Origin of the sequence: Prosthecobacter sp. (assembly GCF_044222345.1) — a bacterium.
Lineage (GTDB): Bacteria > Verrucomicrobiota > Verrucomicrobiia > Verrucomicrobiales > Verrucomicrobiaceae > Prosthecobacter.
Window position 1 is genome coordinate 1 of record NZ_JBGANL010000015.1, and the last position, 115,343, is coordinate 115,343.

Here is a 115,343-nt window from a genome sequence, read left to right on the forward strand (position 1 = left end):
CTGCTGAGGTCCAGGGGCGGAGGCTGGCGTTGACTCTGGCATGCGCAGTTCATGCCACCTGCACGGCAAAGGTACAGCTCTTTTACAGCCTGGAGTCATTTTTTATCCCGCCAGCACCTTCCCTGCCGAACACTACTGATGCCACGCACACCTTTGCCAATGAACAGCGCTTTGATTTCGACGGGCTCAAAGGTCGCCTGCTCTCCAGCTCCTACGCCCCCGCTGCAGGCCAGCCACGCCATGTCGAAATGATCGCCGAACTGCGCAGCCTCTTTGACGCCCATCAGGTGTCCGGCCAGGTCTGCTTCGAGTATGACACGCGGGTGCATCTGGGGCGCTGATGAGGGGGAAACAAGCTGCCCGTTCCGGCTGCGATGAACCGAAACGGGCACTGTCATTGTCATGGGGAGAACCTCTGGCGTGCTATCAGCGATGGAGGTCAAACCGGTCCAGATCCATCACCTTGGTCCAGGCGGCGACGAAATCGTTGACGAACTTGCCCTGCGCATCAGCCCCTGCGTACACTTCTGCGATGGCGCGAAGCTGGGAGTTGGAGCCAAAGACCAGATCCACGGAGGTGGCTGTCCATTTCACCTCTCCGCTATCACGGTCACGGCCTTCGTAAAAGTGGTCGCACATCTTCGACTTGCTCCACTCCGTGCCCATGCCGAGCAGGTTCACAAAGAAGTCGTTGGTCAGTGCCCCACGGCGTTGGGTGAAGACACCGAGGTCAGGAAAACCGACATTGGTCCCGAGTACCCGCATGCCGCCCACCAGCACCGTCATCTCCGGAGCGGAAAGGGTGAGAAGCTGCGCACGGTCCAGCAGCGTCTCCGGTGCGGGACGGTCAAGCTCGTGGCCGAGGTAGTTGCGGAAGCCGTCCTGCTTGGGCTCCAGCACCGCAAAGGACGCAGCGTCTGTCATCTCCTGGGTGGCATCGGTGCGACCGGGAGTGAAGGGCACCTGTACCTCATGCCCGCCTTTCTTGGCCGCGTCCTCCACAGCCGCACATCCGCCGAGCACGATGAGGTCTGCGAGAGACACTTTTTTGCCGCCGGTCTGGGCGCTGTTGAAGTCCTTCTGGATCTTTTCCAGCACGGACAGCACCTTCTGCAGTTGCTCAGGCTGGTTCACAGCCCAGTCTTTCTGCGGAGCCAGCCGGATGCGGGCACCATTGGCACCACCGCGCTTGTCACTGCCACGGAAGGTGGCTGCGGAAGCCCACGCCGTGGAGACGAGCTGGCCCGTGGTCAGGCCTGAGCCCAGAATGTCCGCCTTGAGACGGGCGATGTCCTGTATGCCGATCAGTTCGTGATCCACTTGGGGAACAGGGTCCTGCCACAGCTGCGGTGGTGCCACCTCGGAACCCAGCAGGCGGGACACAGGCCCCATGTCGCGATGAGTCAGCTTGTACCAGGCTTTGGCAAAAGCCTCGGCAAACTCATCCGGATGCTCCAGAAAGCGCCTGGAGATCTTCTCATACGCCGGGTCTTCCCGCAGCGCGATGTCGGTGGTGAACATCATCGGCGCGTGGCGTTTGGTGACGTCGTGTGCATCCGGCACAGTGCCAGCACCCGCACCCTTTTTGGGCTTCCACTGCTGCGCTCCCGCCGGGCTCTTGGTCAGCTCCCACTCGTAGGCAAAGAGGTTGGTGAAGTAGCCGTGAGACCACGCCATGGGGGTGGAGGTCCAGGCTCCCTCCAGACCGCTGGTGATGGTGTCTCCGGCGTTGCCAGTGCCGTGCTTGTTCTTCCAGCCCAAGCCCTGCTCCTCCAAAGGTGCGCCCTCCGGCTCGGGGCCCACATTGTCGGCACTCGCGGCACCATGCGCCTTGCCAAAGGTATGGCCACCCGCAATGAGGGCCACGGTTTCCTCGTCATTCATGGCCATGCGCGCAAAGGTTTCGCGGATGTCTTTCGCAGCAGCGATCGGGTCGGGCTTGCCGTTGGGGCCTTCGGGATTGACGTAGATCAGGCCCATCTGCACCGCAGCCAGAGGCTTTTCCAGCTCACGGTCGCCCTTGTAGCGTGCGTCTCCCAGCCACTTGCTCTCAGGCCCCCAGTAGATGTCCTCCTGCGGCTCCCAGACGTCCTCGCGCCCGCCGGCGAATCCCATCGTCTTGAATCCCATAGATTCGAGCGAGACATTGCCCGCGAGCACCATGAGATCGGCCCAGGAGATTTTCTCGCCATACTTCTGCTTGATGGGCCAGAGAAGGCGGCGCGCCTTGTCCAGATTGGCGTTGTCCGGCCAGCTATTGAGCGGCGCAAAGCGCTGCGTGCCATAGCCTGCGCCGCCGCGGCCGTCGCTCACGCGGTAGGTGCCCGCGCTATGCCAGGCCATGCGGATGAAGAGCGGACCATAGGTGCCGTAGTCCGCCGGCCACCACTTCTGCGAGGTGGTGATCACTTCCTTGAGCTCCTTCTTCAAAGCAGCCAGATCAAGCTTCTTGAACTCCTCCGCATAGCTGAAGCCCGCGCCCATGGGATTTCCCCGGGGGGAGTTCTGGTGGAGGATTTTGAGATTGAGCTGGTTCGGCCACCAGTCTCCGTTGGACATGGCTCCTGCGGCGGTGGTGCGGTTGGGGCCTGCGGCGGCGCCCATGACGGGGCATTTGTTCATATCGGGGGTGGGTTGGGTTGTTTTTTCCTGGGCCGTGGCCGGCATGACAGGCGTCAGCATCAGCGCAGCCGCCAGGGCATTTTGTTGCAGTATTTTCATGGTTTGGTGGTTGGGTTCAGGTTCAAATTTTCGAACGTGTTGAACGTCGTAACGCCCCCACAATGGATGCCCGCCTTAAATGCATCCAATGCATTATCTGAATGCTTGCGATGCACCACATACATAGCTAAGCTGGCCCATGAGAAGCGATCTGAACCTCCACCTGCTGGAACAATTCGTGGCTCTGGCTCGCACCAAAAACTTCACCCGCGCTGCCGATGAGCTGCACCTTTCCCAGTCCGCTCTGAGCCGCGCCATCCAAAAACTGGAGGATCAGCTCGGCAGCCCCCTCTTTGAACGCAAGCCACGCGAGGTCGTGCTGACGGATCTGGGCGAACTGCTGCTGGAGCGTGCCAGAAAGATCCTCCAGCTCATGGAGGACACCATCTCGGAGCTTTCAGAGGCGGGCCGTCGCGGGCGCATCCGGCTGGGAGCCATCCCCACCATCGCCCCTTACTTCCTGCCCGGCCTCCTGAGCCACTTTGCCCGCAGGCATCCCGATATCATGGTGATCGTTCAGGAAGACACCACGGACAATCTCATCCAGCGCTGCAGTCACGGAGAGATCGACCTCGCCATACTGGCCCAGCCGGTGATCGCGCGGCATCTGGAGGTGGAGCCGCTGTTTGAGGAAGAGCTGCTGCTGGTCGCCCCGGTGGCCCACCCTCTGGCCACTGCCAAAAGTGTGAAGATAGAGGCATTGGAAAGCTTCCCTTTTGTCACGTTGAACGAGGCGCACTGCCTCGCGGAAAACATCTCCTCCTTCTGCCGCAGAAAGTCCGTGCAGCCGGTGACGGTGGAGCGCACCAGCCAGCTGGCCACCGTGCAGGAGCTCGTGGCGCTGGACCATGGCGTTTCGATCGTGCCTGAAATGGCGCGAAAAATCGACACCAGCGACAAGCGCGTGTACCGATCCTTTGCCGGGGAGAAGCCCTCACGCACTGTGGCGATGATGTGGAATGCCGGCCGCTTTCAGAGCAGGGCGGTCAAGGTACTCATGGAAGAGCTGCGCAGTCTGAGGCGCACTCCTGCCGCATTGAAAAAATAACCCGGTCACTTCACACCGCGCACTTCGAAGCCTTCCGCTTCCAGTACTGCGCGCACCTTGGCGGCCTGGTCGCCTTGAATCTCGATGCGTTTGTCACGCACGGTGCCGCCACAGCCGCAGGCGGAGCGAACGCGCTTGGCGATCGTTTCGATGACGGAAAGCGGCAGATGCGTGGCAAAATCCTTGATGACAATGACCGTCTTGCCCCCGCGATGCGCGGTTTCACGCTGAAGCACGACGCGCCCCATTTTCCAGAGGCGCTGTGGTGAGCTGGGGTCAGACTTGGGATCCATCGATGAAGCGGCCTAGCCCGCGCTGACGTCCTTGTTGTAAAACACCTTCACGTACTTCATGCCCTTGTCGTCGTCGAAGCCGCGTTCGAGCTGGGGATCGTTTTCGCTCTTGCCGGGCTTGAAGTGGATTTCCACGCCGGTGTCGAGCTTGAGGACGGCGGCGATGCGTTTCTTGGCCTTGGTGAGGTCCTTCTTGGAAATCTCGAAGTTGGTTTCCAGCGGCTGCCCCTGCTCCTCCTCCATGCGGGCGCGGTGCTCGTCGAACTTGGCGATGACTTCGGGATTTTTGAGGACGGTCTGGCCGAACTCTTCGAGGTCAAAGTTTTCGCGGTCTTCGAAGTATTCGAGCGCGTCCTTGGCGGCGGTGGCGGTTTCCCAGGGGGGCGTGTCGTCATCGGCAGGCTGCTGCTCTTCGAGGAAGGACACGGCCATCTTGGCGTAGGCGTTGGTGAGGAAGGCGGCGTCTGGCACGGCCTCCACGCCGAGGAACTCGCGCACCCAGAAGCGGGTGTCGCCACCGCTGCGGTCGAAGGTGAGGACGTAGTAGCCTTTCTCGGCCCAGAAATTGAGGATGAGGCAGCCTTTGTCGATCTTGTCGGGATTGATGCCGTGCTCGGTGCTGAGCTGGAGGTCACCGTTGCGCGGGGTGATGGTGAGGAAGGGCACGACGCTGTCGCTCTTCAGGATGCAGAGGCCGTTGACGAGTTCGCCTTCGATGTGGATTTCCTTGAGCAGGCTGATGCAAAGATCGCCAGCCTTGATGTTGGGATGGTTGGATTTGGCGTAGAGGCGCTGGGCGATCTCGACGCCCTTGGCCAGCAGCTGGTCCTCGTCTTCAAAGATGGCCTTGGCGCAGTTGTTCACCTCATGCTGCTTGAGGGAGGCATGGTGGGTGAAGCGGTGGGCGATGCAGGCCTTGAAAGGCTTGAGGAACAGCGCAGTAAGAGCTTCCTGATCTCCCTCCGCGATCTGAAACACCTCCTTGGAGGTTTGCAGCGGCTCCTCACGGAGAGGATTGCCGATCTTGGCGAGGACGACTTTGGTGGCGGTGGCGGTATTGAGACGAAGTTTGACGGACATGCGGGGCGCGGAGAGTAGAAAGGGAATGCGTTTGGCAAAGGATTAAAGAAACCTGCCGAATAAAGAAATCTGCAGTTGAAGTTTGAGGCCGCTACAAGTCTCAAAAACGACCCCGCCGGGCCATGACAGATACGTGAGGGTTTCCCTGATGCCACGAGTAGGGCAGCGCCGATTGCGGGAAAAAAAAGGAGCGCTCAGAGTGGACGGAGCCACCCGCCAGTTTGGATTTCATCCACGTTTACCCATCAAAGCCATGAATGCCCCTGTGTACACATCCCCCAGCGAGACCTCCAGTTCCGGTTCTCATCCCTCCGACAAGGAAATCGCCCTGCTTGCTTTCAAGCATTGGAAGAAAGAGGGCTGCTCACATCTTCGGCCAGAGCACTGGCTGAAGGCGGAAAAAGAATTGATGTCGATTTATGCAGCACAGGGGCCGGCTTTTGCCCCCGCTGAATCCGAGCGGCTGGAGGAATTCTGGGAGCAGGAGATGGAGGCGATCTCCTGCTATGTCATGGACAGCGATCTCTTACTTGCAACGAAAGGATGGTCATGAACGCTTCCTGCATAATCGATGAAATGGAGCTGGAAGGCGCCCTCCCCGACCTGGCCGCAGATGAGCCTGCATGCGATACGCCCGCCGCGCAGCGCCCGCAGGAACGAGGCCGGATTTCGAGTGAAGAGCTTGCCCGAAAAGTCTTGAAGCTGACCGGAAGTGTGCGCCTGGTCTCCAGGTCTGCCTACCACTGGCATCACTGCGGCATCAACGAATAAGGCACGGCACAGGATGCCAGGAGGCCCGCATGAACAAACCCCTACCAGCAACCCGACTTCTGGCCGGAGTCACGCTTTCCAGCGCACCACGGTCTGAGTCTGGCCTGCCAAGGCAGGATGCCAGCCCCGCACGGCTGCAGCCCAGAAGCATGCTGGCAGGCCAGATCACCACGCTGCGCACGGACGAGGCCAGCCCCTGGATTGAGGAGCCCCAGCCCTTTCACCGGGCGCGGTATGAACGCCTGACGCGCATCCTGGAAGGGAAGTTCAGCCAGGCCTCCGCACTGCTGACGTGCCTAGTTTTGACCGCGCTGGCCTGGCGGGCCGCAGGCGGCGAGTCCGTTTCCCCCGAGCGCTGGCTGTGCGGTCTGTTGTCAGGCTGGTTTATTGTCTCGATGGGTCGGCTGGCGTTGTTCACCTGCCTGGCCGCGCCGCGCGGCATCTGCTATGCCCAGGGAAGGCTGCGCGTCTCCGGCCTGGGGGCACTGAGGGCGGAGCAGATCCTGCACTGGTCGTTTCAGCATGGGGTCAGGATCAGCGCGCATGCCAGGCCTGGGGCGCGATTGCAAATCTGCTGCCGCTGGTGCGGGTGCGAGCGGCACTGGACGATGTTGATGGAGGAAGGCCCGGAAACTGAGCGGTTGGAACGCCTGCTGGAAATGCACCTTCCCCGCAGCAGCCATGCCTCCCATGCCGCGCCCCTGCACCGTGCGATTCAGATTGAAGACGGAATCCTGAGTCAGTAGGCTGGACCCATGCCTCGTTCCTCTTCAAGGCAGTCCAAGCCGGATGGCCCCTCCCTGGCAAAACGCCGGAGCAGGGCTGCGCCGCGCACACGCGAGACTCAAGCAGGAACACCCGCAAACACACGGGAGAACAGCAAGCCCGGCAGGCAGCAAGCCCGAAGGGCGCAGAAGGCGAAACAAACCCTCACGCAGCTCGAAGCACGCACCGAAGTCCTGACTGCGAGCGAAAAGAGTTTCCGCCTGATCGAGGACGAACTGCGCCGCGAGCGCGTCTTTCTGCGCCAGGTGATCGACGCGACCCCGAGCATGATCTTTGTGAAGGACAAGCACGGGAAATTTTTGCTGGGAAATGCCGCGCTCGCGCACAGCTGCGGCACCACGGCGGAGAAGCTGGCCGGAAAGACAGACGCTGATTTCAACCGCACGCCCGAGCAGATCGCGCACTTTCAGCAAATCGACCGCGAAGTGATGGCGAGCGGCAAGGCACTGCAGATTCCCGAGGAGGAAATCACCCAGGCAGACGGGCAGGTGCGCTGGTTCAGCACCGGGAAGGTACCCCTGTTCAATGAGGCCGGAGTTTGCGACAAGGTGCTTGGCGTGGCCACCGACATCACCGAGCAACGGCAGACGCAGAAGGAGCTGGAGCAGCGTGTGGCGGAACGCACGGCGGAGCTGGTCTCCGCCAATGAGAAGCTGACGGCGCAGATCGAGGAGCGGAACCGGCTGGAAAACGCGCTGATCGACATCTCCGAACAGGAGCAGCGCCGGCTCGGCCAGGATCTGCACGACGGGCTGTGCCAGTCACTTTCGGGACTGGCCTTCATGGCGCGGTCTTTGACGAAAACGCTGGAGGCGCAGGAGCTTGCGGGGCCGGCGGAGGAGGCAGCACGGCTGGCAGCATTGATCCATCAATCCGTGGAGGCCTCACGCGACATCGCCAAAGGACTTCACCCCGTGGTCATGGATGCCGAGGGTCTGGTCTCCGCCCTGCATGAACTGGCGGCACGCAGCAACGGCAGCATCTCCTGCCGGCTGCGCTGCGAGCGCATGGTACCCATCACGGACAATGGCGTGGCGCTGCATCTGTACCGCATCGCCCAGGAGGCGGTGACGAATGCGCTGAAGCACTCGGGAGCGCGCTCGATCACCCTGAGCCTCAGGCTGCGGCAGAATCTTCTCTCCCTGAGCGTCGCTGATGACGGGTGTGGCATGCCGGAGGTCATTCATGTGGGCGACGGCATGGGAGTGCGGCTGATGAAATACCGGGCGGATGTGATCGGGGCGGATTTTGCCATCGGAAAACGCAAGAAGCACGGGACCCGGATGACCTGCCTGCTGCGCATGCCAGGCACCGCCCCGACTGTGACTGCGAAGTTCCCGGAACTTCATTCCCAGAACGAACGATGAAAACCACTCACGCTCAGCAGCGCATTCTCATCGTGGATGACCATCCCATTTTCCGCAAGGGCATCGCCATGCTTCTCGAACACGAGCATGACATCATCATCTGTGGCGAGGCCGAGACCGCAACGGAAGCCATGGGCCTGGTGGAGCACCATGATTTTGAACTCGTCATCGCGGACATCTCGCTGAAAGACATCAATGGCATCGAGCTGGTGAAATCGCTCAAGGTGCTCAAACCCCACCTGCCGGTGCTGGTGCTGTCCATGCACGATGAGTCGCTGTACGCCGAGCGTGCTCTCCGTGCCGGAGCACGCGGCTACCTGATGAAGCAGGCCCCGCCGGATCAGGTGGTGGCGGCCATCCGGCAGGTGCTCAGTGGAGAATTGTATCTCAGTGCTGCGGCAAACCTGCTGATGCTGAACAGCTTTGTAACGGGCCGGGACAGCAACAGCAAAAGCTCCGTGGAAAAGCTGAGCGACCGGGAGCTGGAGATTTTCGAACTCCTTGGCCAGGGGCGCGGCACGAGCATGATCGCCCACGATCTGAGGCTCAGCGTCAAGACCGTCGAGGCCCACCGTTCCCATATCAAAACCAAGCTGGGCATCCACACGGCGCCCGAGCTTGTGCGTGCAGCGGTGGAATGGGTGACGCGCCGCACCGGAGACGGTGATTAAGCCCCCACCGCCACTCCCTGCCGCACTCCTCTGCTTGCAGACAGGACAATGCAGCGCGAGTGCAGGAGCACATGAGCGACAGCGAAACGACCGCCACTTCCCCAACCACCCGCCCCTGGCTGGTGCGCATCCCCGAAATTTTCGAGGGGATCGCGGACACTGTCCTGAAGCAAATGGGCGCGGTGTCGAGCACCCGGCTGGGACAGGATTATTATCTCATCAAGACCGCCACACCGGCGGCGATCCGCCACTCTGAAGCCGCGAAGTTTGCACGCTGGAACCTGCCGATGGATCATACCTGGCCGTGCAACGCACAAAAGATGGACGGCTTCATTGAGAAGGCGGCGCAGACGCTGCTGAAGAAGTTTGGCGAACGCAACCCCCAGGGGATTTTCATCGGCACGCTGCAGCCCACATCTCCGGACAAGTATTACAAGGGGCTGGCCTCCAATCTACGCGGCAGGGTGCTGCAATTGTTTCCCAAGCTGGCTGCGGCGACGGTGGAGGAACAGGACCCGACGGCGGAGACGCTGTTTTGCCTCGTGGGAAAAGAGGGCTTGTTTTGTGGCATGCAGAGTCCGCGTGACTCGAACGGCCTTTACGCAGGTGGCAGCAAGTACATTGACCAGGATGCACCGGATACGATCAGCCGTGCGGGCGCCAAGATCGCCGAGGCGCTGCATTATTTGCTGCTGTACCGGCCGCCGATGAAGGAAGGCGCGCACTGGATCGAACTGGGTGCCTGCCCCGGCGGCATGACGTCGGAACTGCTCGCGCGCAAACAGCGCGTGACGGCGATTGACCGTGCGCCGCTGGACAAACGGCTCGATGGCCGGCCGGGGCTGAAGTTTTTCCTGGAGGACGTGGCCGCCTTTCAGCCGAAGGCAGGGACGGCCTATGACGCGCTGCTGTGCGACATGAACGGACCGCCGGAGGAATCGATCGAGCAGGTGATCCGGCTGTCACGGTTTCTCAAGCCGGGGGGGCTTGTTGTCTTCACGCTCAAAGTGCCGCGTGTTGATTCCCTGGAGGAGCCCAACGAGCTGTTCCGGCTCATTGTAGCGATGTCCAAGGCTGCGGGTCTGCGTTTGTTTGCGCAGACGCACCTGACGTACAACCGGCACGAATTTACTCTGTTCTTTGAGACGGTGTGAAGCTTAAGGAATGAAGGTCAGGAGCCACGTGGCAGCTTCTTGATTTTTAAAATTTGGACCGGCCATCAGTTCGGCCAGCTTTAGGCGGCATTGTTCCGGCTCAGCCTTGGCCAGCATGATGAGGCTGCTCTGCAGGCCATCGTTGTCATGGCCTTCGGAGGCGCCTGCTTCAAGAGCTTCGAGCAGATCTGCCAGACAGTCTGAACCACCCGTTTTCGCCACCAGCTCGCCGATGAGTTCCCGGGACCTGAAATTATTGTCAGGCGACTTCAGCGCATCCCGCAGCATTGGGAGATCGGTGGTGCTGACCACGTCCCGAAGGCGGGTGTGAGCTTCCAGCACCGCGTCCTCATCACCGTCGCCGGCACCATCGAGGATGCAGCGGAGGTCAGCGGCAATGCTCTGGCTGATGACCATTTCAAGCTCGGCGGAAAATTCTTCCTCGTCGTCCTCAGCCGGGACTGCGGCAGTGAGATCCTCCGGCTTCAGCAGTACGGCCCCTTTGAGCAGGCGGCAGAACTCCTTCTTCGTGGCTTTGTGCAGCGTTCCCAGCTTGGAGATGGGGTCTTTCATGACCTTGTACTCGATGGACAGACGCGCCCATTCCACAATGCGGAGGTAATTCTCACCCTTTTTCCAAATCTGGCCTTGTTCCAACTTCATCGGCTCCCTTAGCCGCGCCAACGGCCAGCGCCATGAGATTCTGCACTTTAGGACACAACCAGGCGCTCATAGTGATGCTTGGCTGGATCGCTCAAACAAGTGGATCACGAGCAGCCCCCCTCTAGGGCAAGACTGGCACCAGAACCAAACAGTCAGGATTTCCAAATAAATTCGAATTCAGACTTGTTTGCTAGCATTGTTGTTATTATAATTATAATATGTCTGATACATAATGACATAAATCGCAATTCCCTTCCTTTCCGGAAGCCCACTGGCCCTACGCGTTCCCTTCAATCTTCCCGCCGTCCACAGCCCAAAACACCCTTGATGAAAAAGACCTTCTCCCTACCCAGACTCCTCTGCCTAGCCCTAGTGCTGGCGTGGACCCACGGCGCCGAGGCCAGCACGGTCTTCTGGAACAGCAACTTCAACGACAATTTGTTCGATAGTTCCGGCAACGCCCTCGATGCCACTTATTCGTTTGAGGTTGGGACTTTTACCGGCGGTTTCACCCCGACCTATCAGAACGTTGATCAATGGCAGGCCAACTGGCATATGCTTGATCGTGCATATGATCCGGATGCGAACGGCTGGAATCCAGAGCCGATTCCGATCGGGCAGTATTTTGTAGCGGGCTTTGACTTCAACCCGGATGGCACATCGAATTCGCCTGATGCCAATCCTGCCGATGTCTTCACCATGGGGGATACGGTTTATCTCTGGGCCTACAATTCCAAATCTATTGTTCCCGGCAGCGAATGGGCGCTGGTGACCGACGGCTCACCCGTGGGAGATCTGGCCAATGACTGGATCATTCCCGATCCATTGGACGGCAATTCTTACACCTGGCAGCTGACCGATGCGAACAGCACCATCATCGGCGGCGCCAATGGCGTGCAGGGACCAGGAACATATTCCACGACCCCAGGGGTGTTCAGCCTGCAAACCGCCGTGGTGCCAGAGCCTGGTTCTGCACTCCTGCTGCTGGCTGCGGCAGCCGCCCATCTGACTCGCCGCGCCCGCCGCATGATCCGCCCGTCCCTGCTCTAAAGCCACCCCATGAGGGAAAACGCATCACGATTCTCCAGTCTGACGTGCCGCCTGAAAGCGACACGTCTCGTCGTTTCAATGTGCTGTGCTTTGCTTGGCGCAGCGACGGCAGCCAATGCGGCGACGGACTTCAGTGACTACTCCGTTTTCACCAGCGCCAGCAGCACAACGGTCAGCACGATCAAGATCGGAGCCACGACCGACAGCGAAACGGCCATCACGGCGAATGCCACCGCCACAGGAGACGACATCACCGGCAACGATGACGAGGACGGCGTGACCGTGCCGGCAAGCATCGTGACAGGAACTTCCGGCAGCCTGACCATCAACGTCACCAACACCAGCGGTGCGACGGTGTACCTCAACGCGTGGATCGACTTCAATCGCAACGGAGTGCTCACCGATTCCGGTGAACAGATCGCCACCAACACCCTGATCTCCACGGGCATCTCGAACTCGAACAGAACGGTGAGTTTCACCGTGCCCGCCACTGCCTCCATCGGCACCGCAGGGGTGCGTGTGCGCCTGACCTCTACCAGCACGCCCGGCTCCACGGGTTTGAAAGGCAACGGTGAAGTGGAAGACTACATCACGACGATCGACTGCCCCACCGTCACCCTAAGTCCGACAACCCCCACCGTGCCGAGCGTGGGCACCGCCTATTCGCAAAGCATCACCGCATCCGGCTCCAGCACCGCGTTTACTTATGAGGTGACCTCTGGAACTCTGCCTGCAGGCCTTGCGCTGAGCACCGCAGGTGTGCTCTCCGGCACGCCTACGAGCACGGCGGCCACCACTTTCACCGTCACCGCCACAGGAGCCAACTCCTGCACTGGATCGCGTGCCTACACCATCACACCCGTTTGCCCGACGGTCAGCCTCAGCCCTGCGGCCAACGCGATTTCAGATGCCTTTGTGGACAGCGCCTTCAGCCAGACGATCACTGCTTCAGGCGGCACCTCGCCATATACTTATGCTGTGAGTTCCGGCACCCTTCCGACAGGCCTGACGCTGAGCAGCGCAGGCGTCCTCAGCGGCACGCCAACTTCCAGCAACGGCACTGGAGTCAGTGTGACGATCCGCGCCACCGATGACAATGGATGCCAGGGCTCTCTTGCTTATACTATCCAAGTCTGCCCGGCGATCTCGATCAGCCCCGACACGCTTCCGAATCCCGGTCTGGGCGCCGTCTACAACCAGACCGTGTCGGCCGCGGGCAGTGCCACGGCCATCACGTATGCCATCGCCACAGGCAGTCTGCCATCCGGTCTGACGCTGAACACCAGCACCGGGGTCATCTCTGGCATTCCCACCAGCACCACCGCAGCATCCTTCACCGTCAGCGCCACGGACGCCAACGGCTGCCAGGCCACCCGCAGCTACTCGCTCACTCCTGCAACGACGGACTATGGCGACTTTTCCAGCTTTGGCAGCGCCAGCAGCAACTACAACTCCAAACTCAAACTCGGCGCGCTGTTTGATGCGGAGTCAGACGCAACCACCGATGCCACCGCCACTGGAGACGACCTCTCAGGCAGTGATGACGAGGACGGGGTGACTCTGCCAGCTTACATCGTGCAGGGAACTTCCGGCAGCATGACCGTCAACATCACCAACACCACGGGTGCGACGGCTTATCTGAACGCCTGGATCGACTACAACAACAACGGGGTGCTCACCGATTCCGGCGAACAGATTGCGACCAACACCACCATCGCGACCGGCATATCGAATACAAACAGGACGCTGAACTTCACGGTGCCGAGCGGTGCCACCACCGGGAACGTGGGCCTGCGAGTGCGACTGACCTCCACCAGCAGCCCGGGCTCCATCGGGGCAAGCGGCAACGGAGAAGTGGAAGACTATGTGGTCAACATCCTGCCACCCACGGACTTTGGCGACGATTCCTCCTTCGACGTTGCGGGCAGCACCACTGCGACCTCGGTCAGGATGGGAGCGCTGGTGGACAGTGAGAGCGCAAGCCTCGCCAATGCCGCTGCGACGGGAGATGACACCAACGGCAGCGATGACGAGGACGGTGTGACCCTGCCTGCGACCGTGATTCAGGGCCAGTCCGGAGTGAGCGTGACCGTCAACGTCACAAACACGAGCGGAGCGGACGCCTTCCTCAACGGCTGGATCGACTTCAACAACAACGGGCTGCTCACGGATGTGGGCGAGCAGATCATCATCAATGATGTGGTCACCACCGGCACCAGCGGCAGCAGCCGCAGTTTCACCTTCACCGTGCCCAGTGTGGCAGCCACCACAGGCATCGGAGCGCGTTTCAGGTTGAGCTCCGTCGCCACGCCGGGTGACACCGGGATTGCAGGAACGGGTGAAGTGGAGGATTACATCATCACCGTCCAGCCAGCCTCTGATCATGGCGACTTCTCGCGCTTTGCGGATGCCAGCAGCTACAACTCAGACGCCCTGACCATGGGCGATCTGGAGGACACGGAAATCACAGCGGTCACCAATCTGGCAGCCACGGGTGATGACATCACGAACTTCAATGACGAAGATGGGGTGACCTTGCAGGCCATTCTCGTGCAGGGTCAGGCGGGGGTGGCGGTGACCGTCAAACTCAACAACACCACTGGAGCGCCCGCCTACCTGAACGGCTGGGTGGACTTCAACAACAATGGCGTGGTCACTGACGCGGGCGAGCAAGTGGTGGCAGATGCCGTGGTGGATGATGGCACGGCCGGGGATTTCCAGACCTTCTACTTTGATGTGCCGAGCAACGCCACCGTCGGTACGGTGGGAGCGCGGTTCCGCCTGACCTCGATCGCGACACCCGGGCCCACGGGAGCCAGCGGGTATGGCGAAGTGGAGGACTATACGACGTCCATCGTGGCGCCTTCGTCGAACTTCCGGGACTACTTTTACACGATCCGCGCGGTGGGCACGCGCTTCTACCTGGATGAGATCTCGGTTTACAACCCCAACTCCTCCACGCCAACGGTGTCCGTCAATCCGGGCATTCTGGATCTCAACGCGGCCTCCCCAGGCTTCAACACCAGCGCCACGGACGCGATGATCAACGGTCTGGCGCTCGACTGGCTCAACCGCCGGTTCTACTGGGCCGCCACCTCCACCGGCTCCAGCGGCTATAACTTCAACTTGTACACGGCGGCCTACGACAACGTGAGCAAGACGTGGAGCTCCCAGCTGGTCACAGGCTCGGCGCGGACCAACGTCGCTTTCAACACGGGCAGCCCCGTCTCAGGCTCGGCCAGTTCCGGTGCTTTCCCGCGTGCCGCTTTTTACAATGGTGAATACTACGCCGGGGGCCAGCTCAGCAACAACGTGGCGGTGTGGCATCTGAACTCGGCGGGCGTGGGTCTGAATTCGCCCGCTTTCAATGATTACACCAACTTCTTCCACCGTTCCCAGACCTTCAATGGGGGAGACTTCGTCATCCGACCGCAGGACGGCCTGCTGGTGACCTCCACGGTGATCAGCAGCGCCAACACGCTGTTCAACCAGTTCATCAGCGACGGCACCAATGCCTCGGGACCGGCAGCCAGCACGGCGAGCGTTGACTCGCAGATCCCCTACTCCAGCAACAGCTCCGTGCAGATCGCAGGTGTGGGCGGTGTCTCCCGGCTTTATGCCCTCGGCGCCACGGGCACCAACATCTACCGCATCGACCGATATGACACCACTACTCCCAATGCGGTGAAGGTGGGACCGCTGCCCACCGCCTCCTACACGGACTTGTCCGAAGGCATCTCCTCTTCCGTCACATCCCTGGGCGTCAAAGGCATTGTGTACAATGATCTCAACGGCCTTGCAGACGGCCTCATCAGCGGCACGGGCACCAATGCCAGCGGCCAGCTTTTCGCCATGCTGGTGGATGGCTCGGGCAATCTCGTGGACTCCTTCCCGGTCAAGAGCGATGGCACGTTCATTCTCGGTGGAGCCACGGCCAACACCTCCTACAAAGTCGTCCTGAGCACCTCCTACGGCAGTCTGGGATCCACCGCGCCAGCGGCAGACCTGCCCACCGGCTGGCTCAATGCGGGGGAGTTCCTGGGTTCCGGTGCGGGCAGTGACGGCACGGTCGATGGCAAGCTCTCTGTCACCGTCGGCACCACCGGGATTGTCAATGCCATCTTGGGCATCTCGAAGACTTTGAGCATCGGCGATCAAGTCTGGAACGACGTCAACAACAACGGACTGCAGGACAGTGGCGAAAGCGGCATTGGGGGAGTGACGGTGCAGCTCTGGGCCCCGGGTTCTGACAATGCGATCGGCGGATCCGGCTCAGCAGCAGACACACTGGCAGCCACCACCACCACGGATGGAACGGGTGCTTACAGCTTTGTCGGCCTGACCGCCGGGCAATACTTTGTCACGGTAACCCCGCCGACGCTCTACTCGGTGGTCAGCAGCACTGCCGCCGGTGACAACGGAGTCAATGGTGACAACAATGGCTCGCAGCCGGGTGGACGAGGCACAGCCGTTTACAGCCCGATCGTGACCCTGACACAGGGTGCCGAGCCGGGCAATCTCGGCACGGGAGGTGACAGCACGGAAGACACCATCGACTTCGGATTGCTAACTGCGGTGGATTATGGCGACAACGCCTCGTTTGGCTCCGCCGGCAGCAATCTGTCGGCCAGCTTGTTCATCGGCGCGCTGACAGATTCGGAGTACTCCGCCAACACCAATGCCAGCGCCACGGGTGACGACCTCGCAGGCCTGGATGACGAGGATGGTGTCCTGGTGCCTGCGGCGATTTATCAGGGTACTTCGACCACCCTGACCGTGACACTCACCAACACCAGCGGTGCCTCGGCCTTCCTCAATGCGTGGGTGGATTTCAACGACAACGGCATTCTCACCGACTCCGGCGAGCAGATCGCCAGCAACACCCTCATTGCCAACGGCACCAACGGCACCAACCGCAACATCACCTTCACCACCCCAGCGACCACCGTCCTCGACAACGTCGGAATCCGTGTGCGTCTGACATCCGTCAGCACCCCCGGCTCCACTGGAAATGTCGGCAATGGTGAAGTGGAAGATTACATCGTCAGCGTCTGTCCGGCAGTGACCGTTTCACCAGCAACGCTGCCGACGCCGACCGTTGGCACGGCCTACTCGCAAACCTTCACGGCCAGTGGTGGCGTGTCTCCATACACCTACACCGTTTCGAGCGGAGCGCTTCCTGCCTGGGCGACGCTGAGTTCGGCAGGTGTGCTCAGCGGCACCCCCGGCGGCACGGCCGCCGCCACCTTCACGGTGAAGGCGACGGATTCCACCGGTTGCGCGGGAACACTCAGCTACACCCTCTCCCCGGTTTGCCCGGCGATCGCCATCACACAGTCCGCCCTGACGCAGGGCACCGTGGGCACCAGCTATTCGCAGACGCTCAGCGCCAGCGGCGGCGTCTCCCCTTACAGCGCCTGGGCCATCACCAGCGGCACACTGCCGACGGGTTTGACGCTCAATGCCAGCACGGGCGTCATCAGCGGCACACCGACGGTCCCCGCCTCACCTGCAACAACACTCACGGTGAGAGTGAACGATGCAAATGGCTGCCAGGGCTTGAAAAGCCTCACGCTGCAGATCTGCCCTGTCGTCACCGTGAGCACGACCACGCTGCCGGCTGCGATCCAGGGTGCGCCTTACAGTCAGACACTCGCCTCCACCGGCGGAGCCTCCGCCTATGCCTACACCATCGCCAGCGGTTCGTTGCCCGCCGGGCTCACCCTCTCCAGCGCAGGAATCATCAGCGGAACACCCACCACCACCGGCACCGTGAGCTTCACCGTTCGCACCACCGATGCGAACGGCTGTGCAGGAACGAGTGTTTTGTCGATCACCACGAATCTGCCCGTGACGGACTTTGGTGATTATCCCACCTTTCCAGCCGCCTCCCAAACCGCGAGCACTGAAATTCGGATCGGCACCGCCGCGACTGATGTGGAGCCTGTCAATCCCACCACTGGCACGGCGAATGCGGACGACACCACCGGGACGGATGACGAGGACCTGGTGATTCCTTCCGTGGTTTCCGGGGGTGACCTGAACTTGAACATTCCGGCGACTCTCAGCGGGAGCGTCACGCTGGGGCGCATCGGAGTCTGGGCGGATTGGAATGAGGATGGCGATACGCTGGACGCGAATGAAACCGTCAGCCTCACCAGCACAGGCCTCATCGGCGGCAACAACACGGTCACCGCCACGTTCAGCCCGCCTGCAGGCACCACGGTCGGCACCAAATATCTCCGCATCGTGGTGATCGAGGGCACCGCAGCTCCAGTCTTCAGCGGCGCCTCAGCACTGAAGGGGGAAGTCGAAGACTACGCGATCACCGTCACCACCCCGACGCTGGACTATGGTGATCTGCCGGACACCATCATCGGCACCTCCGCAAGCAACTACCAGACTCTCTCCAACGACAACGGACCGGCACACATCGCCAACAGCACGCTCCGACTCGGCGCCACTGTGGATGCGGAGGGCAACGGCCAGCCCAACAGCACCGCCACCGGCGATGGCGCGGACGATGATGGCGTGCCGACACTGCCCACGCTGACACAAAATGTCCCCGCCTCGCTCACCATCAACGCCACCAACTCCTTCGGTTCCGCAGGTTTCCTGAAGGCATGGATCGACTGGAACAACGACGGGAACCTGACCGCTGATGAAGAACTCGGCGCTGAGATCAGCGTGCCGAACGGCACCAGCAACGGGGCTTTCAATTTCAACTTCACCGTGCCCAGCACCGCCGTGATCGGGGCCAACCTCGGACTGCGCGTCCGCCTCGCCAGCACCACCATTCCGGCCTCCAATGGCGTCGTTGGCACGGGTGAAGTGGAAGACTACCTCGTCACCGTCAACGCCTCCACCGTGGACTTCGGTGACTACCCGAACTTTGCCTCCGCCTCCCGCGTTGCCAGCACGTTGATCAAGATCGGCACCAATGCCACCGACGTGGAAACCAGCAATCCCACCTCCGGCAGCGCCACGGCAGACGACACCACCGGCACTGATGACGAAGAGCTGACGATGCCTACACTGCAGGTCGGAAACAACGGTACGCTGACCATTCCGGTCACACTCGCCAGCCCGGTGACGTCCGGCAAGATCGCCGTCTTTGCAGACTGGAACGGTGACAACGATGTGCTCGACAGCAATGAAAGTGTGACGCTCAGCACCTCCAGCCTTGTCACCGGTGCCAACACCATCACCGCCACGCTCAGCCCGCCTGCGGGCACCACCGGCGGCGTCAAATTCCTGCGCATCATCGCCACGGAAGGCGCGAGTGTCCCCACCTTCAGCGGCAGTTCCACCCTGCGCGGTGAAGTGGAAGATTACGCGGTCACCGTGAACGCGTACACGCTCGACTTCGGTGATCTGCCTGACACCGGCACAGGCACCGGCACGGGCAACTACCAGACACTCAGCAGTGACAGCGGTCCCTCCCACACCGCCACCTCCACCACGCTGCGCCTCGGTGCTGCGGTGGATGCGGAAGCTGACGGCCAGCCAAACACCACGGCCACGGGTGACGGCGCGGATGAAGACGGCATCTCCATCATGCCGGTGTTCAGCCGCGGCCAGGCCTACACCATTCCGATCTCAGTGTTCAACAACACCGGCAGCACCGCGCGCATCTTCGGCTTCATTGACTGGAACAACGACGGCGATTTTGCCGACGCGGGTGAAACCCTCACCGCCCTGGCAGTCAGTTCCTCGGCCAGCCAGCAGAGCGTCAGCCTCACCGGCACCACGCCCGGCACCGCGGTGACCGGCACCTTTGGCGCGCGCTTCCGCCTTGCAACCGCCACGACGCTGACCTCCACAGGAACCACCGGCAACGGAGAAGTGGAAGATTACATCGTCACGGGCGCGTGCCCCACCCTCAGCATCACTCCAGCGTCTCTGCCAGCAACAACGCAGTATGCCAGCTACAACCAGACTCTGAGTTCAACCAACGGCACAGCGCCCTACACGTGGACGATCACCACAGGCGCGCTTCCGGGTGGCGTCAGCATGAGCAGCGCAGGAGTCATCAGCGGCACGGTGACCAGCGCCAGCGGCGCCTATGTCTTCACCGCCAAAGCCACGGATGCGAACGGCTGCTTCGCCACGCAGAGCTACACCATCAGTGTCGGTTCGGGCGGCATGAGCGTGGGCAATCTCGTCTTCCTGGATGAGAACAACAACGGGCTCAAGGATTCCAATGAACGCGGCATTCCCAATGTGCCGGTGGAAATCTGGAGCGCTGGTGCGGACGGACGCGTGAACTCCGCCGATGACCAAGCGGTGACGAGCGGCAATGCCTCCGTGCTCAGCTCCGGCGGCATGCTGACCGCCGGCACCTACGGCACCATCGCCCCCGGCTTCTCCACCCTGACGGCGCGCACAGACTGGACCGGACTTTATCAGTTCACCGAACTGCCGACGGGGGTCTATTACCTCAAGATCACACCGCCGAACAAAGCCGTGTTCACCAGCAAGTACGGTACCGGCACGACCACGTACAGCCTTAACCTCGACTTCCCGCTGGCCAGTTCGACGGCGGTGCTCCTCGACAACGGCATCGACAACGACAACAATGGCGTGCAAACCGCCGGCTCGTTCGTCAGCAGCGCAGATGTGGTGGTCGCCGGGGTGGGTGCTGCAGTTTACAGCATGCCGTTCACACTCGCCACGGCCACCGAGCCCGGCACCTCCAATCTCGGCAGTGATGAATACACGCTCGACATGGGTCTGCGCCCCTGCCCCGCCATCGGAATCACACCCCTCAGTGTTCCTGCGGTCAGCTCAGGCGTGGCTTACAGCACCGCATTGAGCGCCGCCGGTGGCGTCGCGCCTTACTCGTATGCGATCACTCAGGGCACGCTGCCCTCAGGGCTGAACCTCAGCAGCGCCGGTGTCATCTCCGGCACCACCTCCACCGTGGGGACCAGCGCCATCACCGTGCGCGCCACCGATGCCCGCGGCTGCCAGGGCTTCACCACAATCCAGCTCAGCGTGACGACGGCCATGAGCATCACGACCGCTTCGCTGCCCAACGGCACGGAAGGCACGGCCTACACCTCCACGACGCTGGCGGCCACCGGCGGCAGCAGCCCTTATCAAAACTGGCGTGTCAGCTCGGGTGCGCTGCCGACGGGTCTGTCTATCAACAGCAGCACGGGCGTGCTCTCCGGTACTCCGACCTCCCCCGGCACCTACGTCGTCACCTTTGCGGTGGATGACGCCCTCGTCACCCCGGCCAGTGTCACCGTGACGAATGGTTCCGTGGAAACGGATGCCTGGAGCGCCATCACCTTCACGCCACGCACCAGTGTGACCGGCTGGACACTCGGCAACGGTGCCCTCTCCGGCACCACCACGGCGGCGCAGATCTACGGGATCAATGACGGCAACGCCAACAATTCGCTGCTGGGCCAAACCCCTGCGGGCCTGCAGTACCTCGCCTCCCCGTTTGTGGACAGCTGGGCCTCGCAGACGGTCAGCGGCTTCACGGTGGGCCGGCCCTACACACTGCGGGTGCGCTATGCGATGCGCGGCGCGTTTGCCAATCCGAGCACCACGGAAGCCCAGCCGCCGTTTTACAGCAATGCGCTGTGGATCGCCGGATACAACGCCTCCGCTGCCAGCCTGTTTGGCCCGGCGAGTGTGAACTTCCCAGCACCGAACGCCGCGAACTATGACAACTGGGCCACGTTCGACATGCCCTTCGTGCCACAGACCTCCAGCCTGGTGTTTTCGTACGGCCTGGATGGCATGGCCATCGATGATGTACAGTTCATTCCCACGGTGGCCGCCACCACCACCGCCACCAAGCAGTTCACTTTCGTCATCGCCGGAAACCGTGACTGGGGTGACCTTCCCGACACCGGCATCGGCACCGGTACGGCCAACTACCAGACGGCCAACAACGACAGCGGACCTTCCCACTATCGCAACTCCAACCTGCGTCTCGGCGCCACTCTTGACATCGAATCAGACGGCCAGCCTGATGCCACATCCACGGGTGACGACCTCAGCGGCACGGATGATGAGGACGCCATCGCCTCACTGCCAGTTTTTGCCCGGGGCCAAAGTTTCACCATCCCTGTCTCTTTGTTCAACAATACCGGGACCAGCGCCAATGTCTTTGCCTTCATCGACTGGAACAACGACGGCGACTTCCTGGATCCGTCTGAAGCGCTCAGTCCCTCGTCGGTCAGTTCCGGTGCTTCACAGCAGAGCGTCAATGTCACCGGCACCGTGCCAGGCACGGCGGTGCTGGGGCAGATCGGCCTGCGTGTGCGGCTGAGCACGGCGGGGTCGCTGGGCGCCTTTGGGATCGCCACCAATGGTGAAGTTGAAGATTATCTAATCACCCCCACCTGTCCGGCCGTGGCCTTGAGTCCGGCATCACTGGCTGGCGGCACCCTCAGCCTCACGTATTCACAAACGGTCACGGCCTCAGGCGGCACCGCACCTTACACCTATGCGTTAAGTTCAGGCACGCTGCCTTCTGGCGTCACGCTGAACGCCACCACCGGTGTCCTCAGCGGGACGCCCAATTTTGCAGGCACCTTCAACTTCACTCTCAGCGCCACGGATGCCAACGGCTGTGTGGGAACCAAGACGTATGCGGTGGTGATGACCTGCCCGACGCTCTCTATCACGCCAGCCACGCTCACCCCTGGGACAGTGGGCACCGCCTTCTCTCAGACACTCGCCGCCAGCGGTGGCGCATCCCCCTACGGCTCATGGACGGTCATCAGCGGCGCACTGCCTGCAGGACTCACGCTGAATGCCAGCAGCGGCGTGATCAGCGGCACACCCACGGCCGGCAACGGTTCCGGTGCCTCCTTCACCGTGCGCACCACGGATGCCAACGGCTGCCAGGGCACTCAGGCGGTCACACTGAAAATATGCCCGGTGGTCACGGTGAATCCCACCACGCTCACAGCAGCCACGGCGAACAGCGCGTATTCGCAAGCCATCACGGCGTCCGGCGGCGCGACGGCCTACACTTACACCGTGAGCAGCGGGACACTGCCAACAGGGCTGAGTCTGAGCAGCGCGGGCGTCCTGAGCGGCACACCGACCAGCACCGCTTCATTCACCTTCACGATCACCGCCACGGACGCCAACGGCTGCCCCGGCTCACGCTCCTACACCCTGGCCCCATCCTGTCCGCTCATCGTCATCACACCCGCGACTGCGACGCGCGCCACCGTGGGCACGGCCTACTCACAAACTCTGAGCGCCAGCGGCGGCCAGGCCCCGTATGGATCATGGGCGGTCACGAGCGGCACTCTGCCCACCGGCCTGACACTGAATGCCAGCACAGGTGTCATCAGCGGCACACCGACGACCTCGAATGGCGCGGGCACCAGCGTCACATTCCGTGTCACCGATGCAAACGGCTGCACAGGCTCCCAGACTGTCTTGACGCAGATCTGTCCGGTGATCGCAGTCTCGCCATCCACGCTGACGAATGGCACGATCAACTCCGCCTATTCACAATCCATCACCGCTTCCGGCGGTGCTTCGCCTTACACCTATGCGGTGAGCAGCGGCAGTCTGCCGGCTGGTTTGACGCTCAGTTCCACCGGCGTTCTGTCTGGAACACCCACGAGCACCACGGCCGCCACCTTCACGGTCGCCGCCACGGATGCGAACGGTTGCAGCGGTTCGAGCACCTACACCGTCACTCCCGCGCCGGACTCTGATTTCAGCGACTACAGCCTGTTCAGCAACGCCAGCAGCCGCATGAACTCCACGCTGCGCATCGGCGCGCTCACCGATGTGGAAGCCACCCCCAGCACGAACAGCACCGCCACCGGTGATGACACGACCGGCAGCGATGACGAAGACGGCGTGACGCTGCCCGCCAGCATCACCCAGGGGGGAGCCAGCTCGATCACGGTCAACGTCACCAACACCAGCGGTGCCACGGCCTACCTCAATGCGTGGATCGACTTCAATCAAAATGGGTCCCTTGCCGATGCGGGCGAGCAGATTGCCACCAACATCCTCATCGTCAACAGCACCTCAAACTCCAACCGCACCGTTTCCTTCACCGCCCCGGCGAGTGCGGAGCTGGGCAGCGCCGGTGTGCGTGTGCGCCTCACCTCCACCGCCACACCCAGCCCGACCGGTGCCAGCGGCAACGGCGAAGTGGAAGACAATGTGGCCAACATCGTCGCGCCGACGACGGACTACGGCGACTTCTCGCTCTTTGCGGACGCCTACAGCACGGGCAATGCGGGCCTCATGCTCGGCGCACTGCAGGATCTTGAAGGCAGCGCCACCAAAGACGCCAGCGCGCAGGGTGATGACATCACCGGCAGCGATGACGAAGATGGTGTGTCATTCCCTTCCATGACTGCGGGCCAGCCCATGACGCTGCCGGTCACCGTGACCAATCTGACGGGTTCCACGGCTTACTTGAACGCCTGGATCGACTACAACAACAACGGAGTTCTCACAGATGCAGGCGAACAGATCGCCACCAATGTCAACATCATCACCGGAACCAGCGGGGGCACGGTCAATCTGAATTTCAACGTGCCGACCAACGCAGTCACCGCCGCCGCGCTCATCGGCGCCCGCTTCCGCCTCACCAATGTCCAAACCCCGGGCTCCACGAGCGGTGTTGGCATCGGTGAAGTCGAAGACCACACCGTCGTCATCCTCGCCCCGCTCACGGACTTCGGCGATTTCAATGGTGCGCCCAGTGTCTCCAACACTGCCAGCACCAATCTGCGACTCGGTGCGCTTGTTGACACCGAATACGCCGCCACCACCGATGCCACCGCCACAGGGGATGACCTCAATGGCGTGGATGATGAAGACGGAGTCACGCTGCCAACGCTGACCGCTGGAGCGCCGGCCGTGATCCCTGTCGTCGCCACCAACAACACCGGGGCCGGGGCTTATCTGAACGCCTGGATCGACTATAACAACAACGGCGTCTTCACCGACTCCGGTGAACAGATCGCCATGAACACTGCGGTGGCGAGCGGCACCACGAACAGCACGTACAATCTGAACATCACCGTGCCCGCCAGCGCGGTCACGGGCACCAATGTCGGCGTGCGCGTGCGCATCTCCAGTGACAACTCTCCGGGATCCACCGGTGCAGGCGGCGTTGGTGAAGTCGAAGACTACGTGGTCAAGATCGCCCAGCCGACGACTGATTTCGGCGACTATTCGCTCTTCAGCAGCGTGAGCAGCACCACCAACAGCAGGCTGCGCCTGGGTGCGCTGATGGACACCGAATATGCCGCCACCACCAATGCCACGGCCAGCGGTGATGACATCACCGGCAGCGACGATGAAGACGGCGTCACCTTCCCCGACATGATCGCGGGGGCTCCGGCCACCGTTTCGGCCGTGGTGACGAACACGACGGGAGCCACGGCGTATCTGAATGCCTGGATTGATTTCAACGGCAACGGCGTGCTGAGCGACCCAGGTGAACAGATCGCCGTCAATACGGCCGTCGCAACGGGCACCAGCAACAGCTCGATCGGCGGCAGCGTCACCATCCCCGCCACGACGCTTACCGGCGTGCCTCTCGGGGCACGTGTGATGCTCACTTCGGCTTCATCTCCCGGGACTTCCGGAAGTGTTGGGACCGGTGAAATCGAGGACTATTTGGTCACCATCACCGCACCGACCACGGACTTTGGCGACTTCAGCAGCTTTGCCGATGCTTCCCAAGGTGTGAGCCCCAGCCTGCGGATGGGCGCCAGTGTGGATGCCGAGTACGTCTCCACCCGCAACTCAGCCGCCACGGGTGACGACCTCACTGGCGACGATGATGAAGATGGCGTGACTCTGCCGTCCATGATCGCAGGTCAGACGCGGACGATCCCGGTGGTGGCGAGCAACTCCAGCGGCGCCATGGGGTATCTCAACGCGTGGATTGACTTCAACAACGACGGCACCCTCGCCGCCGGCGAGCAGATCGCCACGAATGTCAATGTCCCCGACGGCAGCGACGACAGCACATTCAACATCAACTTCACCGTGCCCAGCGGTGCGGTGACTGGAACGAACCTGGGGGCGCGTTTCCGCCTCTCCGCCCCCACATCCCCCGGACCCACCGGAGCCAATGCCGCGATCGGTGAAGTCGAAGATTATGTCGTGAACATCACGGCACCGACGCTGGACTTCAGCGACTTCAGCCGCTTCGAAAATGCGGCCAGCACCGCCAACAGCAAACTGCGCCTGGGAACACTGGTGGATGCCGAGCCCGACGCCACGACCAACGCCGCCGCCACGGGTGACGACACCACCGGCAGCGATGACGAAGATGGCGTGACTATTCCCACCCTCACTGCAGGCCTGGCCTCCACCATCACCGCCAAAGTGACCAACAGCAGCGGCTCATCGGCCTACCTCAATGCCTGGATCGACTACAACAACAATGGTGTGCTGAGTGACTCGGGTGAGCAGATCGCCACGAACACCCTGATCGTCACCGGCACGTCCAACGCCAGCAAAAACATCACTTTCACCGTCCCGGCCAATGCCGCAGCGGGCACACCGGTGGGGGTGCGTGTACGTCTGACCTCTATGGCCACACCCGGCTCAACCGGCACATCCACCGGAAGCGGAGAAGTGGAAGATTACGTCGTCAGCATCGTCGGGCCCACCACGGATTACGGTGACTGGAGCGGCATTGCCGATGCCTCCAACACGGTCGTCTCCACCATCCGTCTCGGTGCGCTGATCGATGCGGAATTCAGCGCGACGAAAAATACCACCGCCACCGGTGATGACATCACCAACCTTGCCGATGAAGACGGTGTGGTGCTGCCTGCCATGACCGCAGGCGGCACGTACTCGATTCCTGTCACCGCGACCAACACCAGCGGCTCGACGACGTTCCTGAACGCCTGGGCTGACTTCAACAACAACGGCTCCTTCGCCGATGCCGGCGAACAGTTCGCCAACAATGTCAACGTCGCGACCGGACAGACCAACTCGACCATCAGTCAAAGCATCACCGTTCCTGCGACCGCAGTCACGGGCAGCAATCTCGGCGTGCGTTTCCGCCTCACCTCCACCAGCAGTCCGGGTTCCACGGGCACCGGTGGTGGGAATGGCGAAGTGGAGGACTATGTGGCCAACATCGCCGCACCGACGACGGACTTCGGCGACTTCACCGCCTTCGGCAGTGCATCCAGCACGATGAACTCCAATCTGCGCCTGGGGGCTCTGACGGACACCGAATTCGCCCCGGCCAACAACCTGACGGCCACGGGTGATGACACCACCGGCGTGGATGATGAAGACGGCGTGACGCTGCCGTCCCTGACTGCGGGTGCTCCGGCCACCCTGCCGGTGATCGTGACCAACAACACGGGCTCCGCCACCTTCCTCAACGCCTGGATCGACTTCAACAACAACGGCGTGCTCACCGACGCGGGTGAACAGATCGCCACGAATGTCAGCATCGCCACCGGCGCCACCAGCAGCACGCAGAACCTCAGCATCACCGTCCCAGCCAATGCGGTGACCGGCAGCAACCTGGGTGTGCGCTTCCGTCTGACCTCTGTTTCAACCCCCGGCTCCACCGGTGCTGCAGGAAGCGGCGAGGTGGAAGACTACATCGTTTCGATCATCAGCCCGCCGCTTGACTATGGCGACTGGAGCGGCATCGGCGATGCGGCCTCCACCGCGGACAACACGCTGCGCCTCGGCGCGCTGGTGGACACTGAATATGGCTCCACACGCAACGTCTCCGCCACGGGTGATGACACCACTGGCAGCGATGACGAGGACGGGGTAACGCTGCCCACCCTGACAGCGGGAGCTCCGGCCACCATTCCGGTGATCGTGACGAACACCACCGGCTCTGCCGCCTTCCTCAACGTGTGGATCGACTACAACAACAACGGCGTGCTTACTGATGCGGGTGAGCAGATCGCCACCAATGTGAGCATCGCCACGGGTGCGAGTAACAGCGTGCAGAACCTCAGCATCACCGTCCCGGCAGGTGCGGTGACGGGTTCGAATGTGGGAGTGCGCGTGCGCCTGACGGATGTCCCCTCCCCTGGAGTCACCGGCACTGCTGGCAACGGCGAAGTGGAAGATTATGTCACCACCATCGCCGTGCCGACGACGGACTTTGGCGACTGGAGCGGCGTGGCAGATGCTTCAAGCCTTGCCAGCTCCAACCTGCGCATGGGTGCGCTGGCTGACACGGAATATGCCTCCACGCTCAATGCCACCGCCACGGGCGATGACAGCACCGGCAGCGATGACGAAGACGGCGTGACCGTGCCGAGCCAGACTCCCGGCACCGCCGGCAGCGCCACCGTGGTGGTGACGAACAACACCGGTGCGGCGGGTTATCTCAATGCGTGGATCGACTTCAACAACAACGGCTCCTTCACCGATGCAGGCGAGCAGATCGCCACGAACACGAGCATCGCCACCGGCACCAACGGTGTCACTCAAACGGTGAACTTCATCGTGCCTGTCGGCGCCATCCCCGGCCAGCGCGGGGCGCGCTTCCGTCTCACCAGCACGCAAAATCCGACCTCCGTCGGTGCCAGCGGCATGGGTGAAGTGGAAGATTATCTCGTCACCATCACCTGCCTGCCGATCGCGCTTTCGCCATCGACGCTCACCACACCGACAGTGGGCACTTCCTATACGCAGACGGTCACCGCCTCGGGTGGTCTGGCCCCTTACACGTATGCCATCGGCAGCGGCACATTGCCTGCAGGGCTCACCCTGAGCAGCGCGGGTGTCGTCTCCGGCACTCCGACCAGCAGCAGCGCGGCCACCTTCAGCATCGTCGCCACGGATTCCTACGGCTGCACCGGCTCCAACAGCTACACCGTTACGCCGGTGTGCCCGACGATCACGGTCAATCCGAGCACGCTGCCCAGCGGCACCGTCGGCACGTCCTACGCGCAAACGCTCACCGCCAGCGGTGGCACAGCAGGTTATACCTTTGCGGTGAGCAGTGGCACGCTGCCTTCCGGACTCACGCTCAATGCCAGCACCGGCCTCATCTCCGGCACGCCATCGACCAGCAATGCGGGCGGCGTCAGCCTCACCTTCCGCGCGACGGATGCGAATGGCTGCACCGGCACACGCACCATCAATCTGATCATCTGCCCGGTGATCACGCTCACGCCGGCCACGCTCCCCGCACCGACTGTGGGCACCGCCTACTCACAGACCCTCGCGGGTTCCGGTGGCGCAGCGGCTTACACCTTCTCTCTGGCGGGCGGATCGCTGCCAGCCTGGGCCACGCTGAGTCCTTCCGGTGTTCTGAGCGGCACACCCACGAGCACCACCGCAGCCACTTTCACCGTCCGTGCCACGGATGCCAACGGCTGCACCGGCACGCTGAGCTACACGATCACTCCGGTTTGCCCGACGGTCACCATCACGCCTGCGGCGCTGGCGCAGGGAACCGTGGGCACGGCCTACTCACAGACGCTGGCCGCCACTGGAGGCACCGCGCCTTACAGCGCCTGGACGGTCATTGCAGGCACACTGCCTGCCGGACTCTCGCTCAATGCCGCCACCGGTGTGCTCAGCGGCACACCTACCGCCACGGCCAGCCCGGCCACCACCATCACCGTTCGCGTGAATGATGCCAATGGCTGCCAGGGCACACGCTCCATCACGCTGCAGGTCTGCCCGGTGATCACGCTGTCTCCCACCACGGTGACGACCCCGGTGATCGGCGTCGCTTATTCTCAGTCTCTTAGCGCCTCCAGCGGCACATCACCTTACAGCTTCACGCTCGCCAGCGGATCACTGCCAGCCTGGGCCACTCTGAGCAGCGCCGGAGTGATCACCGGCACACCTGCAAACGGGACCCCCGCCACCTTCAGCGTGCGCGCCACGGATGCCAACGGCTGCACGGGCACGGCGAGCTACACGCTCGCACCAAACTGCCCGACGATCAGCCTCACGCCGACCACCACCGCGCAGGCCACGGTGGGCAGCGCCTACTCGCAGACACTCACCGCTTCTGGCGGCACCGCGCCTTACAGCACCTGGACGGTCACCAGCGGCACGCTGCCTGCGGGACTCACGCTCAATGCCAGTACCGGCGTCATCAGCGGCACGCCCACCACTTCCAATGCCGCAGGCGTGAGTGTTTCCATCCGCACCACGGATGCCAATGGCTGCCAGGGCACGCAGGTGATCACAGTGCAGGTCTGCCCTGTCATCACACTGTCTCCCACCACGCCTGCGACTCCGACGGTGAGCACCGCCTACTCGCAGACTTTCACCGCCACTGGCGGTGCAGGCTCCTACACCTTCACGCTCGCCGGCGGCACACTGCCCACCTGGGCCACGCTGAGTTCCGCCGGCATCCTGAGCGGCGTGCCGGACAGCCCGACCCCCGTCACCTTCACGCTCAAAGCCACGGACGCCAATGGCTGCACCGGCACTCAGAGTTATACCATCACTCCTGCCTGCCCCACGATGACCATCACGCCGCTGACGGCGGCCACCGGCACGGTCGGCATTGCCTATTCGCAGACACTCACCGGCGGCGGAGGCACGGCACCGTATGCGGCATGGACGGTCACCAACGGCACGCTGCCCGCAGGACTCACGCTCAATTCCAGCACCGGCGTCATCTCCGGCACACCGACGGCCTCCACCGGTGCAGCAACCAGTGTGACCGTGCGCAGCACCGATGCACGCGGCTGCCAGGTCTCCGCCGTCATCGCGATCAAGGTCTGCCCGGTCATCACCCTCAGTCCCGCCACGCTGGCCGCCAGCACCGCAGGCACCAGCTACTCGCAAACCATCACTGCTTCCGGAGGCGTGGCTGCGTATGTTTACACAGTTTCCAGCGGCGCACTGCCAGCCGGCCTGACGCTGAGCTCCGCTGGCGCACTGGCAGGCACGCCGACGAGCACCGCCACTGCCAGCTTCACCATCACCGCCACCGATGCGAATGGCTGCACCGGCACACGCAACTACTCGCTGACCCCCGCCTGCCCCACCATCGCGGTCAGTCCCTCCACGCTGCCCAATGGCATGGTCAACAGCGCCTACTCGCAGACCGTCACCTCCAGTGGCGGAGTGGGCACCATGACCTATTCCATCAGCAGCGGCAGCCTGCCGGCGGGCCTCAGCCTGAACGCCACCTCGGGCGTCATTTCCGGGATCCCCACCAGCACCACGGCGGCCAGCTTCACCGTGCGCGCCACGGATTCGAACAACTGCACCGGCAGCACGGCCTATACCATCACTCTGGCATGTCCTACCATTACGGTCACGCCCGCCACCCTCACCACGGGCACGGTCGGAGTCGCCTACACCCAGACGCTCTCCGGCGCGGGAGGCATCGCGCCTTATGCAGCGTGGACGGTCACCAGCGGCACGCTGCCAGCGGGCCTCACTCTCAATGCCAGCAGCGGCATCATCAGCGGCACTCCCACCACCTCCAACGGTACAGGCGTCAGCGTCACCATCCGCACCACCGATGCCAACGGGTGCCAGGGCAGCTCGGTGGTCTCGCTCAAAATCTGCCCGGTCATCACGCAGTCGCCGGTCACGCTGGCCACGCCCGTTGTCGGCGTTGCCTACTCGCAGTCGATCACCCCTGCCGGCGGCCTGTCACCTTACACCTTCACCCTGGCCAGCGGCTCGCTGCCTTCCGGCATGACGCTGAGCAGCAGCGGTACGATCAGCGGCACCACCACCAGCGTTTCCTCCGCCACCTTCACCGTGCGTGCCTCCGCTGCGGATGGCTGCTCCGGCACGGCTACCTACTCACTCGCCCCGGTCTGCCCGGCACTGAGCCTCACTCCCACCACGACGCTGCCGATCGCCTATCTTGGTGCATCCTACTCGCAGACGCTCACCGCTTCCGGCGGCACCGCACCTTACACCTATGCGCTGCAGAGCGGCGACCTGCCTGGCGGCGTCCTCATCTCCTCCTCGGGGATTCTCAGCGGCATCCCCACGGCCAAGGGCTCCTTCCCCATCACGGTGCGTGTCACCGATGCCAACTCCTGTGCCCAGTCCTTCAACATCACCCTGGAAGTGCACACACTCTCCATCGGCAATCTCGTTTTTGAAGACTCCAACAACAACGGACTCAAAGACAACGGCGAGCCCGGCGTGGCCAATGCCACCGTCCAGCTCTTCACCACCGGAGATGACAATGCCATCGGCGGCAGTGGCACGGCAGCGGACGTGCAGATCGGCGCTGATTTCACCACCACCTCCAGCGGTGCGTATCTCTTCAGCTCCCTGCCCGCCGGCAATTTCTACATCAAGGTCACGCCTCCGGTGGATTACCTCTTCACCGGCGGCACGGTTGCCACTGCGGACAACAACACCGACAACAACAATGACGGCGCGCAGCCCGGCGGCTCCGGCACGCCACTCTTCAGCCCGGTCATCAATCTCTCCGGCGGCGCGGAATCCATCACCGATGGGGACACCGATCCTGACACCAATTTGACGGTGGACTTCGGCCTCTGGTCCAGCGTGGCCGTCGGTAATTTCATCTTCCTCGACATCAATGGCGACGGCCGACGCAACGAGGGCGAAAGCCTCGGCAACATCTACGTGGAACTCTACGCCCAGGGCGCGACTCCCGGCGTGGATGATCCGGTCAGCGTCGGCACCTCCGGCTGCAGCTGCAAAGGCCGCTACTACCTCGAAGGCCTGAATCCAGGCAGCTACTTCCTGCACATTCCTGCGTCACAGTTCACCACCGGTTCGCCCCTGGAAGGCCTCTTCCCGATGTCCTCCGTGGTCGCAGGCGATGACGACGTGGGTCAGGATCTCCTCTTCAACAACAGCCCCGCCGTCAACGGTGCCAGCACGGGCCTCTTCACCCTGCGCCCCGGCTTCTGCCCCGTGGGTGCTGCCGAATCCGGTGCTGAAGGATCCACCGATGACGACATGGACGCCAGCATCGATCTCACCCGCGATCTGGGCATCGTTGCCCCTGCTGGCACCGGCTTCGCTGCCAGCACGGCCATCCGCCGCTACATCGTCACTGGCGGCTTCACCGCCAGCGTGCTCCCCGGAGCCAGCACCTTCGCCACCTGGAGCCAAGACAGCAACATCGGCGGCGCCACCGCAGACCCCGATGAAGACGGCATAGCCAACCTGCTTGAATACGCCCTGGGCACCGATCCCGCCAGCCCGCTGCAGCCGAACCGTTTTGCCCTCACGCATGACGCCACCACCGGCACGCTCATCGCCCTGCTCACACTGCCAAGCGCCACGCATGACGATCTCATCATCAGCCTCGAAACCCTGACGGATCTCAGCAAGACCGCCGATGCCACCGCCTGGAAGAAGCTCACCATGGCGGCCACCACCACCCTCAATGCGGACGGCACGCTCACACGCTCGTATTCGAACCTCGAAAAACTCCTCGTCTTCAAGGGCCTCGACGCCGGCTACATCCGCCTGCACGTCGATCTTGATGCCAACCGCGACGGCGTCCCCGAGGCCACCGTCACCTCCGGCATCCAAGGCTGGAGCCGCCAGTCCTTCGCCGCCGGCTCACGCACCTTCAGCATGCCGCTGCTCAATGCCGTCTTCTTCACCGGCCGCGTGGGCGCTGTCAGCGCCAATGAAGTCATGCTGCAGGCCATCATCACCCTGCCTGCCGGTTCGTTCTACCTCGAAACCCTCGACGGCCCGCTGGCCGGACAGCGCTTCGAGATCGACGCCACCAGCAGCTCCGGCAACACCGTCGTGCTGCAAAATACCAGCCAGTCTTATGCCGGACTCGCCAACGCGCGCATCAGCATCCGCCAGCATCACACCCTCGGCGAACTGCTCCCATCCGCAGCCTTCAGCAGCGAAGACCGCGTGCTCTTCTTCGATCCTGCCGCCAGCAACTACACCACCCTCACCAACAGCAACGGCTACTGGCTCAGCGATGTGCTCAGCATGAACGCCCGCCCCTTCGCTGCGCATGAAGCCGCCATGGTGCAGGTGCGCGGTGCTGGCAATACCCTCATGTTCACCGGCGAAGTGCGCCTGACGAACTATGTCACACCGCTCGTCGCTGGCACCCAGCTCGTCGCCCCCGGCTGGCCCGTGGCCACTCCGGCCCCGGTCAACGGACTCACCTCAGGCCTCACGCCCGATGCGGCCGACCGCTTCCGCCTCTGGGATGGCGACACCACGCCAGACGCCAGCAGCTACACCGGTTACTACCTCGACGGCACCACCACCCCGCCCGCCTGGCTGCCGCAGACCACCCCGGCACCAGCCGCCACCGTGCAGCCTTTCCACGGCTTCTTCCTCATCCGCAGCGCGCCGCTGCAGCTGAATCAGAGCGCACCGTGGTGAGGTGGCATTGGGGATGGTGAAGTGCCCCGTAGCTCTGCGTGCATGGGGATGCCCCCCAGCATTCTGCGGGTCTTTTTACGCTAGGAAATGACCACCTGCGGTCTGCCAAGCGCGCTTCGTTCTTCGTTGCAAAGCAACTCAACAGTCCTGCAGTGGTGCCCCATTCCCTTGATTGAGTGCGTTATGGGAGCGTTCGGGAGTGTGCCGCCGACTTAGTCCTTCAACAACTGCATCTCAGGCGTCAAATTCCAGTAACCCACCGTTGGCGCTCGCGGTGATTCCCAAAATCATCGCGGAGCACCTCCGGCATTTCACACGAGGGATCATTCGCCTCCCCATCACTGCGCCAGAAACTCATCCAGCGCCGCCTTCGTAATCCGGTACTGCGTGCCGATCTTCTTCGCCTTGATGTCGCCGCTCTCGATGCTGGCGAGCACATCGACCTCGGTCACGCCGAGGGTCTGGGCCACCTGCGCGGGGGTCAGTATATCCACGGAAGGTGCGGCGGCTGGAGCGGCAGCCGCAGCACCGGGCAGCGGCGGCGGAGCCACACCACCGGCTGCGGGGTTCATGTTGAAGGCGCCCTGGCCCATCATCTGGTTGGCCATGCCAAAACCCATCGCGATTTCTGCGGCGGATCCGGCGGGGCCGCCACCGCCTTTGGCCATGCCTTCGGCCATCTGAAATTTCACGTAGTCGTTCAGGTTGCCGATCGCGCCCATGCTGCTGCGCTTGTCGATGGCGGCCTCCACTTCCGGCGGCACGCTGGCGTTTTCGAGGATGAAGCTGGTGATCTCGATGCCGTACTTGCCCTGTGTGGTGGGATTGATGATGGGCAGCAGCGCCTCACCGAGTTCAGAGTAGCGGGTGGCGAGGTCGAGCACGGGCACTTTGGCGGTGGCGAGCGCATCTGTGAAAACGCTGACGATGCGGCTGCGCATGGTGTCGGCGAATTCATCCAGGCGGAAATGATTGTCCGTGCCGGCCACTTCCTTGAGGAAGAGCTTGGGCTCGGTGATCCTGAAATCGAAGGTGCCAAAGGCACGCACGCGCACGATGCCAAAGTCCGCATCCCGCATCATGATGGGATTGCTGGTGCCCCACTTGTTGCCGGTGAAGAGGCGGGTGGTGACGTAGTAGACGTCCGCCTTGAAGGGGGATTCAAAGCCGTACTTCCAGCCTTTGAGCGTGGAGAGGATCGGAATGTTTTCCGTGCTCAGCGTGTGCTTGCCGGGGCCGAAGGTGTCGCCGTATTGACCGAGATAGACGAACTGGGCGATCTGCGATTCGCGCACGATGAGCTGTGCGCCGCGCTTGATTTCCTTGTCCTCGTCCGGAAAGCGCCAGGAGAGCGTGTCGCGCGAGTCGTCCGTCCACTGGATGATTTCCAAGAACTGTCCTTTGAGGTAATCCATCAGGCCCATGATCGTATGAGAGGTGAGTGTTTGCGGTGTGTCTGGCAGGGAATGAGGACGATCTTAAAGAGGCGCTCTCCTTTTGGCGAGTCCAATTCTGCGTCTCCGTTTGTAAAGCATCCCTCATTCCCCGCTGAGCGCTTTGCCGTTTGATTCCTTAAAGGGCTGGTTCAAATTGATATTTCATATGTCCCTTGCCGACCAACTCCAAGCCGCCGCCTCTTCCGGGCAACTCCTCGACGCCAGCCTCGACAACATCCGCGCCCTGCTCGCCGCCAGCGACAATCCGCTTTACAGCGCCAGCATCGAAGAACTCGCCACTGCAGGCCGGTGGGCGGAGCTGAACGACCGCTTCTTCCAAGCGCTCAAATTTGGCACAGGTGGTCTGCGCGGCCGCACGGTGGGCAAGATCGTCACCAAGGCGGAGCGCGGCAGCGCCCCTGAGGACCAGCGCCCTGAAGCCCCCTGCGTGGGCACGAACGCGATGAACTTTTACAACGTCAGTCGCGCCACCCGCGGGCTGGTGACCTACCTGAAAAACTTCCGCGCCAATGCCAAGCTCAGCGGCAAGCCAAGCATTGTCTTTGCACATGACACCCGCCACTTCTCGGCAGAGTTCGCAAAGTTCTGCGCCAAGATCGCCATGGATCACGGGGCGAATGTGTACCTCTTTGACTACTGCCGCGCCACGCCTGAGATGTCCTTTGCCGTGCGTCAGCTCCGTGCGGATGCAGGCGTGATGATCACCGCCTCCCACAACCCGGCGCATGACAACGGCTACAAGGTGAATTTCAACGACGGCGCCGGCATCGTGGAGCCCCACGCCACCGGCATCATCAAAGAAGTAAACGCCATCAAGGGCGAGGAGTACACCGCGCTGCCGGAGGCCGAACGCGGCCAGCTCACCACCCTGGCTGATGACATGGACCAGCAGTATCTCGCCCGCGTGGAAACCATGATGCTGCAGCCCGAGCTGCTGCAGAAGGAAGAAGCGAAGAAGCTCAAAATCGTCTTCACCGCACTCCATGGTGCCGGCGGCGTCCTCGTCCCCGTTCTGCTGAAAAAGCTGGGCTTCAATTTCCTCACCGTGCCGGAGCAGGACGTGCGCGACGGCCGCTTCCCCACCGTGAAGTCCCCGAACCCGGAAAACGCCTCCGCCCTGCAGATGGCGGTGGATCTGGCAAACAAGGAAGGCGCGGATATCATCATCGGCACGGACCCCGACTGCGACCGCATGGGCGTGGGCGTTCGCAATGCCTCCGGCGAAATGGTGCTGCTCACCGGCAATCAGGTGGGCTCCCTCATGGCCTGGTACCGCACCAAGACGATGTTTGACCTCGGCATCCTCACCGCTGAAAACAAGAGCCACGCCGTGCTGCTCAAGACCTTTGTCACCAGCCCGCTGCAGGACGCGATCGCCGCGAAATTTGGCATCAACTGCGTGAACACGCTCACCGGTTTCAAATGGATCAGCGCCAAGCTTTCCAAATACGAATCCGCGCTGCCTGCTGACATCCTCAGCCGCTACCGCGACCTGAACAATGTCGAGAGCCGCAACGCACGCCTGAAGCACAGCAAGTTTCTCGTCTTCGGTGGTGAGGAGAGCTACGGCTACATGGGCGATGACTTCAGCCGTGACAAAGACGGCAACGGCGCCGTGGTCATGTTTGCCGAACTCGCCGCCTACGCCGCCAGCCGGGGCCTCACCGTGGCCGGACTGCTGGATCAGGTGTACTGCGAAGTGGGCTACTTCCTGGAGCGCAATGAGAGCAAGGTCTTCGAAGGTGCCAGCGGGGCCGCGCAGATCACCAAGCTGGCCGACAGCTACGGCAGCAATCCGCCGAAGGAAGTGGATGGCTCCGCTGTCATCAAGGTGCGCGATTTCCGCAAGGATGAGATCACCGACGAAGAAGGCGAAGTGGTCATGAAGGAGAAGATGCTCTTTGTGGACCTTGCCGATGGCCGCAGCTTTGCCGTGCGCCCCTCCGGCACGGAGCCGAAGATCAAATACTACATGTTTGGCCGCAGCGTCCCCGCCGCAGGTCAGAGCCTCAGCGCCGAAGAACTCACCGCCGCGAAGGCCAAAGTCACCGAAAGCCTCGCCAGCATGTGGGCCTGGCTGGACAAAGACATCGACGCACGTCTGGCATCATAAGGCCTGAGTTCAGGACAGATTCAAAGAAATGGCAATGCGGCTGAACAAACTTCAGCCGCATTCGTCTATCCAGTTGTGACCTCATTCCTGAGGCGGAGGGCCGGAAATTGCGGCTTGAAGTTCCCAGGAATTTAAGAACTATTAACCATTATGAATTCTCAAACCACTCGCAGGGGGCTGATCAGCTCGATTGGGCTGGGCTGGTGTTTCACCATCCTCTCTGCATCCACGGGCATGGCGCAGGCTCAGCAGCGCTACTATCCGCAGCCTCAGGGCTATCCCCAGCAGGGTGGTTATCCGCAGCAATACAGCCCGCCTCAGGGCTATCAGCAAGCGCCGCAAGGTTACCAGCAGGCACCTCAAGGCTACGGCTATCCGCAGCAGCAGCCCCAGCCGCAGTATGAAAGCCCGCTGCAGTTTCTGCCGAAGTTTGGCCAGCGCATGAGCGAAATGGCACGCCGTCTTTTCTATGGAAAGGACCCCACCGGCTATGACTACCCACCGCAGGGCTACGGTCAGAACGGCGGCAGCTACAGCCTGGACTCCACCCCGCGCCCGCAGGCAGCGCCCACGTACCCGCAGCAGTCTCCACAGGGATACCCCCTCCCCGGTTCAAGCTACCCTCAGCAGCAGCCCGGCTACCAATATCCTCCGCAGCAGCAACAGCAGCCTCAGGGACAGCCGCGTTACAACTACCCACCGCAGCAGCAGCCGACCGCTCCGGCCCCAGTGCAACCAAACACGAGCCGCAGCAAAAACACGCCCCCTGCCCCCGCCCCGCAAGGCAGGACTCCTTCCCCAAGCACCACGCGCAAATACACTCCTCCCAAGGTGGACGACGCACCGCCAACTCCCAGGACGACGAGCAAACCTGCCACGGTGGCACCCAAAAAAGAACCCAAGCCAGACGCCCCTCCGCCGACATCTGCACCCACCACGCGCCGCTCCGAATCCGCCCCCAAGGAATTTCCCACGACCACGTCCGGCAGCGGGTCTTCAGGGTCGTTCTTGAAAGGCAAGAAAACCGCGAAGCCTGGGCGCGTGATCAGCCCCTACCCGCCTTACAAAGAGCTCGACATCACCGGGCTCGAAAGCGGTTCTCTCGCTCTGGACCCCACCACGCAGAAGGTTTTTGAGGTGCCTTGAGGCTTTTCAGCCGCCTCTCCCCCCGCTAAAGCGCCCTTTTTTCTTGGAAATCCCGGTCATGCCGGGGTTTCTGCTTTTATGCCAGCCTCGGCTCTTTTGACAAAATTGAAAATAAACGCGGTGATGGCCTGAAGAATGCTTGCTAAAAGGGTAGGACGGCGCTTGGCTGTCTTACAACCATTCATGGCCGACCACGGACTCCAGCAGTTACAGACTCAAAAGCTCGCCATCGGGCCGCAGATGCAGCAGAGCTTGCAGATCCTGCAGGCTCCTACTTTGGAGCTGCGCCAGATCATCCAGCAGGAGGTCGAAATCAATCCGGTGCTCGAACTCGAAGCGCCGGAAACTTCCCTCCAGGACGCCATTCCCGATGACCCCGATGACCGCAGCGTGGACGACAGCGACATCGACGCCCTGACACAGATGGATGACGAATGGCGCGAGTACTGGCAGCAGAGCCGCCAGCAGACCGCCACCCGCCGCAGCGATGACCAGGAACGCTGGCAGTTCCTCATGGACTCCATCGTGGCGCCCACCACTTTACAGGAGCATCTGCTCTCCCAGCTTCACACCTCAGACGCCAAGGCCACCCTCGCCCCGCAGGTGGAGTTCCTCATTGGCAATCTGGATGACCGCGGCTTTCTCAACACTCGCATCGACGACCTGAGCCTGAATCACGGCATCCCCATCGACACTCTAATCACCGCCAAAAAGCTGCTGCAGAGCTTTGACCCCGTGGGCGTCGGCTCGGAAGACCTGCGCGAGTGCCTGCTGGTGCAGCTTGAGCGCCTTGGCAAAAAGCAGAGCCTCGCCTGGCGGCTGGTCGATCAGTACATCGACGACCTCGCCAACAAACGCTACCCAATCCTCGCCCGCAAGCTCGGCGTCCCGCTGGAGCAGATCTCACGCGCCGCAGATTTCATCAGTACGCTGGACCCGCGCCCGGCGCAGCGCTTTGCCGTCTCCTCCAACAACTACGTCACGCCGGATGTCGTGGTGGAACGCCAGGGGCGTGACTGGGTGGCCGTCATGACCAATGACGACCTGCCGCACCTGCGCATCAGCAACACCTACAAGGATCTGCTCAGCGCGCCCGGCAACAACGGCGAGGTGCGCAACTACGTGCGCGACAAGATCCGCAGCGGCAAGTTCCTCATCCGCTCCATCCACCAGCGCCAGCAGACGATCCACCGCATCGCCACGCAGATCCTCAAGTATCAGCGCGAGTTCCTGGAGAAGGGCACCAATTTCCTGCGCCCCCTCAACATGGCCACCGTGGCCGATGAAGTCGGCGTGCACGAGACCACGGTCAGCCGTGCCATCGCCGGCAAGTACATCGCCACCCCGCATGGCGTGTTTGACATGAAGTTCTTCTTCTCCCACGGCGTGAAGACTGAGTCCGGTGATGACCTCAGCAACACCAGCGTCAAGAACGCCATCGCCGAACTCATCAAGAACGAGCCCAAGCACAAGCCGCTCAGCGATGACAAGCTCGCCAAGCTCCTCGACGGCCAGGGCATCAAAGTCGCACGCCGCACCGTGGCGAAATACCGCGAAGCTTTGAACATCCTGCCAAGCCATCTGCGGAAGTCGTTTTCGTAACGGCACACGGATTTCACACAAACCGCCGCGCGATCTGGGTGTAAAACGCCAGCGCTTTTTCCACTTCCGCGCACTCCACGTATTCCACCGCTGCGTGCGCCTGATCGATGCTGCCGGGGCCAAACAAAATCGTGGGAATGCCCATCCGTGAGAACTTGCTCGCATCGCTGCCGAAGGGCACACCGCTGACACCATTATCTCGGCCCATCTCGCCCAGCACTTCACGTGCGAGATTCACGATCGGTGCGCTCTCATCCGTCTGGAAGGGCCAGTCCTGCAGCATCGGTGTTTCCATTTCAGCCAGCACATCCGGGTGCCGCTTCATCAGCGCATCCAGCAGCACCTGGTAGTGCGCCAGGACGTCCGGCACCTCCTCACCGGGCAGCAGACGGCGGTCGATTTCGATCACCGCCTCGTCCGGCACAAAGTTCACCTGCACGCCGCCATGGATCACGCCCACGTTGCAGGTGCCCGGCCCCAGCAGCGGATGCTGGGTGTGCTGCATGCGCTCATGGTCTTCATTCAAGGCCAGCACGATGCGCGACATCGCGGTGATGGCATTGATGCCCAAATGCGGCTTGGAGCTGTGAGCTGCTTTTCCTTTCGTGCGGATGCGCCAGCGCAGCACCCCCTTGCTCGCGATCACGCATTTGAATTCCGTCGGCTCCGCCACCACGGCGGCATCGGCCTGGAGGCCTTCGCAAAGTTTGACCACGCCGCGAAACGAATACTCCTCATCCACCACGGCCGCCAGCCACACCTCGCAGGGGGGCGGTTCACCACTGGCGTGAATGTCCGCCACCGCGTGCATCATTGCCACCAGTCCCGCCTTGTCATCCACCGAGCCACGCCCGTAGAGTTTTCCATCCCGCACCACCGGATCAAAGGGATCAATCGTCATGCCTTTGATGGAAACCGTGTCCGTGTGCGCCTCAAACACGATGCGCCGCGAGGAATCGCGCCCCGGCACGCGCGCGACCACATTGTTGCGCCCCGGAAACACCTCCTGCTCCCACACTTCGATGCCACGCTCCTCAAAGAAACGCCGCACGTAGGCCGCCGCCTCCGCCTCACCGGGACCACCCTCATAGGAGGTGTTGATGCTGTTGATGCGTACGAGGTCGGCCAGAGTTTTCAGTACAGGGGACATTCCGCAGCCTAGTCGAAGTCAATCCCTCGGCAAGAAGCGCTGCTTTCTGGCCGTATTTTTGCTGTCTCATGAAAGCCCCATTCTCCATCGCCCTGCTTTTAACGCTGCACACGGGCAGCGCCGCCGTGGCCGCGTCTGCGGATGACGCGAAGATCGCTTTCTTTGAAAAGAACGTCCGCCCCATCCTCATCAAGCGCTGCTACGAGTGCCATTCCGTCGAATCCGGCAAGGGCAAGGGCGGCCTCTTCATTGATTCCCGCGAGGCCATTCTCAAAGGCGGCGACAACGGCCCGGCCCTCGTCGCGGGCAATCCCGACAAGAGCCACATCATCGAGTCCATACGCTATCAAAACCAGGACCTGCAGATGCCGCCCAAAGGTGCCATGCCTGCGGCGGAAGTGAAGACTCTGGAAGAGTGGGTGAAGATGGGCGCGCCAGATCCGCGCGAAGCCGTCGCGTCCGGAAAACCGGGCGCCCCACGTGTCATTGATCTTAAGGAAGGCGCCAAGCACTGGGCCTTCCGCCCGATTGTGGCGCCACCCGTCCCCAAAGCCGACGCCTCCAATCCCATCGACGCTTTTATCAGCGAAAAACTCGCTGAAAAAGGACTCAAGCTCGCGGCTCCTGCGGACAAACGCACGCTGATCCGCCGCGCCACCTTCGACCTCACCGGCCTGCCTCCCACTCCGCAGGAAGTGGAGGCCTTCCTCGCTGACAACGCCCCCGATGCCTTCGCCAAAGTGGTGGACCGCCTGCTGCGCTCGCCGCAATACGGCGAAAAATGGGGCCGCCACTGGCTGGACGTCGCCCGTTACTCGGACTCCAACGGCCTCGATGAAAACATCGCGCTCGGCACGGCCTGGCGTTACCGCGACTACGTGGTGCAGGCGATCAACGCCGACAAACCCTTCGACCAGTTCCTCTCCGAACAGATTGCCGGAGATCTGCTGGAGGCCAAGGACCTCGCCGCGCGCAAAGAACACATCACCGCCACCGCCTTCCTGAATCTCGGTGCCAAGGTGCTCGCTGAACCGGACAAGGACAAGCTCGCCATGGACGTCATCGATGAGCAGATCGACGTCATGGGCCGCGCCTTCATGGGCCTCACCCTTGGCTGCGCACGCTGTCATGACCACAAATTCGACCCCGTCCCGACCGCCGACTACTACTCGCTCGCCGCCATCTTCAAGAGCACGCAGAGCTTCAGCGTGGACCGCATCGGCGCGCTGAGCACCGCCTATGAGGCCCCCATGGGCTCGCTGGAAGACTTTGCCGCCGTCAAATCCTCCGAACGCATCCGCAAGGATCAAAGAGCCGCCGTTTCCAAAGCCGAAAGCGCCGCCATCACCGCCCTGCGCAAGGAGGTGCGTGAGCACGCCGTCGATTACCTGATGGCCGCAGCCAAACTGCCAGCCACTCCCACCCTGAGCCAGGTGCGCCCGGTGGCGGAGCCGCTCGGCCTGCGCCCGCATATCCTGCTCAACTGCCGCGTGTACCTCGCCGCGAATGAGAACCTGCCCTTCTTCAAGCCCTGGCAGAGCGCGCTGAAAAGCACCGGAGATGTGCAGCCGCTGCGTGGCTACTACAGCGCCCTCTTTGCCGCCGCAGAAAAGATCACTCCTGCGCCGAAAGCAAAACCCAAGACGGCCGCCAAAGCAGAACCCAAAGACGCCTCCGAAGACTCGCTGCTGCATCAGGCGCGCGCCGCCCTGGATGCCCCCGCAGGCTTCCTGGCCCTGCCGCCGGAGCCCATGATCCTCTTCCCCAAGGACGTGGCCGAAAAAGTGCGCGCCCTGAAGGACACCATGATGGCCACGGAGAGCAATCTCCCCGACCTGCCCACCACGCTCGCCGTGGCCGAAGCACCGAAGATCGTCAAAGAGCTGCCCATCCACATTCGTGGCAACCACCTCGCGCTGGGCAAGCCCGTGCCACGCGGCTTCATCCAGGTCGCCCAGGCATCACTTACCACCAAGCCGGAGTTCCCCGCCAATCAAAGCGGCCGTCTGGAGCTCGCCCGCTGGCTCGCCAGCCCCGAGCACCCGCTCACCTCACGCGTCATGGCCAACCGCATCTGGTCCTGGCACTTCCGCCAGGGCATCGTCCCCACCACGGACAATTTCGGCCTCCTCGGCCAGCAGCCCACGCACCCTGCCCTGCTTGACTGGCTGGCCCGCTGGTTCACCAGCAATGGCTGGAGCCTCAAGGACATGCACCGCCTCATCATGAGCTCGCGCACCTATCAGCAGAGCTCCGCCACCTCGGCAGCGGCTTATGCCGCTGATCCCGAAAACCTTCTGCTGCACCACTTCCCTGTGCGCCGCCTCGAAGCCGAGGAAATCCGCGATGCCCTGCTCAGCGTCGCCGGCAACCTCGACACCACCATCGGCGGCAAGACCATCCCGCGCCGCAACCGCGAGTTCGTCTTCAATCACACCTCCAAGGATTTCACCTCCTACGGCAGCACGCGGCGTGCGCTCTACATGCCGATCATCCGAAACAATCTCTACGACCTCTTCCAGCAGTTCGACTACCCGGATCCCTCCACCAGCACCGGCCTGCGCTACAGCTCCGTCGTTTCTCCGCAGGCCCTGCTCCTGATGAACAGCGACCTCGCCACCAGCGCGGCGCAACGCTTCGCCGAACGCGTGTTCAAACTCTCCGCCGACAAGGAAGCCCGCCTGCGCGCCGCCTACCGCCTCGCCTTTGCCCGTGAAGCCACCGCCGAAGACCTGCGCCGTGCAGAGAACTATCTCACCGCCGCCGATGCCTCGCTCAATTCCACCCAGCAGGACTCCACCAAGCGCGAGAAGGAAGCCTGGGCGCTGCTCTGCCAGGCGCTGATGATGAGCAACGAGTTCATCTATTTGAGGTAGGTTGCGGCGGTCATTACCACGCAGGAAGGCCGCGCGGTGCGCCGGCAGCTCCCGGAGCTGCCGCTTGGCGCATGTCGCATGTCGCAAAAACTGGTCGCGCAGCATGCGCCTGACATCGTATAGAGCGCCTCATCACGGAAGCCTCGGCTGGCATTCAGCGTGCTTTGTTTCGGCCTCTGCCCTTCTCAGTTCCTCAACCGCATCAGCACACAATGTACGTCGGCAAAGACTTCCGTTTGATCTTCCTCTGGCACTTCGCGCGTCGCAATTTCATCGAGTCCCTGCTCATCAGCACCTTCGCGGTGGTTCTCTATCGTTTTGCCGGACTCCGCTGGATCGCCATTCCCTTCCTGCCCATCGGCACCATCGGCACCGCCGTGGCATTCTTTGTGGGCTTCAAGAACAACCAGGCGTTTGACCGCCTCTGGGAGGCCCGCCGCCTGTGGGGTGGCATCACCAATGCCTCCCGCAGCTTCGTCGCCCACCTGAAGGCCAGTCTTCCCGCCGCCACGGAGGAAGTGCGCGAGGCCGCCTACCGCCACCTCTCCTTCATCAACATCCTTCGTCTGCAACTGCGCCGCACCATCCCATGGGCCACCAGCAAGCAAAACCTCCACAAGACCTTTGCCGGAGAGCGCCACGAGCTGGAGGAGTTTGAGAAAGGCCTGGAGCGCATCCTCGGAGAGCACGACAAGATGGTTTACTTCGACCACCTCAAGAGCCTCAACAATCCCGCCTGCATGCTCCTCAAGGTCCATGCCGAGCACCTGGCCCGGCTGAAGCGCGAGGGCGCGCTCGATCCCTTCGAACACATCGAGCTCATGCGCCTCGTCACTGAGTTCCACAATCTTCAGGGCGGCTGCGAACGCATCAAGACCACCCCGCTCTTTCGTCAGTACAATATCTTCAGCCGCATCTTTGTGCACATCTTCATCCTGCTGCTGCCCTTTGGACTGCTGAAGGATCTCAGCGCCATTGCGGGAGGCCCGGGAGTCTGGCTCACCATCCCCTTCTCGGTCCTCATCTCCTGGATCTTCTACACCATGGAGCAAACGGGGGAGTTCAGCGAAAACCCCTTCGACAACGCCGTCAACGACACCCCCATCTCCACCATCTGCCGCAACATCGAGATCGATGTCCGCGAGATCCTTGGCGAAAAGAAGCTGCCCCCGAAGCTGCAGCCCGAAAACAACGTGCTGCTTTAGACCAGCTCTCAAAAATCTTGTCACATCGCCCGGGCGGCGGAGCGGCCCCATTGGCTGCGTCGTGGGCTTGCCTGTTATTTCCTAATAGCAGGCGGCGCACTCTCCTTGCCACTGGGGCCGCTGCGCTCGCCGGATCCATAGGACAATCTTTTCGAGAACTGCTTTAAGGACCGGAGCAGCCACACGGAGTGATCCCCCATTGATCAAAGATGCCCCCTCTGGCATGGAGGCGTCCATGAGCCACGCTGAAACATCGCCCTCCATGCCCACCTTTGCCACGGCCCTGCGCTACTGGCTCAAGCTCGGCTGCATCAGCTTCGGCGGTCCGGCAGGCCAGATCGCCATCATGCACAAGGAGCTCGTCGAAAAGCGCCGCTGGATCAGTGAAACCCATTTCCTGCACGCGCTGAATTTTTGCATGCTCCTGCCCGGTCCTGAGGCCCAGCAGCTCGCCACTTATCTTGGCTGGCGGCTGCATGGCGCGAAGGGCGGCATCGCAGCGGGAGCGTTGTTTGTGCTGCCCTCCGTCTTCATCCTCTTCGGCCTGAGCTGGCTCTACATGGCAGGCGGGCACCTGCCATGGCTCGCAGCTATTTTCCACGGCCTGCTCGGCGCGGTCATCGCCGTGGTGGCAGAGGCTGTGCTGCGCATCGGCAAAAAGGCGCTCAAAAGCTCCACGCTCTGGCTCGTGGCCGCGCTGAGCTTTGTCGCCATCTACTTCTTCCAGGTTTCCTTCGTTCTCATCGTGCTCGGGGCAGCGTTGCTCGGCTACCTCGGCCATCGAGTGCTGCCCAAACAGTTTCCCGCTGGCAAAGGCCACGGCGCAGCGAAGGACGACGTCCACTCCCTCACCTTGCCACCTGCACCTAGGGCCACCTGGGCGCGCACCCTCACCATCACCGCCCTGTGCCTCACGCTCTGGTGGCTGCCAGTCTTCGCCCTCGCAGCATGGCTCGGCTGGGGCAGCACGCAGGCGCAGCAGGGCTTGTTTTTCAGCAAGGCCGCGCTCGTCACCTTTGGCGGCGCATATGCGGTGCTGCCCTATGTCGCGCAGCAGGCGGTGGAGATTCATGGGTGGCTGTCCCATCCGCAGATGATGAGCGGACTCGCGCTCGCGGAGACCACCCCCGGACCGCTCATCATGGTGCTGCAGTTCGTCGGCTTCGTCGGCGGCTGGCAGCATCCAGGTGCCTTGTCCCCTTTCGCGGGTGCCACAGCCGGTGCGCTCATCACCACCTGGGTCACCTTCATTCCCTGCTTTCTTTTCATCTTCCTCAGTGCGCCACATATTGAGAAACTCGGCGAGCAGCCCCGCCTCAGCGCCGCGCTCACCGCCATCACCGCCGCAGTCGTCGGCGTCATCCTCAATCTCGGCGTGAAATTCACCACCCACGCGTTATGGCCTGCCAGCGGCGGTTTTGATGCCTTCATCGCCGTGCTTGCCATCGCCGCCTTCATCGCCATGCAGCGCTTCAAGGCCGGACTCATGCCCGTCATCGGTGCCTGCGCGCTCCTGGGTCTCGTCAAACAACTCGCTTTCGCCTGAGCGAACTCGTCAGTTGATCAAACCACCGCACCAAACAACGCCCCCACACCCGCCGTCAGCCCCATCGCCAGAGCTCCCCAGAAGGTGACACGCCAGGCGGACTTCAGCACCGGCGAGCCACCTGCCCGGGCCGCCAGAGCGCCCAGCAGCCCCAGGAACAGCAGTGAACTCAGCGACACCGTCCACACGAGTGCGGAAGCAGGCACGACCAAGACCAAAAGCAGCGGCAGCGCGGCCCCCACGGCAAAAGTAGCCGCCGAGGCAAACGCCGCCTGCACAGGGCGGGCGGCCAGTGCTTCAGAAATACCCAGCTCATCGCGGGCATGCGCGCCAAGCGCATCCTTCTTCATCAACTGGACGGCCACTTCTTTGGCCAGCTCCGGCTCAAGCCCACGGTTCACATAGATCGCCGCCAGCTCGGCATGCTCATTCACATCATCTTCGGCCAGCTCCTTGCGCTCTCGCGCCATGTCCGCCTGCTCCGTATCCGACTGGGAGCTCACAGACACATACTCGCCCGCCGCCATCGACATCGCTCCGGCAACCAATCCTGCGATGCCTGCCACCAGCACATTGCTCGGGCTCGATTCCGCCGCCGCCACGCCCACAATCAGACTCGCCGTGGAAACAATGCCATCATTGGCCCCCAGAACAGCGGCACGCAGCCAGCCAATGCGATGCGCACGGTGATTTTCAGAGTGTCTCATGCACCGATCTTCCAGCCTGCACATGGCAGGCGCAAGGCGGATCGTTCGAGAGCCCCCTTGGCAACTTCGCCTGAATCCCTTTCATCGAATGATATAACTGGCTTTTTCAGACAGGGTTAATGCATGATAGAACCTATTCGCCCGGCGAGTTATCCCCCCCTTTTTAGTCCTCCGTCTTTTCACCCCGCATGTCCCTTCCCCGCTTCGCCCTCCGCCACCCCTGGACCGTCATCGTCATCGTCGTGGCGATCCTGCTCGGCGCGTGGCAGGCCAAGGACAAAATGGCGCGCGATGTCTTCCCCGCCTTGGGCATCCCGACCATCTACGTCGCACAGCCCTATGGCGGCATGGACCCGCTGCAGATGGAGGGCTACCTGACCTACTACTACGAGTACCATTTCCTCTACATCGCCGGCATTGAGCACGTGGAGTCCAAGAACATTCAGGGCGCTTCCATCATGAAGCTGCAGTTTCATCCCGGCACGGACATGTCCGCAGCGCTCTCAGAAACGATCGCGTATGTGAACCGCGCACGCTCCTTCATGCCGCTGGGCACGCCTGGCGCCTTCGTCACGCGCTTTGATGCAGGCAGCGTGCCGGTGGGCAATCTCGTCTTCTCCACGGAGAACCCCAACCGCACCGTCGGTCAGATGCAGGACGCCGCGCTCAACATGGTGCGCCCGCTTTTTGCCACGCTGCCCGGTGTTTCCGCCCCTCCCCCCTTCGGCGGCAGTGCGCGCACCATTCTGATCAATGTGAAGCCGGACCGCCTGCGCGCCTACGGCCTGTCTCCCGATGACGTCGTGGCTGCGATGACCGCCGCCAACACCATCAGCCCCAGCGGCAATCTCTCACTCCCCCACAGCTTCCCCATCGTCCCCACGAATGCCGTCGTCAAAAACATCCAAGACCTCGCCGCTGTGCCCGTGAAGGTCACGGATCAGGGGGCCGTCTATGTGCGCGACATCGGCGAAGTCAGCGACGGCAGCGACATGCTGTACAGCATCGCCATGGTGAACGGCAAGCGCACCGTGTACATGCCCGTCACCAAACGCAGCGATGCCTCGACGCTCAGCGTCGTCGAACTGGTGAAGCAAAACATCCCCAAATTCAAGGCGGCCTGCCCCGAGGACATCAACGTCACGTTCGAGTTTGATCAAAGCCCCTGGATCATCCGCGCCATCCGCGATCTCGTCAAAGAGGGCATCCTCGGTGCCGCGCTCACCGGCCTGATGGTGCTCATTTTCCTGCGGGATCTGCGCAGCGCCTTCATCGTCGTGCTGAACATCCCCCTCGCCATCGCCGCCGCCGTGCTCGCGCTATGGATCGGCGGTTACACGATCAATCTCATGACCCTCGGCGGCCTCGCGCTCGCCGTCGGCATTTTGGTGGATGAGGCCACCGTGGAAATCGAAAACATCCACCGCCATCTGAAACAGGGCGGAGGCCGTTCGCTTGCCCGCCTCGTCCTGGACGCCTCCGAAGAAACCATCGGCCCGCGCTCGCTTTCCATGCTCTGCGTCCTCGCCGTCTTTGCGCCGAGCTTCTTCATGACGGGTGCTGCCAAGGCGCTCTTCCTCCCCCTGTCGCTCGCCGTGGGCTTCAGCATGATCGCCTCGTATCTGCTCTCCAGCACGCTGGTGCCGATCTTGAACATTTGGTGGCACTCCAAACCACGTGCCGAATCGAAAGCCAAACCCGCAGGCGAATCCGCACTGCGCTGGATTTTCCTTCCCTCGCTCACCACACGCCACATCCTCGTTCCCGCCTACCTCGGCGGCGTGATCTTCGCCATCAGCATCCTGCTTCCCTTTATCGGCACGGAGATCTTCCCACAGATCGACGCCGGGCAGCTTCAGCTCCGCCTGCGTGCCCCCACCGCCACGCGGCTTGAAACCACCGAGCAGATCGCTTTGCGCACGTTGGCGATCATCGGTGAGGAAAGCGGCCCCGACAAAGTCTCCATCAGCATGGGCCTCGTCGGCGTGCATGCCCCGAACTATCCCGTCAATCTCATCCACCAGTGGAACAGCGGCCCTGAGGAGGCCATCCTGCAGATCCAGCTCAAGGATGGCAGCGGCTTAGCCGTCTCTCCGTTGCGTGAGAAACTGCGCGCGCGCCTCGCTGCCGAGTTCCCGCAGGTGCAGTTCTCCTTTGAGCCTGCGGACATCGTTTCACGCGTCATGGCCCTCGGTTCGCCCACGCCCATCGAAGTGGCCGTCAGCGGCAAGGATTTCGCCGCCAGCCGTGCGCATGCGGAACGGCTCAAAACCAAGCTCGCTGAACTCAAGGACCTGCGCGATGTGCAGTTCAGCCAGACGCTCGACTATCCCAGCGTCGATGTGCAAATCGACCGCGAACGCGCCGGCCTCCTCGGTGTGAAGATGAGCGACGCCACCCGCAGCCTTGTAGCCGCGACCGCCAGCAGCCGCTTCACCGTGCCAAACTTCTGGGCCGACACCAAGACCGGTGTCAGCTACTCGCTGCAGGTCCAGGTGCCGCAGACGCTGATGAAAAGCCTCGAAGACCTGCGCAACCTGCCCGTCACCGCGCAGAACAGACCACCGGTGCCGCTGCGCAACATTGCCAAAATCAACGAAGGCAGCGTCATCGGCCAGTATGACCGCTACAACATGGCCCGCACGGTTTCCATCACCGCGAATCTTCATGACCAGCCGCTCGGCGTCGTCGCCAGGCAGGTCGAAAAAGTCATCGCCGCAAATCCCGCTCCCGCCGGTGTCAGCGTCACCCTGCGCGGTCAGGTGCCTCCGCTCAAAGAGCTCCAAGGCGGCCTGCAGACCGGCCTGCTCATCGCCATCGTGACGATCTTCCTGCTCCTCGTCGCCAATTTCCAAAGCGTGCGCCTTGCCTTCATGGTGCTCACCACCATTCCCGCCGCGCTGCTTGGCGTCCTGCTGGCCCTCATGCTCACCGGCACCACGCTCAATCTGCAGAGCTTCATGGGGGCCATCATGTCCGTCGGCGTCGCCGTCGCCAATGCGATCCTCCTCGTCACCTTCGCCCATCGCGCCCAGCTCACCGGCCTCAGCAAGCGCGACTCCGCGCTGGAAAGCGCCACCACGCGCCTGCGTCCCATCCTCATGACCACCCTCGCCATGATCGCCGGCATGATCCCCATGGCCCTAGCCCGCTCCCAGACCAGCCCTCTCGCCATCGCCACCATCGGCGGCCTCGCCCTCGCCACCTTCGCGACGCTGCTCGTGCTGCCAGCCGTGTATGCGCTGCTCGCCAGCAAGACCGCCAAAACCGCTACTTTGGAACCCACCGACCTTGCGTGATCTCCACTCCCATTTCCCTTTTTTCCATGCGCTTCCTGATCCTTCTCTTTTTCACTTCCACCGCTCTCGCCGTGGACCTGCCCGTCGCCAAGCCCACCACCGGCACCATCCACCGTTGGGTTTCCCTGCCTGCCACGCTCGCCCCATGGCAGCAGGTGATGCTTAACGCCAAAGTCACCGGCTACATCGCAGCCATCAGCGTGGACAAGGGCGATACCGTCAAAGCCGGCCAGGTCATTGCCCGCATCGAAGTCCCCGAACTCCAGGCCGACCTCGCCAAGAGCAAAGCCGAAGTCGCTGCGGCCAGCCTTGAATCCAAGCGCATGCAAGAAGCACGCGCCAAATCCCCCGACATCGTCCTGCCGCAATCCGTCGAGGATGCGGAGGCCAAGCTGGCCATCGCGAAGGCAGGTATGGACCGCATCACCACGCTGCTCGCCTTCGCCGAAATCAAAGCCCCCTTTGATGGCATCGTCACCGCGCGCCATGTCGATGCCGGCGCGCTCGTCACCGCCCACACCAGCAAGATCGTGGAGATCATGGATGCCAGCACACTGCGCCTTCAGATTCCCGTCACCGAGATGGAGGCCTCGCTCGTCGCCGTCGGCAAACCCGTGAAAGCCCAGATCGATGCCAGCGGCCCTGCCCCGGTCGAGGCCAGCATCTCACGCATCGCCTACGCCCTTGATCCCGCCACCCGCACCATGCTCGCCGAAGCCGACCTCAAAAACGCCGAGCTCAAGCTCCGTCCCGGCATGTATGCGATGGCGAAGATCGCCGTCGAAAAACACGACAAGGCCACCCTCATCCCCGTCGCCGGACTGGTGATGGAAAAGACCAACGCCTTTGTCTTCAAGCATGTGGACGGCAAGGCCATGAAGACCGCCGTAAAGCCCGGCTTCAACGACGGCACGAATGTCGAGATTCCCGAACTCAAAGCAGATGACGTGATCCTGCTGCCCGGCACCACGCTGCTCACCGACAAACAACCTGTCACTATCGCGAAGCCATGAAACTCTTCCTTTCCTTTCTGTTAATCGCGACGCTGGCCAATGCCGCCGAGCCCGCCTTCGTCGATCTCCGCACCGTCATGCGCCTCGCAGGCGCGAAGAACGACGAGATCCAGCTCGCCCGTGCCAGGCATGATGAGGCTGTGGCAGAATCGAAGCAGGCCTGGCAGCGCTTCTGGCCCACCTTGAGTCTCGGGGCTGGGTATCGCGGTCATGAAGGCCGTTTGCAGGACATCGCGGGCAATGTCTTCAACGCGAACAAGCAGCAGTACAACGTCGGCACCGGCGCCATGATCGACTGGTCTCCCGGAGACATTTATTATTCCGCACTCGCCGCCAAGCAGCGTGCTCTCGCCGCCGAGCACCTCGCGGCAAAGGCTCGCATCGACATCGTCACGCAGTCCGTGGAGCGCTACTACGACCTGCTCGCCGCTGAAGCCACGCTCACCATCATCGAAGATGACCTGCACCTCACGGAAGACTACGGCAAGCAGCTTGAGGGTGCCGTCACTGCCGGCACCGCCTTCCGTGCCGACCTGCTGCGCGTGAAGTCCCAGATCAGCCGCGCCAAGCTCTCCATCCGCCAGGGCGAGGAGCAGCGCGATCTCGCTGTCGCACGCCTCGCTGAAATCCTCCGCCTCACGCCCGATGCCGTGCTGCGTCCAGCGAAGTCGGATCTCGTTCCCGTTAAGATGATGGCCGGCAGAGGCGTAGCCACCCTGATCTCACTCGCGCAGCAGCACCGTCCCGAAATTCAAGCGGCACAGGCCATTCACAGCTCGATGGGCGCGGAAAAAGATCGTGCCCATGTCGCGCCGCTGATTCCCAGTGTGCAGGCGGGCTACACCACCGGCGGATTAGGCGGAGGTCCGGGCGTGGGCAATCAGTGGGGTAACTTCGGCAGCCAGCAGGATTACTACCTCGGCGTTGGCTGGAAGATCGGCCCCGGCGGTTTGTTTGACCGTCAGCGTCAAAAGCTGGCAGATGCCCGTGAAGAAAGCGCCTCGCTGCAAACCAGCCAGGTCAAGGCCGCCGTGGGTCGTGAAGTCGTCGAAGCCGCCACGCGTGCACAGTCCGCCAACGATCAGATCAAGATCAACGACGAAGCCGTGGCCGCCGCCGAAGAAATGACCAAGCTGGCCAAGGAACGCCAGGCCAGCCAGGTCGGCGTCGTGCTGGAGTACCTGCTCGCCCGCGAAGAACTGACCCGCGCCCGCCAGAGCCGCGTCATGGCCGTGACCGACTTCAACAAGGCTCAGCATGCGCTGAAGCGAGCGGTGGGGAAATAGGGCGTGATCCATTCCCAGATGAGTTGGGGTTCCAGTTGCACCACTGCCTGGCTGACTCAAACTCGGCCCAATGACACCGCCCTCTATTCCCCATACCGCACTTTTTATTTACAGCGAGTGCTACGCTGAAAGCGAGGAGGGGCGCCGCTTTCATGTGTTTGCCAGGCTGGAAAACAGTGATCAGCGGGTGATTTTTTACACTCATGACATGCCGGAACTGCCGATCACCATCTGGCATCAGCTTGAACTGCCGGAGGCTCTCGCCACTCAGATTGAAGACACTTTCAATGCACTGAAAATCCCGGTGAATCCCGGTGTGCGCGCCTGCGACAGTCTGCACTACCATCGCGGCCTTGAGCTGCAGGTGCAGGGTGCGTCCCTTTGTCTGGGCTGGGATGCAGCCGAGAGTGAACTGACCGATGCACTCACTCCTTTGCTCAGCCTCCTCCAGCCGCTGGTGAATGAAATGAAAGCCGGACTTGAGGTTAAATAACCTGCCTCAGTCTCTCAGCACTTCGTCTGGCAGCTCGTTCGCATCGTTTTCCAGACGGGGGAAATGCACTGCAAGCGCCTGACCGATGTCATCAATCAGTCGCACGAGTGAACCTGTGTAATCGCCCGCCTTGAAGCCTTCGGACAACTGATGGGCGAGCTGGTTCCAGAACGCTTCTTTGCAGAAGTGATGAATGCCTTCATCAGCCACGATCGCAAACTTGCGTGCCTGGGGGGCCACAAAGATGAGCACGGCATTTCGTTGCGCCGTGCCTCGCATGTTCAAGCGCTCGAAGGTTTTCCATGCCTCTGAAATGGGGTGCTCCACTGACTTGTCCGTCACAAACACGCGCAGCTCGCCACTGGAGCGCGCTTCAGCAGATTGGATCGCACGGATCACCTGCTCATCCACAATCGTGGCGATGAATTGGTTCGCGTTCATGGTTACCATCCTCCGCTGGCACCGCCTCCGCCGGTGCTGCCACCACCCCCAGAAAATGAGGAACCGCCGTCGCTTCCTCCGCCCCCGCTACTCCATCCGCCACCGCCACTGCTCCAGCTGCCGCTGCTGCTCCAGTTCCAATTGTACCAAGATTGCCCCCTGCGCACGCGACGCCTCCCCTTGGCGTCATAGAGATGGTCACCCCGCATTTGATAATAAAAATAAAGGCCGATGCTGAACACGATGGAGATCAGGAAAAGAATCAGTACCCATACCTGCGGATCGCCATCGGACTCAGCCAAGGTTTTCCCAGTGCCCTGATACTCACCCTTCGTCGCCTCGATCATTGCGGCCACCGCGAAGCTGGCCCCGCCGGTGTAATCTTTGGCTCGAAAAAACGGCTTCATGCCCTCGATGATGCGAAAACACTCCGCATCCGTCAGGCTTGCCTCCAAGCCGTAGCCCGTCTGAATACGCATCTTGTGATCCTCAATGAAGACGAACAGCACCGCGCCATTGTCACGATCCGCACGGCCCACGCCCCATTTCTCAAAAGCACGTGTGCAGTAGTCCTCCAGGCTCGAATCGGTGAGCATGCGGGAATAAATGGCCACGAGCAGTTGATTCGAGCTTTCACGCTCATATTGCGCCAGACGCTCGTTCAACTGGTCCGCCACGGCATGGTCCACGACGCCCGTGGAATCATTGAAAAATCGCGCGGGCTTGTCCGGCAGCTGTTCAGCGGCCACCACAGCCGTGACGGCAAGCACCAGCATGGTGGATGCGAGCCGCAGCGTGCCGAGCCAGGATGAGGCCAGTCTGTTCACGGCTGTTTGGGGGCAGCGCTGCCACCGAAATTAAAATCCACTTTGGGCGGCTCCTCAGAGCCGGGTTTCGCCTGGAAGTAGGGCCGCTCCTTGAAGCCGAGCGCCGCTGCATAAAACACGGCAGGGATGCTCTTGATCTTGGTGTTGTAACTCTGCACCACTTCGTTGAAGCGCCCACGCTCTACCGCGATGCGGTTCTCCGTACCTTCCAGCTGGGATTGCAAAGCTAGGAAGCCCGCATTCGCCTTGAGGTCGGGATAACGCTCCGCCACCACGAGCAACCGGCTCAGAGCCCCACCCAACGCGCCTTGAGCCTTTTCAAAGGCTTCAAACTGCGCCGGATCGGACGGTGCGTTGTTGACCTGCACCTTGCCGACGGATGCGCGAGCCTCGGTGATTTCCGTGAGCGTGCTTTTCTCAAAATTCGCCGCGCCTTCCACCGTCTTCACGAGGTTCGGGATCAGATCGGCCCGCCGCTGATACACGTTCTGCACCTGCGCCCACTGCCCTTCGACGGCCTGATTGCCCGAAACAAGACCGTTGTAGCCAGCCATGGCTGTCAGGACAATTACTGCAACAACACCAAGGACAACCAAGAACGATTTCATGAGTCCGATGATAGGAGCCACCTCAATAAACGCGATGAATAAATTGCCGCCATTTTGTAAAGCTCAGCAACTGCATGAGCTCGGTAAAATTTTGATGACGATTCTACGCTGTCTGCCACAATCGGGCGAACTCATCCAAGCCATGAATCTGACCCCTGATCACATCCTGCACACCGGTCTCGCCTTCTGGAGCTCCAAGACGCTGCTCAGCGCAGTGGAAATGGAAATCTTCACCGAACTCGCGAAGCACCCGGGTGACCTCACCACGCTGCAAGGACGGCTCGGACTGCATCCACGTGGCGCACGAGACTTTCTCGATGCACTGGTGGCCCTGGGCTTCATCCAGCGTGGAGATGATGGCATCTACCGCAACACACCCGAGACCGAGCTGTTTTTGGACAAGTCCAAGCCCTCCTACATCGGCGGCATCTTGGAAATGGCCAACCATCGTCTCTACCCATACTGGGGCAGCCTGACGACAGCGGTGCGCACCGGAGAAGCACAAAACGAATCCAAAGGCGGGCATGACCCTTTCACCGCCCTCTATGCCGATCCGGCCAAGCTGCGCGAATTCCTGCGCGCCATGTCAGGTGTGAGCCGTGGTGCCAACATGGCTATCGCGCAGAAGTTTCCATGGGGTGAGTATCGGAGCTGTGCGGACATCGGCACCGCGCAGGGAGATCTGGTGACGCAGATCACTCTCGCACAGCCGCATCTGCAAGGCATCGGTTTTGACCTGCCCGAAGTGGGGCCCATCTTCGAAGAGTACATCGCCTCAAACGAACTGGGTGCCCGGGTGCGCTTTGCAGGCGGCAGCTTCTTCACCGATGAACTGCCCAAAGCAGACGTGCTTCTCTTTGGCCACATCCTGCATGACTGGGATCTGGCAACGAAGCGCATGCTGCTCCAAAAGGCCTACGCCGCACTGCCCACGGGCGGTGCCGTGGTGGTGTATGACTCGATCATCGATGATGCGCGCAAGGAGAATGCCTTTGGCTTGCTCATGAGCCTGAACATGCTCATCGAAACCCCCGGCGGCTTTGACTACACCGGAGCAGACTGCATCGGCTGGATGCAGGAGGCCGGCTTCACCCACTGCCGCGTGGAGCACCTGGTGGGCCCGGATTCGATGGTGATTGGCATCAAGCAGGCCGGGCCGACATTCTAATAGACCGGCCCTTTCACCGCCCAGCGCTTGAGCACGAAACCCGGGCCCTTCGCACGCCACTTCGCCACATGTGGGGTGGTGTAATGCAGATCAAAGGCAGCCTGATCCACGTAGCTTTCGCTGAGGGCGAAAAGATTGGACTGCTCATTGTCCCGGCTGACTTCAAAACGAAGGCAGCCCGGCTCCAAACGCGAAGCGGCGGCGTTTTCGAGGATGACAGCGAGGAACTCATCGATCTTCAGCGGATCGATCTCGAGGATGACAATAACGTTGACCATGAATGCAAGAGAGAGGCGATTTTTGCTGAACATGCAACCTGCGTTCTACGTATCATGGCCTTAACATCTCCCCAGCCATGAAACTTCGACTCGTCCTCCCCGCGCTGTTCGCCCTCAGTCTTCACGCTCAAGACACCAAGCCAGCACCGGCACCACCGGCGACTGCTCCCAAGGCAGAGACGAAGCCTGCTCCCGCAGTTCCCGCCAAGGTGGAGCCAAAGCCTGTGGCAGCCACTCCCCCTGCCAAGCCCGAAACCAAACCTGTGGCGGCCCCTGCGAAACCTGCACCAGCCCCGGTTGCAACCACTCCTGCCCCCGCCAAGCCAGCCACACCTCCAGCCAAACCCGCAGCTCCTCCAGCAAAGCCCGCAGCTCCTCCAGCCACACCTGCTCCCGCCGCTGCCAAGCCACCGGCACCCAAGCCCGTGGCCATTTTCCCTGACAAGGCGCTCGAAGCCGCCGTGAGAAAGCAGGTGTTCGCGAAGCGCGACAATCAGGAAGTGATCACTGCGGAAGATGTGGCGACAGTCTCCATCATTGAAGGCAAGAAGGCGGGCATCAAGGACCTGACCGGCCTGGAAAAATGCAAATCCCTGGCCTCCCTGACACTGCCGGAAAACCAGATCACCAATCTCGCGCCGATCAAAGGTCTGGAGCGCCTGCAGTTCCTCGATGTCTCCAACAATCAGATCAGCGACATCACGCCGCTGGCCGCGTGCAAGGCGCTGCAATACATCGAGCTCACCGGCAACAAGGTGACGGACGTCTCCGCGCTCGGCGGCATCCAATCCCTGACTTCCCTCTACCTCGCGAACAACCAGATCAAAGACGCCACGTCCTTGTTCAAGCTGCCCAAGGTGTGGACGCTGTATCTCGAAGGCAATCAGGTGAACAACATCGCCGGCATCGGCGGCATGAAGTGGCTTTCCATGCTCTCCCTCAAAGGCAATGGCGTGAAGGACATCTCGCCGCTGGAGCCCCTGACGGAGCTGCAGTTTCTCTTTCTCGAAAACAACCAGATCACCGACCTCACCCCTCTGCACCGCATGTGGAAAAAGGACAACGACGGCCCACGTGAATGGGCGCCGTACTGCCAGATTTTCATCGACGGGAACGCCATCGACGATGCTTCCAAAAAGCTCGTCGATGAGATGAAGAAGGCCGGAGCGCGCATCACGCCCTGAGGTGCCCCCAAAGCAAAGTGCTTGCCGTCACGGATGCGTGCGGCTTAGCATGCTGCATGAACGTGTTCCTGCGCTCCATTGCCCTCAGTTTGCTGCTCACCGGAGCGCAGGCTGCAGATCCGCCGCGCCAGTGGACTTCCAGCGACGGCAAATCGAAGTTCATGGGCAATCTCGTCGAGTTCTCCGACAAGGAGGTCAAAATCCGCCGTAGCACCGACTTCAACCAGTACCGCCTCGCGCTGGACAAGCTCTCCAAGGAAGATCAGGACTACATCCGCAGCCTGCTGCGCGAGAAGCGCCGAGATGCAGGCCTGAAGCAGGGAGCCTACGCAGAAAAAGTCACCGGGCAGTTTGTGAAAGGCGTGTCCAAGCAGGGCCTGAACTACCAGCTATGGGGGAGCCCCATGCTGGACGGCACCAAACGCTACCCCCTTGTCATCTGGCTGCATGGCTCCGGCCAGAGCGGCAGCGACAACGAATCGCAGCTCGGAGGCGCACCGAAAATCTGGACCCATGATGAGAACTTGGCCAAGCAGCCCTGCTTTCTCCTGGCCCCACAATGCCCGTCTGCCGACATCGGCTGGAAAAACCAGGTGGCGGACAACCTGCTCGCCCTCATCGCCGATCTCACGGAGCACCTCCCCATTGACGCAGACCGTCTCTATCTCACGGGGTCTTCCATGGGCGGCTTCGGCACCTTCAGCATCGCGGCCAAGTATCCAGGAGTCTTTGCCGCCTGCGTCCCGCTCTGCGGCGGTGGCGATGTCAAAAACGCGGAAATTTTGAAACCCATCCCCTTCTGGGTCTTCCATGGCGACAAAGATGACATGGTGCCGGTCGAGCGTTCACGCGCCATTGTAGCCGCCGTGAAGCAGGCGGGTGGCGAACGGATGAAATACACCGAACTCGAAGGAGCCGGCCACGGCATCACCGGCATCGTATATCCACGTTCTGATCTGCATGAATGGTTGTTTCAGCAGAAAAAGCAGGCCATGTCAGCCCCCTAAATCCGCCTACCCCGAAAGCGATGCTCCACCACCACCATTCAGCCACCTGCCAGCATCATGATGCAGAATCTGCACGCGAACTGGCGGTCACGATGATGGAGCGCGCACGTGAAGCCGGACTGAGGCGCACCAAGGCCCTGGAGAACGTCCTTTCGATCCTCGTCCACTCCCACCAGCCACTGTCTCTGGCGGACATTGCCGAGTCCCCCGATCTCACCAGCGGCGCAGACAAGGCGACGGTTTACCGCGTGCTGGTCAAGCTGGAGGAACTCGGGCTCATCCGGCGGCTGGGCCTGCATGACCGCAGCGCTTATTACACCCTGCTACAGCCCGGTCATCACGACGACTACCTCATCTGCACCCAATGCGGCCGCATCCAGCGGCTGGACATCGCGTGCCCGGTGGAAGCCTTGGAAAAGCAGATCGAAAAAGAATCCGGCTTCCAGAAGCTCTACCATGAGCTGGAATTCTACGGCCTGTGCCCGAAGTGCGTGGCAGGAAGCTGAGGGATCTCAAGGCAGCTTTATTAGGCAGCTCCGAAGCATAAAAAATCCCGCACCGGCATCACCAGTGCGGGATCGTGATGAATCACGCCTTAATTAGGGCGAAGTGGCTGCTGTCGAAATCGTGTTGGTCACGTTGGCGTTCGTTGAGCCGTTGCCACTAGGTGATGGAGAACTGCCGCCAGCGAGGTTGCCATCGCCGCTGGTACCTGTGGTGCTCGTCTGGCTGTTATTCCCGCCCGATCCAGTGTTGGTATTATTAGTGGTGGTGGTGTTCCCGCTGGAATCAGTCGTGGACTGGCTCACTGTCGTTGTCGTGTTACCGTTGGTATCCTTGCTTTCGGTGATGGTCGTGGTTGTGGTATTTCCGGAGGAGTCCGTGGTCGTGGACGTGCTGGTAGTCACCACTGTACCATTGGATTGAGTTGTCACCGTTACCGTTGAACTGCCCGTGGTCGTGGTCGTGCTGGTGGGCGTCGCACCAGGCGCAGAAGGATCCACTCCTGGCGCATACGTCGCGGTCGTGATCGTGGTCGTGTCACTGCTCTTGGCGGTGCCCTGAGCCACCATCTGGCCGGCAGTTTCAGGAGTGATGTCGCTTGTGGAAGCACCTGCACCATGGGCATCGCCAACGGTCACAGTCACCACCGTTTTGGAGCCATCAGCATTGGTGATGGTGATCGTGTTGGTCGTGACGATGTTCATGACATTGCCTTCAGCGGAGCCAGTGCACTGGAAATCCGGCGGATTGAACTCAGGCTCCCAGCGCAGTGCCAGGTAGCGTGTCTTGACTGCCTTGGCAGGCTTGGCCTTCAGCGTTCCGGTGCCGCGGGTGTCCTCAGCCACAGCCACGGGTGCAATGTTGCCAAAATCGCTTGGGTCAAAGGCCATGCGACCGCGCCAGTCTTCTTTTTCCGGCAGATTGTCGAAGGCAAACACTTCGAAGCGCACCGGGCGTGGCGAGTGAACAGAGGCGAATTCATTCAGAATGCGCAACTGGCCGAAGTCATAGATGATGGTACGATACTTTTCATCAGACTCAGGGAAGGCGAACTTGTTGTAGGTGATGGCAGTGTCGAGACCGTTGGCAGGTCTCGGAGCTGCGTAAACGACGCGAGCCCCACCCAGGCCATTGATCAAATCCATCGGTTTGCCCCCCTTGCCATCAGCAGACTGTTTGACAGCGTACCCCTTGTCAGTCGCAGCACCAAAAAACTGAAGGTTTCGGATCATCCCACCTTTGGAGAGAGCCAGTTCGAGTTTGACATACTTGGCCTGCATCCCGGCAAATTTAAACTCCACCGTACGATCAGCTGCGGAAAAGACCTTCTCTTCGAGAACCGCCCAGCCATTTTTGTCAGCGCTGGCCGAGAGCGTTGCCCGCCCTTCAATGCCGTCATTCACAAACGAAGAGGATGAAATCAACACCGGCTTGCCGAGGTTGATGAGCAGAAAGCTTTTCCCGGCGGAAACTGTGGATGACGCAGTGATGTCACTGGAAAGAATGGAATCCACACGACCAATGCCAGACGAGCTGTCGAGCGATGCATTGCTTCCAGGACCACTGATCGTGTTAACCGGCTTTTCCTTGATGATCGGAATTCGTGACCATTTGGCATGGATGGAACCGGCAGTCAGCAGACTGCCGAGAATGACAATGGTAGAGGCGAGCTTCATGATCAGTGATGGAAAATTGAGCGTTGAATTCGGAGTTTGAAAGCCAGAGGAAATCAGCGTTCGTTTTTAAATTGTTGAGTCAACTTACAGTTACACCACAAAGGCCACACAGTGTAAACATTTTTTCTGTGTCATGAGTGACGAAATAGGACTTGATTAATTGTATATTCCATATATTCTATAACAATGAAATGTCCACGCTGCCAAGCTAGCGTCCGCTCAGAGCAGAGCACCTGCACTGCCTGCGGATTTTCTGCGACATTGCTGCATAGTTACCTTGGAAATCAATGGGTTAGGTTGGAACGAATCACCGATGCGGCCCACTGCCTGCGGCTCGAAGACAGTCGGCGCATCGAGATCATTCTGGACGATTTTGAACGCAGCTTCCCCCAGGCCTTTTTTGCCGTCTACTTAGGCACCCTGCCCAATAACCTAAGCGTCGCAGAACTGGGCTTCTGGCTGCTCAATCAAGGGGCCTTCAACACCCACTCTGTCAGCCGCCGCAATGATTTTGGAATGGTGCTGGTCGTGGACCCCTCTGCGCGAACCGCCTGCATCACGTTGGGATATGCCATAGAAAAGTGTTTCAGCCCAAAGATCATCCACCGCATGATGCAAACCGTCGGCAGCCACCTGAGCAAAGGCGCTTTCAGCACGGCTATTGCGACCTCCTGCATTCGCGCCGGGGAGGTTTTGCGAAAACACGCCCGTCCAATGCAATGGCAGCCAGAGGCGGCGGGCATGGCAGACTCCGCGTCTGATATCGGCCTGCAGCCTTTGCGGGGAGGGCACCGGTCTATCACACGGCCGCTGGCTGAATTACCCGCCCCAAGACATGATCAAGCCAATTCATGACTCCATGGCAACTGCAGCTCCCAGCGCCAAATATCTTCCCCTAGTGCTGCTGATACCGCTGCTCTGCTTCGGAAGAGCGTCCGCTGATGATGATCAGCCTGAGGAAAAAGCCGAAGAACATACGTTGCCGCTGCCGCGGTGGAGCGCGCAGGAGCTTAAGAGATTTCGTGCCAGTATCCCTGATGGCAACAGTCCGGGAGTGCTGCCCCCCAAAAGTGGCGAGTCCGCCTCTGACATCAACGAACTCATCAATACTCCCTTGCCGAGCAGCCCCCGGTTGGACCATTTTTTCAACACCGGCGACAGCGAACTCTCCCCCCGCCTGCAGACCGAAGATATGCGGCTCTTTCTTCCCGAAGCCATCCTTGGACTGCCAACACAAGGCCCGGCCAGCACGGTGCAACTGCCTACACCGATCGCTTCCCTCAAAGCGGTTTCCCAGGAATTTCTCGCCGCATGCGCTCAAAGCCTTCCCAAAGAGTATTTCATTGATCCAGAACAGATTGCGCCTGAAATTCAGAATCATGACATGATGCGTCTTCTTGGATTCCATGCCCAGGATGCACGCATCAAGTTGTATGTTTTGGTGATCGGACATGATCAGAAGCTCCCTGAAGGCGCTGAACTGGAGAAATTCGCCTCCGGCAGCCTGCTGCAATCAGAGGCCTGCCTGGTGGTCTACCCCTTGGGAGAACCTTGGCGGACACGTTTGTTTGTGAGCAGGTCCATCCACAACCAGATCTCCACGGAATTTCTCAGCGAAACGATTCAGGCATGCCTGAACGAATCCCTTCAAACCAGCAATGTTCACGATCAGTTGCGTCGCTACACCATCCACCTTTCGACACGGCTGTTCTGGTTGCAAAAAGCTCTGGCTCCTGATCCTGCTGACAAGACTCCCAAAGACCAGGCCTTGGCTGAATTCAGCTCTGAGTTGAAGAATCCTTCGCCCTCACCAAGCACCCAGAGCCGCCACCCCCTCCTGTTATGGATGTCAGGCAGCCTGCTGCTCCTCGGCATCATCGGCATCGGCTGCCGTCAATTTTTACATCGCCTGCAGTTGAGACGGCAACGATGCGTCTGGATGCTGGCCGAACCTGAAACGCCCCCTCGACTAGGCGGTGCCTTTACGGGCGGGGGTGGAGGCATGATACGATACGTCTGATTTTCGAGAACACTTAGGCATCAATACCCCCGACACTTTTCGAACTTCAATTTGTCAAAGCCAATCCTTGAATGATAATTAATGAAATTGACCATAATGACTTAATCTGATGAACCCGGACACGATCCAGTTCCAATGTGGCTTCTGCCACACGATCTTGACGGTACCTGCTCACATGGCAGGCGTCACGGGTCCGTGCCCGAGTTGCGGGCAAACAGTCACTTCGCCCACGGCTGCACCTGCAGAGGCTCCCGTGCCTCATTGGACTCCCGCACCTGTGGCGGCGCAGCCCCATGCCCCCGCCCCCTCCTGGCCTCCAGCACCGCAATCCTCCATGATGGGAGAGATGCCAGGGACTGGCGTGCCAGTTTCCAATCTTCAGTCGGGGCTGAATCTCAACATGGGACTGCCTCCGAAGCGTGCTCCGGGACAGCCGCCCCTCAGCACTACACTGAATGTTCCTGCCGGACAGACACCTTGGTCTTCGCCTCAGGCATCACCAGCAGCCACGCCGAATTTAACTTCGCTCGATGTGCCTGCCGGGCTCTCGGGAACTGGACTGCCCAATCAGTCACGCTTCATTCCTGGTGCGCCAGCTCTGCCAAACATGTCACCGCTGGGAGGCGCTGGCGGAATGCCTGGAATGCTCAGCAACCTGCAAGGCTCGTCACTGCTCGGCAGAGATGTACCTCCCGCACCTTTAACTCCACTTACCCAACAGCTCCATCCAACAGCCCCCCCCTCACTCAGTCTGGGCAGCCCCCTCGGACATGACGCTGCTTCCGCAGCACACATGGCACCCATTCCATCGGGAAGGAATGTTGCCAGCCTCAGGGTGTCACGCGGGACCAATTTCATCAGGCTCGCATTCGCTGCCATCTTTCTCCTCGGATTTCTCGGCCTCGTCGGCTTCCTCTTGAAAGACTACTTCCCCGACCTGATCCCCAGTCTTATCGGGCATGATGTGGCTGAAGAAACTTCCAAGGAAGAACCCGGCATCCCGGCAAAGCTGAACCCCAGTCCTGATCTTGGCACACCGTCCAAGCTTGCCAATAACGCGACAACGGAGAAACCTGCCCCGCTTCCGTCCTCATCCTCCGGAGCCCAGGCCAAGTCGGGATCAATCACCGTCGGCTTTGATCCTCAAGAACCAACGCTCTCAAAGGTGGCACCAGTTGCTGCTGAGGAGCGGACCGCCACGGCTGTTGCCCCCATCCCCCCCTCGGCCACGGGTGCCACACCGATGGCTGCCAAACCAGTGCCTCCGGCCCCAGCTGGTACGCTTCTTGAAGTGCCTGCCAAACCAGCCATGAATGCGGAGTCTCCAGGTCCCCCGGCCTCCGCGCCTTCCAGCCTGGCACAATCTCACACCATTGAGGAAGAGGATGTCCCGGCTGCAGCCCAGCCAGCAGTGGATGCACTCAAAAAATTCCTCCACTCAAAATCCCTCGAAGAGCGCCTGAAATACACGCTCGGTGCCGACATGATGAAACCCCATATGGAGCGCTACTACGCGCATGCGCCGGATGGCCCCATTTCAGTGGACCGCATTCAATTCGTCCGCATGGACCCCAACCCCGAACTGGGTTCCGGCAAACACTGCATCTTGAGTCTGGAAAACAAAACTTGGGAGTTTTCAGTTCCAGTGATGCTGGAAGAGAAGGAAGACGGCTTCAAAGTGGACTGGGTCGCCTTTGTGGAATTCAAGGACCGCATGCTGGAAAAATTCTTCCAGACCTACATGCCCGGCAAGGCCTGCTTTCACGTCGGCATCATCCGCCATCATTTCTTCGAAGACGGCGTGCCCAACGTGGATCGTAAGGATGCCTTCCGGGTCAGTCCCGCCCCGCCCAATTCATTCCAGGCATCCGTATTCCTGGACAAAGATTCGGCTCTCGCTCAGGAACTGCGCATCCGCATGCCGTGGGAAACCCACGTGTGGGCCGTGGTGGAGCTTGAATGGAAAAAACTTGGCTCACAGCAGTGGGTTGAACTCAGCGCCGTCCCACAGATGCACTGGTATTCTCTGCCAATGGTGCCCAAAGCCAGTGCTGCACCGCCGAAAACCGCCGAGGCGGACGAACTGCCTCCGGGCATTTCTAAAAATGGCAGCCGTGGCAAATCCATCACTCAACCGGCCAACAACATGCCACCTCCAGGCATTCGCAAGTCCACGCCCGGCCTGCCCGACACGATCAAGCGGCCGCTCATTCCCGGCGGACGCTGAAGCGAAAAAGAACGCAGGCCTTGGCTTAGCTGACTTCCAGCCTGCCCGTGCTGTCTCCCACCTTCTCTGCAGGCACGCCGAGGCGGTCCAGCAGTGAGAGGTAAAGGTTCGTCATCGGCGTCTCGCCCGGCAGAAGCATGCGCTTGCCCGGTGTCAGAGTGCCACCGGCACGCCCTGCCAGCAGGATCGGCAGATTGTCGTGGTTATGACGGTTGCCATCTCCAATGCCACCGCCAAAAACGATCATCGAATTGTCCAGCAGCGTGCTGTCCCCTTCCTTCACCGATTTCATCTTGTCGAGGAAGTAGCCGAACTGACGCAGATAGAACTGGTCGATCTTGGCAATCTTCGCCAGTTTCTGCGGATCGCTCTGATGATGCGACAGGGAATGATGTGCGTCCGGCACGCCCAGTTCAGGGAAGCTGCGGTTGCTGCCATCGTGCGCCAGCATGAAGGTCGAAAGGCGGGTCGTGTCAGTCTGGAAGGCGAGCACCATCAGGTCAAACATGGTGCGGATGTGCTCCTCGTAGGAATCAGGGATGCCCTCAGGGATTTTCACATCAGGCATCTGCGCGGAAAACTTCTCCGCACGCTCGATGCGCAGTTCAATATCGCGCACGGATGAAAAGTATTCGTCCAGCTTGCGGCGGTCTCCCGCATTCACCTTGCCCTGCAGGCTTTTGGCTTCATCGAGAACGGTGTCGAGGATGCTTTTCTGCATCCGCTTGGCACGCGCCGCTTCCGGCCCTTTGCCCGCTGTGGCACCGAGGCCAAACATGCGCTCAAACACCAGACGTGGGTCCATTTCAGGCGCCATCGGCATGGTCTCGTTCTTCCATGCCAGGTTAAACTGGTAGGCGCAGGAGTAGCCGGAATCACACTTGCCCGAGCTGCGCTGCCCATCGGTGCTCAGCTCCAGTGAAGGGAGCCGCGTAAGATGTCCGATCTTTTGCGCCGCGATCTGATCCACCGAGATGCCGACATGGATGTCAGCACCCGCCGTTTTCTTCGGCATGCAGCCGGTGAGGAATGTGGCCGTCGCACGCGCATGGTCACCACCGCCATTGCCATGGCTGCGGGCGAAATCCTGCATCAGACCTGAGACCACCATGAAATCATTGCGATGCTGCTCGATGTGCTTCAGCGAAGGCGAAAGCTGATAATTCACCCCTTCTCCCGTGGGCATCCATTGCTCCACATTCACCCCGTTGGGAATGTACATCCATGCGGCACGAATGGGCTTGGCTGGCGCTTTGGTCGCAGCAAACGCACGCGCACCGAATGATTCCAGCAGCGGCAGTGAAATCATCGAACCCAGCCCCCGCAAAACTTGGCGGCGGCTGAGAGAATGGGCGGCGAGGGAGGTTTCGCGAAACTCGTTCATATACATTGTGATTACGCCGGAGACGGGAAGAAACTTTCGTGCCAGAGAGTAGCATACCTTGCTCAACTGCCACGAAAGTAGTTGAAATTCCGCCTAGCCGCGGCCCGATTAAGCTTTCCCCGTCACCCCCAACAAAAAACATGAAACATACCCGCCTCCTGCTCCTTTCCATCGCCACCTTCGCACTCTCCGGCTTTGCCCAGGATGCCAGCGTCGCCACCATCGAACTCAAGCCGGACGCCAAAAATCCGCTGGGCTATGACAAGACCGAACTCAGCGTCACCGCAGGGCAGAAGGTGAAGCTCACGCTCAACAACACCGGCAGCATCGCCCCGCAGCCGCACAATTTCCTTTTGCTCAAGCCCGGCAAGCTTGACGCCGTCGGCGCCCTGGCAAACGCCATGCTGGCCGATCCCCAGGGCATGGCCAAGAGCTACATCCCGGATGCAGCCAAGCCTGACATTGTGGTCAACACCAAGCTCGTCATGCCCAACCAGAGCGAAACCATCGAGTTCACCGCACCAGCAGAAGCCGGTGATTATCCCTACATGTGCACTTTCCCCGGCCACTGGCTCCTGATGCGCGGTGTTATGCACGTCACCAAGTAATCCAGACTCCCCTCCTACCACCGCCATGAAATCCCTCCTCATCCCCACGCTCATCGCCTTGATCTCGCTCACTTCCGTCGTTCGTGGCGAGGAGGGCAAGCTCGAAGTCAACGGCCTCACCTTCAAGTTCGCCACCCCTTGGGCGGAAATCCAAAGCACCGGCATGTTCCGCGCCGGAACGCTGTCTGCCAAAGTGGAAGGTGCCGAGAAGCCCGTGGAAGCCGTGTTTTACAGCTTCCCTGGCCCCGGCGGTGGTGGTGATACTGAGGCCAACGTCAAACGCTGGCTGGGGCAGTTTCAAGGCACCCCTGAGTCCAAGCGTGAAGAGCTTGCTGCTGGAGACAAAAAGATCACTCTGGTGACTGCCACCGGCACCTACAATGACGGCCCACCCATGGGCGCCAAAACGCCGCGTGAGAACTACAGCCTCATCGCCGCCATTGTTCCCTCCGGAGAGTCGAACATCTTCGTGAAACTCACGGGGCCCAAGGATGCCATCGCCAAGCTGGCGGGTGACTTCAAAAAAATCGTCCTCAGTCCTTTCGCCAAGTAAGCAGAGCTTGAAATAACTGGTTCGTTTTCAAAAGCGGGTGGTCCTCCACCCGCTTTTTTGTGCCCATCTGCTGGAGTCGATGCAGGACTGCGCGGTTGTTTTTGACGCAAGGGGTTCAAAAAACAAAAGCGAAGTTGGCACGCGCCATGCTTGAGCTTGGATCGGAGCTAAATTCCACCCACTGACTTATGCTGAAACTCAACCACACTCGAATCTGGCGCAGCATGGCAATTGCTGCGGTAGTTGCCCTCACCACCCTCGCAATCAACCCCGGCGATGCCCGAGGTCAGACTGCTGCACCGGCACCCGCTGCCGCACCGGCTGCCCCTCCTGCGGCAGCTCCCGCCCCGGCCCCAGCAGCTGCTGCCGAGCCGGTCGCCGCAACCATGGAGCAACGTATTTTCGACTTGGAAAAATACGTGACCAATGGTCAGGCCGGCAAAGATGGTGACACCGTGTGGAAATCCAACATCGCAGGCCCCGGCCCAGGTCACAACGCCTGGCAGATGATCAGCACTGCGCTCGTTATCTTCATGACCCTCCCCGGTCTCGCTTTGTTCTACGGCGGCCTCGTCCGCAAGAAGAACGTCCTCTCCGTCATCGCCCAGTGCATGGGCATCGCCGGTCTGGTCACCATCCTGTGGTGGGCATGTGGGTACAGCCTCTCCTTCGGTGTGAATGCCACGAGCCCCTACATTGGTGATTTGAGCAATGCGATGCTCGAAGGCGTCTCGCCCTACACGTCCGGTTTCGGCTACTACTGGATCTCCGACGCCATGTGGGCCATGTTCCAGCTCAGCTTCGCCATCATCACTCCTGCTCTGATCATTGGTGCCATCGCCGAGCGCATGAAGTTCATCGCCGTGCTGGTCTTCGTCACCCTCTGGATGTTCGCCGTCTATTTCCCCTTCGCCCACATGGTCTGGAGCACAACGGGCCTGATGTGCGGCCCTCTCAATCCTAACGCTGGCATCAAGGCAATCGACTTCGCCGGCGGCACCGTCGTTCACATGACCTCCGGCTGGAGCGCCTTGGTTCTCTGCCTCATTCTTGGCAAGCGCAAAGGTTACGGCAAGGAACCCATGGCACCTCACAGCATGGTGCTCTGCGCGATCGGCACTGGCATGCTCTGGGTGGGCTGGTACGGCTTCAATGCAGGTTCCGCTCTCGGTGCTGACGGCATCGCCGCCAATGCCTTCATGACCACCACGCTCGCTGCAGCCACCGCCGGTTTCGTCTGGGCTGTCACGGAATGGATCCTCAAAGGCAAGCCTTCCGTCCTCGGCTTCTGCTCCGGCATCGTTGCTGGTCTGGTGGTCATCACTCCTGCTGCAGGGTTCGTCACCGCCAATTCGGCCATGATCATGGGTGTCGCTGCCGGCATCGTTCCATTCCTTGCCGTGGCTTACCTGAAGAACCTCCTCGGCTATGACGATGCCCTCGACACCTTTGGTGTTCACGGCGTCGGCGGCACGATGGGCGCTATCCTCACTGGTGTCTTTGCTGATGAGAAGGCCAACTCCATCGTTGCCGGCCTCAAGGAAGGCCTGCTCATGAACCAGCTCAAGGCGGTCGCCCTCACCATTGGCTGGAGCGTCGCCGCCACCCTGGTCATCACCATCATCGTGAAGATCGTCGTCGGCCTTCGCCCTGAGCCTGAAGTGGAAAGCATCGGTCTCGACCTCGCCGAACACGGTGAAGCAGGCTACGAGCATTAAGCACAGCAGGACAAGTTCCTTGTTAACCCAAACCGGGCTGAGCAATCAGCCCGGTTTTTTTATGCCCGCTTCTCACCACAGCAGCAGCATCGCCACACACATGAGCCCGTTGTTCAGCGCGTGTGCCGTCATCGGGGCGATCAGGCTCTGCCGCCACAGGCGCAGAAAAGAAAACGAGCAGGCCAGCACCATGATCGCCGGCACCCCCGCCCAGCTCTGCGGATGAATCACAGCAAACACAAACGCTCCCACCAGCATGCCCGCCAGCCAGCGCAGCCAAGCGGACAGTCCGGGAAACAGCAGGCCACGGAACATGATTTCTTCCGAAATCGGTGCCCAGACCACCGCCAGCAGCATCGCGCCAAGTTTTGCCCAGCCGTTGCCTGCAAAAATCTCCACAATCGGATGGGATGGAAACTCGCCCGTGAGCCTCATGATCCATGACGCCGCGATCATCCCCACCACCAGCAGCGGCAGTGAAGCCAGCCAGCCCAGCACTCCCGCCCCCATCTCCCTCCACAGTCCCTGTCCACGGTGCAGCCCCAGCGCCTCACGCCAATGCGAACGTGGCAGGCCACGCCACAGCGGCCATGTCATGCCGATGAACAGAGCCATCAGGGCCGGACCGTAGGCAGCCCAACCGGGCAGTGGCACGGACAGCAGACGCAGCAGCCAGGGTGGAAACAAAAACAACACCAGAAATATCGCAAATCCCTCCAGCAGCACACCGCCCTCCACACGGCTGCGCGGCACCAGGGTCAGGCAGATCTTCCCGCTGCGCCAGCGTGTGAGGCCCAAGATCAACACCCCCAGCCCACCTACCGCCACGCACATTCCCAGCAGGCTGAAGCCAATCAAAGCCACCGCCGTTTGCATGCCTTGCTGGGCCACGGTCCGCCTGGCCTCATCATTCCCTGCCTGCGCACGGGCCAGTTCTGCGATCCAGCCATGCCGCCTCCTGAATTTTGTCCAGGCCTCGTCCTGCACCTCACCGTTCATCGCTTTCATGCGCTCCAGCGTCACCACATCCGCCTGCAGATCCGCCTCCTTCGCCGCCAGCGCGTCAAACTTCGCCTTCGCAGGCCAGACATGGGTCACGCCGCCTTCCACGATCAACACTCGCAGCTCGTCTGCCTTTCCACGGGAAACCTTCACCACATTCTGCATCAGCTTCTCGTCAAAGTGTGACTGCCATTCGCCCAGGGCATTGTCACCTCCCATCAGTCCCTGCACACCCACGACGTAACGCGCCATCAGCTCCAGCATGCGGTTTGGGTGTACCTCGGCTCCGCCACCCGCCCTGTGCTCAGACTGCTTTCGCACCACAAACACCACGCAGGCGACGATCACGCACACGGCCAGCAGCGCCCCCGGCCGCGAAAAACGCGGGGACATCACAGGCTTCAATGCAGGCAGCGGCGGTGGTACTGGGGAGTCACTCATAATGGCTGCCGATCAAACATCGCCTGATCAGCAAAGGCACGAACAATTCGACTCTCCCGCCTCGTTCTGTCTTCTCCAACCATGCGCACCACCCTCTTTCTCCTGCTCACCGCCTCCGCCCTGGCTCAGACCCCGCGCCCCGGGGTGAACTACGACGAGGCCAAAGTCGGCACTGATCCGCTGCCCGATTTGAAGCTCACAACTGCCGATGACTGGACTCAGAAGCGCCGGCCCGAGATTCTCAAACTCTTCGAAGATCACGTCTATGGCAAAACACCCGCCGACATCGGCACGCCCAAATTCGAAGTCACTGCGACGAAAACAGACGCCCTGGGCGGTCTGGCCACACGAAAATTCATCCACATCTCGCTGCCCGGCCGCCCCGCATGGCCCGGCATGGATGTGATGCTCTACACTCCCAATGCCACCAAGGCAGCGCCATGTTTCGTCGGCCTCAGCTTCGGCGGCAATCATGCCGTCAGCACCGAAACCGACGTGCCGCTCAACACCCGCTGGATGCGTGAGAGCAAGGAGAAGCACATCGTCGATCATCGCGCCACCGAAGCCACCCGCGGCACCGAAAGCAGCCGCTGGCCGCTCGAAATGATCCTCAAGCGCGGCTTCGCTGTCGCCACCGCCTACTACGGCGACATCGAACCCGACCACGCCGAAGGCTGGAAGGAAGGCCTCCGTGCTGCCGTCAGCAAAGATGGGGCGAACACCATCTGGAAAGACGGTGAATGGGGTGCCATCGGCGCATGGTCATGGGGGCTCAGCCGCATCGCCGACTACCTGCAAACAGATCCGCAGATCGATGGCAAACACCTCGCAGTCATCGGCCACTCACGTCTGGGCAAAACCTCCCTCTGGGCTGGTGTGCAGGACACCCGCTTCGGCATCGTCATCTCCAATGATTCGGGTGAAGGCGGTGCAGCCCTCATGCGACGCGACTTCGGCGAAACCACCGCCATCATTACCAAGGCCTTCCCTCACTGGTTCACACCGAATTACAAAAACTACGCCGGAAACGCCGCCGCCTGCCCCGTGGACATGCACATGCTCATCGCCCTTGCCGCCCCACGCCCCATCTACATCGCCAGCGCCGCCGAAGATCACTGGGCCGATCAGAAAGGCGAGTTCCTCTCCGGCAAATTCGCCAGCCCGGTTTACGCCCTTTTCGGCAAACAGGGCGTCGGCGTGGAAGCACAACCCGCCATCGACGCCCCCGTCGGCGATTTCATCGGCTACCACAACCGTACCGGCAAACACGACGTCACGGATTTCGACTGGACGCAGTACCTGAACTTTGCCGCGAGGCATTGGTCCAAGTAAGAAGGCTCACGTTCACATTGTCACTTGCTGCATCCGAAAGCCCGTGTGTCTTTGGGGCTGTCTTTCCCACGCCATGCCAGCCAAAAAAGCGAAAACCAAATCCGCGCCCAAGAAGCCGTCTCAGAAGCCATCCAAAAAGCTCCGCAATGTCCCCTTCTGGATCGGCTTTGATCTCGGTGGCACGAAGATGCTGGCCTCCGTGCTTGATGCCAACTACACAGTGCTCGGTTCCGCGCGCAAATCGACCAACGGCTCTGACGGTGCAGCCAAAGGCCGCAACAAAATCGTCAAAGCCATCCACGAGGCGATCGCAGAGGCAGGCGTGGATCCCAAGGGCCTGCAGGGCATCGGCATCGGCTGCCCCGGCCTGGTAAATCCGGACAAAGGCATCCTCATTTTCGCGCCGAACCTGGGCTGGACCAACATGGCGCTGCGCAAGCTGCTGCAAACCCAGTTCAAATGCCCCGTCGCGGTGCTGAATGACGTCGATGCAGGAACCTATGGCGAGTACGTGCTCGGCGCCGGCAAAGGCGCGCGTTCGCTGCTTGGCGTGTTTCCCGGCACGGGCGTCGGAGCGGGATTTGTCTACAACGGCCAGCTGGTCATGGGGCGCGCCATCTCCGCCATGGAGCTGGGGAATGTGCTGCTGCCCGGCACCCACATCGGCAGTCCGGTGTTTGGCACGGTGACACTCGAAGACCTCACCAGCCGTCTCGCGCTGGCATCGCAGGCAGGGCTGGCCTGCTATCGTGGCCAGCTTCCCGATCTCGATAAAAAGACTGAGGGCTCACTGCGCAACATCCGCAGCAAAGCTCTCGCCAATGCCTTCCGCAGCGGCGAAAACGCGGCCATGATCATGTTCCGCAACTCCATCCGCTACCTGGGCATGGGCGTGGCCACCGTCGTCAACCTGCTGGCCCCCGACCGCATCACGCTCGGTGGCGGTCTGGTCGAAGAATTGCCGGAACTCTACATGAACCTGCTCAAGGAAGAAGTCGAGCACTACGCCATCCCGGAACTTGCCCGCGGGATTAGATACTCGCTCGCCAAACTGGGCGGCCAGGCCGTGGCCGCCGGTGCGGTGGCATGGATGCGGAGTACTGGAAAATAACCACTGAAGAATGCCTCATCACGTATCCATTCCATGAGAGACGCGACTCCACCTGTCACGCTCAATCCGCCGCCGGAACATGCCGTTATTTATGTGGGTGCGGCTTCAGTTTCGCTCGTCATCGGCCGGAAGGATGACAAGGGCCAGTTCATCAGCATCGAAAGCCTGGACCGGCCGCTGCCCGTCGCGCGTGATATTTTTCGCGCCCGCAGCATCTCGCGTAACACGGTCGATCAGGCAGCCGCCATCCTCCGCGATTATCTTCAGACGATGCGCGAGTATGGCATCCCGTCCTCGCAGTTGCGGCTCTTCACCTCCAACATTCTCGCGGAGGCCGTCAATCACGAGATTTTCCTAAACCGTCTGCAGGTTCACAGCGGGGTGGCCCCAAGCCTCATCGATGACGGCAACATGACGCGCCTCGTTTATCAGATCGCCCAGCGCATGCTGCTGAAGAATCCGCTGCTCGCCAAGGGAAACACCTTTGTCACCCACATCGGCCCCGGGAACACCCGTGCGATCTATTTCCAGCAGGGCCGCCTCGCCGCCTACAGCAACTACCGCCTCGGCATTTTCCGCGCACGCGAAGCCATCGCCACACCGGATGATGAGGCGCGCCAGCAGATGGTGCATCTGGAAGAGCACATCCGTGGTGTCGTGGATCACCTCGCGCAGGATTATTCCGACGTGAAAATCGACCACCACGTTGCCATCGGCGCAGAGATTCAAAGCGTTGCCCCACGGCTTGGCAAGGCGCGCCACGGCGCCCACCGAGTGCTGGAGGATGATCTCGCGCGACTCACCGACAAACTGGCACGGCTGAATCCCGATGAACTCGTGCGTGAACTCCATGTGCACTACACCGGCGGTGAAGGCATCATCCCGGCGCTGCAGACCAATCTCGCGCTCGCCCGTCGTTTTGGCGATGATTCCCTCTGGGTGCCTGAAGGTGACTTCCAGCTCGACCTCATGCTGGATCTGATGACCTCCGGCTCGCGCACCGCAATTTTCCAGGAGGAGGTCATGCAGGCCGCCTGTGAAATCGGCCTGCGTTACAAGACGGATCGCAAGCACGCCGACCACGTCGCCAATTTCTCCCGCCAGCTCTTCCGCGAGCTGCAGCATCTCCACGGGCTGGACGCCAAATACGAGCTCGTGCTCCGCATCGCCGCCACGCTGCATGAGGTCGGCATGTTCATCAGCCCGCGAGAGCATCACAAGCACAGCCTCTACATCCTCATGCATACCGAGATCTTTGGTCTCAGTTCGCATGACCGAGTGATGGTCGCCCTGCTCGCCCGCTATCATCGCCGCTACAATCCAGAGCCGAATCACGCGCACTTCTCCGACCTCTCTCGTGAAGAGCGCATGATCGTGCTCAAGCTCGCCGCGCTGCTGCGCCTCGCAGACGCCCTGGACCGCAGCCATGCGCAGCGCATCAAATCCATCCAGCTCCGCCCCGAAGGCACCCGGCTCAACGTGCTCACCCAGGGAGCGGATGACACCACAGTTGAACAGATCGCCATTGATATGAAATGCGACCTCTTCCGCGAAATCTACGGTTATGACATCATCCTCGCCAAATCCTGACTCATCAACCGCACCGCCACCGCTGCGCCTGACCGAGGATCACTTCATCAACCGCGAGCTGAGCTGGCTGGCCTTCAATTCCCGTGTCCTGGATGAGGTGGCGCGCGCTGATCTGCCCGTGCTCGAACGTGTCAAGTTTCTCGCCATCACCGCGTCGAACCTTGATGAATTCTTCATGGTTCGCATCGGTGCCCTGCAGTTTCTGCGTGAGCAGGGCCTGCGCGTGCGCGACAACGCCGGCCTCACCCCCACCCAGCAATGGGAGCAGGTGCACCAGCAGGCCGCCGCCTTTGTGGCGCGGCAGTATGACATTCTTCAGCAGCAGCTTGTGCCCATGATGAAGGAGAAGGGAATCCGGCGTCTCCAGAACACCGATCTCACCCCCGCGCAGCGCACAGTGCTGCACGAATACTTTGACGAGCACATCTTCCCGGTGCTCTCGCCGGTGGTGGTGGATGACACCAGCGCACGTGCGGCCATACCGGCGCTGAACATCATCCTGCTCTGCACCGTGGCCGGCGGCGACAATGGTCATACGGAAAAGCGTCATGTGCTGCTGCCTCTGCCTGCCAATCTGCCACGTCATGTCCTGGTGCCTGATCCTGAAGGTGGCCAGTACCTCTACGTGAACCTCGAAGACGTTGTCGCTCTGTTCATCGGTGAGTTTTTCCCTGCGGAGAAAGTCTCCGCTCCCGCACGCTTCCGCGTCAGCCGCAACACGGACATTTCCGTCGATGACGAGGGTGCCTTCGACCTCGCCAGCGAGATGGAGGAAGTGCTCGAAAAACGCCTGAAGAGCCCCGCCATCCGCATCGAAATCGAGACCGGCGCCTCGCGCGAGCACACCCGCATCATCCGCGATCTCTGCGGCGCACGCACCGCGCAGATTTATGACATCCCCGGCGAGCTCGATCTGCGCGCCTACTTTCAGATCGCCGGCATCTCAGGTTTCGAGGAGCTCAAGGTGGAACCTTGGGACAGTCTCCCCAGCACCGCCATCACACCTGGTGAAAGCATCTTTGATGCGATCAAACGCGGGGACATCCTGCTGCATCATCCCTATGAGAGCTTTGAGCCCGTCCTCGCTCTGGTGGAAGAAGCCGCGGCTGATCCAAACGTCATCGCGATCAAACAGATCCTCTACCGCACCGCCAAGAACAGCCGCATCATCTCCGCGCTCATCCGTGCCGCTCAGGCAGGCAAGCACGTCACCGTGCTGGTGGAGCTGAAAGCGCGCTTTGATGAAGCCCGCAATCTTGAACGTGCCACCGACCTCATCAATGCAGGCGCGCAGATCATCTACGGCGTCGCCGGTTTGAAAACGCATGCGAAGGTCTGCCTCGTCATGCGCCGCGAATCCGGCCACATGACGCGCTACATGCACTTCGGCACCGGCAACTACAACGAGGCCACCTCCAAGCTCTACACCGACATCAGCCTGCTCACCTGCCGTGCTGATTTTGGCGCTGACGCCTCCGCGTTTTTCAACACCGTCACCGGTCGCTCACGATTCGTGCATTTCAGCAAGCTCAGCATGGCCCCCTATGGCCTGCGCGAGCGCCTGGTCTCCATGATCCGCAGTGAAACCGAACGCGCCCGCCAGGGCGAAGCCGCCGAGATCATGCTGAAGATGAATGCGCTCGAAGACCGCCAGATGATCACGGCACTTTATGAAGCCTCCCAGGCAGGCGTGAAAATCCGGCTCAACGTGCGCGGCATCTGCTGCCTGCGCCCCGGCCTCAAGGGCATCAGTGAGAACATCAGCGTTGTCAGCATCATCGACCGCTATTTGGAACACGCCCGCATCTTCTGGTTCCGTCAGGGCGGCAAGCCCGCTGTCTTCATCGCCAGTGCGGACTTCATGAACCGCAACCTTTCCAAGCGCGTCGAACTCCTCACTCCCGTTGAAGACCGCGAGGCGCGCAAACGCCTGCAGCACATTCTCGAGGTTCACTTCGCCGACACCGCCCGTGGCCGCATCCTCAAGGCCGATGGCACCTGGCAATTACATCAAGTCACCGCCGCCAAAGCACGCCGCTCCCAGGAGCAGTTTGCCCGCGAAATGGCCAAGCGTGCACGGCAGTCGAATGAATCACCCGACGTGCTCGTTCCGCACACGCCGAAGTGATCACCACAGCGCCTTGTAAACCAGCGCCCCGGCAATCCCGCCAATAATCGGTCCCACAACTGGAATCCAAGCATAGCTCCAGTCGGAGCTGCCCTTGCCAGGAATTGGCAGGATGAAATGCGCGAGGCGTGGGCCGAGGTCACGTGCAGGATTGATGGCGTAGCCGGTGGGGCCACCGAGAGACAGACCGATCGCCCCCACCAGCAGGCCGACCAGCGCAGGCGCGAGGCCTTTGTCGAAGCCTGAATTGGGCACCAGATTGGCAGGAGACAGGATCGCCAGCACACCGAGCACCAGCATGGCGGTGCCGATGGCCTCGCAGATCAGATTGCCCGCCGTGTGGCGGATCGCCGGGCCGGTGCTGAAGACTGCCAGCTTGTCACCTGTGGATTCCGTCACCGGCCAGTGCGGCAGGTAGGCCAGCCAGACGAGAATGCCGCCGAGAAATGCACCCACCATCTGCGCAGCGATGTAGCCCGGAACCAGCGCCCACTCGAATTTGCCGATCGTCGCCAGACCGATGGTTACCGCTGGGTTCAAATGCGCGCCGCTGACGGCGGCCACGCAATAAACCGCGACGGCCACGGCAAAGCCCCAGCCCGCAGTGATGACAATCCAGCCCGCATTGTTGCCCTTTGTCTGCTTCAGCACCACATTTGCGACGACACCGTCGCCCAGGAGTACCAGGATCATCGTACCGAGGAGTTCTGCAAGATTGGCGGACATGGTGGTGCGGAATTGGTTGAATTTCCGCGCAGGCTATCGGGCCGGCCCAAAAAGAGCAAGCATGGAGATGCAGCCCTCCTCACGAGGTCGTGCTCATGGGCGACACATAATTCAGTGCGATGGTCAGAAAGAAATTCGAAACCAGCATCGTCAGCGAAGAGTAAACCACCGCCCGTGTGGTGCCGAGCCCCACGCCAACGGCACCGTTCTCCGCCATGAGGCCCTGATGGCAGCTGATCAGCGTGATGATGACACCAAATACCAGGCCCTTGAACATGCCGATTCCCACATCCAGCGCCTCGGTATGGTCCACGGTGTGCTGCCAGAACCAGCCGCCTGGCACATCAAAACCATACACGATCAGCGCATAGGCCGCCATCAAGCCGAAGGCGATGCTTTCAGCCACCAGCAGCGGCATGGACACACACATCGCCAGAAAGCGCGGCAGCACGAGGTAGTCCACCGGATGCACGCCCATGACACGCAGGGCGTCTATCTGCTCGGTCACTTTCATCGTGCCAATGTCTGCCGCCATCGCGGCCCCGACACGACCCGACACCATCAAGCCCGCCAGCACCGGCCCCAGCTCACGACACAGCGCCACCGAGACAATGGCTCCCACGGTCGATTCAATGCCGAACTCCTTGAACTTCGCATACGACTGAAAGGCAAACACCGCACCGGTGAAGGCACCCGTCACCACCACGACGAGCTGCGACCCGTAACCAATCGCCACGATTTGGTGCGCCACCAGCTTCAGCCTCCACCTCCCGCTCTTCAATCCAATCACCAGCTCTCCCATCAAGGCGGCAATCTGCCCCAGCCATGACAGCACGCCAAGAAAACTCCTGCCCACGAAGGCCAGCCAGTCCATGCGTTGCAGCGATTCCATGCCTCCATGCATGCCGAATCAAAGCGCGGCGTGAAGCCATGGCGTTGTGCCTTTTTCGTCACTCGCCCCCCTCGCTGCCTTCAGTTGTTCCATCCTGTGGGTTCATCGATCACGTGAATGCCAAAATATTCTCCCGGTGCAGCACCCAGCACTGTTGGCAGGCATGCCAAAACCGAAGCAGCCGACGGTAAAACATGCGCAGGTTTACCATGAATGTGCCGCACCAGGAAAGGCCCCATTCGTGACGCTTGACACCCGGTTCCCACATGCGAAGGCGCAAGGCATGTTTTTCGACACGCACACCCACCTCGGCAGCAAACAATTCGACGGCGATCTTCCCGCCGTGCTGGCACGCGCACGTGCAGCCGGCGTCACACGCATGGTGGCTCCGGCCACGGATCTCGAAAACGCCCGCAAGCTCCTCTCCATCGCCGAACACGAGCCGGACGTACGTGTAGCGGTGGGCATACATCCCTGCGATGCGGATTCAGTCAGCGGAGACGCCTGGATCAGCGAACTCCGAGATCTGGCGAGACATCCCAAAGTCTGCGCCATCGGCGAAATCGGCCTCGATTACTTCCACGCGCCGCCGGAGGGCTTCACCCTCGATGATTGGAAGGCGCATCAGGCCCGGGTGCTCACCGCGCAGCTCGAACTCGCGACAGAGCTGAAACTGAACGTGATCCTGCACAATCGTGAGAGCTGGGAAGATCTCACCGCGATGGTTCTGCCTTACAGCGATCGCCTTCGCGGTGTATTCCACTGTTTCACCGGCACCCTCGAGCAGGCGCAGCCGCTGCTGGATCGCGGCCACCTCATCTCCTTCACTGGAATTGTCAGCTTCAAAAACGCAGGCATCATTGCCGAAACCGCACGCCTCGTGCCTGCGGGCAGTTACATGATCGAAACCGATGCGCCCTACCTCGCTCCGGTTCCCCATCGCGGCAAACGCTGCGAAGCCGCCTACGTGGCAGACACCGCTCGCGCCATCGCCGCCCTGCGCGGTGAAGCCCTCGAAAAAGTCGCCGCCGACACGAGCCAGACCGCACTCCAATTCTTCCACGGCTGGGATTGATCTCAGCCGAAAGCATTCCAATCTCACCAACGTTCACTGCCTCACCCATGAAACTGCTCCTCGCCGCATCCCTCCTGCTCGCCTCAGTGGCCAGCGCCGCCCAATTCACCGTCGAAAAAACTGCCACGGGCGGTGCCATCGTCAAAGTCGATGGACAGGTCTTCGCAGAATACATCGTCGATCAGGCCAACAAGCCGTATCTCGCCCCAGTCTTCGGCCCAACCGGCAAACAGATGACGCGCAACTACCCGATGAAAACCGTCGAAGGCGAGCAGCATGACCACCCGCACCATCGCGGCATCTGCTTTGGCAGCGAGGGCATCAACGGCATCGAATCCTGGGCCGAACGGCTCACCTTTGGGGATACCTCCAAGACCCCGGAGCGTGTCAGCAAGCTGGGTAGCGAAAAGCACCGCGAGTTTAAGACGCTGGAAGCCAAACCTGATTCCGCCGTGCTCGTCTCCATCATCGACTACCTTGATCCCGCTGGAAAAAAATACCTCGAAGAAGAGCGCACCATGATCTTCCGCGCTGACGAAGGCTCCCGCAGCATCGAGATGAAGCAGATCCTCACGGCCACCGAAGGCCCGGCGCATTTTGAGGATAAAAAAGACGCCGGTCTCAGCATCCGCGTTCCCACTGAGATGGCTGTCGAGATGGGTAAGAATCAAAAAGGCAGCGGCCACATCATCAACAGCGAAGGCCTCACCGATGCTGAAGCCTGGGGCAAGCGCGCCAAATGGTGCGACTACTACGGAATCGTCGGCGGCGAAAAACTCGGCGTCGCCATGCTGAATCATCCTTCCAGCTTCCGCTTCCCCACCCCATGGCATGTCCGCACCTACGGCCTCTTCACCGCCAATCCCTTCGGCACCAAATCGCTCGACAAAAATGCGCCTGACGGCGCCTACGACCTCAAGAAGGGCGAATCCACCTTCCTGCGCCACCTCTTCTTCTTCCATAAGGGCGACGAAAAAGAAGGCAAGGTCGCTGAAGCCTACGAGGCCTTCGCCAAGCAGTAAGCACACCCTTTAAAACGACGAGGCGAAAAAAGATGCATGGCTCCACCGCCTGCTCTTTTTTCGCCTCATGTTTTTCCCCCGCCTGCTATTTCTTCTTGGCCTTGCATCGCCTCTTGCTGCAGCCGATTTTGATCTCGTCATTTACGGCGGCACTCCTGCGGGATTGAGCGCTGGCATCATCGCGGCGCGTGAAGGTGCATCAGTCGTCGTCATCGAGCCCACAAAATGGATCGGCGGCATGGTCACCGGCGGCCTCTGCCGCACAGATGTGGGCAAGGAGGAAACCATCGGCGGCTTCCCGCGCGAGTTCTTCGCGCGCGCCGCCGCCGCGAAGCCTGGCACCCCCATGTGGTATGCAGAGCCCAGCGTGAACCTGAGCACGTTTCACACGATGCTGCAGGAAGCCGGTGTCAAGGCGGTCACTGCGCACTCACTCAAGTCCATCACGAAGGAGGGCGCACGCATCACCAGCCTGACCACGAACGACGGCACGACCTACCACGGCAAAGAATTCATCGATGCCACCTATGAAGGCGATCTCATGGCGGCGGCCAAGGTCAGCTACATCGTCGGGCGTGAGAGCACCGCCCAGTATGGCGAACCCCTTGCAGGCTATCACCCCATGCCGATTCGCCCGCGCACCATCGAAGTCATGGAGAGCGACTGTCCGAGCATCGGCGGCAAAGGCCCCAGCTACATCCACGGCACTCCCGTCAGCATCTCCGGTCTGGATGCTCAGGGCAAACCCATCTACGGCGTCTTCCCCGATCCCAAGCTCGCCCCCGGCAGCGCCGACAAGCTCACCCAGAGCTACAACTTCCGCATCTGCGTCACACAGCGCAAAGACATCCTGGTCCCCTTCCCAAAGCCTGCCACCTACGATCCTGCCAGATACGAACTGCTGCTCCGCCTGATCCAGGCCTTTCCCGGCATTCGTTTCGGCCGCTTGTTCCACCTTGGCAATATCGCCAATGGCAAATATGACCTCAATGCTCAGGGCCTGTTTTCCACCGACTACCCCGGCGCAAACTTCGACTACCCCGATGGCAATGCCGCCACCCGCGCACGCATCTGGCAGGACCATACCGACTTCATTCAGGGCATGCTGTGGCTCCTCGGTCATGATGAGCGCGTGCCGCAAAGCCTGCGCGAGCAGGCGAACTCCTGGGGCCTGTGCAAAGACGAGTTCGCCGACAATGCCCACTGGCCCTATGCGCTGTATGTGCGCGAAGGCCGCCGCATGATCGGCGAATACGTCATGGTGCAGAAGGATCTGCAAACCGACCTTTTCAAGGACGACTCCATTGGCATGGGCTCCTTCCTCATCGACTGCCACATCGTGCAGCGTATCCTGGCCGAAGACGGCACCGTGCGTGATGAAGGCAGCTTTCAAGACACCCCGGCCCTGCCCTACCAGATCCCCTATCGCAGCCTGACGCCCAAGCGCGCCGAGTGTGAAAACCTGCTCGTCCCAGTCTGTCTTTCCGCCAGCCACATCGCCTGCTGCTCACTGCGCATGGAGCCGGTGTACATGGCGCTGGGCCATGCCTCAGGCCTCGCTGCCATGATGGCGATCAAGGGGAAGACCCCGGTGCAAAACATCGACGTGCCCGCCTTGCGGAAAAAACTGCTCGAACAAAAAGCCGTGCTCGAACTCGCCTCTCTGGCCAACATGGTTCGCTCCACAAAGCTGCCCGGCATTGTCATGAGCGAGCAGGAGGCTGAGCAAATCGGACACTGGACTGGCAGCGCCTATGGCAATCCCGTCGATGGCTCAAGCCTCCATGACGCCAACACCGAGAAAGGCACCAAGAGCGTCATCTATCGCATGAAAATCCCCACCACAGGCAGGTACGAAGTGCGCGTGTCCTATGCCTATGCGCCCAACCGTGCCAGCAACGTGCCGGTGATCATTGAACATGCGAATGGCACACAGACAGTGCTGGTGAATCAACGCAAGGCACCCCCGATCGACAAACTCTTCGTCAGCCTCGGCGTCTTCCCTTTCAAGGCAGACAAGAACGCCGTCATTACGATCAACACCAAGGACACGAACGGCATTGTCGGAGCTGATGCCGTGCAAATAATCGGAACCAAATAAACAATCGACGCACGACCATAAATTAATTTGAACCGATGAATGGGAGAGAACCTCTCTACAATCCTATGAAAACCATCATCCATTTATTCACTCTCGGTCTGTTCATGGCGACCTTGTCCAGTTGCGTGGATGCAGGTGGCTACGTGGCTACTGGCCCCGGCTATAACCGCCGTATGCCCCCACCACGCCCCTACTACCCCGGGAACAGCTACTACGGCCACTATCACGATCACCCGACCTATCATCATTCCAGACCAGCCCCTCGGCCTGCTGGCGCCAATGCACGCGTAGGAACTCGCGGACTGCCTCTGAATGTCAACAGTTCCACTCGTCTCGGCCTCTTCTGATTTGCCAGTCCCTCGGCACGTGGCGGATGACTCGTTCATCCGCCACGTCATTTTTTATCCGGGGCAAAATTCTTCGCTTCATACGCCCATCAAATCCCGCGCTTCCGCCTGTCCCGGTGCCGGATGGCCAAACTCGCTCGCCGTCACGCGCGCAAGCGCTGTCAGCTGGCGCCAGCGAAAGGCGGGGCGGGTGCGGTGAAATTCGTCCCAGGTGGTCTGGAAATACTTCTCCGCATGCAGTGCGCCGTCTTCACTGACGGCGTAGCCCAGCAAAATCTTAAACACAGCCTCCGGGTCCATTCCCTGCATGCCACAGCGATGAACCACGCCGGAAGCATGCGCTTGGAGATTCTGACGAATATTCTCGCCCAGCTCCGCGAGCAGCTTCGCCTGGTCCGTGCCCTGGCTGATGTATCTCTTCGGCGGCATCGGTTCCCATTCGAGAAAATGCTGGCCGGTGGCTGCACCACGATCACGCGCCACCTGCCACGCGCCAAGAATCAGACAGGCGAAGACATTCCGTCCCTTGCTGACCCGCGAGAGATTGCGCCACGCATGCACCGAATCGCTCGCATGCACGCCCATAGAGTCGCCATGCACGCTGCCGGGCGGTTTGCCTGGAGCCTCCCACTCCGGCGGGCGGCCATGATCACGCAGCACCAGTTGATTCGCCGCCAGCGAGATCGCCTCGCCGATTTCATGCGGATCAAACCCCTCCGCCAGCGCCGCAGCCACAGCACCGGCGGCGTCCTCCGGCATGCCGCTGAAAATGGTCATGCTGAGTTTTTCCACCATCCCATCTTCCATCGGCTTCGTACCAGGATCACGTCCCATGAGCTTGTGTTCATCCATCAGCTTCGTCAGTGCCTTGCCATGTTCGTCCCACTCCGGTCTGCGATAATTTTCTGAGTTCAGACAGTACCGCAGAGACATCCGCAGCAACGTCGTCGCATGCTCATGTCCCACCACATCGAGCAAATCCCAGGCGCGATAGGGCAGCACGGTGCGGTGCACCTCCGGATTGTCCTGCACACATTCGAGCAGCGCATTGAAGCCGTCGTCCGCGCAGTTTTGCATCATCGTGGCAAAGACTCTCTCCGCGCCTGCGGTGTTCTTGCTTTTCACCATCGCGTGCAATTGTGCTGCAGCAGCCTTGTCTCCGCCTGCCGCCACCGGATGCAGCACCTCGCCACTGCGTCCGCCGTTTTCCTGAATGCGGTTGGTGTTGCGATACAGCACCTTGAACACCGGCAGCGCCTGCTGCGGCCCTGGCATGGCCCCGGACATTTTCAGCGCCGGGCCCAGGGCCATCAGTGTGTGAAAGCCGATGTAGTCCTCTCCGCCGAAGGTTCGTGCGTTTGCCAGCACACCTGCTGCCACCAGCTGTTTCAATGTCACTCCCGCTTTGAGTTTTGCAGCAAGCGCACGCTGCAGTTTCGCCACGTGTCTCCTGCATGAAGCAGACCAGCTCCTCCATGTCTCCGAAGTTCAATGCGGCGGACGAGTCCTCCGCGCTGGCGGTGCTGATGCCAAACTCGGCTGCGAGCGCGGGACCAAGCGTGGCTAACAGCGTTCCCTTGCTCACATCGGCAAGGAATGCACGGCGGGATTGCAGTTCATTCATGATGACCTCCTGGTTGAGATTGATCCGAGTGTCCTGATTTGCAGGAACGCGGTCAATGCCCAATTTGAAGGCGTTTGAAAGACCGCTATCGCTGGACCTTCATCTCCGCGAACTCCGCCCAGCAGGGCCTTGTCGGCGACCAGGAGGAATCGCCACCGCCGTGAAAGGTTTCAAAATACAAACCATCCACGCCAAAGCTGTCCACCGTGCGCCATTCCATGTCGGTTCGTTCCACCATGCGTTTTTCATCAATCCAAACACGCAACACACCATCGCGTTTGCCCACGGTGTTCATCGTCACGGCGATCTTCACTTTGACCGGAGTCTCGGTGGGAAAGCGGAAGTCGGCAGGAAAGGCAAAGCTGTCGCCATAGTCGCCCTTTTGATTCTTGTGGTATATGTAGGCCTCGCCGCGTCCCTCTTTCCGCCACATCAGACGCGCTGAGAAGCCATTCGTTCCTGTGGCCCGGCGGCCGCCGCTGACATTGTCCGGACCGCCGCACAGTCCCGGCAGCTTGCCACCTTTGACAAAGTCGAAATCCCCGCTGAAGCGCACCGTGTAGCTGAGTTCTGCCGCTTCATGTTTCCCAAACGGCATGCGCCACCCCGCACCACCCTCTTCAGGACCGATCTTTCCGACGGCAAAGTTCACACGCAGCCATGAAAGCGCATCATGTTCGACGATGGCAACGCGGCCCTGGGCGATGCCTCCCTCAAATTCACAGCCAGGCCAGTCACTCTTCCAGCGCTTGATCGTGTAAGATCCAGGCTGACCGGCCAAGGTGACTGCCAAGGGAGGCTCAGCCGCCAGGGCGGCCTGCATTGACGTAAAAAGGATGAAAACCAGCACACGCATGCTGGCGGGATACCACGCCACTGCACTGAAAACATCCAAAATGATGCCTGTTTGCCAGCCCAGCAGCGAATCTCGGTCGAGCGCCCGCGCCCGAAAGTTTCCAGTCGTGGCAAAACTTACTTGCACAGAGCCCAGACACGACTAAAACTCCCCTCCCTTCCAACGCTGTTTGGTTTCAAACATGCCTCCGTAGCTCAGTTGGTAGAGCAGTTGACTCTTAATCAATTTGTCGTAGGTTCGAATCCTACCGGGGGTACCATCCAAAGCGTTTGCCTTTTGGACTTCAGAACTCGGCATTCACCACTGGCCGCACGCTCTTGAAAGCTTCGGCATATCTGGCCCCGCAGGCCAGTCCACGGTACCGGGAGAGCACACTCTTTGTCTCCATCGCAGCATCCGCTTTGGCAGGGTCATATTCTTCCTTGCGCACGTAGGCCATCAGCCGCCCCAGCCACTCGGTCGTAGCAGGCCATTCAGAGGAAACATCAACATACGTGTCCGGCTCAAAGCCGATCGTATGGCCGGGACCATTGTCATACCAATACACGCGTGAGGGCGTCTTCACCTCCTCACGCCCGAGCAGGCGCGCCGGTTGATACAAAGCCGCATGGCAGATCGCACTGGCAGCCTCGTGATCGGGATGGCGGTCTCGCGGCCAGAGCATGAAGGCGGTGTCGGGTTTCACGTCGGCCACCACCTCAGCCACGGCCCGCTTGGTTTCGAGAGTCGGCTCAAAGCCCAGGCTCTTGTAGGGTAAAAAACGCATCTCGATGCCGCGCTCAGCAGCTAGCTGCTTTGAAAGTTCCAGGAGTCCCTGCTCCCGGCCTTTGACCGGCGGCCAGTTGGTGTAGTCACCGATCAGGCTGAGTATGACCACCCGCTGATGTTTCTGCACGGCCCGCAGAAGCGTGCCAGGGATGCCGAAAGGACAATCGTCATAATGTGCGCCGATGGCAAGAATGCTGCGTGTCATCAGGCAGAATGTCCATAACTACGCAGGAGAGCAAGCGGCACCGCAGTTTGATTGCAGGATCTGCGGTTGATTCAGCCGACCCATCACAGGTTAATTCGAATCAAATATTAGTCATATCTTAAATGATTTTTCAAATATTTACGGACGTTGCATATTTTCCATTGCACAAATGAGTCGCAAAGTTCATTCTTGAGAAGATAGCGCTAGATCTAAAACACTCATTGAATTTTCCATACTCACCGGTTTAAGCTATGCTTGAAGGGCCACAACTCTTTGGATCCCTAGCCTTGGCAAGTCATCGCAATGGCTCTCCAATCAAGTTGCCGCGAGCAAAAGATGAAGTGGTCATGCTGGCCTTTGATCAGCGAAACAGTCGTTTGGTGGAGCTTCACATTTTCACTGGGAAAGCTGCTCCGGTCCCTGCCCCAAGTCAGCCTCCCACCATGAGACGCTGGCTCAAGCCAGTGAGCTGGCAGTCACGCCGCCAATGGGCGGCCTCACGGCAGAAAGGACGCAAATCCCAGGCTGGCGCACGCCGGAAGGTTCAAAAATCACGGGGGCAATCCAGGTTCCTCCACAGGTTTTACGAGCCCAAAACAACCGAGGCCCCGGTGGAGGTGCAGCCGGAGATGGTCGATAAAGACCTGCATCTTCGCATGCTTGAACTGCTGCAAAGTGCGGCAGTCATGCGCGGCCCATCCTTCATGACGATTCTTGAATCCGGCATTGATGACGGATTGCCCTATTTCGTGACTGACCTGAATGAGGGCGAGTTTGTCCAGGATTATGTCCTGCGTCGCGGAGCCTTGCCCACCGTGACATCGCTGGCCTTGGTGCATCAGCTTCTGCAAGACCTGGGAAAAGCTGAGGAACAAGGACTGTTGCTTTCAACTCTGCGCATGGATCAGGTGCTGGTCACCACCCAGGAGGAAGAGTATCTGCAGCTCCGGCTGTATGACTACGGCCTGTCACAGCCAAGGTCCGAGGCCTTTGGCCAGCACAGCTCTCGCTTCGTTGTCGAGGCCTGCCGCTTGCTCTGTCTGCTGATGACCGGGCAGACCTGCCTTGACGGCAATCCTGACGACTTCAGCGTCATCGCCGAACTGCCAGCGAGCCTCCGCTTCGTCATCAAATCGGTCCTCACCAGTCCCTCGGCTCATTCGATTTCGAGAAAGTCTCTGCGTGACGAGATTCGGGAGGCGATGTGCTCCTACGTAACCCTCGTGCAGGCGCGCAACCCCAAGCTGCTGCTCGTTGCAGACCCTTCCACGCTGCCCGTCTCCCACCTGCAGACATTGCTTCTGGGAGAAATTCCGCTCACCACTCTGATTGGCACGAGTTTCCGGATCCAAAACCCCGAATCGTCGGGCTGCTATCCCTTCACGATTTCAGCAGTCACTGCATCCGCTGAACAGCCAGTGACCCTGCATCTGCTCCCCCCCGAGCGGATCGCCCGTCAGTCTGACTTCATGGCGCTCCCCCCGCAGGTCTGGCGGCAGGATCCTGCCAGGCAGACAAACCTCCTTCACCTGCTGGGTCTTTGGAAGGGCCCTGACTGGGCTTTCCTTTCTGAAGCACGTGAGCCGGGCATGTCTCTCAGCGCGTTGATGGCGAAACGCGGCACGCTCAATCCCGGAGAAGTCATCACTCTGCTGCGGCAGGTCCATGCCGGTTTGGAGCAGGCGGCGGAAACAGGCGTTCAGCGGGTGGATCTGGATCCGGCCAATATTCAACTCTGTGTCGGCCATGACGGCCCCGTCCTCCCCCGTGATCTGGAGCGCCTGCACCAAAAGCGGTTGGACGCCTGGCCGAAATTTGTGGTGAAACTCCGTCTGCACAAGACGATGCGCAGCTTGTGCAAGCCACGGCTGATTGATCTGAGCCCATGGGCATATGACCCAGATAAAAAAACAGCCGGGATCGCCGCCCGTGACGAGCAGCACCGCACCTTCGTCGGCCTGGCGGTCTATCTTCTCACGGGCGAAGGTCAGATGCAGGAGATTGCCGGCTTTCCCTCCAGCTTACCTGAAATGGCGGCGGCTTACCTGCATGAGTGCCTGCAGAAGGTATTGAGCGGCGGCACCGTCCCCCACCCCTTCGACTTCACGGAAAAGCTCTCCCACCTCCTGACCGTAGCAAGCGCCGAAATGGACTCGATCAAGGACTCGTTTGCTTCTCAGGAAATCACCAGTGCAGGCTTCGTTTCTGATTTTGAGGAAGATCAGGAGTCGGCCAATGCGCCCATGGATCAGGCCAGGAAAAACCTCCTCCTCGCTCCAGTCAGTGGCGGCCTCAAGTCACTCGATTTCCATCGTCCTTCTCCTCCCCAGTTCAAATTCCCATGGCTGGCACTGGCTGCCACTGTCATGCTTGTGGGGACTCTGACTTGGATGATCTTTGGCAACTTGCCAGAAGCTGGCTCCGGCGTGATCACTGCCGCACCGGTTTCGCTGCCACAAATTGCAGCCCCATCGCAGGAGGAGGTTGCAGAGATCACCCCCAAACCGCCAGCCCCTCCCCCCCTTCAGGCCCTGTCCCAGCCCATAGTGGCCAAGCTCCCAGTGCTGGCAGACGAGCGTTCCAGCCTCCCGCCAGCCCCGCCCGCTGCCCAGCTGGCAGATGTTCCAATGCCAATGGCTCTCAAGCCAGAAGCTCCAGCAATGCCCCCGCTTGAAAATGTCAGCCGGGAGGAGCCCCCCCCCTCTGCAAAGGCGGTCGCATCTCCTGCCCAGAAGCCTCAGCTTGTTGCCTCGGCTCCTGCGGTGAGCAGCACTCCCGCACCCAATGTGGAACCCGTCATCCGCCGGGCCATTCTCACGAGCCAGGAAAACACCAGGCCGACTCAGCCAGATCTCCCTCCAAAAGAGATTGCCATCAGTCCAGCACCCCTTCCTGCACCATCAACACCGGAGCCGGTCGTAGCAGCAGCAGCGCCGCCCGCCCCGCCGGCTGATGTTGCGGCATTGCAGGGAGTCACCATCCGCCACGCGATCGTCCTGACCAACGAAGAAATCAACGAGACCCTCCGCGCGCAGACCAAAGCGCGGAAACGGACCACCAGAAGACGCTGACTTTTCAGAGGCCTGCTTCCTTCGTGGGAAAAGCTCATTCATCGGTTGCAAGGAACACCGTGATTCGGCACGCTCATGATCGGAGCGCAACACACGCCAATCCGTGCCGATCATTCAGTGACTGAGCCATGAAACATCCCACCTCAAGAATTCCCCGGCAGCTTTGCAGACACTTTATTCTCGGAGCATTCGCGGCCACTGCAGCACTGGCCGCTCCTCCGGAGAACACAGACCGGCTTGCGACACTCAAACAGCTTCAAATCGACGCTGGTAAAATTGTCCTCGCCGATGAAATCAGCGCCACTGCCGACAAAAACTTGCCGCCACACACGGTGGTGAAGCTCGTTCTCAACCCGGCCAAAGATTCCAACATCAACGTGGAAATCTGGCTGCCAGAAGCAGCCAAATGGAACAACCGCTTCATCGGTCTGGGCAACGGCGGTGCCGCCGGCCGCATCAATTCAGGAAGCCTCGCGGGGCACATGGCCCGTGGCTATGCCGTGGCCACCACGGACATGGGCACCGCCCCAAACTCGGATTCCGGCATTGGCAAACCGGATGTCTGGAAGGATTTCGGCTATCGCGCCACCCACCTCATGACCACCTCCGCCAAGCAGGTCATCAAAGCTTATTATGGTCGCTCACCCGAATATTCCTACTTCAATGGCGGCTCCACCGGAGGCCAGCAGGCGCTTCAGGAAGCCCAGCGCTATCCCGAGGATTACGACGGCATCGTGGCCAACGTTCCCGCTCACTGCCGCACTCCGCTGCATGCTTATTTTCTGTGGAACGAGCAGATTTTCCATCAATGCCCCTTCACCCCCACGCAGGAGGAAAACATCATCGCCGCCGGCAACGAATACATGGCCGCACGCGAACTCCCACAGACTGCCGGCAAGCTGGTCTCCGACCCCCGCTGCACCGGGAAAGACATCGAAGCGGTCATCGCGCTGGCACAAAAGAAAGATCCCACGCTGACCGCCCAACACACCGAAGCCCTGCGAAAACTGTTCGGCGGTCCCAAGCACGCGATCACCGGCGAGCGCATCTTCGACGGCATTCCCTTCGGTAGCTCCTTCAAGATCGCCCACGGCCACCTCTATCTTTTCCAGTGGGTCTTCGGCAAGGACAAAGACCTCCAGAGCCTCGACTTCGGCAAGGACATCGACACCTACACCGCCGCCCTGGGTCCCTATCTCAACGCAGAAAACGCGGACCTCAGCGCCTTCGAAAAACGCGGCGGCAAGCTCATCATGATCTCCGGCTCCGCCGACTCCTGCGTGCCCTACCATGCCTCCCTCGATTATTACGAGCGCGTCATCGAGCACTTCGGCTCCTTGGAAAAAGCCGCCTCATTTTGCAAGTTCTACATCGTCCCCGGCATGAGTCACGGCCCCGGCCCGGGAATCAACAAACTGCCCGACATGCTCGGCCTGGTCATGCACTGGCGCGAAAAAGGCGAAGCACCTCACGCTCTCAGCGCACAACGGATCGTCGATGGCAAAACCGAACTCGACATGCCGCTCTATCCTTACCCGGAAAAAACAAGCTGGGAAGCCGGAGCCTTCAAGCCGGTGAACGGCCCACGCGGCGGCGTAGACCGCGTCGCCGAACGCTTCAGGCCCCAGGCCGCCGAATGAAGGGGTGAACACACCGCCTCAACCCGCCACCAAATCGTAGCCGCGCCACTCCTTGACGGTCACATCCGCAAAGCTGCCCACCGGCAGTTTCTTGCTCACAAACACCGTGGTGTCGATGTCAGGCGCGTCCATTTCGCTGCGGGCAACTCCAGGCTCCTCAACAAGCACACGCATTTTGCGTCCGACCTGCGTCGTATTGAATCCCTCGATGCTGCGCTGGATAGCGCGCATGGCCTCGTTCCAGCGGGCCTTGCGGGTCATGTGGTGGATCTGATCCTCCATCTTCGCCGCACGGGTGTCTTCCTCGCGGGAGTAGTTGAAGACGCCGGCACGCTCAAACTTGGTGTCCTGAATGAACTGCAGCAGCTCGTTGAAATCGGCCTCGGTTTCACCAGGGAAGCCCACGATGAAGGTGGTGCGGATGGCGATGCCGGGAATGCCGGCACGGATGCGCTTGATGAGATCACGGATGTAGGCGCCATCCGTCTCGCGCTTCATCAGGCCCAGCATGCGGTCGCTGATGTGCTGGAGCGGCATGTCGATGTAACGCGCCACTTTCGGGCTTTCAGCAATGGCCTGGATGAGGTCGTCGCTCCAATGCGCGGGATGCGTGTAAAGAAGGCGGATCCAGAAGTCGCCTTCGATCTTGTTGAGCTCACGAATGAGGGAGGAAAGCGATTCCCCCTTGGTGGAATCGACCCCGCTGCGCGGCTTGGGGCGCTCATCCGTCCACTTGTCCATGCCGAAGTAGGTGGTGTCCTGGGAGATGAGGTTGATCTCCTTCACCCCGCTGGCGATGAGTTGCTGCGCCTCTTTGACGATGCTTTCCTGCGTGCGGCTGCGGTGGCGGCCGCGAATGCGCGGGATGATGCAGAAGGAGCAGGGATGATTGCAGCCTTCGGCGATCTTGATATACGCCATGTGCTGCGGCGTGAGGCGGAAGCGCGGCGTGTCGTAATCCGGGATGTACTGCGGCTGGCGGGTCACCAGATTTTCCTGCTCGTGCTCCTTGGTGCCGACGAGCTTTTGGATGATGGGCGCCACCTGCGTGATCTGATCGAGTCCGATGAAGGCATCCACCTCGGGCATGAGGCCTGGAAGCTCCGTGGAAAAACGCTGCGAGAGGCAGCCCGCAACGATGATCTTCTGACGCGCACGCTTTTTCGAGCCCGCCCGCTGGTCCACGGCGTCATGCACCGCCCCGACACTTTCCTTCTTGGCCATGTCGATGAACGAGCATGTGTTCACAATGAGTACATCCGCGAGATCCGGCTCAGGTGTCATGACCATGCCTGCCTGCTGGAGGTGGCCGATCATGATTTCCGAGTCGATGAGATTTTTCGCGCAACCGAGGGAGACGAGGCCGACTTTGATCATGGGGCGCGGATGGTAGCGCCTTTGCGGCAATCGAAAAGGGGAAAGATGGCCGCCGTAAAGCAGTTCTCCCCCTCAGATTTCGCTTGTGCTCAGGAAAGGAGCATGGCTGCCTGCTGCGGCGCCCGGTTCGCGGTGAGCTCAAAAGCAGGCGTTTCCCCCGGCGTTTTCTGCACGGCTTTGGCCAGCGCCTTGCTCAAACCGTCCAGCGAATAGGGCTTGAGCATGATGTCCACCGGCGGCGCCCCCCCCTGGCTGAGAATGGTAAATTCGTCAGGATCGATGACAAAACCGCTGCAAACCACCACCGGCACATCATTGCCGACAGCGCGCAGTTCCTTGAAGGTGTCACGGCCGGAAAGCTTGGGCATGTAGATGTCGAGCAGGACCGCGTCCACCTTCTCCTGAGTGCGCAGGAGGATGTCGAGCGCCTGCTGGCCATCGCAGGCCTCCAGGACGCGGTAGCCGAGGAAGCCGAGCATGTTCATGGCGATGGAGCGCACCGGAGCTTCATCATCCACAACCAGGATGGTGGTCTGACCACCGACGGGGGCATTGATGGCCTGTCCGTTGTCGATCGGCGCATCCTCCTCGACTTGCTCGGGATTGAGCAACCGTGGAAGGAACACCCGGAACTCGGTGCCGCGCCCCACTTCACTGTCGAATTCGATCCAGCCACCGTGCTCACGTACGATGTCCTGCGCGGTGGAGAGGCCGAGTCCTGTGCCTTTGCTGCCTGTCTTCGTCGTAAAGAAAGGCTCAAAGATGCGCTGGCGGTGCTCTTCAGAGATGCCGTGGCCGTTGTCGCGCACCACGAGCATGACGAAGTCAGAGGCCTCACTGCTTTCGGCTGATTTCGACGGCATGCGATGGGTGACGTTTTCGACGGCGATTTCGATCACGCCTTTGTCTGCGGGCAGTGCATCGCGGGCGTTGAGGCAGAGATTGAGCATGACCTGCTCGATCTGCGTGGCATCTCCGCTTGCGTACGAGGCGTCCATGCCGCCGCGCATCTGAATGGTGACACGCGGATCGACGCTGTGCTTGAGGAGGTTCTGCACGTCAGCCAGGAGACGCTTGAGATTGGTGGACTTGCGCACGGCGACGCCGGTGCTGCGGCGCGAATAGCCAAGGAGGGATTTGACGAGTTCCGCCGCACGCGTGGTGGCATGGTTGGCATTCTGCAGCTTGTCACGCACCCCAGCCTGATTGGAGGCGGGAGTGAGTTCGGCGAGGGTGAGATTGCCACGAATGGCCGTGAGGAGGTTGTTGAAGTCGTGAGCGATGCCGCCGGCAAGCTGGCCGATGGTCCCCATCTTCTGCGATTCGCGAAGCTGGTTCTCCAGCACCCGCATTTCAGAGCGGTCTTTCACGATCCAGATGCGTCCGATCACTTCACCGGCATCCGTGCGCATCGGGCTGGAGCGCAGGGAGAACACCCGGTTGTCTGTGGAGACCAGCGGCGGCGTTTCAGCCTGGCCTTCAAGATGGGTGGAGCTCTTTTCAATCCAGGCGGTGATCACGGCTTTTTCTTCAAAGCGCTCGATCAGCGCATTGAGAATGCGAGTGGCATCCCGTCCGGCGATTTCTTCGACCGGTTGGCCGAGAAAATCATCCAGCTTGGCGTTCGAGGCGATGATGGAGCCCTGGGCATCCACCACGAGCACCCCTTCATCGCTGGCCGCAAACAGCCCCTGCAGCGCTGTGAATGCCTCACGCAGCAGGCGTTCTGCATTGAGCAGGCGCTGAGCTGTCTGGCAGGCATGCTGCTCAGCGGCATTGAGCGCCTGGCGCTGCTTGGCAAAGATCATGTTGATGTCACAGCGCAGCTTCCAAAAGTCAGCTGGCAGCCATTCAGCGGACTGGGTGTCCGGTGGGACTCCACGCAGCACCGCCGTAGTGCCCTTCATCACAGCAGTCGTCGGTTTGAGCAGCCAGCCGGAAATCAAATAGGCGGCCAGGAAGACGCCACCGCCGAGAAGGACACCAGTCATGCCGAAGAACCATTCAAGTGGCTGCCCCATCATTCGGGTGGCTCCCATCGCAGGCAAAAAGCCGAAAAGCCAGAGGGGTAACAGGATGCGGAGTCTCAGGGAGTTCATAAAGTGTAAGCTCGAATGATACGAATATGGCGATCAGTTGACGGAGCGGTTGTCAGAAGGATTAGCTCGGAGGATGATTTGATTCACACAGTGCTCTACGGCCGCATTAAGGTGGGTTTCCAGCCAGGTTTCAATCTCGCCACGCAAGGCGGCTATGCCGGCCTGCACCGACTGCCCGGCTTGGGGGAGCCGCTGCTCCATGCGGTCAATCCTGTCGTTCATGGCGCTCACATTCATGGCAATGCCAAAAATGTCATTCCTTAACTGATCGATTTGAGCCGGCAAGTCTTGGGCCAAAAGAGTCCCCTGCTGGGATGCAGGCCGCGGCACCGCAGAAGTCAGATTCACCTCAGGTGGCAGAACGGCTTCCTGTTCATGTTTGAAAGACAGCGTCGCTGCATTCACGGCAGCCGAACGTGGGAAATCGGGGATCGAACGTGGCACGGCTTCCGGTGCTGGGAGGCTCAAGATGCTTCCCTGAGCTCCTTGCAGTGGCTCAGTGCTGACATGCCCCGGAGCATGGCTCATCACCTTCTCTGCAATCGCCTGTGCTATGGCTTCTGCAGGACTTTCGACCGCAGGGCTTTGGCGTTGGGTAGAGAATGAAAATGGTAAAGGCATGCTTGGAATCAGGCAGTATGGGTAATTTTATCAATATTAACAATAAAATCCATAATTATTTAAAACTAATTTGAACACATCGCCTAGCTCTCTTGCACAATACACTGCTTTATATGAGACCTCACCTTCGCATTCGCATTCACTTACTTACCTCTGTTACAATAAACTAAACACAGTCTTAGTCCCCATCATCACACGTCATTTTTCCACGCGAAAACCCTAAAATATAGCGCTTTCCTGCCGTCTACTTCAAAAAAAGCCCTGCCTTGCGCGATCCTCTGCCATGGCTAACCTCTTCGCCACATGGACGAACGTATCACTCAACGCTTGGAAAAACATCTGGCCAGCCAGGGACTGCGCCGTACCAAGCAAAGGGATGTCATCGTGGAGGCTGCCTTTGCCACCGACGACCACTTCAAAGCCGAGGAACTGCTCGATAAGGCGCGCAAACTCGACAGCACCGTTTCCCGGGCCACCGTCTACCGCACCCTGACCCTTCTGGTGGAATGCGGGCTGCTGCGCGAAGTCGACCTGGGCCGTGACCAGACTTACTACGACCCCAATTTCCTCGACAAGCCCCAGCACAACCACCTGATCTGCCTCGACTGCGATCGAGTGGTGGAGTTCGAAGATGATCACACCGCACTGCTGCATGACTGCATCACACGCCGGCTTGGCTTTCAGCCCAGCATGAAGAGCATGCGCATCGAAGCCCACTGCGACGAGCTTCGGCGGCTGGGAAAATGCAGCTACCGCGACGCCAGGCTCGCGGTAGCTGGTTAAGAGCCGGATTAAACCCGGCGCCAGCGCTGGAAGGTCTCAATGGCCTCGTACTCGGCCAGGCCGAGTGCATCATAAAGCCGCGCATTTTCGCGATTGGTCTCCGGCGCTTCTTTTTCCAGGGAAGACAGAGCTCCGTAGCGTGAAAGGGCGTTGGCCTTGCGCTCGATCTGCAGGGGGCTCATCGGAATCGCCATGTCGATCTCATGCGGCTCCAGCGGACGCTCCTTGCCACGATACAGCCACACGCTGCAGGAACCAGCGAACTCCTCGCCGGCGCAAGACTGCAAGGCGGCCACCAGCAGGCGGAAGCAAATGCCTGCCACACTCGATGGATCGGCAGCATCACCCGTGATGTAGATTTGATGCGGTTTGTGCTCCTGAAGCAGACCTACCAGCGCCTTGTTGTCATCCTCCGTGCTCTTGAAGCGACGGTAACGGCCATGTTCATAAAAGGGGAGGTCCACAAAGGTGACCCGGTCGTTGGCCAGTCCCACCGTATGTGCCGCATCGCGCAATTCCCCGCGCAGAATCAGGCCCTTGAGCTGCCGCAGCAACGCTGGGTCCTCGCCGAATTCGCCCTTGGCTTCCAGCAGTCCCAGCGCTTCCTGCGCATAGGCCACCTGAGCGGCCCAGGTGGCTGGATTGGTTGCATTGGAGGCCAGTTCGAGAAGCGTTTCGGCAAATTTATCCGCCTCGCTGTCCGGCACGCGCAAACTGCCGGAAGTCAGCGCGATCAGACGCACGTCATGCCCCTGCTCCACCAAGCGATCAATGGTGCCACCCATGCCGGTGATGGCATCCTGGGGCTCCGGACTGAAAACAAGACAGCGTTTTGGATATGGCCTTGCACGCTCGGGGCGGTAGGTGTCGTCCTCATCGGGCTTGCCGCCCGGCCAGCCCGTGATCGTATGCTGCAGCTGGTTGAAAATTCGGATGTTCAGCTGATAAGCCGGCCCCTGCTCGGAAAGCAGATCAGAGAGGCCGTTCTCATTGTAGTGCTCATCGATCAGCTTCAGAATCGGGCGATTGATCTTGAAGGCCTGCCACACCATTGCGCGGCGGGTCTCACGCGGTGTCCAGGATGCCGGGCCGACGAGCCAGGGCAGCTTGATGCGGGTGAGTTCGCGTGAAGCACCGTGATCGATGAAGAACCGCGCATCCGGGTGATCCTGCAAGAAGGAGGCCGAGATCGCTTCCGTCATCGGCCCTTCGACGGCCTTGGCCACCATGACGGCTTTGTTTTCGCCCCAGGCCATCAGCACCAGCTTTTTGGCCCGCAGAATCGAGCCCACCCCCATGGTGATCGCGAAATGCGGGACGTTCTGCTCTCCGCGGAAGTCGCTCGCAGCGTCCTGGCGCGTCACGCGGTCCAGCGTGATGCGGCGTGTCATCGAGTCACGGCTGGAACCGGGTTCATTGAAGCCGATGTGGCCCGTTCGACCAATGCCGAGAATCTGCAGATCAATGCCGCCGGAAGCCTGGATCTTTTCCTCATACTGGCGGCAGTGGTTGAAGACCTGATCTCCCGGCACCGTGCCGCTCGGAAGGTTGATGTTCGCCTTCGGGATGTCAATGTGGTCAAACAGCTGCTCAGCCATGAACATCGAGTAGCTCTCGGGATGATTGGCGCTCAGACCGTAGTACTCGTCGAGGTTGAAGGTGATGACGTTTTTGAAACTAAGTCCTTCCTCTTTGTGAAGACGAATCAGTTCGCGATAAAACGGCACAGGTGTCGATCCCGTCGCCATGCCCAGAACCGCAGGCTGGCCAGCTTTGTTCTTTGTCTCGATCAACTGCTTCACTTCCTGCGCCAGTGTTTTGGCCGCCTTGGCGGAGTCTGGGAAAATGACAGTCGGAACTTTCTCGTAAGCTTCGGCGGGGGGACGAATGGACATGGTGGTGGGTTGGGGAATGTACGAAGAGAACGCGAAATACCGCGCACGCAACACGCTTTCACGTTACCGCCCCTTCATTAGGCGCAGACTAATGCATACGCATGGCATAGTAAAAGCCGTCTCAGCATCACCGCGCCCCCAGCATTCGGGCAAACTCCTGCAGTTCAGCTCCAGGATCACCGCGCCTGAACGCAAAGGCGTGCGTCAGCATCGCTTTCGATTCATGCATCTTTTTAAAGACCACGCCAACACCGAGCCAGCGCGACAAGGACTCCGGCAATACGCTGACCCCCTGGCCTGCGGCGACCATTGTAAGCACAGCCGCCACACGATCTGACTCCTGCACCACCTTCGGCTGAAACTTCGCCTGCCTGCAAAGCCCACTCACATGCTCTCTGAAACCCGGAGCAGCCTTCGCGGAAACCATCACCCAGCTTTCAGCCTTGAGTTGGGCGAGTTTCAGCGATGCATCTCTGGCCAGAACATGCTGCTCCGGCAAGACCACCTGCAGAGGCTCTCGCTTCCAGACCAAGGTCTTTATTTGTCGGGAAACCTTGGCGGGAGCCTCTCCAATGAAAGCCCCGTCGATCTCTCCAGCCTCCAAGGCCGCCAGTTGTTCTGCCGGGGCCATGTCAACCATGTGAACCTGGCAATCGGGACGTGCGGCACGAAACATTTGGAGCAGCCTCACCAGTCCATCATCCAGCAACGCACCCACAAAGGCGAGTCGCAGTCGTTGCGGTTCCCCGGCTCCCACCCGGCGGATGACCTCCGCCGCCCGGTCAAGTTGGATCAGCAACTGCTTCGCATCATCCAGATAGAGCCTGCCAGCAGGCGTCAATGAAACAGCTCGCGTGTGGCGCTCCAGCAGGCGGGCGGTCAGCTTGGACTCCAACCCCTGAATCTGCCGGGACAAGGCTGGCTGGGAAAGGTTGAGCTTCCCGGCAGCCTTGGAAAAGCTCAAGGCATCAGCAACGGCAACGAAGCACTCAAGCTCATGGATGGAGGGACGATTCATGCTTTCTGCACATCAATCTGATGCATTGATAGCATTTCCACAAGAATCAATGCCTCTTTAACTGTGCACTCACCTCAACCCACCACCCCAGTGCAGCACGTTCTCATCATCCACGAAGTCGCCGACTACACGGCATGGAAAAACATCTTCGACCGCGCCGCAGGCATTCGCAAAGCAGCAGGCGAGCGCTCCTATCAGGTCCTCAGCTACCACGACGATCCAAAAAAAATCGTGCACTTCTCGACATGGACATCCATTGCCGATGCAAAAAGCTTTTTTGAATCCCCCCAGCTTGTACAAATCAGAGCCGAAGCCGGTGTCAAAGCACCCGACTTCATCTACCTGGAGCAGTTGGAAACCGGCACCCTTTAATCAGCCCATGAGAATTGATTACTCCCAAATCGAGCCGGAACTGACTTCCCGCTTTCGACAACTGACGCGCGACCTGGCCCAAACCTCCATTGCACCCAACCTGCGGGCACTGATCGAGCTCCATGTCTCCCAGATCAACCACTGCGCCTGCTGCATCCAACTTCACCGGGCAGAAGCAAGACACCAGGGAGAAGAGCAGGCACGCCTCGAACAGCTTCCTGAGTGGCGGACTTCCTCGTTGTTCACTCCTCGTGAGCAGGCCGCCCTGGCTTGGGCCGAGGCACTGACACACAAGGCAACCGTCCATGACGATGCACAGGAATACGATCAACTGACCACCCTGTTCTCAGAGCAGGAGATCGTGGCTCTTGGCTTCGTGATCTCCCTCGCAAACTTTTGGAACCGCATGGCTGGCGGCTTCCGCAAATAAACCGCCAGCGTTCGAAACGAGCCTACTCCAAATCCAGCTCAGGCTTGAAATCCGACGCATGGTACGAGCTGCGCACCAGCGGCGCACTCGCCACGTGGCGGAAGCCCTTCTTCAAGGCGATCTGCTTGTAGTTCTCAAACGTGTCCGGGTGGACATACTCGATCACCGGCAGATGCTGGGGTGAAGGACGTAGATACTGGCCCAGAGTCAGAACGGTCACGTCATGCTCGCGCAGGTCGTCCATGGCTTGAAACAGTTCCGTCTCCGTCTCGCCCAGGCCAAGCATGAGCCCGCTCTTCGTGGCGCACTTGGAGCCGAGTTCTTCCGCCATCGCCTTCGCACGCTTAAGCACATGCAGGCTGCGGTGATACATGGCGCGGCTGCGCACCAGCGGCGTCAGGCGCTCCACGGTTTCAAGGTTGTGATTGAAGATGTGCGGCTTTGCCTTCATCACGACTTCCAGCGCATCATCCTTGCCGTTGAAATCGGGCACAAGAATCTCAATCGTGATCGTCGGCACGGCTTCACGCACGGCTTCGATGGTCCGCGCAAAGTGCTCTGCGCCGCCGTCTTTCATGTCATCCCGCGCCACGGCGGTGATGACGATGTGATTCAGGCCCATGCGCTTCGTCGCCTCGGCCACGCGCTGCGGCTCATCAGCTTCCAGCGCAAAAGGCTTGGCTGTCTTCACCGCGCAGAAGCCGCAGGCACGCGTGCAGCGGTCTCCGGCGATCATGAACGTCGCGGAGCCCTGGCTCCAGCATTCCCAGCGGTTCGGGCACTGCGCCTCTTCACAGACGGTGTGCAGCTTCAAATCCGTGATCAGCCCCTTCGTGCTCCAAAACTTCGGATCACGCGGCAGCGTCACACGGATCCATTCCGGTTTTTTGTCGCGATGCAGGGCGGGGTCGATCTTGGGGGTCATGGTCGGGGGCATGAATGGCCCATTTGGGGGCAATTGCAACGCGTTTGGACATCCATACGCCGCGCATCAAGGTCAGGATCATGCTGCCCGCTCATTTTCGCCCTTTGCCCCTCCTGAGTGCGCTGGTCTGCCCTGTTTCGCCGCCGAACCCTCCCAGCGCCCGGACGGCCATGTCTCCCCCCCGGTCTTTCGTCGATCAGGCCCAGATCATCAGCAATTACCAGACGGAGCTTTACGCGCATCAGTCCGGGTTGCGCATCGCGAAACAGTCGGCGCAGCTCTCCAGCTCACATAAGAAAATCAATGCGCCCTCTTCCGCGTCAGCATGATCTCATTCCCCTCGGTATCCACACACATCGCCAGATGCGGCGGCTCGCCATTCTCAGGCTGCGGTTCACGTGTAAGCTGACCACCTGCGGCCACAATCTCACGCGCACCCTCGATCACATCCGGCACCTGAAAGCTCAGCCCCGTCCAAGTGCGGCTGCCTTCACCACCGCCATGAATGCCGATGATGCCATCACAGATGGAGACTTCGCTGATGATGTCGTTTTGCTTGAGGATCGTGCCGCCAAAGACGGTGGCATAGAAATTCACCGCGCGGTTCATGTCCACCGCCCAGATCACGTATTTGAGTCGTTCTACTTTCATACGGCCCCAGTGCCACAGTCAGCCCCCTGAAGACAGCAAATCCTTCAATCAACAGAATTCAGTTTCCAAACAGCGGCCTTTGCCTCGGCGGGGCCGGATTCACCTTTGGCCTGGCCGGATTCCCACCAATGCGCTGTGCCTCCTGCAATTCCTTTTCCGTGGGCGGCTTGCGTTCGTCTTTGTTGCCACCTCCAAAGATGCGCGGATGCCACTTGGTGTCACCGACGGTGCCCGAACCTTTGTAGGCTAGCAACTGGGTCACCGGAAACAGCAGGATGCCAAGGCCCCTCATGCGCACCTCGGCGTTGAAATCAATGTCGTCGCGGATGAAGTCCACATTCCCGCGGCTGAAGATACGAAAGGCGCTGGACTCCGCCTCGATGTTTTCTGTGACGATGAAACCATCCGACACCTCAAACGTGCAGTCCGCTTTCTTGGCCACGTTGTAGCCCTTGATCGGCGAAGGGAGAAACGCCCCTATGATCGGCGTCAGCGGTCCGAGCACAGGCAGGGCAAGAAGGTTTCCATTGACGATGATCAGCGCCCCGCCGCCCTTCAGCGCCTTCCAGTCGTTCATGCGCCCCGTGAATTTGAAATGACCGCTGATGTCCCCCACACTTTCATTCCCCGGAGAGTACACCTGGGCAAACCGCTGGAAGCTCAGGACGCTCATGCGCAGTTCACCCTCATAGGTGTTTGGCTCGCGGTTGTCGTTCAGACTGCCTTTCAAGGTCATGTCACCTCCAAGCACGTCTGCCGCGATGTCGATTCGGGAGACTCCCTCTCGGTTGTGCACCTCCGCCCGCACCTCCTCAAACGGCAGCTTGCGGCCAAACACAGCATACGGAAAGCGCCCCGCCCGCACCTCCACGTCATAGCTCCTCACTCCGGGCGTGAGGTTCACTGCGCCTTTGACATTCAGGGTGTCCCCAAAAAGTCGTCCGTTGAAATCAAAGTTCAACATGCTGCCAACAATGTGCACATCTCCATTCGGCGCATTGATCGGATAATCCTCGTTCCACAGCACGTAGTGCGCGCCGCCCACCGGATTTTTGAAATCCACCTTGTAGTTGTTGAACTGGGGATTGTTCTTGTAGCCGATGGTGCCGTTGGCGGTCACGTCCGTGCCTGGGGAGAAGCGGTAGAGAGCGATCTGGTCCGCCACCTTCGGCGCAAACGCACGCACAATGCCCGCCGCGTCCGCGACCGTATGCACATTGACGAGCCGCAGCCACTTCTCCTTGTCATCATCGTTGACAAATACCAGCTCCGCCTCAGCCGGCCCATCCGGGCGCTGCACCCGCACATTGGCATAATTTTGGATGTCTCCGAGAAATGCCAGATCCATTTCGGCGGAATCAAACGCCACATTCTTGTAGCTGAAATGGCGCAGCACACCGTGGCCGGAGCTGGGACATTCGCGCATGTTGGTCGACGGCCCCGCACAGGACAGATGCACATCAATCTGCGATGTCTCATCGAAGGCAAACCGCTGGATGATTTCACGCGTCTTCGGCAGCAGCACGAAAGGAAGAAAAACAGTGGGGTCCATTCGCAGCTCCAGATTGTATCGAAAGCCCAGGCTGCGGTGCCTCATCACATCCAGCGCCAGTGTGCCGGTCTTGTGCTTCAGCAAAGCATCACGCACAAAGATGCCCTCAGGGTTCGCTCCAAGCGTCAGGCTGAGTGAATTGAAAACCTCACCGCGGCTGCCAAACCGCCCGCAATCCAGACGGCCAGTCACCTCCGCCGGCAGAAAATCCTCGGGCTTTTGCTTGTTCAAAAAAATCTTCCCTTCCAGCGCCAGCTGCGGTGCTTCATAAAACACCACCTCGCGCAGTTGCTCACTGCTGAAGAACGCCTGCGCAAGGCCCGGCAGGTCGGCGCTCGACGTCAGCCGGAAACGCAGGTGATCAGCACCGATGCGCCACGTGGCGGTGGCCTCCAGCATGCCCAGATGATCCACCAGATGCAGCCTCTTCAAATCCACAAACCCGCCGTCATACTCCGCCTCCGCCACGAGTTCCTTCCAGACATAATCTTCAAACTCCAGGCCATCCGCCTGAAACAGCAGCTCTGCCTTCAACTCCTGCGGGCGGTCCAGCGCACCGGAGACCTTCACATTCAGCGTGGGCACATGCGGCGCACGAAACCGCGCCAGCCAGTCCAGCCCATGTTGAATCTGCACACGGTGCTCGCGTATCGCGCTCAGCCGCTCCTGCGCACTGGGTCCCGTCTGGTCTGACTTCGATTCCGGCAGCTCCAGCACACCGCTGATCAAGATGCGCAGCCCGTCGGAAAGCAACCCCTCCGCATGCCGGATGTCCAGCTGCCGTTCTTCCAGCAAAGCCCTCGCGCTGAGATCCTTCAGCTCGATCATCGTCAGTTCAGGCCGTTCCGGGTCCACCGGCAGCGCCATGCTTGCATGCGACAACTCCAGCCCATCAATCTTCACCCTGCCTTCAATCAGGCTGCCAAAATCAACATCCAGATTCAACCGGTCCACTGAAGCCACGATATGCTGCTTGCTCGCGTCGTTGAACACCTTCACCCCGCGCGCCACCAGCCCGCCAAACGGATTCACCGTCAAGCGTTCGAAATTCAGGTGCACGCCATGCTGCGCCAGTTCTCCCGTCACAAATCCATGCCAGCTCTCGTGGAAGGCCTTTGTATTCAAATACACGCCGCCCGCCAGCACAAAACTGGTGACCAGAAAAAGCAGAAGCCGGCGCAAGAAACGAAGCATGAACCCGGCATGTTACCCAAGCCCCCAGAACTCACAAGCTCGGGATAAACAACCATCCATTCACCGCCCAGCGTTTCACCGATACTGCTCTGGCCGGCCGATCGGAAACAGCCCAAAAGGCGCGATCTGGCTGGCACGCAGTTTTTCCGGCCCGATGCTCGGTGCGTCGGAGGCGAGAAACACCGCCAGTTGAATAACCCCCACACGCCCCTGCGGGCTGGTGTCAAACAAGGCCGCATCACCACTTACCGCCTTAAACAACAGCGGCCCCCGCGGCGTGTGATCCATCACCAGAGTGCCGCTCTTTTCCACGCGCAGATTGCCACGCCCGAGAGATGCCACACCTCCAGTTTCAGCGTCCTTGCCATCAATCCCCACGCCGATCTGCAGCGGCATCGGCGTACGATTTTTTAACACGATGCGGTAAGCCTGCTGCGGCAGTCCAGCCACAAACAAAATGCCACCGCAGAGATAAGATTCAATCCACTGTCCCGACGCCACGTCCTGTACCGCAAGGTCCACCGTGCCGTCCCCCATGCGCGCAAATCCGCGCTGCGCATCCGGCACATCGCCCTGACGTTCCATCATCCGGGCAATCTGCTCCGGCGCGGAATACACAATGCGGGCGACCATGTGGGGCGTCTTCGTCGTTTGCTCCTGGTAAGCAGGAAAGCCATGATGAAAAAGGTTCGGGTCCTGCTGCCAGGCAGGCCGCAGCGGAGCGATGCTGCTGCCGCACGATGCCAGCAGGCATGTGCCTGCTGCTGCCACTGCCTTGATCCATGCCATTGTCCTGCCTGCGTTACCTGAAGTCATTCTGAATGCGCTGTTGTCTTGATGTGGAAAGTAACACGCACCAGACCCGACACTTCTTCCACCGAACGACGCACCTCGCAGCCCATGAGGCGCTCGATCAGCTCACACTCCAGCTCGTCCACGATGCCGTAGCGCGCCGCCAGTTCCCGCAGCGGCCGGTGGTGTTCTACCAGGAGTAGCCGCCCCTGCGCATCCGTCTCCATGACACACATGCATCCATCCGCGCTGCGCAGCTTGGCCAGCAGCCGGGCACGCTCTTCCAGAGTCGTGGCTTTGGCCAGCTTGGAGCCCCACGCCTCCCCCTTGGACTGAAAGTAGGTGTACAGCAGCTTTGGCGGGGCGCTTTCGCCATAGACCCGCTCCGCCGTTGCCAGCAGATCCAGCGTCAGCGGCGACCCGCAGTTCAGGAAAAGCGCATCCGCTTTGGCCGTGAGCCGATACAGCTTCTCAGGCCGCCCTGCCGCCTTGGGCCGGCGCCAGGTGTCGAGAAACCCCGCCTTTTCCAGTTCCACGCAGTGCTGCTTCACCCCCATGTAGCTCATCTTCATCGCCGTACACAGCTCCGTCACCGTCATGCCCGTGGAATGCTTCAGACGCTGGACAATGTCCAGCACGGGCGAGTGCAGCATTTCTCGGAGCAGGGTTAGCATGGCGTCTTGTCCCTTAAACTAGCGTCGCTGCACGCCGGACGCAATGCTGCGTCCATCCCTCAACTGATCAGCAGCAGACGCGGCGGCTGTCCGGGCAGAGTCGCCGGGGCACGGTGAATGCACGGCGGCACCGGACTTTCAGGATACAGGGTGGCAATGCGCCAGAGATGGCCCAGGCCAAAAGAAAACGGCAGGGCATGCGGCAGCGGCTTGTAATGCAGATCCAGGTAACTTTCGTTCAGGAACTCAATAAACCCCGCCCCCTCTTCTCCATCATAAAGCTCCAATAGCTCCGCACGCAGTTCAGGCACATCCACCCGCCGAATCGCCTCCTCATTCCGTAGCCCTTCGGAGGCAGCTCCAAAATACGTGCACAAATAAGTGTCCGCCTCCACGGTCGCGCTGTCCACATGCCAGGACTGCACATCCGTCCGCAGCAGGTCGGACTCGATCTCATTTTCGTAGCCGTTGATGCAGTCGAGACTTGGCAGCAGATCATGGGCGCGCAGCAGTTCCTGATCTTGCAGCAAAATCTCGCGCGCCACCCGTCCCGCATCACTCAATTCCAGCGCCAGAAGACGCTCCGCATCGATGCTCGTGATCCCCTTCCCCACCTCCAGTTTCTCCACAATCTCGCCAAAATCCCCCGGCAGCATGCGCGGCCAGCACAGGGCATTGATGCCATCACGCATCGGCGTCATGACCAGTTCCTCAAAACTGCCCACCACTTTCAGGCGTGGGTAGTCGTGGAGTTGAGTAAAGAGCTGGGTGCCCGTGATCATCAATAGAGTGTCTGAATTCCATAGTATCAATTCCGCCGTCTGACCATTGTTTGTTCATCATTCTGGTCCGCTGCCCCCATATTTCACTTATCACAAGCATTGCATTTGACTCTTGTGCTTGATGTAATGATGCAACATGAATAAAATAACTTACTATGGGATCCTGATGCTATGCCTGACCCTCACGGCATTGTTTGCCGTTGATGAGTCTGCAAAACCCGTTCCGATCGATTGCGAGGTGATCCGTGCGGATGGCAAACCTGCGGCAGACGTGGAAGTCTATGTTTCATGCACCAACCCACGCGCCATTGAGAATCCAATTCTGGCCTCAGGCCACACGGACGCCCATGGCAGGTTTCACGGCCAGTGCGAACGCCTCGGTGATAGAAAAGTTTTAGGCGCACAGGTGCTCGCCGTGGCACCGGACAAGCAAGTTGGAACGGCGCTTGTTAACTTGATCACCTCCAACGGCCTGCCCCACGCGATTAAAATCACTCTCGGTCCCTCGGCGAATGCGAAAGTCAGGGTTCTGCAGCCTGACGGACAGCCCGCAGCAAACCTTGAAGTCTGGGTCGCCGACTTTTCCGGCAAGCCCGTGCGTGGAGAACGGTTCCCGAGATTTGGCAGCATCTCCAAGCTTCCTGGCGATCTGTGGAAAGCGACGACCGATCAGGACGGGCGCTGTGTCATAACACACCTGCCGCTTGATACCGCAGTCTATCTCAATCATGCAGACAACCGCTTTGCGCAGCCTTACGACAAGCACAAGCTCTATGCAGCAGCCTTGCCAAAGAATGATGGAGCAGAGCACAAGGTCACACTCACAAAACCCGGCTCCATAAGCGGACGCATCGTTGATGGCAACAATGCGCCAGCAGGCGGCGTCTTGGTTTCCATCCTTGAAACCACCCCTTACAAAACAGCCTATGGCGATGATGTCAGAACCAAGGATGACGGCAGTTTCGTCCTGACCCAGATCCCGCCTTCCAGCTACAAGATCAGGCTCCGTCTCATCCCACCGCTCAGCGATGAGTGGATCGGCTCTGAGTCGCATACCTCTGTGCGAGAAGGAGAAACGACCCATGTCGGCGACATCTACCTTCAGCGCGTCGCCATTGTGACAGGAGAAGTCCTCGATGAAGACACGGGAAAAAAGGTGGAGGAGCCGCTTACTTTCCATCTGCCCGCAGGCAGCCACACCGTCAACTACCGCATGCAACGCGTCCCACCCAAGGAGTACCATGTCAGCGGATCACACCTCAAAATCCCGGTGACCGTGAAAAGTGGCGAACGCAAGACGGTTCAATTCAAGCTGCAGCCGGTGAAACCCTCCGACATGGTCACCGGTCATGTGTTGAGTCCTGAGGGAACTCCAGCAGCAAACGTGTCGGTCATGCTCACCACCGAAGACTCCTGGTCGCGACCCGAGCCGGTCAAGACCTCGAAAGAGGGTTCCTTCACGATCCTCGTCCCCGCTGAAGCCAAAGGCGTCGCCGCCATCGCCTGGGATGGTGCCAGATCCATGTCAGAAATCACGCCCGCAAAACGCGGCCAGTCGGCAACCCTCCAGCTCAAGCGCGACGGTTTTGCCCGTGTCGAAGGGCGCGTGACGGATCAAAGCGGCTTTCCCATCCAAGGTGCGCGCGTACAATGGTTGGATTGGAGTTTGCGCGTAAGCTTGATGGACAATTTCGACGACATCCCAGACCTCGTTCCGGAGACAGTCGACACCGATGCGGACGGCCGCTATGAGATTCCTCGTCTATGGACAACCCTGAAGCCATTCATTATCTGCAGCGCAGACGGGTACAATCGTGAAGAGTTGCGTGACGTGAAACTGCTCCCGAACCAGACAAAGCAGCTTTCGTTCACGCTGACCGAGCCAGGGCACATGGTCAAAGGCACCATCGTGGACAGCTCCGGGCGTCCTGTTGAAGGTGCGAACGTCCGTTACTCCGGCGACAAGCAGCCCGGAGTGCACAACAACACAAAGACCGACTCCCACGGCGCTTTTCAAATCGGCCCCCTGGTTGCCGGCAGCGTATATGTCAGCGCGTTTCAGGAAACGGCAGACTTCAGTCGTGAGACCGACCAGTTCATCGAAGTCCCTTTAAACTACCTGCATCTGGTCATGCCTGATGCCGACGGCACAGTAAATGGCACCTTAGTGGATCATGCCGGCAAGCCCGTGGCCGATGCCGAGATCACAGCAGACCTGCTCCGCCGCAGGACCCACACCGATGCTCAGGGCCGTTTCGAACTCACCGGCTTGGTCAAAGGCTGGTTTCACCTCACGGCCACAGCACGCAACGCGCAAGCGCAGGAACTTGAGTGTGGCAGACGCGTCAAGACCGGCACCACTACGCTGCAACTGCGACTTCCAGAGCATCCACCCGCCCCCTTTTCCTTGCCCGAGCAGCCGCTGAATTTGATCGGTCAAACGGCGCCGCCACTGCAAGTCGAAACCTGGATCAACTCGACACCTCTCGCGGCAAAAGCAGGTGGCAAAGTCCGGATCATCGATTTCTGGGGCCTCCAGTGCGGCCCCTGTCTGGCCAACCTGCCGAAAGTCGCCGCGTTCTGGAAGGAGCATCAGAAGAACGACTTGGAAATCATCGCCCACTGCGGCTACCCGGCCGAGGAAGTTACCGAGTTTCTCTCCAAACACCCCGACTACACTTTTCCTATTTCCATTGAAGGAGACGCCCCATCCTCCTGGCGCGACTATGACATCCGCGGCATTCCAACGTATGTGGTGATCGACCGCACGGGCAAGATCATCTCCTATGGTCACGACTGGCAGCCGGCAGCCCTCGCGGCCCTGGCTGCATTGAAGAAGTAATCACGACTCTCCTACCCTGCCACCACATGCCGCGCCTGCCGGCTTCCCGCCGTGCTGCGCTTCGGCGCTTCACGCTCCGCAGTCTGCGTCCCGCTCAGGCGCAATCCCTCACGCCCCGGCACTCGGTTCCAGTCCTGCATCATGGTGGCTGCTGCGGTGTCACGTGGCACTTCGCACTCATCCGCAAGGTGATCAAACAACGCCTGCGCCAGCACCGGCAGCGCGATCTGATGCGTGCGCTTTAGCTTCTTGTACAAGCTCTCGGCAAAGGCCATGAACGCACGAAACGGCGACTCATCCTGCTGCCACAGCAGCGCCAGCGTGGCGGTGAAGTTCCCGCTGTTCGCCACCAGATCCCAGTAGCGGGCAAAGCGCCGCATGCGCTGCATTTCCACAAACGGAATGTCCCGGTTCTCCAGCATCTCGTAGGGCGGCACAGGCGAGTACTTCATCTCAAACTCCGCATCATGCCGCACGATCGGCGTGCCACGCAGCCGTTTCAAAATACCCACCTGAATCTCCTGCGGCCCCATCTTCACCAGCCGGTCAAAACCACGCCCAAAGCTCGCCACATCCTCTCCCGGCAGTCCCACGATAAGGTCCGCATGCACATGGATGCCGGTCTGTTCGCGCAGAAAGCGCAGATTGTCCTCCAGCCGCGTCAGATTCTGCCGCCGGCTGATGTTCTTCGAGGTCGCCTCATCAAAGGTTTGAATGCCCACCTCAAACTGCACCGCACCCGCAGGAAACTCACGAATGATGTCGCGCAGTTGTTCCGGCAGGCGGTCCGGCACCATCTCAAAGTGCAGGAACATCCCATCGCGCCAGCGGTCCAGGAAAAAGCGCAGGATCGCCATGCTCGTCGGCAGGTGCAGATTGAAGGTACGATCCACAAACTTGAACGTCAGTGCTCCCCGATCCAGCAGCCCCTGCATCGCCTGCAAAAAGGCCTCAAGCGCAAAAGCTCGCACCGGCACATCTAGGGAGGACAGGCAGAACTCACAGGTGAAAGGACACCCGCGCGATGCCTCCACATACAGAATGCGATTCGCCAGATCCGACTCCGTGTAGAGATCATAGGGCAGAGCGACCTTCTCCAGCGTCGGCAGCCCGCCTGTCATCACCTTTGGCAGCGCCGCCTGCGCCGCCGCATCTTCCCCCAGCAGCACTCCGCAGACCTCGGCAAATTTCAGATCCGCCTCGCCCGTGATCACATAGTCCGCCAGCGCCACGATGGGTTGTCCGTCCCATTCATACGACACCTCCGGTCCGCCCAGCACGATGCGGATCTCCGGCCGCAGACGCCGCAGCATCCCCAGCACCTCCGTCGTCTCCACCACATTCCAGATGTACACCCCGAAGCCCACGATGCGCGGCTCATGCGCCAGCACCGCCTCCACGATTTCCAGCGGCGCCTGATTGATCTGAAATTCCGCGATGCACGCCCGCTCCCGCAAAGGACCCAGATTCGCCAGCAGGTAGCGCAGCCCGAAAGAGCTGTGGATGTATTTGGCATTGAGCGTGGCTAGGACGATTTCGGGCATTGCGCCAAGTGTGGCCGAGTAGTCGCTAAGCGGCAAACACCTTTGCGACAGCCTTGGGCCTTCCAGCAGCCGCCCTCCTGCATTGGCACGCACGCTGCTTTGCACCAGATGTCTCCTTGAATTTCAAGAATGCGGAGACACGGAAACGAGTCCTCCATGAAACTGCATCCCAGTCACCTCTTCCTGCTCACAGCACTGATCCTGTGTATCTACATTGTGGTTTCGCACCTCGACTAGGCCCATCAGCGCAGGATCACCAGCCTTGAGGCGAAAGCCTGCCCTTCCTCGATGGCGGTGACAAAGCCTCATCATGAACAACTTGCCGCCGCAGGCTCGGAGCCCCCCTTCAAGGAATGCACCCAAACTCCCGCAGGGGACGTTTGACATTTCAACCTACCCGCGCCTAACCTCCGCGCCCACCGATCCCGCAGTACATGCACGACACCCCACCGCTGCCTGAGAAGGAGTTCCGCTCCTACGCTCAAGGTTATTGGTCCTCCAAGAACATCTCCCCCTCCGACTGGAACAGCGCCTCCTGGCAGCTCAAGAATCGGATCACGACCCTCAAACAACTTGAGGAACACCTGACACTGACGGCCGAAGAACGCTCAGGCGTGCTGCTTTCCGGCAACAAGCTGGCGATGGCCATCACGCCGCATTATTTCAATCTCATTGACGCCGAAGACCCTGGCTGCCCCATCCGCCGGCAGGTGATCCCACGCATCGAGGAAACCTTGGAAGATCCCGATGAAATGAGCGACCCCTGCGGCGAAGACAGCCACATGCCCGTGCCTGGGCTGGTTCATCGCTACCCGGACCGCGTGCTGTTTCTGGTGACCGACCGCTGCGCCAGCTACTGCCGCTACTGCACTCGCAGCCGCGTCGTTTCCGGCGTGGGCGAACAGGAGCTGCACACCGAATTTGAAGCCGCGTTCCGCTACCTGGAGCGCCACACCGAAGTGCGTGACGTGCTGCTTTCAGGCGGTGATCCCCTGCTCTTCTCAGACGCCAAGCTCGATGCCCTGCTCACACGCCTGCGCTCCATCAAGCACATCGAATTCATCCGCATCGGCAGCCGCGTGCCCATCTTCGTCCCGCAGCGCATCACGCCCGAACTTTGCAAGATGCTGCAAAAGCACCATCCGCTCTGGCTCAGCATCCACACCAATCACCCCCGCGAACTCACCACCGAAGTGCGCGACGGCCTCGCCATGCTCGCCAATCACGGCGTCCCGCTGGGCAATCAAAGCGTGCTGCTGCGCGGTGTAAACGACAACGCCGAAGTGATGAAAAGCCTCGTGCACAAGCTGCTCATGTGCCGCGTCCGCCCTTACTACCTGTATCAGTGTGACTTGATCCAGGGCAGCTCCCACCTGCGCACCAGCGTGGCTGATGGCATCGACATCATCGAGCAACTCCGCGGCCACACCACCGGCTATGCCATCCCGCAGTTCGTCATCGACGCCCCCGGCGGCGGCGGCAAAGTCCCGCTCAACCCCGACTACGTCCTCGTCCGCGACGAACAACGCGTCGTCATCCGCAACTACGAAGGCAAAACGTTTGAGTATCCCGAGCCCGCACTGGTGCGGCGCTAGTCCTAGCCACTCTCCAGAAAGTGCTCGATCAGCCAAACGCGGCAGTCCTCCGGCAGAGTGTTGAGCACTTCATCGACGCCAGGTCCAAGGTCGGCCCATGCGCCTTCACCCGGGACTGAACCGCCTCACTTCTGCGGAAACCGCGCGCGGTCGCGCCTCCAGAGAAACGCACCCGCAGGCACCGCCGCCAGCCACAGCAGCCGCCCGCCCAAAGATTTCAAGGCACGAAACTGGGCAGCAACGCCAGCACCACTCAGAAACGCAAAGCGGCTGTACTGCACCGCCGCCCGCAGCAGCCGCAGCGGCGCAGTGAAAAACCAGCCGCTCTCCAGATCGAGCACCATCTTGAACATGAGCCGGTGACCTTCGGCATTGGTGCGCGGATTGGAAGGGCCATGAACCAGCGAAGGCGCATCCGTCCAATAGATGCGCAGTTCCTCATTGATGTGACGAGTCACGTAGTGCTTTGACACCTGGCACCAGATGTAGGACTCCGGGATGAAGTTGCCAGGCACGTCCTCAGGATAAGGAAACTGGCGCAGCACATCCAAACGAATAAAGCCCCACTTTTCCCCACGCACCTTGTGACGGTACTCAAGCTCCGCAGCCGAGCAGTCCAGCGGGTCCGATGGAAAGCGTGAGCCGACGAGCAGGCCGTTTTGATCACGACAAAGGCCGGTGACTCCCGAAAAGGATTCACGCTTGGCTGCGGGAATATTTTCCCAATGATGCTTCAGGCGTTCAAGTGCCTCCGGCACGCAGCCGTCGTCAGAATCGAGCTTGATGCTGAGCAGCCCCCGCGCTTCCCGCAGCGCGAGATTGTGCACATGATGTGCGCCACGGTGCGGCTCCCGCAGATAACGAATGGGAAAACCGGCTTCGCCCTGGTACCGGGCCATCAACGCAGGAGTATCGTCGGTGGAGCCATCATCAATCACCAGCCACTCGAAATCGCGGCAGGTCTGTGCCTGCAAACTGTCAAACACACGGTGAAGTGTGTGCGCGCGATTGAAGGTGGGCGTAAAGACCGTGAAAAGCGGCATGGGTTGATGACTGAGCTAGACCCTAAAGATTTGAGACGGATCAACAAGCCAAAACCGTATACCGCGCACTTTCACGCAATTGTCGGTCAATCATCAGTAAGCGTTGTCCCGTTTGAAAAAGGTCAGCAGCATGATCTGGAAATCCAGCCAGAGGCTCCAGTTTTCAAGGTACCAAAGGTCGCACTGAATGCGCTCACCGAGATCCGTGTCGCCCCGGAGGCCGTTCACCTGAGCCCAGCCGGTCATGCCGGGTTTGGAATGGTGGCGCGCATTGTAATGCGGAATTTGATGCTTGAATCCGGCAATGAGTTCAGGGCGCTCCGGACGCGGGCCCACGAGGCTCATCTCCCCCTTCAGCACATTCCAGAATTGCGGCAGTTCGTCGATGTTCCACTTGCGCATGAAGGCCCCCACCTTGAGACGGCGCGGATCGTCTTTGACGCACCATTGAGCGCCCTTGGCGGACTCCGCATTGATCTTCATGGAACGTATCTTGATGATGCTGAAGGGGACGCCATTGAAACCCCAGCGGCGCTGGCGGTAAAACACCGCCCCCCGTGACTCCAGCCAGACTGCGGCGCTAAAGAAGGCAATGATCGGGGCGCTCAGCACCAGTCCAATCGTGGCGCCAACGATATCGACTATGCGCTTGATCATGACATTGAGCGTGTCATCCAAAGGCAGACGAGTGACTCCCAGCACTGGAGTGCCCGCGATGGTTTCGAGGGTGAGACCGGACACGAACACTCTGAAATACGAGGGGATGACCTTGAACTGGATCATTTCACGTTCGCACAGATTGGCGAGGGCGATCATCTGCTCACGCGGACCATGCAGATCCGCGACGACAACCATGTCCACCGCGTGAGTGCTGACCAGGTGTTCCAATTCGTCCAGATCCCCCAGACATGGCACCACTTCGTCCTCAGGGCTGCCATCCTCGACACTGCCCGTCCTGACCCAGCCCATGATGTCAAAGGAGCCGGTCTGGTCCCGCTTCATGGTCTTCCACAAGGCAACGGCTTCCGCATTCCATCCCACAAACAGGGTGCGCTGCTGCAAAGCTTCGATGCGGCCCGGAGCACGCAGGAAGGAGATGAAAAGCGTGCGCCAGCCCAGAAGAAGCAGCAGCGCGGTGGCTCCATTCAGCATCACATAGACACGTGAGATGCTGGGCTCCAGCTTCAACGCGAGGGTGATGGCAAGAAATCCGGCCGTCCAGAC

77 protein-coding genes, 1 tRNA gene and 1 pseudogene (1 of these 79 running past the window's edge) are annotated in these 115,343 nt (G+C 60.6%); 46 read left to right on the forward strand and 33 right to left on the reverse strand.

Annotation, left to right across the window (positions count from 1 at the left end; all coding sequences use genetic code 11):
* Positions 1–341, forward strand: a pseudogene (locus ACILSL_RS10210) (hypothetical protein); the annotation flags it as partial.
* Between the two features lie 85 nt (positions 342–426).
* Here ACILSL_RS10210 and katG read toward each other — a convergent pair.
* Positions 427–2,667 (reverse strand): catalase/peroxidase HPI, encoded by a 2,241-nt coding sequence (katG, locus tag ACILSL_RS10215; protein ID WP_395731993.1) that lies wholly within the window; start codon positions 2,665–2,667, stop codon positions 427–429.
* A 205-nt stretch (positions 2,668–2,872) separates the two neighbouring features.
* Here katG and ACILSL_RS10220 point away from each other — a divergent pair, with 205 nt between their 5' ends.
* Positions 2,873–3,769 (forward strand): LysR family transcriptional regulator, encoded by an 897-nt coding sequence (locus ACILSL_RS10220; RefSeq protein WP_395731994.1) that lies wholly within the window; start codon positions 2,873–2,875, stop codon positions 3,767–3,769.
* A 5-nt stretch (positions 3,770–3,774) separates the two neighbouring features.
* Here the strand turns inward: ACILSL_RS10220 and ACILSL_RS10225 are convergent, their stop codons facing one another.
* Entirely contained in the window at positions 3,775–4,062 is a 288-nt protein-coding gene (locus ACILSL_RS10225; protein WP_395731919.1) for a translation initiation factor, read from the reverse strand.
* Positions 4,063–4,074: 12 nt separating this feature from the next.
* Positions 4,075–5,142, reverse strand: coding sequence for a nucleoid-associated protein (locus ACILSL_RS10230; RefSeq protein ID WP_395731920.1), 1,068 nt, complete (start codon positions 5,140–5,142; stop codon positions 4,075–4,077).
* A 133-nt stretch (positions 5,143–5,275) separates the two neighbouring features.
* Here ACILSL_RS10230 and ACILSL_RS10235 point away from each other — a divergent pair, with 133 nt between their 5' ends.
* The 6 genes from ACILSL_RS10235 (at position 5,276) to ACILSL_RS10260 (ending at position 9,891) form a co-directional block, all read left to right on the forward strand.
* On the forward strand, positions 5,276–5,695 hold the full coding sequence (locus ACILSL_RS10235; protein WP_395731921.1) for a DUF2934 domain-containing protein: 420 nt from the start codon (positions 5,276–5,278) through the stop codon (positions 5,693–5,695).
* A complete protein-coding gene (locus ACILSL_RS10240) occupies positions 5,692–5,913 on the forward strand; it encodes a hypothetical protein (RefSeq protein WP_395731922.1) in 222 nt (73 codons plus the stop codon). Before ACILSL_RS10235 ends, ACILSL_RS10240 begins: the two co-directional genes overlap by 4 nt.
* A 29-nt stretch (positions 5,914–5,942) precedes the next feature.
* On the forward strand, positions 5,943–6,659 hold the full coding sequence (locus ACILSL_RS10245; protein ID WP_395731923.1) for a hypothetical protein: 717 nt from the start codon (positions 5,943–5,945) through the stop codon (positions 6,657–6,659).
* 9 nt (positions 6,660–6,668) lie between these two features.
* A complete protein-coding gene (locus tag ACILSL_RS10250) occupies positions 6,669–8,066 on the forward strand; it encodes a PAS domain-containing protein (RefSeq protein ID WP_395731924.1) in 1,398 nt (465 codons plus the stop codon).
* Positions 8,063–8,737, forward strand: coding sequence for a response regulator (locus ACILSL_RS10255; RefSeq protein ID WP_395731925.1), 675 nt, complete (start codon positions 8,063–8,065; stop codon positions 8,735–8,737). The genes ACILSL_RS10250 and ACILSL_RS10255 overlap by 4 nt, the downstream gene beginning before the upstream one ends.
* Before the next feature lie 71 nt (positions 8,738–8,808).
* On the forward strand, positions 8,809–9,891 hold the full coding sequence (locus tag ACILSL_RS10260; RefSeq protein ID WP_395731926.1) for an SAM-dependent methyltransferase: 1,083 nt from the start codon (positions 8,809–8,811) through the stop codon (positions 9,889–9,891).
* A 3-nt stretch (positions 9,892–9,894) separates the two neighbouring features.
* Here ACILSL_RS10260 and ACILSL_RS10265 read toward each other — a convergent pair whose 3' ends face one another.
* Positions 9,895–10,554, reverse strand: a complete 660-nt coding sequence (locus ACILSL_RS10265) for a hypothetical protein (protein ID WP_395731927.1) — start codon at positions 10,552–10,554, stop codon at positions 9,895–9,897.
* Positions 10,555–10,881: 327 nt separating this feature from the next.
* On the opposite strand from ACILSL_RS10265, the gene ACILSL_RS10270 reads away from it, so the two are divergent.
* Positions 10,882–11,604, forward strand: coding sequence for a PEP-CTERM sorting domain-containing protein (locus ACILSL_RS10270; protein ID WP_395731928.1), 723 nt, complete (start codon positions 10,882–10,884; stop codon positions 11,602–11,604).
* A 9-nt stretch (positions 11,605–11,613) separates the two neighbouring features.
* Positions 11,614–33,903, forward strand: coding sequence for a putative Ig domain-containing protein (locus tag ACILSL_RS10275; protein ID WP_395731929.1), 22,290 nt, complete (start codon positions 11,614–11,616; stop codon positions 33,901–33,903).
* Positions 33,904–34,241: 338 nt separating this feature from the next.
* On the opposite strand, the gene ACILSL_RS10280 is transcribed toward ACILSL_RS10275, so the two are convergent.
* A complete protein-coding gene (locus ACILSL_RS10280; protein WP_395731930.1) occupies positions 34,242–35,327 on the reverse strand; it encodes an SPFH domain-containing protein in 1,086 nt (361 codons plus the stop codon).
* Positions 35,328–35,505: 178 nt separating this feature from the next.
* Between ACILSL_RS10280 and ACILSL_RS10285 the strand changes: the two genes are divergently transcribed.
* The 3 genes from ACILSL_RS10285 to rpoN all read left to right on the forward strand — a co-directional run bounded on the left by ACILSL_RS10285 (position 35,506) and on the right by rpoN (position 40,221).
* The gene (locus ACILSL_RS10285; RefSeq protein ID WP_395731931.1) at positions 35,506–37,473 is read left to right on the forward strand and encodes a phospho-sugar mutase; all 1,968 of its coding nucleotides are present in this window, start codon (positions 35,506–35,508) and stop codon (positions 37,471–37,473) included.
* Between the two features lie 150 nt (positions 37,474–37,623).
* Positions 37,624–38,619, forward strand: a complete 996-nt coding sequence (locus tag ACILSL_RS10290) for a hypothetical protein (protein WP_395731932.1) — start codon at positions 37,624–37,626, stop codon at positions 38,617–38,619.
* 183 nt (positions 38,620–38,802) lie between these two features.
* The gene (rpoN, locus tag ACILSL_RS10295) at positions 38,803–40,221 is read left to right on the forward strand and encodes an RNA polymerase factor sigma-54 (protein WP_395731933.1); all 1,419 of its coding nucleotides are present in this window, start codon (positions 38,803–38,805) and stop codon (positions 40,219–40,221) included.
* 13 nt (positions 40,222–40,234) lie between these two features.
* On the opposite strand, the gene ACILSL_RS10300 is transcribed toward rpoN, so the two are convergent.
* On the reverse strand, positions 40,235–41,371 hold the full coding sequence (locus ACILSL_RS10300) for a M20 family metallopeptidase (protein WP_395731934.1): 1,137 nt from the start codon (positions 41,369–41,371) through the stop codon (positions 40,235–40,237).
* 68 nt (positions 41,372–41,439) lie between these two features.
* On the opposite strand from ACILSL_RS10300, the gene ACILSL_RS10305 reads away from it, so the two are divergent.
* From ACILSL_RS10305 to chrA, 3 genes are all read left to right on the forward strand, one after another.
* Entirely contained in the window at positions 41,440–44,247 is a 2,808-nt protein-coding gene (locus tag ACILSL_RS10305; protein ID WP_395731935.1) for a PSD1 and planctomycete cytochrome C domain-containing protein, read from the forward strand.
* 212 nt (positions 44,248–44,459) lie between these two features.
* Positions 44,460–45,452, forward strand: a complete 993-nt coding sequence (locus ACILSL_RS10310; protein ID WP_395731936.1) for a bestrophin family protein — start codon at positions 44,460–44,462, stop codon at positions 45,450–45,452.
* Between the two features lie 235 nt (positions 45,453–45,687).
* A complete protein-coding gene (gene chrA / locus ACILSL_RS10315) occupies positions 45,688–46,998 on the forward strand; it encodes a chromate efflux transporter (RefSeq protein ID WP_395731937.1) in 1,311 nt (436 codons plus the stop codon).
* Between the two features lie 17 nt (positions 46,999–47,015).
* Here the strand turns inward: chrA and ACILSL_RS10320 are convergent, their stop codons facing one another.
* A complete protein-coding gene (locus tag ACILSL_RS10320; protein WP_395731938.1) occupies positions 47,016–47,705 on the reverse strand; it encodes a VIT family protein in 690 nt (229 codons plus the stop codon).
* Between the two features lie 188 nt (positions 47,706–47,893).
* Here ACILSL_RS10320 and ACILSL_RS10325 point away from each other — a divergent pair, with 188 nt between their 5' ends.
* The 4 genes from ACILSL_RS10325 (at position 47,894) to ACILSL_RS10340 (ending at position 53,796) form a co-directional block, all read left to right on the forward strand.
* Positions 47,894–51,004, forward strand: coding sequence for an efflux RND transporter permease subunit (locus ACILSL_RS10325; protein ID WP_395731939.1), 3,111 nt, complete (start codon positions 47,894–47,896; stop codon positions 51,002–51,004).
* A 26-nt stretch (positions 51,005–51,030) separates the two neighbouring features.
* Entirely contained in the window at positions 51,031–52,017 is a 987-nt protein-coding gene (locus ACILSL_RS10330; RefSeq protein ID WP_395731940.1) for an efflux RND transporter periplasmic adaptor subunit, read from the forward strand.
* Positions 52,014–53,303, forward strand: coding sequence for a TolC family protein (locus ACILSL_RS10335; protein WP_395731941.1), 1,290 nt, complete (start codon positions 52,014–52,016; stop codon positions 53,301–53,303). The genes ACILSL_RS10330 and ACILSL_RS10335 overlap by 4 nt, the downstream gene beginning before the upstream one ends.
* 70 nt (positions 53,304–53,373) lie before the next feature.
* Positions 53,374–53,796 carry a hypothetical protein gene (locus tag ACILSL_RS10340; protein WP_395731942.1) on the forward strand — a complete coding sequence of 141 codons (423 nt, stop codon included), beginning with the start codon at positions 53,374–53,376 and terminating at the stop codon, positions 53,794–53,796.
* Positions 53,797–53,802: 6 nt separating this feature from the next.
* Here the strand turns inward: ACILSL_RS10340 and ACILSL_RS10345 are convergent, their stop codons facing one another.
* Genes ACILSL_RS10345 through ACILSL_RS10355 form a run of 3 tightly spaced genes read right to left on the reverse strand, consistent with a single transcriptional unit; the run spans position 53,803 to position 55,672 of the window.
* On the reverse strand, positions 53,803–54,237 hold the full coding sequence (locus tag ACILSL_RS10345) for a TPM domain-containing protein (protein ID WP_395731943.1): 435 nt from the start codon (positions 54,235–54,237) through the stop codon (positions 53,803–53,805).
* Positions 54,238–54,239: 2 nt separating this feature from the next.
* On the reverse strand, positions 54,240–55,064 hold the full coding sequence (locus ACILSL_RS10350; RefSeq protein WP_395731944.1) for a TPM domain-containing protein: 825 nt from the start codon (positions 55,062–55,064) through the stop codon (positions 54,240–54,242).
* Positions 55,061–55,672, reverse strand: coding sequence for a LemA family protein (locus ACILSL_RS10355; RefSeq protein WP_395731945.1), 612 nt, complete (start codon positions 55,670–55,672; stop codon positions 55,061–55,063). The genes ACILSL_RS10350 and ACILSL_RS10355 overlap by 4 nt, the downstream gene beginning before the upstream one ends.
* Positions 55,673–55,814: 142 nt before the next feature.
* Here ACILSL_RS10355 and ACILSL_RS10360 point away from each other — a divergent pair, with 142 nt between their 5' ends.
* Positions 55,815–56,840, forward strand: coding sequence for a methyltransferase (locus ACILSL_RS10360; RefSeq protein ID WP_395731946.1), 1,026 nt, complete (start codon positions 55,815–55,817; stop codon positions 56,838–56,840).
* On the opposite strand, the gene ACILSL_RS10365 is transcribed toward ACILSL_RS10360, so the two are convergent.
* Entirely contained in the window at positions 56,837–57,118 is a 282-nt protein-coding gene (locus tag ACILSL_RS10365; protein WP_395731947.1) for a putative quinol monooxygenase, read from the reverse strand. The genes ACILSL_RS10360 and ACILSL_RS10365 overlap by 4 nt on opposite strands.
* Positions 57,119–57,195: 77 nt before the next feature.
* Between ACILSL_RS10365 and ACILSL_RS10370 the strand changes: the two genes are divergently transcribed.
* Genes ACILSL_RS10370 through ACILSL_RS10380 form a run of 3 tightly spaced genes read left to right on the forward strand, consistent with a single transcriptional unit; the run spans position 57,196 to position 59,815 of the window.
* The gene (locus tag ACILSL_RS10370; protein ID WP_395731948.1) at positions 57,196–58,302 is read left to right on the forward strand and encodes a leucine-rich repeat domain-containing protein; all 1,107 of its coding nucleotides are present in this window, start codon (positions 57,196–57,198) and stop codon (positions 58,300–58,302) included.
* A gap of 56 nt (positions 58,303–58,358) precedes the next feature.
* Positions 58,359–59,309 carry a prolyl oligopeptidase family serine peptidase gene (locus ACILSL_RS10375; RefSeq protein ID WP_395731949.1) on the forward strand — a complete coding sequence of 317 codons (951 nt, stop codon included), beginning with the start codon at positions 58,359–58,361 and terminating at the stop codon, positions 59,307–59,309.
* Positions 59,310–59,329: 20 nt separating this feature from the next.
* Positions 59,330–59,815 (forward strand): Fur family transcriptional regulator, encoded by a 486-nt coding sequence (locus ACILSL_RS10380; RefSeq protein WP_395731950.1) that lies wholly within the window; start codon positions 59,330–59,332, stop codon positions 59,813–59,815.
* A 93-nt stretch (positions 59,816–59,908) separates the two neighbouring features.
* Here ACILSL_RS10380 and ACILSL_RS10385 read toward each other — a convergent pair whose 3' ends face one another.
* Positions 59,909–61,489 carry a hypothetical protein gene (locus ACILSL_RS10385; protein ID WP_395731951.1) on the reverse strand — a complete coding sequence of 527 codons (1,581 nt, stop codon included), beginning with the start codon at positions 61,487–61,489 and terminating at the stop codon, positions 59,909–59,911.
* 297 nt (positions 61,490–61,786) lie between these two features.
* Here ACILSL_RS10385 and ACILSL_RS10390 point away from each other — a divergent pair, with 297 nt between their 5' ends.
* The 3 genes from ACILSL_RS10390 to ACILSL_RS10400 all read left to right on the forward strand — a co-directional run bounded on the left by ACILSL_RS10390 (position 61,787) and on the right by ACILSL_RS10400 (position 65,736).
* A complete protein-coding gene (locus tag ACILSL_RS10390; RefSeq protein ID WP_395731952.1) occupies positions 61,787–62,344 on the forward strand; it encodes a TPM domain-containing protein in 558 nt (185 codons plus the stop codon).
* On the forward strand, positions 62,325–63,509 hold the full coding sequence (locus ACILSL_RS10395; RefSeq protein ID WP_395731953.1) for a hypothetical protein: 1,185 nt from the start codon (positions 62,325–62,327) through the stop codon (positions 63,507–63,509). Before ACILSL_RS10390 ends, ACILSL_RS10395 begins: the two co-directional genes overlap by 20 nt.
* 793 nt (positions 63,510–64,302) lie before the next feature.
* Positions 64,303–65,736 carry a hypothetical protein gene (locus tag ACILSL_RS10400; RefSeq protein WP_395731954.1) on the forward strand — a complete coding sequence of 478 codons (1,434 nt, stop codon included), beginning with the start codon at positions 64,303–64,305 and terminating at the stop codon, positions 65,734–65,736.
* A 25-nt stretch (positions 65,737–65,761) separates the two neighbouring features.
* Here ACILSL_RS10400 and ACILSL_RS10405 read toward each other — a convergent pair whose 3' ends face one another.
* Positions 65,762–67,120: a DUF1552 domain-containing protein gene (locus tag ACILSL_RS10405; RefSeq protein ID WP_395731955.1), complete on the reverse strand. Its 1,359-nt coding sequence runs from the start codon at positions 67,118–67,120 to the stop codon at positions 65,762–65,764.
* A gap of 140 nt (positions 67,121–67,260) precedes the next feature.
* Here ACILSL_RS10405 and ACILSL_RS10410 point away from each other — a divergent pair, with 140 nt between their 5' ends.
* From ACILSL_RS10410 to ACILSL_RS10420, 3 genes are all read left to right on the forward strand, one after another.
* Positions 67,261–67,728 (forward strand): plastocyanin/azurin family copper-binding protein, encoded by a 468-nt coding sequence (locus ACILSL_RS10410; protein WP_395731956.1) that lies wholly within the window; start codon positions 67,261–67,263, stop codon positions 67,726–67,728.
* 25 nt (positions 67,729–67,753) lie between these two features.
* Positions 67,754–68,281 carry a hypothetical protein gene (locus ACILSL_RS10415; RefSeq protein ID WP_395731957.1) on the forward strand — a complete coding sequence of 176 codons (528 nt, stop codon included), beginning with the start codon at positions 67,754–67,756 and terminating at the stop codon, positions 68,279–68,281.
* Between the two features lie 188 nt (positions 68,282–68,469).
* On the forward strand, positions 68,470–69,999 hold the full coding sequence (locus ACILSL_RS10420; RefSeq protein ID WP_395731958.1) for an ammonium transporter: 1,530 nt from the start codon (positions 68,470–68,472) through the stop codon (positions 69,997–69,999).
* A gap of 72 nt (positions 70,000–70,071) precedes the next feature.
* Here the strand turns inward: ACILSL_RS10420 and ACILSL_RS10425 are convergent, their stop codons facing one another.
* Positions 70,072–71,442 (reverse strand): lysostaphin resistance A-like protein, encoded by a 1,371-nt coding sequence (locus ACILSL_RS10425; RefSeq protein ID WP_395731959.1) that lies wholly within the window; start codon positions 71,440–71,442, stop codon positions 70,072–70,074.
* Positions 71,443–71,523: 81 nt separating this feature from the next.
* On the opposite strand from ACILSL_RS10425, the gene ACILSL_RS10430 reads away from it, so the two are divergent.
* The 4 genes from ACILSL_RS10430 (at position 71,524) to ppk1 (ending at position 77,603) form a co-directional block, all read left to right on the forward strand.
* On the forward strand, positions 71,524–72,774 hold the full coding sequence (locus ACILSL_RS10430) for an acetylxylan esterase (protein WP_395731960.1): 1,251 nt from the start codon (positions 71,524–71,526) through the stop codon (positions 72,772–72,774).
* A gap of 73 nt (positions 72,775–72,847) precedes the next feature.
* Positions 72,848–73,885 (forward strand): ROK family protein, encoded by a 1,038-nt coding sequence (locus ACILSL_RS10435; protein ID WP_395731961.1) that lies wholly within the window; start codon positions 72,848–72,850, stop codon positions 73,883–73,885.
* Between the two features lie 33 nt (positions 73,886–73,918).
* Positions 73,919–75,475 carry a hypothetical protein gene (locus tag ACILSL_RS10440; protein WP_395731962.1) on the forward strand — a complete coding sequence of 519 codons (1,557 nt, stop codon included), beginning with the start codon at positions 73,919–73,921 and terminating at the stop codon, positions 75,473–75,475.
* The gene (gene ppk1 / locus ACILSL_RS10445; protein ID WP_395731963.1) at positions 75,450–77,603 is read left to right on the forward strand and encodes a polyphosphate kinase 1; all 2,154 of its coding nucleotides are present in this window, start codon (positions 75,450–75,452) and stop codon (positions 77,601–77,603) included. Before ACILSL_RS10440 ends, ppk1 begins: the two co-directional genes overlap by 26 nt.
* On the opposite strand, the gene ACILSL_RS10450 is transcribed toward ppk1, so the two are convergent.
* Positions 77,604–78,329 carry an MIP/aquaporin family protein gene (locus ACILSL_RS10450; protein WP_395731964.1) on the reverse strand — a complete coding sequence of 242 codons (726 nt, stop codon included), beginning with the start codon at positions 78,327–78,329 and terminating at the stop codon, positions 77,604–77,606.
* A 79-nt stretch (positions 78,330–78,408) separates the two neighbouring features.
* Positions 78,409–79,221, reverse strand: a complete 813-nt coding sequence (locus ACILSL_RS10455; protein ID WP_395731965.1) for an MlaE family ABC transporter permease — start codon at positions 79,219–79,221, stop codon at positions 78,409–78,411.
* Positions 79,222–79,504: 283 nt separating this feature from the next.
* Between ACILSL_RS10455 and ACILSL_RS10460 the strand changes: the two genes are divergently transcribed.
* The 4 genes from ACILSL_RS10460 (at position 79,505) to ACILSL_RS10475 (ending at position 83,766) form a co-directional block, all read left to right on the forward strand.
* The gene (locus ACILSL_RS10460; protein WP_395731966.1) at positions 79,505–80,296 is read left to right on the forward strand and encodes a TatD family hydrolase; all 792 of its coding nucleotides are present in this window, start codon (positions 79,505–79,507) and stop codon (positions 80,294–80,296) included.
* Positions 80,297–80,343: 47 nt separating this feature from the next.
* On the forward strand, positions 80,344–81,318 hold the full coding sequence (locus tag ACILSL_RS10465; protein ID WP_395731967.1) for a PmoA family protein: 975 nt from the start codon (positions 80,344–80,346) through the stop codon (positions 81,316–81,318).
* Between the two features lie 67 nt (positions 81,319–81,385).
* The gene (locus ACILSL_RS10470) at positions 81,386–83,419 is read left to right on the forward strand and encodes an FAD-dependent oxidoreductase (RefSeq protein WP_395731968.1); all 2,034 of its coding nucleotides are present in this window, start codon (positions 81,386–81,388) and stop codon (positions 83,417–83,419) included.
* 65 nt (positions 83,420–83,484) lie between these two features.
* Positions 83,485–83,766: a hypothetical protein gene (locus ACILSL_RS10475; RefSeq protein ID WP_395731969.1), complete on the forward strand. Its 282-nt coding sequence runs from the start codon at positions 83,485–83,487 to the stop codon at positions 83,764–83,766.
* A gap of 78 nt (positions 83,767–83,844) precedes the next feature.
* Here ACILSL_RS10475 and ACILSL_RS10480 read toward each other — a convergent pair whose 3' ends face one another.
* Together ACILSL_RS10480 and ACILSL_RS10485 are read right to left on the reverse strand one after the other, a co-directional pair.
* A complete protein-coding gene (locus tag ACILSL_RS10480; protein WP_395731970.1) occupies positions 83,845–85,209 on the reverse strand; it encodes a hypothetical protein in 1,365 nt (454 codons plus the stop codon).
* A 266-nt stretch (positions 85,210–85,475) separates the two neighbouring features.
* On the reverse strand, positions 85,476–86,246 hold the full coding sequence (locus tag ACILSL_RS10485) for a polysaccharide lyase (RefSeq protein ID WP_395731971.1): 771 nt from the start codon (positions 86,244–86,246) through the stop codon (positions 85,476–85,478).
* 183 nt (positions 86,247–86,429) lie between these two features.
* Here ACILSL_RS10485 and ACILSL_RS10490 point away from each other — a divergent pair.
* Positions 86,430–86,505: transfer RNA gene (locus tag ACILSL_RS10490), tRNA-Lys, on the forward strand.
* A 24-nt stretch (positions 86,506–86,529) separates the two neighbouring features.
* Here ACILSL_RS10490 and ACILSL_RS10495 read toward each other — a convergent pair.
* Positions 86,530–87,219: a PIG-L deacetylase family protein gene (locus tag ACILSL_RS10495; protein ID WP_395731972.1), complete on the reverse strand. Its 690-nt coding sequence runs from the start codon at positions 87,217–87,219 to the stop codon at positions 86,530–86,532.
* Positions 87,220–87,662: 443 nt separating this feature from the next.
* Here ACILSL_RS10495 and ACILSL_RS10500 point away from each other — a divergent pair, with 443 nt between their 5' ends.
* Both ACILSL_RS10500 and ACILSL_RS10505 read left to right on the forward strand, forming a co-directional pair.
* Positions 87,663–90,290: a hypothetical protein gene (locus ACILSL_RS10500; protein WP_395731973.1), complete on the forward strand. Its 2,628-nt coding sequence runs from the start codon at positions 87,663–87,665 to the stop codon at positions 90,288–90,290.
* Between the two features lie 128 nt (positions 90,291–90,418).
* Complete coding sequence (locus ACILSL_RS10505) at positions 90,419–91,930, forward strand: tannase/feruloyl esterase family alpha/beta hydrolase (RefSeq protein WP_395731974.1); 1,512 nt, start codon at positions 90,419–90,421, stop codon at positions 91,928–91,930.
* A gap of 18 nt (positions 91,931–91,948) precedes the next feature.
* Here the strand turns inward: ACILSL_RS10505 and rimO are convergent, their stop codons facing one another.
* The 3 genes from rimO to ACILSL_RS10520 all read right to left on the reverse strand — a co-directional run bounded on the left by rimO (position 91,949) and on the right by ACILSL_RS10520 (position 96,027).
* A complete protein-coding gene (gene rimO, locus ACILSL_RS10510) occupies positions 91,949–93,307 on the reverse strand; it encodes a 30S ribosomal protein S12 methylthiotransferase RimO (RefSeq protein WP_395731975.1) in 1,359 nt (452 codons plus the stop codon).
* Positions 93,308–93,396: 89 nt separating this feature from the next.
* A complete protein-coding gene (locus ACILSL_RS10515) occupies positions 93,397–95,298 on the reverse strand; it encodes an ATP-binding protein (protein WP_395731976.1) in 1,902 nt (633 codons plus the stop codon).
* 141 nt (positions 95,299–95,439) lie between these two features.
* Positions 95,440–96,027 (reverse strand): hypothetical protein, encoded by a 588-nt coding sequence (locus ACILSL_RS10520; RefSeq protein WP_395731977.1) that lies wholly within the window; start codon positions 96,025–96,027, stop codon positions 95,440–95,442.
* A gap of 303 nt (positions 96,028–96,330) precedes the next feature.
* Between ACILSL_RS10520 and ACILSL_RS10525 the strand changes: the two genes are divergently transcribed.
* Positions 96,331–96,810 carry a Fur family transcriptional regulator gene (locus ACILSL_RS10525; RefSeq protein ID WP_395731978.1) on the forward strand — a complete coding sequence of 160 codons (480 nt, stop codon included), beginning with the start codon at positions 96,331–96,333 and terminating at the stop codon, positions 96,808–96,810.
* A gap of 8 nt (positions 96,811–96,818) precedes the next feature.
* Here ACILSL_RS10525 and nagB read toward each other — a convergent pair whose 3' ends face one another.
* Together nagB and ACILSL_RS10535 are read right to left on the reverse strand one after the other, a co-directional pair.
* Positions 96,819–98,705, reverse strand: a complete 1,887-nt coding sequence (gene nagB, locus ACILSL_RS10530) for a glucosamine-6-phosphate deaminase (protein ID WP_395731979.1) — start codon at positions 98,703–98,705, stop codon at positions 96,819–96,821.
* Between the two features lie 127 nt (positions 98,706–98,832).
* Entirely contained in the window at positions 98,833–99,723 is an 891-nt protein-coding gene (locus ACILSL_RS10535; protein WP_395731980.1) for a LysR family transcriptional regulator, read from the reverse strand.
* Between the two features lie 90 nt (positions 99,724–99,813).
* Between ACILSL_RS10535 and ACILSL_RS10540 the strand changes: the two genes are divergently transcribed.
* The gene (locus tag ACILSL_RS10540; protein WP_395731981.1) at positions 99,814–100,095 is read left to right on the forward strand and encodes an antibiotic biosynthesis monooxygenase; all 282 of its coding nucleotides are present in this window, start codon (positions 99,814–99,816) and stop codon (positions 100,093–100,095) included.
* Positions 100,096–100,102: 7 nt separating this feature from the next.
* On the forward strand, positions 100,103–100,525 hold the full coding sequence (locus tag ACILSL_RS10545) for a carboxymuconolactone decarboxylase family protein (RefSeq protein WP_395731982.1): 423 nt from the start codon (positions 100,103–100,105) through the stop codon (positions 100,523–100,525).
* A gap of 22 nt (positions 100,526–100,547) precedes the next feature.
* Here the strand turns inward: ACILSL_RS10545 and lipA are convergent, their stop codons facing one another.
* The 6 genes from lipA to ACILSL_RS10575 form a co-directional block, all read right to left on the reverse strand.
* On the reverse strand, positions 100,548–101,462 hold the full coding sequence (lipA, locus tag ACILSL_RS10550; protein WP_395731983.1) for a lipoyl synthase: 915 nt from the start codon (positions 101,460–101,462) through the stop codon (positions 100,548–100,550).
* 288 nt (positions 101,463–101,750) lie between these two features.
* Complete coding sequence (locus ACILSL_RS10555) at positions 101,751–102,101, reverse strand: VOC family protein (protein WP_395731984.1); 351 nt, start codon at positions 102,099–102,101, stop codon at positions 101,751–101,753.
* 58 nt (positions 102,102–102,159) lie between these two features.
* Positions 102,160–104,847, reverse strand: a complete 2,688-nt coding sequence (locus ACILSL_RS10560) for a hypothetical protein (protein WP_395731985.1) — start codon at positions 104,845–104,847, stop codon at positions 102,160–102,162.
* 75 nt (positions 104,848–104,922) lie between these two features.
* Positions 104,923–105,663, reverse strand: a complete 741-nt coding sequence (locus tag ACILSL_RS10565) for a hypothetical protein (protein ID WP_395731986.1) — start codon at positions 105,661–105,663, stop codon at positions 104,923–104,925.
* Positions 105,660–106,313 (reverse strand): helix-turn-helix transcriptional regulator, encoded by a 654-nt coding sequence (locus ACILSL_RS10570; RefSeq protein WP_395731987.1) that lies wholly within the window; start codon positions 106,311–106,313, stop codon positions 105,660–105,662. The genes ACILSL_RS10565 and ACILSL_RS10570 overlap by 4 nt, the downstream gene beginning before the upstream one ends.
* A 59-nt stretch (positions 106,314–106,372) precedes the next feature.
* Positions 106,373–107,095 carry a hypothetical protein gene (locus ACILSL_RS10575; protein WP_395731988.1) on the reverse strand — a complete coding sequence of 241 codons (723 nt, stop codon included), beginning with the start codon at positions 107,093–107,095 and terminating at the stop codon, positions 106,373–106,375.
* A 136-nt stretch (positions 107,096–107,231) separates the two neighbouring features.
* Between ACILSL_RS10575 and ACILSL_RS10580 the strand changes: the two genes are divergently transcribed.
* On the forward strand, positions 107,232–109,937 hold the full coding sequence (locus ACILSL_RS10580; protein WP_395731989.1) for a carboxypeptidase regulatory-like domain-containing protein: 2,706 nt from the start codon (positions 107,232–107,234) through the stop codon (positions 109,935–109,937).
* Positions 109,938–109,948: 11 nt separating this feature from the next.
* On the opposite strand, the gene ACILSL_RS10585 is transcribed toward ACILSL_RS10580, so the two are convergent.
* Positions 109,949–111,481 carry a DUF4080 domain-containing protein gene (locus ACILSL_RS10585; protein WP_395731990.1) on the reverse strand — a complete coding sequence of 511 codons (1,533 nt, stop codon included), beginning with the start codon at positions 111,479–111,481 and terminating at the stop codon, positions 109,949–109,951.
* A 434-nt stretch (positions 111,482–111,915) separates the two neighbouring features.
* Here ACILSL_RS10585 and ACILSL_RS10590 point away from each other — a divergent pair, with 434 nt between their 5' ends.
* Positions 111,916–113,076, forward strand: coding sequence for a KamA family radical SAM protein (locus ACILSL_RS10590; protein ID WP_395731991.1), 1,161 nt, complete (start codon positions 111,916–111,918; stop codon positions 113,074–113,076).
* A gap of 125 nt (positions 113,077–113,201) precedes the next feature.
* Here ACILSL_RS10590 and ACILSL_RS10595 read toward each other — a convergent pair whose 3' ends face one another.
* On the reverse strand, positions 113,202–114,119 hold the full coding sequence (locus ACILSL_RS10595) for a glycosyltransferase family 2 protein (RefSeq protein WP_395731992.1): 918 nt from the start codon (positions 114,117–114,119) through the stop codon (positions 113,202–113,204).
* Between the two features lie 93 nt (positions 114,120–114,212).
* Positions 114,213–115,343, reverse strand: the 3' portion of a protein-coding gene (locus ACILSL_RS10600) for an exopolysaccharide biosynthesis polyprenyl glycosylphosphotransferase (protein ID WP_395731995.1). 219 nt of this gene lie beyond the right edge of the window; 1,131 of the gene's 1,350 nt are visible here — the last part of the coding sequence; its start codon lies off the right edge, out of view; its stop codon occupies positions 114,213–114,215.

Excerpts from the sequence above, each read along its gene's own strand:
- ACILSL_RS10410 (WP_395731956.1), top strand. The coding sequence starts at position 67,261 with ATGAAACATACCCGCCTCCTGCTCCTTTCCATCGCCACCTTCGCACTC.
- ACILSL_RS10465 (WP_395731967.1), top strand. The coding sequence starts at position 80,344 with ATGAAACTGCTCCTCGCCGCATCCCTCCTGCTCGCCTCAGTGGCCAGC.
- ACILSL_RS10495 (WP_395731972.1), bottom strand. The coding sequence starts at position 87,219 with ATGACACGCAGCATTCTTGCCATCGGCGCACATTATGACGATTGTCCT.
- ACILSL_RS10420 (WP_395731958.1), top strand. The coding sequence starts at position 68,470 with ATGCTGAAACTCAACCACACTCGAATCTGGCGCAGCATGGCAATTGCT.
- ACILSL_RS10325 (WP_395731939.1), top strand. The coding sequence starts at position 47,894 with ATGTCCCTTCCCCGCTTCGCCCTCCGCCACCCCTGGACCGTCATCGTC.
- ACILSL_RS10570 (WP_395731987.1), bottom strand. The coding sequence starts at position 106,313 with ATGCTAACCCTGCTCCGAGAAATGCTGCACTCGCCCGTGCTGGACATT.
- ACILSL_RS10385 (WP_395731951.1), bottom strand. The coding sequence starts at position 61,489 with ATGAAGCTCGCCTCTACCATTGTCATTCTCGGCAGTCTGCTGACTGCC.
- rpoN (WP_395731933.1), top strand. The coding sequence starts at position 38,803 with ATGGCCGACCACGGACTCCAGCAGTTACAGACTCAAAAGCTCGCCATC.
- ACILSL_RS10340 (WP_395731942.1), top strand. The coding sequence starts at position 53,374 with ATGACACCGCCCTCTATTCCCCATACCGCACTTTTTATTTACAGCGAG.
- ACILSL_RS10310 (WP_395731936.1), top strand. The coding sequence starts at position 44,460 with ATGTACGTCGGCAAAGACTTCCGTTTGATCTTCCTCTGGCACTTCGCG.
- ACILSL_RS10245 (WP_395731923.1), top strand. The coding sequence starts at position 5,943 with ATGAACAAACCCCTACCAGCAACCCGACTTCTGGCCGGAGTCACGCTT.
- ACILSL_RS10265 (WP_395731927.1), bottom strand. The coding sequence starts at position 10,554 with ATGAAGTTGGAACAAGGCCAGATTTGGAAAAAGGGTGAGAATTACCTC.
- ACILSL_RS10475 (WP_395731969.1), top strand. The coding sequence starts at position 83,485 with ATGAAAACCATCATCCATTTATTCACTCTCGGTCTGTTCATGGCGACC.
- ppk1 (WP_395731963.1), top strand. The coding sequence starts at position 75,450 with ATGACATCATCCTCGCCAAATCCTGACTCATCAACCGCACCGCCACCG.
- ACILSL_RS10260 (WP_395731926.1), top strand. The coding sequence starts at position 8,809 with ATGAGCGACAGCGAAACGACCGCCACTTCCCCAACCACCCGCCCCTGG.
- ACILSL_RS10300 (WP_395731934.1), bottom strand. The coding sequence starts at position 41,371 with ATGTCCCCTGTACTGAAAACTCTGGCCGACCTCGTACGCATCAACAGC.
- ACILSL_RS10290 (WP_395731932.1), top strand. The coding sequence starts at position 37,624 with ATGAATTCTCAAACCACTCGCAGGGGGCTGATCAGCTCGATTGGGCTG.
- ACILSL_RS10455 (WP_395731965.1), bottom strand. The coding sequence starts at position 79,221 with ATGGAATCGCTGCAACGCATGGACTGGCTGGCCTTCGTGGGCAGGAGT.
- ACILSL_RS10435 (WP_395731961.1), top strand. The coding sequence starts at position 72,848 with ATGCCAGCCAAAAAAGCGAAAACCAAATCCGCGCCCAAGAAGCCGTCT.
- ACILSL_RS10365 (WP_395731947.1), bottom strand. The coding sequence starts at position 57,118 with ATGGTCAACGTTATTGTCATCCTCGAGATCGATCCGCTGAAGATCGAT.
- ACILSL_RS10405 (WP_395731955.1), bottom strand. The coding sequence starts at position 67,120 with ATGAACGAGTTTCGCGAAACCTCCCTCGCCGCCCATTCTCTCAGCCGC.
- ACILSL_RS10335 (WP_395731941.1), top strand. The coding sequence starts at position 52,014 with ATGAAACTCTTCCTTTCCTTTCTGTTAATCGCGACGCTGGCCAATGCC.
- ACILSL_RS10355 (WP_395731945.1), bottom strand. The coding sequence starts at position 55,672 with ATGAAATCGTTCTTGGTTGTCCTTGGTGTTGTTGCAGTAATTGTCCTG.
- ACILSL_RS10375 (WP_395731949.1), top strand. The coding sequence starts at position 58,359 with ATGAACGTGTTCCTGCGCTCCATTGCCCTCAGTTTGCTGCTCACCGGA.
- ACILSL_RS10425 (WP_395731959.1), bottom strand. The coding sequence starts at position 71,442 with ATGAGTGACTCCCCAGTACCACCGCCGCTGCCTGCATTGAAGCCTGTG.
- ACILSL_RS10595 (WP_395731992.1), bottom strand. The coding sequence starts at position 114,119 with ATGCCGCTTTTCACGGTCTTTACGCCCACCTTCAATCGCGCGCACACA.
- rimO (WP_395731975.1), bottom strand. The coding sequence starts at position 93,307 with ATGATCAAAGTCGGCCTCGTCTCCCTCGGTTGCGCGAAAAATCTCATC.
- ACILSL_RS10345 (WP_395731943.1), bottom strand. The coding sequence starts at position 54,237 with ATGAACGCGAACCAATTCATCGCCACGATTGTGGATGAGCAGGTGATC.
- ACILSL_RS10360 (WP_395731946.1), top strand. The coding sequence starts at position 55,815 with ATGAATCTGACCCCTGATCACATCCTGCACACCGGTCTCGCCTTCTGG.
- ACILSL_RS10440 (WP_395731962.1), top strand. The coding sequence starts at position 73,919 with ATGAGAGACGCGACTCCACCTGTCACGCTCAATCCGCCGCCGGAACAT.
- ACILSL_RS10560 (WP_395731985.1), bottom strand. The coding sequence starts at position 104,847 with ATGCTTCGTTTCTTGCGCCGGCTTCTGCTTTTTCTGGTCACCAGTTTT.
- ACILSL_RS10535 (WP_395731980.1), bottom strand. The coding sequence starts at position 99,723 with ATGAATCGTCCCTCCATCCATGAGCTTGAGTGCTTCGTTGCCGTTGCT.
- ACILSL_RS10280 (WP_395731930.1), bottom strand. The coding sequence starts at position 35,327 with ATGGGCCTGATGGATTACCTCAAAGGACAGTTCTTGGAAATCATCCAG.
- ACILSL_RS10450 (WP_395731964.1), bottom strand. The coding sequence starts at position 78,329 with ATGTCCGCCAATCTTGCAGAACTCCTCGGTACGATGATCCTGGTACTC.
- ACILSL_RS10380 (WP_395731950.1), top strand. The coding sequence starts at position 59,330 with ATGCTCCACCACCACCATTCAGCCACCTGCCAGCATCATGATGCAGAA.
- ACILSL_RS10485 (WP_395731971.1), bottom strand. The coding sequence starts at position 86,246 with ATGCGTGTGCTGGTTTTCATCCTTTTTACGTCAATGCAGGCCGCCCTG.
- ACILSL_RS10250 (WP_395731924.1), top strand. The coding sequence starts at position 6,669 with ATGCCTCGTTCCTCTTCAAGGCAGTCCAAGCCGGATGGCCCCTCCCTG.
- ACILSL_RS10525 (WP_395731978.1), top strand. The coding sequence starts at position 96,331 with ATGGACGAACGTATCACTCAACGCTTGGAAAAACATCTGGCCAGCCAG.
- ACILSL_RS10320 (WP_395731938.1), bottom strand. The coding sequence starts at position 47,705 with ATGAGACACTCTGAAAATCACCGTGCGCATCGCATTGGCTGGCTGCGT.
- ACILSL_RS10555 (WP_395731984.1), bottom strand. The coding sequence starts at position 102,101 with ATGAAAGTAGAACGACTCAAATACGTGATCTGGGCGGTGGACATGAAC.
- ACILSL_RS10470 (WP_395731968.1), top strand. The coding sequence starts at position 81,386 with ATGTTTTTCCCCCGCCTGCTATTTCTTCTTGGCCTTGCATCGCCTCTT.
- ACILSL_RS10515 (WP_395731976.1), bottom strand. The coding sequence starts at position 95,298 with ATGACTGGTGTCCTTCTCGGCGGTGGCGTCTTCCTGGCCGCCTATTTG.
- ACILSL_RS10370 (WP_395731948.1), top strand. The coding sequence starts at position 57,196 with ATGAAACTTCGACTCGTCCTCCCCGCGCTGTTCGCCCTCAGTCTTCAC.
- ACILSL_RS10585 (WP_395731990.1), bottom strand. The coding sequence starts at position 111,481 with ATGCCCGAAATCGTCCTAGCCACGCTCAATGCCAAATACATCCACAGC.
- ACILSL_RS10305 (WP_395731935.1), top strand. The coding sequence starts at position 41,440 with ATGAAAGCCCCATTCTCCATCGCCCTGCTTTTAACGCTGCACACGGGC.
- chrA (WP_395731937.1), top strand. The coding sequence starts at position 45,688 with ATGAGCCACGCTGAAACATCGCCCTCCATGCCCACCTTTGCCACGGCC.
- ACILSL_RS10225 (WP_395731919.1), bottom strand. The coding sequence starts at position 4,062 with ATGGATCCCAAGTCTGACCCCAGCTCACCACAGCGCCTCTGGAAAATG.
- ACILSL_RS10575 (WP_395731988.1), bottom strand. The coding sequence starts at position 107,095 with ATGATCACGGGCACCCAGCTCTTTACTCAACTCCACGACTACCCACGC.
- ACILSL_RS10545 (WP_395731982.1), top strand. The coding sequence starts at position 100,103 with ATGAGAATTGATTACTCCCAAATCGAGCCGGAACTGACTTCCCGCTTT.
- ACILSL_RS10460 (WP_395731966.1), top strand. The coding sequence starts at position 79,505 with ATGTTTTTCGACACGCACACCCACCTCGGCAGCAAACAATTCGACGGC.
- ACILSL_RS10270 (WP_395731928.1), top strand. The coding sequence starts at position 10,882 with ATGAAAAAGACCTTCTCCCTACCCAGACTCCTCTGCCTAGCCCTAGTG.
- nagB (WP_395731979.1), bottom strand. The coding sequence starts at position 98,705 with ATGTCCATTCGTCCCCCCGCCGAAGCTTACGAGAAAGTTCCGACTGTC.
- ACILSL_RS10230 (WP_395731920.1), bottom strand. The coding sequence starts at position 5,142 with ATGTCCGTCAAACTTCGTCTCAATACCGCCACCGCCACCAAAGTCGTC.
- ACILSL_RS10505 (WP_395731974.1), top strand. The coding sequence starts at position 90,419 with ATGAAACATCCCACCTCAAGAATTCCCCGGCAGCTTTGCAGACACTTT.
- ACILSL_RS10275 (WP_395731929.1), top strand. The coding sequence starts at position 11,614 with ATGAGGGAAAACGCATCACGATTCTCCAGTCTGACGTGCCGCCTGAAA.
- ACILSL_RS10395 (WP_395731953.1), top strand. The coding sequence starts at position 62,325 with ATGATCAAGCCAATTCATGACTCCATGGCAACTGCAGCTCCCAGCGCC.
- ACILSL_RS10430 (WP_395731960.1), top strand. The coding sequence starts at position 71,524 with ATGCGCACCACCCTCTTTCTCCTGCTCACCGCCTCCGCCCTGGCTCAG.
- ACILSL_RS10255 (WP_395731925.1), top strand. The coding sequence starts at position 8,063 with ATGAAAACCACTCACGCTCAGCAGCGCATTCTCATCGTGGATGACCAT.
- ACILSL_RS10240 (WP_395731922.1), top strand. The coding sequence starts at position 5,692 with ATGAACGCTTCCTGCATAATCGATGAAATGGAGCTGGAAGGCGCCCTC.
- ACILSL_RS10580 (WP_395731989.1), top strand. The coding sequence starts at position 107,232 with ATGAATAAAATAACTTACTATGGGATCCTGATGCTATGCCTGACCCTC.
- ACILSL_RS10500 (WP_395731973.1), top strand. The coding sequence starts at position 87,663 with ATGAGACGCTGGCTCAAGCCAGTGAGCTGGCAGTCACGCCGCCAATGG.
- ACILSL_RS10520 (WP_395731977.1), bottom strand. The coding sequence starts at position 96,027 with ATGCCTTTACCATTTTCATTCTCTACCCAACGCCAAAGCCCTGCGGTC.
- ACILSL_RS10590 (WP_395731991.1), top strand. The coding sequence starts at position 111,916 with ATGCACGACACCCCACCGCTGCCTGAGAAGGAGTTCCGCTCCTACGCT.
- ACILSL_RS10285 (WP_395731931.1), top strand. The coding sequence starts at position 35,506 with ATGTCCCTTGCCGACCAACTCCAAGCCGCCGCCTCTTCCGGGCAACTC.
- katG (WP_395731993.1), bottom strand. The coding sequence starts at position 2,667 with ATGCCGGCCACGGCCCAGGAAAAAACAACCCAACCCACCCCCGATATG.
- lipA (WP_395731983.1), bottom strand. The coding sequence starts at position 101,462 with ATGCCCCCGACCATGACCCCCAAGATCGACCCCGCCCTGCATCGCGAC.
- ACILSL_RS10400 (WP_395731954.1), top strand. The coding sequence starts at position 64,303 with ATGGCACCCATTCCATCGGGAAGGAATGTTGCCAGCCTCAGGGTGTCA.
- ACILSL_RS10415 (WP_395731957.1), top strand. The coding sequence starts at position 67,754 with ATGAAATCCCTCCTCATCCCCACGCTCATCGCCTTGATCTCGCTCACT.
- ACILSL_RS10330 (WP_395731940.1), top strand. The coding sequence starts at position 51,031 with ATGCGCTTCCTGATCCTTCTCTTTTTCACTTCCACCGCTCTCGCCGTG.
- ACILSL_RS10565 (WP_395731986.1), bottom strand. The coding sequence starts at position 105,663 with ATGACTTCAGGTAACGCAGGCAGGACAATGGCATGGATCAAGGCAGTG.